Below are 109,691 nucleotides of genomic sequence, written 5' to 3'. Positions count from 1 at the left end.
CCGCTGCGCATCTACGTCTACACGTACCCCGACGACGACGGAGCGCCGTGGCGCGGCGCCGTCATCAACCCCGAGCTTTGGATGAAGCCCACCGAGCCCGGTGCCCCCGACCCCGACGAGGAGTCGGAGGGCTGTCTCTCGTTCCCCGGTGAGCGCTTTCCGCTGCGGCGGTCGGAGGCCGTGGTCGTCACGGGCCTCGACATCGACGGTCACCCGGTGCGCATCGAGGTCGAGGGATGGCGCGCCCGCATCATGCAGCACGAGTTCGACCACCTCAATGGTGTGCTGTACATCGACCGCCTCTCCGACAGCGACTGGAAGACGACACAGAAGATCGCCCGCAAGCGCGGCTGGGGACGCCCGGGCCAATCATGGCTGCCTGGAGTCGACGACCTCGACGCCTGACGACGCCGAGGCGGTCAGCGTCTGCGCGGACGGTCCTGCGCGGAACGCGGCGGGTCGACGCTGACGTCGAGCCGATCCTGACCGTCGAGCGACGACCACCGGCTCGCGGTCCCCTTAGCCGCATGGGCGGCGCCGCGAACAGCGCGCTCGTCCGCCCAGCTGTTCAGGCGGTGCCCGGCGTGACCGCGGACGTGCTCGAGGACCACGTCGGGGAGCCCGTGTGCACGCCGGGCGTCACGCTCGGCGATGAGCTCCTTGAGGATCTCGACGTTCTTCGTCGGCGCACCCGTGCTCGTCTTCCACCCGCGACGCGCGTGACCGTCCATCCACGAGGCGTACGTGTCGATCGCGTATTTCGAGTCGGCCTGCACGATGAGGTTCTCCACATCGCGGTGGTCGCGGATCGCGTTGAGCAGCCCGAGCAACTCGCCGATGTTGTTCGTCCCCTGCGGGATCGATCCGGCAGCCCAGTGTCCGTCGGCGCCGACCCACGCCCATCCGGTCGGGCCGGGGTTGCCCGAGCACGCGCCGTCGGTCGCCACGGTGTAGTTCTCGATGATGTCGTCCTCCCGCACCCTGCACGGCGCGAGAAGCGCCCCAGCACCTCCATTATGTCGCGGGGCGGGAGGCCGCCCGATCAGCTCCGCTTCTCGACGGGCTGCGAGCCCACGCTCCTCCGGCTCGCGTCGCGTCCGACGAACAGGCCCAGCAGGATCATGACGACGGAGACGACGAACAGCGCCACGACGCCCCAGATGTTGACGGAGAGCACGTTCGCACCGGGATCGACCCAAGCCCAGACCGCGTATGCCCAGATCGCGAACTCCAGGACGCCGCCCCAGAAGAGGTAGAGCCTCGACGCGCGCGGTCTGAGCGCGCACAGCAGACCCGCGACCCCGAAGATCAGATTCACGACGTTGGCGAGGATCGACACCTGGAGGAGCCCGAAGAGCATCGCGTGCGACTCGGGTCCCGCCCAGCGCAGCGTGTCGAGGTTCGTCGTGACACCGGGCACGAATCCGGCGATGCCGACGAGCAGCAGCACCACTCCGACGACACCGCTGCAGATCTGGATCGCCGCCAGGCGGCGGCGTTCGTGCGCCATCAGAGGTCCTCCCCCTGCTCCGGGCTCGGGTCGGTGATCGCGCCGGTGGCCGGGGAGTCGATGACGATGTGAGCGACGCCGCGCAGCGCCGCCTCGGCGTCACCGTATCTCACGGCTTCGTCCCGATCGGCGAAGCTGCGCGACGCCTCGTTCGATCCCAGGACTTCGGTGACCCACTGCCCCCGCTTGCACACCGTGCGCACGTCGCCCGGTCGTGCCGTGTCATCCGTCTGTGCCGCGTCATCCATCATGGTGTCCTCCACATCACGATCTGCACGCCACGCTAGGCGTGTGCGACGGGGAGGCGAGGGGGTTGACATCGTCTGGCACTGCCACGGCGCTCGAGCGCGCCATCGGACGAATGACGAGTACGCCACCGCATCGGGGATGTCAACCCCGTGCCCCAGTGCACGAGCGCCCGGAAAGACTCAGCGCACAGGTGACAAGACCGGAGGACGCAGAGCCATCATGGGCAAGCTCATCTACGACGGCGGGATCCGCATCGACATCGACGATCGCGTCCTTGCGCATCTGCAGGTCGTGATCGGCAGCAAGCTGCGACGCGGTGAGCCGTTCTACTTCAGCTGGCGCGACGACCCGAGCCTCGGCGAAGGTCGCACCACGATCTGGCTCAACGAGCAGTCGAGCCTCGTCTACAAGTACTTCGGCACCCGACAGCACGAGTTGAACCCCGCCTGGATCGACGCGCTCGCCTTCACCGCGAACTCGACGTCGGGGCTGTACATCGTTCCGGAGCCGCCGCACGAGGACGCGTTCTCCTACGACCTCGCGCAGGAGATGGAGTGAGCGCCGGTCAGACCTCGTCGGAGGTGCCGACCGACACCTGAGGAAGGATTCCGGTGTCGATGTGCTCGGCGACCATGGAGATCCCACCTGAGGTGTTCGCCGAGTTGGCGAGGTCGTGGATCCACTCGCGGCTCAGTTCCGGCGCCTCGGGCTCGTCGAACACGAAACGCAGCGGGATCGACGGGTGGAGCCAGACCGTGGTCCGGCCACGCGGTTCGCCCTGCGGATGCTGCCACGACAGCGTGAAGCTCTCCCCGCGCCGCAGCTTCGTCGCGATGACGACCTTCAGGTGGGCGAGGGCCCGATCTTCAATATGGATCGGCGTGTCAGGACTGCCGTAATACATCGTGCCCATGGGGCAACCATAAGCCACCGAAGCGCTTCTCGTGCATCCACCGGGCTTCTCATGACGATCCGGGCGTGTCGACTCCCCGCTCGGACCGCTCTTCGGGCTCGCCATGGGCGTTCGCCTCACCCGAGTAGTCGGGACGTTCCGGCTGTGTGGGCTGCACATCGCCTTCGCCACCCTCACGGCCGCCGAACGGCCGGCCGTGGTCGGCGAACTCCTCGCGCATGAAGACGAACCGCCAGCCGCCGAGGGTGAAGCGGGCACCCGTGCGCAGCACCTCGCCGTCTTCGCCGTTCACCGTCGGCTGTGGCTGCAGGCGCGCATTCGTCTCACCCGGCTCATGCGGGATGTAGACGAACTCGTCGTTCTCGTCGTGGTAGATCTGCGCAGCGAGCGTGCCGAGCCCGTCCAGACGGATGTCGGCGTCGGCCGCCGAGCCGATCGTCGTGACGTCGAGCGTCAACGGCGCCTCCCGGTGGAAGTCGTCGCCCGTGATCATCAGGCGGGGATTGCCGGCGCCCCATTCGGCATGTGTCGACTGTGGTTCTCGCATACCCACAGCATCCCCCGCCCCGAGCCCGAGCGAAAGGGGTTGACGGGCCACGGATCGTCTGTCAGGTGTCAAGCCCCTGCGCGCTCTGGCCAGGCCGCTCTAGCCTGCCGGGATGACACGCGAGGAGGACGCCATGGGCGAGGATGCGAACCGCGACGCGGACGACCGGAAGCAGGATGACGAGACGACGGACGAGGACCAGGCGCGGAACACCTACGGTGCGGAGAGCGCGCCGGACGACACCGCACCCGATATCGTTGTGCGCGGTAGTGAGAAGGATGCGCATGACGCCGAGGTCAATCGGCGACGCGAGGGCTGACATGCCGGAAGGATGGTCGCTATGGGGCGGTTCGTGTACGAGGGGTCGGCGAAGACCGAGGTCGAAGACAGGGCACTCGCACACCTGCAGTTCGTCATCATGGACAAGCTGCGTCGGGACGAGCCGTTCGGCTTCACGTGGAAGGACGACCCCTCCGTCGGCCAGGGACGCACGACGGTCTGGCTGAGTTCACGCTCGAACCTCGTCTTCACGTACTACGGCAGCCGTCAGCCGCAGCTCAATCGCGAGTGGCTGGAGCAGCTCGCCGCGACCGCGAACTCACTCACCGGCCTTCATCTGACCCCCGAACCCGAGGCTGTCGAGCCGATGGAGCCCGGCCAGAGCGCCTAGGCGCCCGGACGCGAGCCCCACGGCGACGGCTCCGGTCAGGACGACTCCTCCGCCGTGGTCATGTGCGCGGTGCCGACGGGCTTCGATTCGCCCGACCCCCGCTGACGCAGGTAGATGCTGAACACGACCATCGACCCCACCGCGAGGAACTCGGACTGCCAGTTCTGCAGCGTGCGGTTCCAGAAGTCGGGCTCGATCAGGTACTCGGCCCACGTGATCGCCGGCTGACCGTGCTCGGCATTCTCCTGGTTCATCACGACCACGCCGCCGAGCGACTGCGCGAACCATGACAGCAGGAAGATCGCTCCCATCATGATGAGCAGCGAGTTCGCGTAGAGCCATCCCGCGAAGCCCGAGCTCCTCGCCCCGCGCGGCGACTCGGGCTGAGCGTGACGCCCGACCTTCTGCTCACGGTCGGTGCCGACGCCCTGGTCACCGGGGCGTTTCGACTCCGGTGACCCGCGCTGGATGAGCCACACGGTCGCGAGGATGAACAGGAAGAACTGGAGGAACTCGCTCTGCCAGTTCTCCGCCACATCGACGAGGAAGGCGGACGAGGTGATGAACTCGCCGTAGCCCATCGTGCTCGTCCCATGCTGCAGGGCGTCTTCGTTCTGCTGGAACCAGCCGGCCAGCGACTGGCCCGCCAGTGCGAGCAGGAAGATCGTGAGGAAGCACAGGCTCAGTCCGTTGTCGCGCAGGAAGCGTTTCACGTATCACCGTCCGATCAGCGGGATCACGATCATCACGGCGAGGCCGGCGAAGATCAGGGCGGTCCAGGTGGCGAACATGACGGGCCGTCCCCGGTCGTCGCGTTCGCCGCGTACTCGTCTGATCACCATCTTGTCGACCATGGTCGCACTCGACCATGCGCGCCTCGCTGCTGTCGAGGGGCTTGACTTCGCTGCGGCAGATCGGGAGTTGCCGTGTCAACCCCCGTGCGCCCCGGTCGCCGTCCCGGCACCGTGGTGTCCCCGAGTGAGAGGAGCCGGCATGGTCAGCATCGCCGATGAGGGGTACGACCCTTCGAACGAACCGCACGAGAACGAAGAGGTCCCGATGCAGGACATCGAGGCGCAGGACGAGAGCCTGCAGCCCGAGACGCAGGACGACGATCCGCTCGACGCGGAGCTCGGCCCCGACGGGCAGGGCGACATGCTGCCCGAGGATGAGCCGGAGGCGACGGATGACACGGACGACGGGCCGGACGACCTGCGCGTGGAGGATCCACGCTGACGCCGCGCGGCGAGACGTGACACAGGGCGACGCCCCGCCGGGGCGTCGCCCTTATCGTGTCAGAGCGGCTTGCCGCCGGTCACCGGGAGCACGGCGCCGGACACGTATGAGGCGTCGCCCGAGGCGAGGTAGACATAAGCGCCCGCGAGCTCCGCGGGCTGCGCCGCTCGGCCGAGCGGAGTGTCCTGCCCGAACGACGCGAGCTTGTCCTCATCCCAACCGGTCCCCGGAATCAGCGGCGTCCAGACCGGTCCCGGGGCGACGGCGTTCACACGGATGCCCTGGGGACCGAGCTCCTCGGCGAGAGCGCGGACGAAGGCCACCTGCGCGGCCTTGGTCATGGCGTAGTCGATGAGCCCCGGCGACGGCTGGAAGGCCTGAATCGAGGAGGTGACGGTGATCGTGGCGCCGGCGGGCAGATGCGGCACCGCGGCGCGCGCGGTGAACATCATGGCGTACAGGTTCGTGCGCAGGACGCGGTCGAACTCCTCCGTCTCCAGCTCCGCGATCCCGCTGCGGTCCTTCTGGTAGGCGGCGTTCAGCACCAGCAGATCGATGCCGCCGAAGGCTTCGATCGTGCGGTCGACGATGGACGATGCGAAGTCCTCGTCGCGCAGATCCCCCCGCGAGGCTCAGGCCCGCGCGGCCCGCCTCGTGGATCAGCTGGACGGTGCCATCGGCATCCTCCTGCTCCTCCGGCAGGTGCACGATCGCGACATCGGCCCCTTCGCGCGCGAACGCGATCGCGACGGCGCGCCCGATTCCGGAGTCGCCGCCGGTCACGAGCGCCTTGCGCCCGGCGAGCCGGCCGTGGCCGACGTAGCTCGTCTCGCCGTGGCCGGGGTCGGGTGTCGTCTCATCGAGGGTCGCGGGCTGATCCTGCCCCTGCGGCGGGAACCCCTCGGTGCGGTGCTCATCGTGCGGATCGGCGGCGGACGTGTCGGTCATGGCAGTGCTCCTCTCGGTCGATCGGCGGGATGGCTCGGCTCAGTCGACCGTCTCCATCTGTTCGTGGGCGAACTGCACATCGCGGTCGTCGAGCCGTGCGCCGTCTTCGACGCTCTGCTCGGTGATGGTGCGGATCTCGGCGCGCACGCGTTCGCCGAGCGGCGCGTGCGGGTCGCGCAGCACTTCGTGCCGGGCTCCGGCGGTCAGGTACGGCCACCACGTGCGGATCGGCGGGACTATCGTCTTCTCGGTCACGTCGGCTCCCTTCCTCCCGGTCCCGGAGCCGGCCGGCTCCGGGACTCACGTGAAGTCTGCCGCCGGGGACGAGGCCGGGTACGGGGCTTGACACCGCGTCCGTGCGCGGATAGCCGGGTGAGGAGGGATATCCGGGTGAGGAGGGATATCCGGTTCAGGATGCGTCGGCGCCGCCGCGCTGCCCGGGCCGGTCCTCGTCGCCCTCGTCGCCGTCGTCCTGCGAGCCGTCGCCGCCGGAGTCCTGGTCGTCGCCGGTGCGGCCGGTGTCGGCGTGCTTCTCGTCCGGTGAGCCCTGGAAGGGGCCGGGCACCTGCGCCTCGTCGGGCACGTCGACGTGCTTGTGCGGATCTGTCGAATCGGACATCCGTGCTCCTTTCGTCAGGCCGCGGGATCGCGGCCGCGGGTGATGCGCTCGACGACGGAGGTCGTCGAGTAGGTCGGGAAGTAGCCCAGCGTCTTCACCTGCCCGCCGTAGGCGAGCACCACGCTCGTCTCGTCGAGCATCTCCGGCGTGTAGTCGCCGCCCTTCACGTACAGCTGCGGCCGCAGCAGCGACAGCAGCGCGATCGGCGACGACTCAGGGAAGGGGATGACGTAGTCGACGCAGTGGAGGGCCGCGAGCACCCGCGCCCGGTCGTCGACCGTGTTCACCGGGCGCTCCGGTCCCTTGAGCCTGCGCACCGAGTCGTCATCGTTGACGGCGACGACCAGGATGTCGCCGAGCGCCTTCGCCTGGGCGAGGTAGGCCGTGTGCCCGGGGTGGAGGATGTCGAAGCATCCGTTCGTGAACACCACGGTGCGGCCGGCTCGTCGCTCGGCATCGAGCACCGCCCGGAGCGCCGTGCGATCGGCGACGACGGCATCCTCGTGCGGGCGCCCGCCGCGCAGGTCGGCCAGCGTGCACACGTTCGTGCCGACGCGCTGCACCGCGACGTCGGCGGCCGCCTGCGCGATGTCGGCCGCGTCGGCAAGGTCGCAGCCGACGGCGGTGGCGAGGGCCAGGGCGGCCGCGTACGTGTCGCCGGCACCCGCGGTCTGCGACTCCGGCACTGCCCGCGCGAGCGTCGCGTGGGCGGGTTCTTCCCCGTCGAGGGCGACGGCGCCGTCGCGGTCGAGCGTGACGACGGCACGGTGGGCGTGCGCGGCGGTGAGGATGTCGGCCCGGTGCGCGTCGGTCACCGCTCCCCGGTCCGCGCCGTTCAGCGGCATCCCGATCAGTCGCTCCGCCTCGGCCGCATTCGGCGTCACGATGTCGGGTTCGAGGGCCGCCCAGCGCGAGAGGTCGTGCGAGTCGACGATCGTGCGGCACGAGCGGGCGAGCGCGCCGAGCCGCCCGATGAACGCCGTCGGGAACATCTCGCTCGCGTAATCGCAGACCATGAGCGTCTCGTCGGCCTCCATCGCCGCGACGACGGCAGCCCACTCGTCCTGCTCGGCGGCGGTCAGCCGCAGCGCCGACGGCACGTCGGCGCGTACGAGGATCTGCTCGTTGCCGACGATCCTCGTCTTGCACGGGGTGTCGGCGCCGTCACGGACGACCACCGCAGTCACGTCCACTCCGCTCTCCTCGAGCAGGTGCCGCAGCCGCCGGCCCTCGTCGTCCCCGCCCACCACCGTCAGCATGCGCACGCGACCGCCGAGAGCGGAGAGGTTCGCCGCGGTGTTGCCGGCACCGCCCGCGCACTCCTTCGTCGCGTGCACCTCGACGACCGGGACCGGCGCCTCCCGTGAGAGGCGCTCGACGCGACCGGTGACCCAGCGGTCGAGCATGGCCGCTCCGAGCACCGTGACCCGGGGATGCTGCTCCTCGATCTTCTGCGCGACAGCTTCGACGACATCGACCATCTCCTTCTCCTACCCACGACCGCCCACGATCACACCTCGTTTCGAACACTCGTCGCCGGGGGAAGCAGAGGGAGTGAGGAACGCATGACCGACGGCAGGTTCGCGGGTGTGGCGACGATCGCCGTGCTGCGCGGGGGCGGCCTCGGCGACCTCGTCTTCGCGCTCCCTGCAGTCGAAGCCCTGGGCCGCGCGTATCCCGACGCCCGCATCGTGCTCCTCGGCACCGCGGCGCACCGTCAGCTGCTGGAGGGACGCCGCGGTGCGGTCGACCGCGTGGAGGTGCTGCCGGAGACTCCGGGTGTGCAGGGGCACGGCGACGACGCGGCCGGCCGCGAGCAGTTCTTCGCCCGCATGCGGGCGCTGCACATCGATCTCGCGTGCCAGATGCACGGGGGCGGACGGTTCTCGAACCCGTTCCTGAGCGAGCTGCACCCGCGGCACTCGGTCGGGCTGCAGACGCCCGACGCGGCGCCGCTCGAGCGGACGCTGCCGTACGTGTACTACCAGCACGAGGTCGCCCGCTGGGTCGAGGTCGCCTCCCTCGCCGGCGCGTCGCCCGCCCTGACGGAGCCGCAGCTCGACGTCACGGACGCCGAGCGTGAACTGTCCCGCGCGCGGTGGCCGGAGTCCGACCGCCCGCTGCTCGTCGTACATCCGGGCGCAACCGATCCGCGTCGGCGCTGGCCCGCCGCATCCTTCGCCGCGGTCGCCCGCACGTGCGCCGGCGACGGATGGCGTGTCGCGGTCGTCGGCGACTCGGGCGACGCCGCGGTGGCCGACGGCGTGGCGCGCCTCGCCGGGCACGACGGCGTCGAGTCGCTGGGCGGCCGGCTGAGCCTCAGCGAGCTCATCGCGCTGCTGAACGCCGCCACGGTGTTCCTCGGGAACGACAGCGGGCCACGTCATCTCGCGCACGCCGTGGGCACCCCCACGGCGGGAGTGTTCTGGATCGGGAATGTCATCAACGGCGCTCCGCTGTCGCGGCGTCGCCACCGCGTGCAGATGGCGTGGACCGCGGCGTGCCCGGTGTGCGGCGTCGACGTGACCCAGGTCGGCTGGACCGCCCCGCGGTGCACGCACGACGTGTCGTTCGTCGCCGATGTGCCGGTGTCGGCCGTGCTCGCCGACGTCCGGGAGCTCGCCGCGGCGCCGTGAACCGTCGCCGCCCGCGGCCCCGACGCGCGTTGCGCTCCTACGGCCAGGACGGCTCGTCGTCGGGACACATGACGAACTCCCGCAGCTCCACGCCCGCCGGCTGCCGCAGGGCGAACACGATGGCGTCGGCCACCGCTGCCGGATCGATCAGATGCGCGTCGGGAGCCGGCCGGTACTGGGCGTCGCGGCCGTCGAAGAAGCGGGTGTCCATTCCCGCCGGGAAGACCGTCGTCACCCCGACCTTGCCCTGCAGCTCCTGCGCGAGCGCCCGCGAGAACCCGACGAGAGCGAACTTCGACGCGCAGTAGGCCGTGGCGGCCGGCAGGGCGCGCAGCGCGAGCGAGGACGCGACGAGCACGGCGCGGCCGTGCGCGGCGGTGAGGGCGGGCAGCGCGGCGCGCACGACGGCGACGGTGCCCAGGAGGTTCACGGCGACGATGCGCTCCCAGTCCGCCGTCGCGACCTCCGAGAAGAGGCCGGGGCGGTCGATGCCCGCCGCCGTGACGACCGCGTCCACGCCGCCGGCATCGGCGATGATCTGCGGCACCACCCTGTCGACGAGCGCCGAATCCGAGACGTCGACCTCGTGCGCATCGGCGTCGACGCCGTGGGTGTGCAGGTCGAGGACCAGGGGGCGCCCCCCGGCCTCACGCACGGCCGTCGCCACGGCGGCGCCCAGCCCGGAGGCTCCCCCGGTGATCAGCACGTTCCCGATCGGGCGGTCAGCAGTCATGGACGTTCCTCCTTCTCATCCGGCGCACACGTGCGCCTCTGAATCGGCGCGCTCGCGCCGCTCATCCGCCGGCGGCGTCATCCGACGGCGCTCAGCGGCGCCGCATCCCGGTCGTCTCGAACCGGGTGCGGCGCCCGTGCGGCCACCGTCACGACCCGCCCGCAGCGGCTGATCACCGCTCGCTCGGCCGGCCCGGTCTCGGCGCCGTGCGGTACGACCCAGACATCGGGGCGGAGCTGGTCGAGCAGCGCCTCCGCCTTCGCCCCCTCACCGGCGGCACCGACCGCGTCGACGCACTGCAGAGCGGCGAGGATCTCGCGCCGCTCCGCCGTCGGCCGGCGGGCGCCTGCGCCCGGCGGATCCTCGTCGAGCACGATGAGGCAGTCGCCGAGGCACCGCGCGGCGGCGAGCAGCCGGACGACGCCGGCGTCGATCGCGTCGAAGCTCCCCCTGGTCGCGACGACGGTCCCGCCGCGCGCGTGGGTCGCACGCGCGCGGGCCACCACGCTCTCCGCGGACGAGAGCCGGCGCTCGGGTTCACCGTGCAGCGCCGCGACGCCGCCTCCCGCGATGAAGCTGCTCGCACACTCGACTCCCGCTTCCAGGGCGGACGCGACATCCTCCCCGCGGGCCAGCGCGACGGCGGCGGAGGCAGCGAGGCGGTCGCCCGCGCCGCAGGAGTCGGCGGCGGCGACCGGGCTCGTGGGCACGACGTGGGGATGCGGTACGCCCCGGCGCGCGAGCACGGCGCCCGATTCGCCGAGGGTCACCGCGACGGCGGGAACCTGCCACCGCTGCACCAGCGCCGCGGCGGCGAGGGCGGCGGCGCGCGCGCTCTCGCCCACGACGTGGCCGAATGCGGCGGCCTCGGCGGCGTTCGGCGTGACGAGGGCGGCGGTGGGCACGGGTCGTGGGCCGCGGGGGTGCGGGTCCCACACGATGGGCGTCCCGGGACCACGGCTCTCCAGCAGTCGGCGCAGCAGGGGATCGCTTGCGACACCGCGCCCGTAGTCGGCGACGATGACGGCATCGCAGTCGCCGAGGGCGGTGAGCGCGTCGGTGCGGAAGGGGTCGAGATGTCCGAAGGCGTCGCCGGAGTCGATGCGGGCCACGGTGTGGCCGCCTGCTCGCAGCCTCGTCTTCACCGGGGTCGCGCCGGCCAGGCTCGTGGTCGCGAGCTCGACATCCCGATCCTGAAGCGCGGTGCGCAGCTCGTCCGCCTCCGCATCATCCGCCAGCGCCGTCACGAGGGCGACGTCGACGCCGTCGTGTGCGAGGAGCGTTGCGACGAGTCCCGCGCCTCCGGGGCGGCGGATGCTGTCGCGCACCGACACCACCGGCACCGGCCCGTCGGGGGCGAGCCGGTCGGCGTCGCCGATCAGGTCGACGTCGAGGAGGGTGTCGCCGATCACGCCGATCTTCATCGTGGTCCTCCCCGGTCGCCACGGTCACGGATGTGCGCATCGAACACCCGGCACAGCATGTGGATGACGACGAGCTGGGCCTCCTGCACGGCGGCGCCCGTCCCGGGCAGCGTCAGCGACCTGTCGCAGACATCGGCAAGGGGGTTCGGCGCCTCACCGGTGAGCGACCAGGCCTCCGCCCCGACGGCGCGCGCCGTGCCGGCCGCGCGCAGGAGGTTCGGGCTGCGACCGCTCGTCGACAGCAGCATCACGACATCCCCCGCCCGTGCGTGGGCGGCGACCTGCCGGGCGAACACCTCGTCATAGCCGTAGTCGTTGCCGATCGCCGTGATGCTGGACGTGTCGGCGTGCAGCGCGATCGCCGAGAACGGCGCCCGCTCGCCGTCGAACCTGCCGACGAGCTCGGCGGTGAGATGCTGGGCCTCGGCCGCCGATCCGCCGTTGCCCGCCGCGATGAGCCGGTGCCCGCGACGGAGCCGGTCGGCGAGGTCGTGCCCCCACTCGAGGATGACCGGGATGTCGGCGGTGAGCGCCTGGAGCGTCGTGGCGTGCTGGCGCAGGTGCTCCGACAGGGCGACGTGCGCGGTCTGGCTCGCCCGGGTGGCGTACGTCGTGGTGCTCATCGTCCCACCGCCGCCGTCGTCGTACGGGGCGCATGAGCGCGACCGGCCAGCGCCTTGCGATAGGCGCGCTCGGTGTCGAGCGCGACACGTTCCCATGTGAACCGCTGCACGGCGCGTGCGCGGCCGCCGCGTCCGAGGGCGCGGGCCCACTCCGGCTCGCGGCGCAGCGCCTCGACCGCCGCGGCGATCGCGGCGGCGTCCTGGGGCGGCACGTGGATGCCGGTGACATCGTCGACCACGGTGTCGCGAAGCCCGCCGACAGCCGCCGCGATCACCGGAACGCCGGTGCTCATCGCCTCCAGCGGCACGATGCCGAACGGCTCGTACCAGGGCGTGCATGCGACGGTGTCGGCGGACCGCAGCAGTGCGGGCAGCTCGGCGTGGGGAACCTGACCGAGGAACACGACCCGGTCGGCCACTCCGCGCAGCTGCGCGTGCGCCATCAGGCGCACGGCGTCGGGATCGGTGCCGATGGTCGATTCGGGATGAGCGCCTCCGGCGACGACGAGCTCGACATCGTCGACGCCGCGCCGACGCAGCAGGGCGAGCGCGTCGATGAGGAGATCGACGCCCTTGCGGCGCACGAGCCGCCCGACGCTGAGCACCCGGAAGGCGGCGGTGCGGTCGCGGGACTCGCCCTCGGGGGTGAACAGCGCGGTGTCGACGCCGCATGGGGCGAAGGCGATGCGGGAGGGAGCGACGCCCATGCCGCGCAGCTCGAAGGCCTCGTCGGAGCAGGTCGCGATCACCAGGTCGGCGTTCCGCCCCACGGACGGCTCGAGCTCCCGGCGCTGCGCGGGACTCGTGTCGTCGGCGCCCTGGAAGCGACGCTTGACGTGGCCCAGCGCGTGGAAGCTCTGCACGACCGGGGGCGCCGGCTGCGGCATCCGTCCTGCCGCATCGAGGGAGGCGACCCCCGACATCCAGAAGTGCGCGTGCACGACGTCGGGGGCGTCGGCGCTCCAGCACGAGAGCAGGTCGTCGGCGAACTCCGCCATCAGCGGCAGCAGGTCGTCCTTGGGGATGCGGCGCGCGGGTCCGGCGTCGACGTGCACGACGTCGACGCCGTCGCGCATCGCCACGCGGCGCGGCAGCGCCTCGTCGTCGCGACGCGTGTACACCGTCACCCGATGGCCGCGGGCGGCGAGGGTGCCGGCGAGCGCCGCGACGTGCACGTTCTGGCCGCCGGCGTCCACTCCGCCGGCGGCGGCGAGGGGGCTGGCGTGCTCCGAGACCATCGCGATCTTCATCGTGTCGCTCCTACCGTTCGTCGGGCGCGCGGCGCGGACATCGCCACCGCGTGCGTCAGCACCTCGTCCCAGCGGGCGAGGAAGCGCGGGAGTGAATAGTTCTCGAGCGCGTACTCCCGCCCGCGCTCCCCCATCTCGTGCGCGAGATCCGGATCCGCGATGAGGGCTCGCGCCCCGCGGACGAGCTCGTCCAGCTCGGTCGAGACGACGCCGGCGCCGGCGGGGATCGCGCGGATCGCCTCGGTGGCGGCGACGGCGACGACCGGCATCCCGCTCATCATCGCCTCGAGCAGCGACAGGCCGAGCGAGGTCCACCGATACGGATGCAGATACAGCCGCCGATCGGAAAGCTCCGCGTGCAGCCGGTCGGCGGGAAGATCGCCGGCGTCGTGCACTCCGTACCCGCGTCCGGAGGAGGCCTGCGCCGCCGCGATGCCGAACACGTCCACAGGGGCGATCGCGGCGAACGCCGGCAGGAGATCCGTGCCCGTGGTGCGGCCGCGGCGTCCGGGCTCGTTGATCACCACCCCGATGCGCGCGCTGTCGCCCCGGTACAGTCGGCCGAGATCGGGGATGCCGTGCTCGACCACCGTGGTCGGGGCGCGGCCGCTGTCCCAGAAGAGCCGGTTGAAATGCGTGACATGGACGATCGGGATCGAGTGCTGGTCGGCGAGCGGATGCCGAGAGTGGGCCGCCGACGGGCGCGGGGCGTTGTGCTCGAGGTACACCGCGGGCACGTCGCGCCCCGGACGCCGACCGGTGGCGTCGTGCACCTGCTCGATCTCGTCGGGGCTCTGCAGGACCGCGACGTCGATCGGCTCGTCGCGCAGTGCGCCCGGGTCGACGATGCGCGCGCCGGGCCAATGCTCCGACAGCCGCAGCGGCTCCGTCGTCGGAATGAGGTACTCGTGGTCGCCGCGGAGGAAGCTGTCGGCGTATCCCCCGTGCACGTGACGGAACAGGATCCTCATGCGGAGGCTCCTTCCAGGCGGGCTGCCTGGGCGGCGAGACGCTCGCACGCATCGGCCACGTCCTCCGGCCGCACGTGCGTGAGGCACGGGTGGCCCGGGATCGGGCACTCCCGTGCCCGCGTTCCCCGGCATGCAGCGTCCTGGTCGCCGAGCAGGATGGTCGGCACCCCGTACGGCGCCCACTTGAGCGCGGGCACCACCGGCGAGAAGAGTGACACGACGGGAGTGCCGACCGCGGCCGCGAGGTGCGCGGGACCGGTGTTGCCGCAGATGAGCACCGACGCGCGGGCGAGCACGGCGGCCAACGCCCGCAGCGGGAGCGCGCCGCCCAGGTCGCGGGCAATCCCGCCGCCCTGGGAGACCGCGGCGGTGAGGGGGCGCTCGGCGCGGTCGCCGGTGACCACGATCCCGTGCCCGCGCTCGTGCAGCAGCCGCACGGCGGCGACGAACCGGTCGGCGGGCCAGCGCCGCGTGGGAGCGCTCGCCCCGGGATGGACGACGATGTACCCGCCGGTGAGGCCGAAGCCCGCCGGTACCGGGCCGGGTTCGACGATCCGCAGCCTGCCGTCATCGCCGGGCGGCAGCGTGTAACCTGCGGCCGCGGCGATCGCGAGCGCGCGCTCCGGCTCGGGGCGGTCCTCCACGAACGTCTCGCCGGGGATCAGGCGCACGTCGAGCAGGGCGCCCGGATGGTCGACCGAGACCGCCGTGATGTCACCGATGCCCGCCATGCGGAGCATGAGCGCGACCGGCAGCGGCGACTGGTGGAACGACGTCAGCACGATCGCCCGGTCGAACCCGCCCGCGCGGATCGTCCGCACCGTCGCGTCGATGCGGCTCTGCGTCACGGGCGGTGGATCGACGACGACCCAGGGGCAGTCCCATGTGAGGACGTCGTCGACGCCCGGCAGCAGGCGCGCCGCCGCTGCGCCGGCGGCGCTGCACAGCATCGTCACCCGTTCGACGTCGTGCCCCGCTGCCACCGCCCGGACGGCGGGGCCGCAGATCAGCACGTCGCCGACGCTGTCGAGCCGCACCACGAGCACGCGCGTCATCCGGCCACCTCCAGCGGGTGGTCCACCGCGGCGAGCACGAGATCGACGGCCGCGGACAGGGTCGCGGCGACGCGCGGCGCGCGCGCGACCTCGTCGGCCCGGGTCGCGTCGTTCGGGACCAGGACGGCGGTCGCCCCGGCGCGTTCGGCCGCGAGCCGATCGGCTTCGATGTCGCCGATCACGACGACCTGAGCCGGGTCGACGCGCAGGATCTCGCATGCGATCAGCACGAGGCCCGGCGCGGGCTTGCGGCAGTCGCAGCCGGCATCCGGAGCGTGCGGACAGTACAGGCATACGTCGAACGCCCCGACGAGCTCCTCGAGCCGCCGGTTCACCGCGCCGACCTGCTGGTCGGTGATGTATCCGCGGCCGACCCCCGACTGGTTCGACACGAGCCCCGTGCGCACTCCGGCCAGCCGCAGGCGCCGCAGTGCCGCAGCGGCACCGGGCAGCGGCACGACGGCGGGGGGATCGCCGTTGTACGGCACGTCCTCGACGAGCGTGCCGTCGCGGTCGAAGAGCACCGCGTCCGGCAGGCCTGTCACAGTCATCTCCTCACCGTCCCCTCGCTGCGCAGGTTCCAAACCGGCGGGCCGACGTCGCCGCGCCGCCCTGCAGTCCGCGACGGGAGCCGCTCCGGGTGGACAGGACCGGGCGGCGCAGGGCATCGTTTCCCGCATGACCCCGACGATGCTCGTGCTGCGCGCACTCAAGCTCGGCGACCTGCTCGTCGCGGTGCCGGCGCTGCGGGGCCTGCGGCGAGCGTTCCCCGACCACCGCATCGTGCTCGCGACGACGGGCTGGCTCGCGCCCGCCGTCGACCTCGTCGGCGCGGTCGACGAGATGCTGCCCGTCCCCGGCCTCGACGCGCCGATCCCCCTCGCGCCCGGCTCGGTCGACGTGGCGGTGAACCTCCACGGCTCGGGTGCGCGCAGCCGGCGGCTTGTCGGCGACCTGCGCGCGCCGCTCACGATCGCGCATCGCATTCCGGCCGTGCCGGGCGACCCGCGGGAACCGGTGTGGCGCGACGATCTGCACGAGCGGGAGCGCTGGGTGCGCCTCGTCGGTGCGTTCGGCGTCGATGCCGATCCTGGCGAGCTCGCCCTCGATCCGCCGCGCGCGGCACCCGCGCTCCCGTCCCCGACCGTCGTCCATGTGGGTGCCGCGTACGGCTCGCGGTGCTGGCCGGAGGAGCGGTTCGCGGCGATCACCGCCGCCCTCTCCGCCGCGGGGCACGATGTGCTCGTCACCGGCGGCGAAGCCGACCGTGCGCGCGCGGTGGCGGTCGCCGAACGCGCGGGGCTCGACCGGTCGGCCGTCGCCGCGGGCCGGATGGATCTGGATGTGTTCATCGCGACGATCGCCGCGGCCCGGCTCGTCGTCTCCGCCGACACCGGGGCCGCTCATGTCGCGTCCGCGTACGGTCGCCCGTCGGTGGTGCTGTTCGGCCCTGCGCCGGTCGCCGAATGGGGACCGCCGCCCGGTCCGCACATCGCGCTGACCGACGAATCGGTGCGGCGCGGCGACGCCTTCGCCCCCGACCCCGATCCGGCGCTCCTCGCCGTGACCCCGGCCGACGTGCTCGAGGCGATCGACCGGCTCGACGTGTGAGGTCATGCGCCGATCGCCAGCCGCAGCCGTTCCAGCGTGCGGCGCAGGAGCCGCGACACGTGCATCTGGGAGACCCCCATCCGCTCGGCGATGCTCTGCTGCGACAGGTCTTCGAAGAAGCGCAGATACACGATCATCCGCTCGCGCGCCGGAAGGGTGCGCAGGGCCGCCCACAACATCACGCGCTGCTCGTACACGCTGATTCCGGCGCGCTCGTCGGGAAGCGCGTCGGCGAGCGTCGTCGACGCATCCGTGTGCACCGGGGCGTCGAGCGACACGGCGCGCAGCGACCCGTCGCAGGCCACGGCGGCGGAGACCGCCTCCGGCGACTCGTCGAGCGCGCGCGCCACGTCGGCGCGCGAGGGGGTGCGCTGCAGTTCCTGGGCGAGACGGGGCATTGCACGCAGGATCCGGCGATTGAGGTCCTGCTCGGCACGCGGGGGGCGCACTGACCAGCCGTGATCGCGGAGGTAGCGTTTCAGTTCGCCCTCGATCGTCGGTGCGGCGTACGCGGCGAATCCGGCTCCGCGGCCCTCTCGGTAGCGGCGTGCGGCCTTGATGAGGCCGAGGTAGGCCACCTGCACGAGGTCTTCGTCGCGCCCCGCGTCGTGGCGCCCGAACCGGCGGGCGATCGACTGGGCGAGCGCGAGATTCCCGATCACGAGCTGGGTCGTGCGGTCCGCGATGTCAGCTGTCATTTCGGCCTCCCTTTCGTGCGCCATGCTCAGCGGGAGAAGCGCTTCTGTGGAGGGGCTTGAAGAAGCAGGAGAAGCGGAGTACTGCTCCCCCTGCCGTCACGCGGTCGTGCGACGCTGCGGAGCGCCCTGCGCGGGCGCCAGGATGACGTCGGGTGCGTCGATGCGCCGGTCGTCGAGCGTCGTGGGCGACTCCAGGTGCACGGCGCCGCTGGGAAGGATGCCGGCGCCGCCGAAGCGCTCCATGACGCGCCACTGGGCGACGACGTCCTCCCCGACGTGGGACGCCGGCAGCCGGGTCCAGAAGTCGAAACCGCCCACGGCGGTCAGGGCGGACCGGCGGAACATCACGCACCCGCCGACCCAGGCGACGCGGTACGGCAGCCACCCGGTCTCGGGGAACTCCACATGGCGGGCGATGTGCGTGAGGTTCGCGGCGTTGTGCAGTCGCCAGCGATCGTGCTCGGGGGTGTCGCGGCGCACCCGCTCCGGCGAGACGGCGCCGTTCCAGACGGCGAACGGCTCCTGCTCGTCGGGCCGCTCCTCGCCCAGGAACGACAGCCCCTGCACCGCCATCCCCACGAACCCGCAGCCGAGCTCGTGCAGGGCCGTGTGCATCGTCTGCAGGGCGCCGGGCTCGAGCCACACATCGTCGTCGAGGTACAGCACCGCGTCGGCGTGGGAGCGGTGCAGCAGGAAGGCGCGCTGCTCCGCCATTCCGCGCCGCCGTCGGCGGATGAGCTCGACGGGGCGGCCCTGCGCCGCGAGCACGCGGGCCATCGCCTGCACCGCGGGCGATCCGAGCGGCTCCTCGTCATCCGATTGATCGCTCACGACGACACGGAACGCGGGGTCGTCCTGAGCGGCGAGACCGGCGAGGGTGACGGCGAGCTCGGCGGGTCGCCCGGCGGTGGGGATGAGCACGTCGAGGGCCGGGTCCGGGCCAGCAGGGCGTGCCGCGGAGACGGGGTGCGCCCAGTCACGGGCACGACGGCGGGAAGTCATCGTCGCAGGTTCAGCCGAGGCCCCGCCGCCCTGCCACCGGGTTGACACGCCGCAGACGGCGAGAGATCGTCGAACCGAGCCCTGTCACCCGAGCCGGAGCGTCATTCCGCGCAGCGTGTACCCCGAGACGAGGTCATTCCACCCCAGCACCGGCGGGGTCGCGATCACCGGGTCGCGCCGGAGCAGGTCGCTCAGCAGCGCATCCGTCTCCCCGATGGCGAGGGAGCGTCCCGGGCACTTGTGCGCGCCGTCGCTGAACGTGAGCCCGGCTGCGTCGACTCCGGGCGGCATCGCCCTGCCCGGCCGGATGCCGAGCGGATCATCGCCGACGGCGTCGTGGTCGGCGTTCGTCTGCCGCACGCACACGTCGACGAGGTCGCCGCTGTGCAGCACCCAGGACTGCTCACGATCGGTGATCGTGAACTCGTCCTGCACGCGCCGGTAGAGATGACCGACGACGGGCTCGAGCCGGATGAGCTCCTCCAGGATCGCGAAGCGCTCGTCCCGACCGGCGATGCGGTACCGGTCGGCAAGGCGCGGATCGTCGAGAAGATGCCAGCACGCCATCGCGATGAACTCCCGGGTGGTGACCATGCCGGCGGTGCCCTACGTCACGCACTCGACGAGGATGTCGGCGGGTCCGTACCCTTCGGCGAGCAGATGGCTGACGACGTTCGGCCCGGGATTCCGCCGCAGCGCGCGGATCGCGTGCGACCCGGCCGTGATGAGCGACCGGGCGACCGCTGACGCACTCGTCGCCGAGATGCGGCGGCGCCTGTCGGAGGTGTATCCGGAGACGACGGATGCGCACGCCCTCCACCGGGAGATCCTGGTGCGCGACGACTGCGGACTCGTCACGCCGGCGCCGTGGTCACAGCGGCCGGGCGTCGACACGCCGTGGCCGCAGCTGGTCCTGGCGGGCGATGCCGTGCGCTGCGAACTGCCGGTCGCGCTCATGGAGCGCGCCGCGACGACGGGGTTCCTTGCCGCCAACCGACTGCTGGAGCGGTGGGGAGCCCGGGGGCACGACGTCTGGACCGCACCGATGGGCGGACTTCTCGCGGGCCGTGCTGCGCGCCGCCGGACGGCCACGCATCCGCCGTCCATTCCCTCAACAGCATGATGGGGCTGAGCGCAAGGGGGTGCGCCGCATGCCCCGGCACCGATAGCGTCTCAGCATCACGTCGAACGCCGGACCCGCCGGCGTCAGAAGAGGAGAAGCACATGAACATCCTTCTGATCATCCTCGCGGTGATCGCCATCGTCCTGCTCTTCGTCGGCGGCTTCGTCGCCGCGGTGAAATGGCTCCTGTGGATCGGGATCATCCTGCTCGTGATCGCGATCATCGCCTGGCTCCTGCGCACCATCACCGGTCGCCGGAACACGTGACCACGAGCGGCCGCGAGCGCGTGCGATGACGACGACGGCGACAGACGCGAGCCTGCGTCGCTATCGTCACTGCGCACGCGCCGCGGCCGCCCGCGTGATCGACGGCTACTCCACGTCGTTCGGCCTCGCCACGCGGCTGTTCGACGCACGCACACGCGGCCACATCCGGAACATCTACGGCCTGGTGCGAGTGGCGGACGAGATCGTCGACGGCGCCGCCGCGCAGGCCGGCGTCGACCGGTCGGGACAGCGCGAGATCCTCGACGACCTGGAGCGCGACACCGCCCGCGCCCTCGCCGGAGGGTACAGCGCGAATCTCGTGGTCCAGGCGTTCGCCGACACGGCTCGCGAAGCGCGGCTCGACGCGGCGCTCACCGCACCGTTCTTCGCCTCGATGCGCCGTGACCTCGATCCTGCCCCGTTCACGCGCGCCGAGGTCGAGACGTACATCTACGGCTCCGCCGAGGTCGTCGGCCTCATGTGCCTGCAGGCGTTCCTCCTCGGGGTCGACTGCTCCCCCGCGCGCCGGGAGCGCCTTCAGGCGGGCGCCCGCCGGCTCGGCGCCGCGTTCCAGAAGGTGAACTTCGTCCGCGACCTGGCGACGGATTGGCGCCTGCTGGGACGCAACTACTTCCCTGCGATCGACCCCGATGCGCTCACCGACGCCCAGAAGAACGGCCTGCTCGACGACATCGACGACGACCTCCGCGCGGCGCGGAGCGCGATCGATGAGCTGCCCCTCGGCTGCCGCGGCGCCGTCGTCGCCGCGCACGACCTGTTCCAGGCCCTCAGCGCGCGCCTGCGCGCCGTGCCCGCCGCACACATCCTGACGACCCGGGTCAGCGTTCCGCCCGCGGTCAAGGCGGCGCTGTTCGCCCGCGCAGAGCTCGCCGGCCTGCGCGGCGCCGTCCACCGCAACGGGAACCACGGATGAGCCGCGCCGTCGTGATCGGCGCGGGAATCGCCGGTCTCGCCACGGCAGCCCTCCTCGCCCGCGAGGGCCACGACGTCACCGTGCTGGAGGGGCGGCCCGAGATCGGAGGCCGCGCCGGCGTGTGGCAGCGCGACGGCTTCCGCTTCGACACCGGGCCGTCGTGGTACCTCATGCCGGAGGTGTTCGAGCACTTCTTCCGCCTGATGGGCACGACGACCGCGGAGCAGTTCCGGCTGGAGCGGCTCGACCCCGGCTACCGCGTGTTCTTCGAGGGGCAGGATCGCCCCGTCGACGTACCGGCCGGCCGCGCGGCCGCCCTCGCCCTCTTCGAAGGCATCGAGCCGGGAGCGGGCGCGCGCCTGGCCGCCTACCTCGACTCGGCCGCCGACGCCTACCGCGTGGCGCTCGACACGTTCCTCTACACGACCTTCGCCGCTCCGCACCGGCTGGTGAGCAGCGGCGTGCTGCGGCGAGCCGGACGGCTGACGCGGATGCTGCGTGAGCCGCTCAGCGCCGCCATCGCGCGCTCGTTCACCGACCCGCGCCTGCGGCGCATCCTCGGCTATCCGGCGGTGTTCCTCGGGTCCTCACCGAATGCCGCTCCCGCGATCTATCACCTGATGAGCCATCTCGACCTCGACGAGGGCGTCTGGTATCCCGAGGGCGGCATCGCCCGCGTCATCGATGCCGTCGCGGAGCTTGCAGTCGCCCACGGCGCGCGCATCCGCACCGGCACGAGGGCCGTCGCGATCGAGACGACCGGGCATCGTGCGCACGTGACCGGCGTGCGTTTCGTCGACGCATCCGGTGCCACCGGCGCACTTCCCGCCGACGTCGTCGTCTCGGCCGCCGACCTCCACCACACCGAGACCGCGCTCGTGCCGCCTCGCCTGCGCACGTACCCGGAGCGGTGGTGGTCGCGGCGCTCTCCGGGGCCCGGAGCCGTTCTCGTGTACCTCGGGGTGCGCGGCGGGATCCCGCAGCTCGCCCACCACACGCTGCTGTTCGCCGAGGAGTGGGATGCCGGCTTCACCGCGATCTTCGACGAGCCGACATCGGTCCCGGAGACTCCGTCGCTGTACGCCTGCCGCACGAGTGCCACGGATCCGGGCGTCGCGCCCGACGGCGCGGAGAACCTCTTCCTCCTCGTGCCGGTGCCGGCCGATCCCGGCCTCGGAGGCGGCGGCGAGGACCGCACCGGGAGCCCCGGGGTGGAGGCCGTCGCCGACACCGCCATCGCGCAGCTGGCGCAGTGGGCGGGCATCCCGGACCTCCCCGAACGGATCGTCGCGCGGCGCACCGTCGGCCCTGCCGACTTCGCGGCCGACCTGAACAGCTGGCGCGGCGGGGCGCTCGGCCCCGGCCACACGCTGCGCCAGAGCGCCTTCCTCCGGGCGGGGAATGCGTCGTCGCGCATCCGCGGCCTCTTCTACGCCGGCGGCAGCACGATCCCCGGCATCGGGCTGCCGATGTGCCTCATCAGCGCCGAGCTCGTGATCAAGCGGCTGCGCCGCGACACCTCGACCCGTCCCCTCAAGGAGCCCCTGTGACCACCACGCCCATCCGCCCCTCCGATCGGGTCCGCCAGGTCGTCGTCATCGTGTGCGTCGTCGCGGCGATCATCGTCGCGGCGATCGGCTCGGGTGCCTTCGGCGGCACGCCGATCCAGGATGCGGCGGGCGGTGCGCTGTCGGCGCACGCGACCCGCATCGCCCCGGCCGGCCCGGCGTTCGCGGTCTGGTCGGTGATCTACCTCGGTCTTGCCGCGTATGCGGTGCGCCAGCTGCTGCCGTCGCAGGCGGCGAACGATCGCGAGCGGCAGCTCGGCTACGCCGTTGCGGTGTCGCTCCTGCTGAACGCCCTGTGGATCATCGTCGTGCAGGCCGGCTGGATCTGGGTGAGCGTGGTGGTCATCATCTTCCTGCTCCTGGTGCTGGGGTACGCCTTCACCGTGTGCCTGCGATCGTCGGGCGGCGGATGGGCCGAGGCGCTCCTCGTCGACGGCGTCGTCGGCCTGTATCTCGGGTGGGTGTGCGTCGCGACGGCCGCGAACATCACGGCCGCGCTCGTCGCGTCGGGGTTCGACGGCTGGGGGCTGTCGGCGGATGGATGGGCCGTGGGCGTGCTCGCGGTGACGGGCCTCGTCGGAGTGGCACTCGCGGTGCGCGGAGGCGGACGGGTCGCGCCGGCACTGTCGCTGTGCTGGGGGCTCGTGTGGGTCTCCGTCGCGCGCCTGGGCGGCGAGCCGCACTCGGTGCCCGCCGCGGTCGCGGCGCTCGTCGCGGCGGCGGCGGTCGCCGCGACGACGGTGATCTGCCGTCTGGCGGCCGCGAAGAGCAACGTCGCATGATCCGTCGCGACGCGCTGTCGTGGGTGCAGCTCGGCGTCGGAGCCCTGGGCGCTGCCGTCGTGCTGTGGGTGTGCGTCACAGCGTGGGGCGGCGTCGTGCACGCCCACCCGGCGTACCCGATCGTCCTCGCCGCGACGCTCGTCGTGTCGGTGGCCGGCGGCGTGTGGGCGCTGCGGCGGCGGAGGCGACGACGGCGGGTCGTGCGCATCGTCCTCCTCGTCGTGGCCGTGCTGTGCCTCGCCGCCGTCGCGTGGCTGCGGCCGCACCCGGCGGGACCGACGGCGGTGGCCGCCATGGACACCGACACCCGGGTCACGGTCATCGAGACGCCGACGCGGATCGTCTTGACGCCGACGGTCGGTGCAGCGTCGACAGGAGTCTTCTTCCAGCCGGGCGCCCTCGTCGACGCGCGCGCGTACGCCGCCGTGCTGCGACCGATCGCCGAGGCAGGCTATCCGGTGGTGATCGCGAAGCAGCCGCTCGGCATCGCGTTCCTCGCCCTCGGCGCACTCGGCGACGCGGAGCGGGCGCTCCGCGACGTCCGGGCCTGGATCACGGCGGGCCACTCGCTCGGCGGAACCGTCGCCGCCATGCAGGCTTCCACGGGTCAGGGCGAGACACCGCCGGCGGCGGGTCTGCTCCTGTACGCGTCCTACCCGGCGACAGACCTGAGCGAGAGCCTCGACGTTCCCGTGCTGTCGATCTCGGGCACCAGAGACGGGCTCTCGACGCCGGCGAAGATCGCCGCATCGAAGCGGAATCTTCCCGCGGACGCGCAGTTCGTCGTGATGGACGGGGCATCGCACGCGCAGTTCGGCGACTACGGGGCGCAGGGCGGCGATGGCGTCCCCACGATCCCGGCCCACCTCGCGCGGGAACAGATCGCCAGCGCGAGCGTGGCGTTCGTCGAGCGGGTCGCCGCCGGCTGAGGCATCGCTGCGGGACGACCGGATCGCCGCGGCCTGAGCGGGAAAGGAAAAAGCCCCGAGGTGGAGCTCGGGGCTTTCGCTCCCCCACTTGGACTCGAACCAAGAACCTGCCGGTTAACAGCCGGCTGCTCTGCCAATTGAGCTATGGAGGAATGTGCTCCGCGTCCCCGCGGGCAACCACACCATCGTAGCAAACTTCCCGGCGCGCTCAGGACGCGACGATCCTCCGATCGGCCTCGGCGCCCGGGGTCCACAGCATCTCGTCCATCGACGGGCCAGAGGCCACCACATGGCCGGCACGCAGGACGAGGACCTCGGCGTCCAGCGCCGCGATCCCCTCCCGGTCGTTGCCGACCAGCAGCGTCGACATGGCGTCCTCGTCGCGCCGCCGGCGCACGGCGTCGACGACGGCGTCGCGCGCCTGCAGGTCGAGATTCGCGAACAGATCGTCGGCGATCAGCACCGTCGGTCCGAGCATGAGCGCCCGTGCGATCGCGACGCGCTGCCGCATCCCCGCGCTGAGTTCGTAGGGGTACTTCACGCTGGTTCCGAGCGGCAGCTTCAGCTCGTCGAGCAGCGACGCGACGCGGATCGCCAGCGCCCGCTTGTTCACCCGGCGGTCGCGACTCGTCACCGGAGACGCGATGACCTCCTCGACGGTGAGGCGCGCGGGAAGGCGGGTGTTCGCCCCCTGCGGCAGATGGCCGGCATAGAACGTCAGCGCCCGGCGAGCCCGCCCCGCGCTCCGCACCGGAATCCCGTCGACCCAGGCCTCGCCGCCGACCACCGCCAGTCCCGGCTCGGCCGCACCGGCCAGCACCGCGGCGAGCGTCGATTTCCCCGACCCGGTCGGGCCGAGGACGCCGAGCGTGCCGCCGTGCGCGAGTTCGAGGTCGACGCCGTCGATGACCCGATCGGCCGACGTCTGCCGCGCAGCCGAGCGTGCAATCGACAGGTCGGAGCAGCGGATGGCGACATCGGCGTCGCGTCGGCGAGGCATCCCCCCATCCTGCCGGGTGCGCTCGGGCGCCGCCACTACGAGTCCGCGAGCAGGCGCTGCCGCTCGGCGTCGAGGTTCCGCAGCTCCACGCGGACCGCGCGGCCCTCCTCCGAGTCGGCCGACACGCGCTGGATGTCGCCGAGCAGCCCGCGCTTGCGTTCGTCGAGCGAGCGCATCACGAGCCGGCGGGCGAGATCCTGCGTCGACAGCGCGGCGTGCTCGTCGTCCCGGGCGGGGAACTCCCCCGTGAGCAGCTCGGCGGCGAGCCCCCGGTACGGCTCGCGCACCGCCGAGACGGCGTCGACGGCCCAGCCGTGCCGTGACACATCCGAGACCGCGGCGACGCTCTGCCGCACGGCGTCGAGAGCGGGATGCCGCAGGGGGAGCCGCACCGCACGCTGCAGCAGCTCGGGGTCGATGCGGTGCCCGAACTGCAGGAACCCCATCAGCGCGTCGCGCTCGAGTGCGACCTCGCCGGTCCGCGGCAGCGACGCCAGGGTGACCCGCAGCTCCGGAGCGCCCTCGGTCGCAGACGTCGTGCGCACGTCCGGTCCCCGGCGCTCCCCCGCGGGCGCGCCGCCGTTCTCGGCCCTCTGTCCGGCATTCTGGCCCGCCTTCTCCTCCGCGCGTCCGGCCCGCTCCACCTCGCGGTGCACCTCGCCGGGGTCCATTCCGAGCCGTCGCGCGAGCACGCGCTCGTACTCGCGCCGGACGATCGGGTCGCGCAGCTCGGCGACGATCGGCGACGCCGAGCGCAGCCCGCCGATGCGTCCCTCGACGGTGTGCAGGTCGTACCCCGACAGCCGCTGGTCGATGACGAACTCGAACATGGGCGCCTTCGTGTCCATGAGCGAACGCACGGCGGCGTCGCCGCGCTGCAGGCGGAGGTCGCACGGGTCGAGACCGGTCGGCCCCACGGCGACGAAGCTCTGCGCCTTCACGCCGCGGGTCGAGGCGAAGGCGCGCACGGCGGCCTTCTGCCCGGCGGCGTCGGGATCGAACGTGAAGACGACCTCGGCGGCGGCGTCGTCGCCGATGACACGGCGGAGGATGCCCATGTGGTCGGCGCCGAACGCCGTGCCGCAGGTCGCGACGGCGGTCGTCACCCCCGCGAGGTGGCACGCCATGACGTCGGTGTACCCCTCCACCACCACGACCCGTCGGGGCTCGCCGCGCGCGATGTCGCGCTTGGCGAGATCGAGCCCGTACAGCACCTGCGTCTTGCGGTACAGCGGGGTCTCGGGCGTATTGAGGTACTTCGGCCCGTTGTCGTCGTCGAACAGCCGCCGCGCCCCGAAGCCGAGCGTCTGCCCGGCGATGTCGCGGATGGGCCAGATCACCCGCCCCCGGAACCTGTCGTACACGCCCCGCTGACCCTGCGAGACGAGCCCTGCGGTCGTGAGCTCGTCCCGGGTGAAGCCCTGCGCGGTGAGCGCGTCGAGCAGCCCCGACCACCCCTTCGGCGCGTACCCGACGCCGAAGTGCGCCGCAGCCCCCGCGTCGAAGCCCCGCTCCCCGAGGAACCGCCGGCCCGGCTCGGCCTCGGGCGACATCAGCCGCTCCCGGAACCACTCCGCCGCCGCGGCGTTCGCCGCATACAGGCGCGACCGTCCCGAGGTCTCCGGTGCCGCGCCGCCCTCTTCGTAGTGCAGCGTGTAGCCGATGCGTGCCGCGAGGCGCTCCACCGCCTCGGTGAAGGACAGGTGATCCATCTGGCGCAGGAACGTGTACACGTCGCCCGACTCGCCGCAGCCGAAGCAGTGGTAGAAGCCCACCTGCGGCCGCACGTTGAAGCTCGGGCTCTTCTCGTCGTGGAAGGGGCACAGGCCCTTCATCGAGCCGACACCCGCGGACTTCAGCGCGACCCGCTCGCCGATCACGTCGGCGATGTTGACGCGCGACTTGACCTCGTCGATGTCGGCCTGGGCGATCCGTCCGGGCATCAGTCCACCGCCGCCATGTCGTGGGCGGCCGGCACCCACACGCCGAGCGACGACGCGTCGACCGGCCCGACGAGCCGCGCGTGCCACGCGAGGGCCAGCTGGTCGGTGAGGCTCGCGACCTGGTCGACGATCACGCGTCGGCGTGCCGCATCCGTCACCGCCGCGGCGAAGTCGCCGCGGAACATCGGATCGAGCTGCTCGGGCTGCGCCCACAGGGCGTCGGCGAGGCGCTTGAGAATGCGGCGCTGTTCCTTGTAGAGCGCCTTGCGCCCCTCGATCGAGACGACGAAGGCTCCGATGACGCCCTTGAGCACCGCCATCTCGACCTCGATGACCCGCGGCACCACGACATGCGCGTGGTACCGGGTGAGCACCGGCGTGGCGTACGCCTCGCGGGTGGCGGCCGTCGCGGCGCGGGCGAAGCGGCCGATGAGGTCGCTCGTGAGGTTCTTGAGCCCCGCGAGGGCGGCACGCGACCCGTCGAAGGAGGGAAGCCACTGGTCGAGGGCGGTGAGCCGGTACAGCGCGTCCTCGAGCTCGTCGCGATGGAAGTCGTAGCCGACCCACGACTGGATGGCGTCGAGCAGTCCCGCGTGCTCGCCGGGGGCGCGCAGGCGCGCCGGGTCGAGGTAGCCGTTGACGATGGCGTCCTCGAAGTCATGCACCGAGTAGGCGATGTCGTCGGAGAGGTCCATGACCTCCGCCTCGATGCACCGCACCCGGCCGGGCGCGTCGGCGCGCATCCAGTGGAAGATGTCCTCGTCGTCGGCGTACACGCCGAACTTCAGCCGGCCGCCGGCATCCGGCAGCGGGCGGTCGGCCGTCCAGGGGTACTTGCACGTGGCGTCGAGACTCGCACGGGTGAGGTTGAGTCCGTAGCTCGTGCCATCGGGGCCGATCACCTTCGGCTCGAGGCGCGTCACGATGCGCAGCGTCTGCGCGTTCCCCTCGAACCCGCCGAAGCCCGCGGCCCAGTCGTTGAGCGCGCGTTCGCCGTTGTGCCCGAACGGCGGATGCCCGAGGTCGTGGTTGAGGCAGGCGGTGTCGACGACGTCGGGCGACAGCCGCAGCGCCGTGGCGAGCTCACGGCCGACCTGCGCGACCTCGAGGGAATGCGTGAGCCGGTTGCGCGCGAAGTCGGCCGGAGACGCGGGCGAGAGCACCTGGGTCTTCGCCGCGAGACGGCGAAGCGCCGCCGAGTGCAGCACGCGGGCCCTGTCGCGCGCGAAGTCGTCGCGCTGCGAGCGGTGCCGCTCCCCGTGGAATCGTGCGGCGTCGGCGTCGTCGTATCCGCTCGGCCGGCCCGGGGAGACGCCGACGGCGGAGGCGCTCTCAGCCGCCACTCGTATCGGCCTCCGACTCCGAGAGGCTTCGTGCGTGCGCGCCGATCTCGCGGGAGTCGAGCCACCCCTCGGGCAGCACCGTGCGCTTCGGCGTGCCGGCGCGGCCGCGCTGCCCCTCCGCCGCGGCACCGGGGTACGGCGCGTCGAGGTCGAGCTCGGCGAGCAGATCGTCGATCTCGGCGAGACTCGACGCGGTCGCCAGGCGCGCCCGCAGATCGCCGCCGACGGGATAGCCCTTGAAGTACCACGCGACGTGCTTGCGGATGTCGCGGCAGCCGCGATCCTCGTCCTCGAAGAACTCGACGAGCAGCTCGGCGTGCCGGCGGAAGGCGCGGGCCACGAAGGCGAGGGTCGCATCGACCGGCTCACCGGTCGCAGCACCCGCTCCGCCGAGGGCGCGCGCCAGGTCGCCGAACAGCCAGGGGCGGCCGAGGCATCCGCGCCCGACGACGACTCCGTCGCAGCCGGTCTCGTCGATCATGCGCTGCGCGTCGTCGGCCGACCAGATGTCGCCGTTGCCGAGCACCGGGACGCTCGTGACGGTCTCCTTCAGGGTCGCGATGGCCGACCAGTCGGCGTGACCGGAGTAGTACTGACTCGCGGTGCGTGCATGCAGCGCGATCGCGGAGACCCCGGCGTCCTCCGCGATGCGCGCGGCCTCGAGGTACGTCAGGTGGTCGTCGTCGATGCCCTTGCGCATCTTGACGGTCACCGGGATCGGCCCGGCGGCCCGCACCGCCGCCGTGACGATGTCGTGGAACAGATCCAGCTTCCACGGCAGCGCCGACCCGCCGCCCTTGCGCGTCACCTTGGGGACGGGGCATCCGAAGTTCATGTCGATGTGGTCGGCGCGGTCCTCGTCGACGAGGAGCTTCACCGCATCGGAGACCGTGTGCGGGTCGACGCCGTACAGCTGGATGGAGCGCAGCGATTCGGACTCGTGGTGGGTGATGAGCCGCATCGTCGTCGCATTGCGCTCGACGAGGGCACGTGTCGTGATCATCTCGCTCACGTAGAGGCCGGCGCCGTACTCGCGGCACAGGCGGCGGAACGCCGTGTTCGTGATGCCCGCCATCGGTGCGAGCACGACGGGAGCGTCGAGTGCGATGGGCCCGATGCGCAGGGTGCGGGCGGGGGCTGTCGTGGCGGTCACCTCCCCATTCTCCCAGAACCGGCGCGCCCCGCGCTCGCGCGCGCCTACGCTGTGGATATGACCGACGACGCCCTGCGCGACATCCCCTTCACCACCGCCGACGGATCGATCGCGACCCTCGCCGACTACGGCGGGAAGGTGCTGCTGATCGTCAATGTGGCCTCGAAATGCGGCCTGACGCCGCAGTACGAGCAGCTCGAGCAGCTGCAGCGCACGTACGGCGACCGCGGCTTCACGGTGCTCGGATTCCCGTGCAACCAGTTCATGGGCCAGGAACCCGGGACCATGGACGAGATCCTCGAGTTCTGCTCGACGAGCTACGGCGTCACGTTCCCCGTGCTCGACAAGGTGAAGGTCAACGGCACGGGCGCGGCGCCGCTGTTCAAGGCGCTGAAGAAGACGAAGGATGCCGAGGGCAAGCGCGGCCCGATCATGTGGAACTTCGAGAAGTTCGTGCTGACGCCCGACGGCGTGCTGCACCGCTTCCGCCCGCAGACGAAACCCGACGACCCCTCCGTCGTCGCCGTGATCGAAGAGGCGCTGCCCGCCTAGTTCCGGTGCTCGTCCCAGACCTGGCGGACGATCTGCGCGAACGCCTCGGGCGGCTGTGCGCCGCTGACGCCGTACTTCCCGTCGATCACGAAGAACGGCACGCCGTTGATGCCGTACGCCGCCGCCTGCGCCTGGTCGGCGCGGACGTCGTCGAGGTGGCGACCGGACTCGAGGGCGTCACGTGCGGCGCCCTCGTCCAGGCCGACCTCGCCGGCGAGTGCGACCAGGTCGTCGACGCGACCGACGTGCCGGCCCTCGGTGAAGTAGCCGGCCATCAGGCGCTCGGCCATCTCGTGCTGGCGGCCCTGCTCCTTCGCGAAGTGCAGCAGCTCGTGGGCCTTCACGGTGTTGGTGTGCTGGAGGATGTCGAAGCGGTAGTCCAGTCCGGCATCGGCGGCGACCCCGGTGACCCGCTCGAGCATCTGCTGCACCTGCTCGCGCGGCATCCCCTTGTGCCCGGCGAGGAAGTCGATCTCGTCGCCGTCGAAGTCGACCGGCGTGTCGGGAGAGAGCTCGAAGGAGTGGAAGACGACCTCGACGTCGGGGGCGTCGTCGCCGGCGGATGCGGCGGCCAGCCCCTTCTCGAGATTGCGCTTGCCGATGTAGCACCAGGGGCAGGCGATGTCGGACCAGACGTCGATGGTGAGGGGTTCAGTCACGTGGGGTGAAACCTCCGGGTGGGCCGGTGTATTCCGGCGAATGCTCTTACAGGGCGGTGTCGGGGGCGTCCACGGCTCCGCCGAATCGGCGGTCGCGGTCGAGGTACAGGTCGATCGCGTGCCACAGGTCCTGGCGCGTGAAGTCGGGCCACAGCGTGTCGAGGAACACGAACTCGGCATAGGCGGACTCCCACAGCAGGAAGTTCGACGTGCGCTGCTCGCCCGAGGAGCGCACGAACAGGTCGACATCGGGCATGTCGGGGACGTACAGGCGCCGGCGCACCAGCTTCTCGGTGACGGCCGACGGCTTCAGCCGTCTCGCCGCCACGTCCTCGGCGATCGAGCGCATGGCGTCGACGAGTTCGACGCGCCCGCCGTAGTTCACGCACATCGTGAGGGTGAGCACATCGTTGCCGGCCGTGAGCTGCTCGGCGTACTGCAGCTCCTTGATCACCGAGCCCCAGAGGCGCGGCCTGCGCCCGGCCCATCGGATGCGGACGCCCCACTCGTTCAGCTGATCGCGCCGGCGATGCAGCACTTCCCGGTTGAAGCCCATCAGGAACCGCACCTCGTCGGGCGAGCGCGTCCAGTTCTCCGTCGAGAACGCGTACACCGACAGGTGCGTGACGCCGGCCTGGATCGCGCCCGCCACGACGTCGAGGAGCGCCGCCTCGCCGGCGCGGTGACCCTCGATGCGGGTGAGCCCCCGGCGGTTCGCCCACCGGCCGTTGCCGTCCATCACGATCGCGACGTGCTTCGGCACCGCGCCCTTCGGATACTGCCGCGGGTGCACACCGGTCCAGTCGATCGGCCGGTACTCCACGGCGTCCTTGTGCGTATAGGGCTTGGGGCTCACGGGCGCGCTTCCTCCGGCACCGCCGGCTCGTTCAGCACGTGCTGCAGGGCGCGGATGCCGCGCTCGAGGTGCCACTGCGCGTAGGCGGCGACGAGGCCGGATGCGGCGGCGGTGGTGGATGCGGAAGCCGTGTCGACGACATCCCACTCCCCCGCGATCAGCGCCTGCAGGAGGTTCGACGTCGTCATGTCGACGTGCACGGAGCCGGCGGGCGCGCAGCCGCGGCAGACGATCCCGCCCAGCTGCGCCACGAACGAGTCGTGCGGCCCGGGCAGCCCGCAGCGCGCGCAGTCGCCCAGTCCGGGCGCCCACCCCGACATCGCCATGGCGCGCAGCAGATAGGAGTCGAGGATGCTGCGCGCGGCGTGGTCGCCGCGCGCGAGCGCGCGCAGTCCGCCGACGAGCAGCAGGTACTGCTGCGGCGTCGCCTCGGCCTCGTTGAGCCGGTCGGCGGTCTCGACCATCGCGCTGGCCGCCGTGTAGCGGTCGTAGTGCGCGGCGATGTCGGCGCCATAGGCGCCCAGGGAGTCGGCCTGCTGCACGATGTCGAGGCTGCGCCCCTCGTACAGCTGCACATCGGCCACCATGAACGGCTCGAGGCGCGCGCCGAACCGGGAGGACGTGCGCCGCACCCCCTTCGCCACGGCGCGGATCTTGCCGTGCCGGCGACTGAGGAGGGTGACGATGCGGTCCGCCTCCCCCAGCTTGTGGGTTCGCAGGACCACGACTTCGTCGCGGTAGGTGGGCACCACTCGATTATCCCGGCAAGCGGAGACAATGGATGCGTGGCCGACACGATCATCGTCATTCCGCTGTGGGCGGACCTCCTCGCCGTGGGTCTGGGCGGCATCCAGGGCGCCGTGTTCGCCGCCGGGTTCCGCGGTCAGCGACGTCTCGACTTCCTCGGCGTCGCGATCATCGGGATCATGATCGGGATGGGCGGCGGCCTCATCCGTGACCTGCTGCTGAACACGACGCCGGTGACCCTGCAGAACAACTGGTACCTCGTGACGGCCACGGCGGCCTCCCTCGTGGGGATGCTCCTCGCCGGGACCTTCACGCGGCTGAACGGTGTGATCGTCGGGCTCGACGCGCTCGTGATCGCCCTGTTCGGCGCCTTCGGGACGAGCAAGGCGCTGGCTTTGGGGCTCCCGCTCGTGCCGGCCGTCTTCGTCGGAGTGTGCTCCGCGGTCGGCGGTGGCGTGCTGCGCGACGTCCTCGTGGGACTTCCCGTCGCGATCATGCACGTCGGTTCGCTGTACGCCGTCGCGGCCGGTGGCGGATGCGTCGTGCTCGCGCTGCTGCACGCCTTCGGGGTCTCGCTCGTGGTCGCCGCCGTCATCGGGATCGTCGTGACGACCATCATCCGGCTGCTCGCCGTGATCTTCGACGTCTCGCTGCCGGAGCAGCGCATGCTGCACCGCCGCAAGGTGGCCGTCGAGACCAGCGCGATCCCGATCGTCAAGCCGACGGACTGACGGACCTCAGACCGTCGCGAGCTCCGGGGTCGCCTGGCGGGAGCGGATCGACCGGTTCACACCCGAGACGATGGCCTTCAGGCTCGCCGTCGAGATGTCGGAGTCGATGCCGACGCCCCACAGCCGCTGCCCGTCGACCTGCAGCTCGACGTAGGCTGCCGCCTGGGCGTCGCCGCCCGAGCTGAGCGCGTGCTCGACGTAGTCGTACACGGTGACGTCGATCCCCTCGGCGCGCAGCACCTCGAGGAACGCCGCCACCGGCCCGTTGCCGGAGGTCTGCGTCTTCACCTCGGTGTCGCCGTCGCGCAGCGTCACATCCAGGGTGACGTCGCCGGTCATGTCGCTCGAGGTGCGGGTGCTCCGCAGCTCGAAGCGCCCCCAGCGCGCCTCGGCGTCGTCCGCCGGCAGATACTCGTCGGTGAACACCGACCAGATCTGCTCGCTCGTGATCTCGCCGCCCTCGGCGTCCGTCTTCGACTGCACGACGCCGGAGAACTCGATCTGGAGCTTGCGCGGCAGGTCGATCGCGTGGTCGGTCTTCAGCAGGTACGCGACGCCGCCCTTGCCCGACTGCGAGTTGACGCGGATGACGGCCTCGTACGAGCGGCCGAGGTCCTTCGGGTCGACCGGCAGGTACGGCACACCCCACTCGATGTCGTCGACCGTGACGCCCTGCGCGGCGGCGCGGGCGTCCATCGCCTCGAAGCCCTTCTTGATGGCGTCCTGGTGCGAGCCGCTGAACGCGGTGAACACGAGGTCGCCGCCCCACGGCGTGCGCTCGGGCACGGGCAGCTGGTTGCAGTACTCGACGGTGCGCTTGATCTGGTCGATGTCGCTGAAGTCGATCTGCGGGTCGATGCCCTGGGTGAACAGGTTGACGCCCAGCGTCACGAGGTCGACGTTGCCCGTCCGCTCCCCGTTGCCGAACAGGCAGCCTTCGATGCGGTCGGCTCCGGCCATGTACCCGAGCTCGGCGGCGGCCACCGCCGTGCCGCGGTCGTTGTGCGGATGCAGCGACAGGATGACATTCTCGCGGTGGTCCAGGTGCCGGCTCATCCACTCGATCGAGTCCGCGTACACGTTGGGCGTCGCCATCTCGACGGTGGCCGGCAGGTTGATGACGACCTTGCGCTCCGGCGTCGGCTCGAACACCTCGAGCACCTGGTTGCAGATGTCGACGGCGAACTCCAGCTCGGTGCCCGTGTAGCTCTCGGGCGAGTACTCGTAGTACACCGTGGTCTCGGGAATCCGCTTCTCGAACTCACGGCACAGCCGCGCGCCGTCGAGCGCGATGTCGATGATGCCCTGCCGGTCGGTGCGGAACACGACCTCCCGCTGCAGGATGCTCGTCGAGTTGTAGAGGTGCACGATGGCCTGCTTCGCGCCGGCGATCGCCTCGTAGGTGCGCTCGATGAGGTGCGCACGCGACTGCGTGAGCACCTGGATCGTGACGTCGTCGGGGATCGCCCCCTCGTCGATCAGCTGGCGCACGAAGTCGAAGTCGGTCTGGCTCGCCGAGGGGAAGCCGACCTCGATCTCCTTGTAGCCCATCTGCACGAGCAGATCGAACATGATCCGCTTGCGCTCGGGGCTCATCGGGTCGATGAGCGCCTGGTTCCCGTCTCGCAGGTCGACGGCGCACCAGCGCGGGGCCGTCGTGATGTGCGCGTCGGGCCAGGTGCGGTCGGGGAGGTCGACGCTGATCTGCTCGTGGTACGGCCGATACTTGTGGATCGGCATCGACGACGGCTGCTGGTTGTTCTTCATGATGCGGGCTTCTTCTCTTCGTCAAAGGGGCGGGCCGACGACAAGCTCCGCGACGAGGAAGGCCCTAGAACGAGGACTCGTCGCGGCAGCTAAGGAGAAGCACGAAGCCTGCGCGCATGCAGACAGCGTACACCCGCCCCGGCGGCGACGACGACATGTGTCAGAATCCGAGCCGGCCGAGCTGCTTGGGATCGCGCTGCCATTCCTTCGCGACGCGCACGTGCAGCGACAGGAAGACGCGAGAGCCGATGAGCGGTTCGATGCCCGCACGGGAGCGGGCTCCGACATCCTTCAGTCGCGCGCCCTTGCGCCCGATGATGATCGCCTTCTGGCTGTCGCGCTCGACCACGATGTCGGCGTAGACATCGGTGAGGTCGCTGTCCTCCCGGGGCGCGATGTCCTGGATCGTCACCGCGATCGAGTGCGGCAGCTCGTCGCGCACACCCTCGAGGGCCGCCTCGCGGATGATCTCGGCCACGCGGTCCTCGATGCTCTCGTCGGTGACGATGTCGTCGGGGTACAGGGCCGGACCCTCCGGCATCAGGCGCAGCAGCTCGTCGCTCAGGACGTCGAGCTGGTCGCGGGTGAGGGCCGACAGCGGGATGACGGCGGCCCAGTCCTCACGCAGCTGGTCGACCTCGACGAGCCGTTCCGTGATCTGGTCGCGGGTCGCGGCATCCGTCTTCGTGACGATGGCGACCTTCTTCGCCCGGGGATAGCCGTCGAGTGACGCGGCGATGCGCCGGTCGCCGGGGCCGACCTTCTCCGTCGCGGGCGCGCAGAACGCGATGACGTCGACATCCCCGAGCACCTGCTCGACGAGGTCGTTCAGCCGCTGCCCGAGGAGCGTGCGCGGACGGTGGATTCCCGGCGTGTCGACGATGATGAGCTGACCGCCGGGACGGTTCAGGATGCCGCGGATCGCGCGCCGCGTCGTCTGCGGCTTCTCGCTCGTGATCGCGACCTTCTCGCCGACGAGCGCGTTGGTCAGGGTGGATTTGCCGACGTTCGGGCGCCCCACGAACGTCACGAAACCGCAGCGGTTCTCGGTCATCTCTCCCGTCCTTCCGACGCCGCCGGCGGCGTCTCATCGTGCGGCGCTCGTTCGACGAACACGGTGGCGATCCCCCGGCCGCGTCCCCGCGACACGCCGCCGGTGAGCCGCAGCCCGTCGACCTCGGCGGCGGCGCCGGGCTGCGGGACGCGTCCGAGCGCCTTGCCGAGCAGTCCGCCGATCGAGTCCACCTCTTCATCCTCGAGCTCGAGGCCGAACAGCTCCCCCACCTCGTCGACGGACAGGCGGGCGCTCACCCGGTAGCGCCCGGGCTCGAGCTCGACGACCTCGTTCGATCGAGGATCGTACTCGTCGGAGATGTCGCCGACGAGCTCCTCGATGAGGTCCTCCAGCGTCACGAGCCCCGAGACCCCGCCGTATTCGTCGACGACGAGGCACACGTGCACGGCGTCGCGCTTCATCTGCTGCAGCAGCGTCTCCGCGCGCATCGACTCGGGGACGAACACCGGCGGCCGCGCGATGCGGCTGACGGGGGCGTCGCCCCATCCCGTCTCGTCGCGGAAGCTGATGAGCACCAGGTCCTTGAGGTAGAGCACCCCCACCACGTCGTCGGCCTCGTCGTCGACGACCGGGATGCGTGAGACGCCGCGCTCGAGGAACACGCTCATCGCCTCGCGCGCGGTGTCGTTCGCGTCGACGGTCACGAGGTCGGTGCGCGGCACCATGACGGCGCGCACGAACGTGTCGGTGAAGTCGAACACCGAGTGGATGAGGTCGCGATCGTCCTCTTCGATGAGGTCCTGCTCGGCGGCCTCGTCGAGCATGCTGAGCAGCTGCTCCTCGCTCGCGAAGGACGCGCCGCGAGCGCCGCCGGGCGTGACCCGGTCGCCGAGGGCGATGAGGCCCTGCACGATGGGCCCGAGGATGATCCGCAGTCCGTGCACGATGCCGGCGGATCCGCGCAGCAGGCCCTGCGCGTGCCGGCGCCCCACGGAGCGCGGGCTCGCGCCGACGAGGACGAAGGAGATCGCCGTCATCAGGAGGGCCGCCGCGAGCATCGCCCACCAGATGTTCGCGAACAGGATCGTGAAGGCGACGGTGACGAGCACCGCCGCCGTCGTCTCGGCGAGGACGCGGATGAACACCACCGCGTGCAGATGCGCGTCGGGGTCCTCGGCGATGCGGCGGAGCGTGTCGGCGCTGCGGCCGCCCTCGTCGGCGAGCTCGGTGAGATCCTGTCGTCCGGTGACGCTCATCGCGGCGTCGAGGGCCGCCATGAGCCCGCCGAAGGCGACGAGCAGCACCGCCGCGACGAGCAGCAGGGTCGCTGTCATGCGTTGCGGCGCCGGCGCTCGGCGGTCTGGAAGCCGAGCAGCAGCTCGCGCTGCAGGCCGAACATCTCCCGCTCCTCGTCGGGCTCGGCGTGGTCGAAGCCGAGGAGGTGCAGCAGCCCGTGGGTGGTCAGCAGCAGCAGCTCCTCGAGCGTGGAGTGCCGGGCGGCCTCGGCCTGCGTCTCGGCGACCTGCGGGCAGAGCACGATGTCGCCGAGCAGACCCGGCGGGGTGGGCTCGTCCGCCGTGCCGGGGCGCAGCTCGTCCATCGGGAAGCTCAGCACGTCGGTCGGGCCGGGTTCGTCCATCCACTGCACGTGCAGCGCCTCCATGGCGCCTTCGTCGACGAGCAGGATCGCCACGTCGGCGTCGGGACTCACGTGCAGCTCGGCGAAGTGGTGCTCCATGAGACGCAGGAGCACCGTCTCGTCGACGGCGACCCCGGACTCGTTCGTGATCTCGATCGTCATGGCCGTCCTCGCTTCGGCAGGTGGTCGCGTGTCGCTCGCGCGTGCTGGGCGCTGCGGCGCTCCGCGCGGTTGGCGAACTCGCTCGCCTCGTCGCGCTCCCGGCGGGCGGCGAGGCGGTGCTCGTCGTACTCGGTGTACGCGTCGACGATGCGGCCGACCAGCGTGTGCCGCACGACGTCGTCGCTCGTCAGGTAGGAGAAGTGGATGTCGTCGATGTCGGCCAGCACGCGGGTGACCAGCCGCAGGCCGGACGCCCCGGCCGGCAGGTCGATCTGCGTGATGTCGCCGGTGACGACCATCCGGGTGCCGAACCCGAGCCGGGTGAGGAACATCTTCATCTGCTCGGGCGTCGTGTTCTGCGCCTCGTCGAGCACGACGAACGAGTTATCGATCGTCCTTCCGCGCATATACGCGAGCGGGGCGACCTCGATCGTGCCGGTCGCCATGAGCTTCGGGACGAGCTCGGGATCCATCATCTCGTTCAGCGCGTCGTAGAGGGGCCGCAGGTACGGGTCGATCTTGTCGGTGAGCGTGCCGGGGAGGAAGCCGAGCCGCTCCCCCGCCTCGATCGCGGGGCGGCTGAGGATGATCCGGCTGACCTCTTTGCGCTGCAGCGCCTGCACGGCCTTCGCCATCGCGAGGTACGTCTTGCCGGTGCCCGCCGGTCCGATGCCGAACACGATCGTGTTCTCGTCGATCGCGTCGACGTAGGCCTTCTGCCCGGCGGTCTTGGGGCGGATGACCTTCCCGCGGGAGCTGAGGATCGCCTCGCCCATGACCTCGGACGGCCGCAGTCCCGAGTCGGCCTGCAGCATCCGGTTGGACGTCACGACGTCGATCGGGTCGAGCCCCTGGCCGGTGCGCGTCATCTCCAGCAGCTCGTCGACGAGGGCGCGCGCCGCCGCGACCTGAGCGGCTTCGCCGGAGAGTGTGATCTCGTTGCCGCGCACGTGCACGTCGACGTCGGGATGCTCGCGTTCCACGACGCGCAGCAGGCGGTCCTGTGGCCCCAGCAGCTGCACCATCGCGATGCCGTCGGCGTAGATGTGCTCGACGGCGGGGGCGTCATCCGGCATTCATGCTCTTCTCGTCGAGGCCGCCGCTGAGCACGTGCGCGTGCACGTGGAACACGGTCTGGCCGGCCCCCTCACCCGTGTTGAAGATGAGGCGGAAGTCGCCGTCGGAGTGCTCGTCGGCGAGGGTCTGCGCGAAGTCGACCATCTCGGCCAGGAGGGCTGGGTCGCCGTTCGCCAGTTCGGTGACGTCGCGGTACTGCGCGGTCTTGGGGATCACGAGCAGATGCACGGGCGCCTTCGGCGCGATGTCGCGGATGGCGAAGAGCGTGTCCGTCTCCGCGACGATCTCCGACGGGATCTCGCCTTCGAGGATGCGGGTGAAGATCGACGGTTCGCTCATGCGGTCAAGTCTAGGAGAGGGCGGCGACGCGGTCACCAGCGGCCGAGGGCGGCGTTCACGACCGCCACCGCGGCCGGCCCGGCCGTCGACGTGCGCAGCACGGTGTCGCCGAGCACGACGGTCGAGGCGCCGGCGTCGCCCAGCAGCGCGAGCTCGTCGTCGGCGATGCCGCCTTCGGGACCGACGACGAGCACGATGTCGCGGTCGTCGGAGGCGATGATCCCGGCCTGGGTGAGCCGGCGGGCACCGGTCGGCTCGAGGACGAAGACGCGGGATGTCGCGGCCCGCCGCGCGATGTCGGCCGTCGTGGCGACAGCGCCGACCTCGGGCACCCAGGCACGGTGCGCCTGCTTGGCCGCCTCCCGCGCGATCGTCTGCCAGCGCGCTCGGCCCTTCTCGGCCTTCTCGCCCACCCACCGCGAGACGCTGCGGGCCGACTGCCACGGCACGATCTCGTCCACGCCGAGCTCCGTCGTCGCCTGCACGGCGAGCTCGTCGCGGTCGCCCTTCGCGAGCGCCTGCACGAGCACGATCCGCGGGCGCGGCTCCGGCACCTCGCGGCGGTCCGTCACGATCACGAGCACGCGACCGCGCTCGACGAGCGCGCATTCGCCCTCGAGCCACACGCCGCGGCCGTCGCCGAGCGTCACCCGCTCCCCCGCCCGCACCCGCCGGACCGCTGCCGCGTGGTGCGCCTCGGCTCCGGAGAGCTCGATCGACGAGCCGACCGCGGCGGCCGACGCATCCGTCGTCAGGAAGTGGAGGGGCACCGTCAGCTGTTCCGGAACCTGTCGCGCAGCTTCGCGAACAGTCCCTGCTGGAAGTGGGCGAGCTTCGGCGCGGGGGCCTTGGTCTTCTTCTTGAAGTCCTCGATGAGGGCGCGCTCCTTGGCGTCCAGACGCGTCGGGGTGACGACGTGCACGCCCACCCGCAGGTCGCCGCGCTGGGAGCCGCGCAGCGGCGTGATCCCCCGTCCCTTGATCGTCAGGACGTCGCCGCCCTGCACGCCCGGCCGCACCTCGAGGTCGACGGGGCCGTCGAGCGACTCGATCGTGGTCGTCGTGCCGAGGACCGCGTCGGGCATCGACACCTCGAGGGTGGCGAGGAGGTCGTCGCCGTCGCGGCTGAACACGTCGTGCGGCTCGACGACGACTTCGAGGTACAGATCGCCGTTCGGCCCGCCGGCGGGGCCGACCTCGCCCGACCCGGGCAGCTGCAGCCGCAGACCCGACTCGACGCCCGCCGGGATGTCGATGCCGACGGTGCGGCGCGAGCGCACCCGCCCCTGACCCTGGCAGGTGGCGCAGGGGTACGGGATCGTCGTGCCGTAGCCCTGGCACACCGTGCACGGAGCGCTCGTCACGACGTTGCCGAGGAGGCTGCGCACGGTGCGCTGCACGTGCCCGGTGCCGTTGCAGATCTCGCACGTGACCGGCGAGGTGCCGGGCTGACAGCACGAGCCGTCGCAGGTCTCGCACACCACGGCGGTGTCGACCTCGATCTCGCGGTGCACGCCGAACACGACATCGCCGAGTTCGAGGTTCACGCGGACGAGGGCGTCCTGTCCGCGCTCACGACGCGATCGGGGCCGCGCGCCCCGGCCGCCCCCGGCCGCCCCGAAGAACGTCTCGAAGATGTCGCCGAAGCCGCCGAAGCCGCCCGCCTGGCCGAACGGCGAGTCGCCGCCCATGTCGTACCGGCGCCGCTGCTCGGGGTCGCTCAGCACGTCGTACGCGTGGGTGACGAGCTTGAAGCGCTCCTCGGCATCGGCCCCCGGGTTCACGTCGGGGTGAAGCTCCCGCGCGAGCCGGCGGTACGCCTTCTTGATCTCCTCCGCCGACGCCTCGCGCGAGACGCCGAGAACCTCGTAATGGTCCTGATCAGCCACAATCGCCTTCCTGCCCGCGTGCGCGACGCGGGATCGTGTGAATCCTCGGCCCGGTCAGCGCGACATCTCGTCGTCGTCGAGCAGGCGGTTCAGATAGTGCGCGACGGCTCGCACCGCCGCGAGGTTGGTGGGGTAGTCCATGCGGGTGGGGCCGAGCACCCCGACGCGCGCGGGCGACCCCGTCGCGTCGTAGTCGCCGGTGACGACGGATGCCTCGCTCAGCCCGAACGCCGCGTTCTCGCGCCCGATCGAGGCGGCCAGCCCCTCCTGGTCGGCGACCATCTCGCTCATCAGGCGGAGCAGCGTCACCTGCTCCTCGATCGCCTCGAGGAGCGGGTAGATGCTGCCGCGGAAATCGGCCTCGCTGCGCGCGAGGTTCGCCGTCCCGCCGAGCAGCAGGCGATCCTGCCGGAACTCCTCGAGCTCCTCGGCGACGACGCCCAGCACCACCCGGAGCGCGGCGTCCAGGCGCGTGGTCTCGGGCGCCTGGGCGCTCAGCGCCTCCGCGACGGCATGGGCGCCGTCGCGGACGCTCTGCCGGGTGACGAGGCCTTCGACGCGGGCGCGGAGCCGGTCCACCTCGGCGTCGTCGAGGTCGATTGGCATCCCGACGATGCGCTGTGAGACGCGGCCGGTGTCGGTGACGAGGATCACGAGGATCCGGCCGCCGAGATCGACGATCTCGACGTGCGAGACGTTCGCGCGGGCGAACGAGGGGTACTGCACGATGGCGACCTGGCCGGTGAGCCGGGTGAGGGCCCGCACCGTGCGCGCCAGGACGTCGTCGAGGTCGCTCGACCCGTCGAGGAACGTCGTGACGGCGGAGCGCTGCGCGGGCGAGAGCGGACGGATGCGGGCGAGGTGGTCGACGAAGACGCGATACCCCTTGTCGGTGGGCACCCGACCCGACGAGGTGTGCGGCGCGACGATGAGCTCCTCGTCCTCGAGGAGCGCCATGTCGTTGCGGATCGTCGCAGCCGACACGCCGAACGCGTGCCGGTCGACGATCGACTTGCTGCCGACGGGCTCACGCGTCTCGACGTAGTCCTGCACGATGGCCTGGAGGACCTGCAGTCCGCGTTCGCTGACCATTCCGTGCTCCCTCCGTCGTCCGTGCGGCGGTGCTGTCTGGCACTCGCCCCTTCCGAGTGCCAATTCTACCGGGCGCGACTGACGCCGGCGCAAAGGGCGGTCTCATCCGGTGAGCGCGCGCACCACCGCGTCGGCCAGCAGCCGGCCCTTCCGCGTCAGCACGACGGTGCCGGCCACCGCGGCGGCACCGTCGACGAGGCCGTCGGCGATGAGGCCCGCGACGGCATCCCGCCTCTCGAGCTCGGCGACCGCCATCCCCTCGCGGATGCGGGTGCGCAGCAGGACCGCCTCGAGCTCCCGGGCTCGGACGTCGGGCCGCTCGCGGCCCGCGGCCGGCGACTCGCCCGCCGCGAGGCGCTGCGCGTAGGCGGCCGGATGCTTCACGTTCCACCACCGCAGCCCCGCGACGTGGCTGTGCGCGCCGGGGCCGAAGCCCCACCAGTCGCCGCCGCGCCAGTACGCGAGGTTGTGCCGGGAACGGTGCGCGTCGCCGCGCGCCCAGTTCGACACCTCGTACCACTCGTACCCCGCTTCGGCGAGCAGCCCGTCGGCGAGCTCGTACATGTCGGCCTGCAGGTCGTCGTCGGGGGCCGGCACCTCGCCCCGGCGGATCTGCCGGGCGAGTTTCGTGCCCTGCTCGACGATCAGGGCGTACGCCGACACGTGGTCGGGCTCGAGCGCCAGGGCGGCGTCGAGCGAGGCCCGCCAGTCGGAGAGAGACTCCCCCGGCGCCCCGTAGATGAGATCGAGGCTGACGTCGAGACCCGCCGTGCGCGCCGCGTGCACCGCGGTGGGCACCGCCGCCGGCTCGTGGGTGCGGTCGAGGGCTGCGAGCACATGCGGCACGGCGGACTGCATGCCGATGGACAGCCGCGTCACCCCCGCGGCGGCGAGCGCGGCGGCCGACGCATCCGTCACCGTGTCGGGGTTCGCCTCGACGGTGATCTCCGCCTCCGGCGCGATCCCGAACGCGTCGCGGACGCCGGCCAGCATCCGGGCGAGGTCTCCGGCCGGCAGCAGCGTCGGGGTCCCCCCGCCGAAGAACACCGTGGCGGCCGGTCGCAGCGCGCCGGCGTCGGTCAGCACCCGCCGCGCGAGCGCCACCTCGTGCAGCAGCGTGTCGGCGTACTGGTCCTGCCGCGCCCCGCGCAGCTCGGCGGCGGTGTAGGTGTTGAAGTCGCAGTACCCGCAGCGCACGCGGCAGAACGGCACATGCAGGTACGCGCTGAACGTCGCGTGCGGGTCGTGACGGAGGTCGGCGGGCAGCGCGCCGTGGGGCGGCGCGGGATCGCCGAGCGGAAGGGCGGACCCCATCAGGCCGGGGTGGTGTACAGCGGCGAGATCGCGCGCAGGTACCGCTGGAACAGGGCCTTGCGCCGCCGCGAGACGAGCACCGGGATCATCCGGTACACGAACGAGCTCGGCGCGTCGAACGCGCGCACGGTGAACCACACCTCGTCGTTGTCGTACCAGTCGACCATGAACGACTCCTCACCGCTCACGACCGAGTCGCCGACGGTGCCGAGGGCGAAGCCGACGCGGCGGGGCTCCTCGACGGCGAAGATCACGCGCAGCTCGGCGTCGGCCTTCATGCCCGCGATGCGTCCGCGCACCCGGATGGTCGACCCGGAGCTGACCCACGGCGTGCCGTCGGCGTCGAAGCGCTGCTCCGATTCGAGGCGGCTGGGCGCCACCGGGTGACCCTCGTGATCGAAGCTCACTCCGGAGTACATCGGCCCGGCGGCAGGACGCACGTCCGAGACCGCGAGGCCCCCGTCGCGCAGCGCGCGCCACGACAGCAGGGCCTCCGAGGCGGAGTCGAAACGCCCCTGGCCGCTGCCGATGCGCCAAGACTCCTGCGCCGGCACGCTGCGCTCGGGCGGGTACTGCATGAGGTCCGGCGCCTGGGTGGCGCCGACGGCGGCATAGTCGACCGTCTCGTCACGGAAGGTCCCTCGGCGCATGCGCTTCAGCCTACCCAGATCAGGCTGACCGCTGGATGAGAACCGGGCCGCTCGAGGCCGGCTACTTCTTCTCCTTGCCGCCCTCGACATCGCCCGAGAGCGCGGCGATGAACGCCTCCTGGGGGACCTCCACGCGGCCGACCATCTTCATGCGCTTCTTGCCCTCCTTCTGCTTCTCGAGGAGCTTGCGCTTGCGGGTGATGTCGCCGCCGTAGCACTTGGCCAGCACGTCCTTGCGGATCGCGCGGATGTTCTCGCGGGCGATGATCCGAGCGCCGATCGCGGCCTGGATCGGCACCTCGAACTGCTGCCGCGGGATGAGCTTGCGCAGCCGCTCCGTCATCATCGTGCCGTACGCATACGCCTTGTCCCGGTGCACGATCGAGCTGAACGCGTCGACCCGCTCGCCCTGGAGCAGGATGTCGACCTTCACGAGGTCGGCCTCCTGCGATCCGCTCGGCTCGTAGTCGAGCGAGGCGTAGCCCTGCGTGCGGCTCTTCAGCTGGTCGAAGAAGTCGAACACGATCTCGCCGAGCGGGATGTGGTACCGGAGCTCGACGCGATCCTCGCTGAGGTAGTCCATGCCGAGGAGGCTCCCGCGGCGCGACTGGCACAGCTCCATGACGGTGCCGACGAAGTCCTTCGGCGTCAGGATCGCCGCCTTGACCATGGGCTCGGCGACGGTCGCGACGCGGCCGTCGGGGTACTCGCTCGGGTTCGTCACGATGACGTTCTCGCCCACGTCGGTCGTGACGTCGTAGACGACGCTCGGAGCGGTCGTGATGAGGTCGAGGTCGAACTCGCGCGCGAGCCGCTCGGTGACGATCTCGAGGTGCAGGAGGCCGAGGAACCCGCAGCGGAAGCCGAAGCCGAGCGCCACCGACGTCTCGGGCTCGTATGCCAGCGACGCATCCGACAGCTTGAGTTTGTCGAGCGCCTCGCGCAGCTCGGCGTAGTCGCTCGAGTCGATCGGATACAGCCCCGAGAACACCATCGGCTTCGGGTCGGTATAGCCGGCGAGCGGCTCAGCGGCGGGCTTGCGCTGATCGGTGACGGTGTCGCCGACCTTCGACTGGCGCACGTCCTTCACGCCGGTGATGAGGTAGCCGACCTCGCCGACGCCGAGCCCCTTCGTGGGCGTCGGCTCGGGGCTCGAGACGCCGATCTCGAGCAGGTCGTGCGTCGCCCGCGTCGACATCATCTGCACCCTCTGGCGCGGCTCGAGCTTGCCGTCGACCATGCGGACGTAGGTCACGACGCCGCGGTAGGAGTCGTACACCGAGTCGAAGATCATGGCGCGGGCCGGCGCATCCGGATCACCGGACGGCGGCGGGATCTCGGCGACGATGCGGTCCAGCAGCTCCTCGACGCCCTGCCCGGTCTTGCCCGACACGCGCAGCACGTCGTCGGGGCTGCCGCCGATGAGGTTCGCGAGCTCGGCGGCGAACTTCTCGGGGTCGGCCGCCGGGAGGTCGATCTTGTTGAGCACCGGGATGATGTGCAGATCGTTCTCGAGCGCGAGGTAGAGGTTCGCGAGGGTCTGCGCCTCGATGCCCTGTGCGGCGTCGACGAGCAGGATCGCGCCCTCGCAGGCAGCGAGCGAGCGCGACACCTCGTATGTGAAGTCGACGTGCCCGGGGGTGTCGATCATGTTCAGCGCATATGTCTCGGAATCCGTCGCCCACGGCATCCGGACCGCCTGGCTCTTGATCGTGATGCCGCGCTCGCGCTCGATGTCCATGCGGTCGAGGTACTGGGCGCGCATGTCGCGGTCGGCGACGACGCCCGTGATCTGCAGCATCCGGTCGGCGAGCGTCGACTTCCCGTGGTCGATGTGGGCGATGATGCAGAAGTTTCGGATCAGCTCGGGAGCCGTCGCTGACGGCTCGAGGGGCTGCAGGGCGCGTGGTGACATGTCCCGTCGATTCTACGGTGACCCGCGGATCCGCCGGATCCCGCGGGGCAGGCCGTAGCCTGGCTGCATGACGGCGCAGGTGGTCTTCGTGCACGGCATCCGCACGTCCGCCACGATGTGGCGGGCGCAGGTGGCGCATCTCGACGAGCAGGGCGTCCCCTCGGTGGCGGTGGACCTTCCCGGCCACGGGACGCGCATGGCGGAGGAGTTCACGCTCGAGGCGGCGTTCGCGACGATCGAGGAGGCGGTGACGGATGCCGCGGCCCGCGGCCCGGTGCTGCTCGTCGGGCATTCGATGGGCGGGCTGCTGTGCACCGAGTTCGTGGGGAGGGAGGACCCGCCGCCGGTCGCCGCGTTCATCGCCGCGTCCTGCACCGCGGTCCCGCGCGGCGCGGGGCTTGCCGCCTACCGCTTTCTCGCGCGGCGCATGGACCGGCTTCCGGACCACGGGCAGTGGCTGGCCGACCGGGTGCTCCAGCTCACGCTGCCGCACGAGACACGCGAGGACTTCGGCGCCGGCGGCTACGCGTTCGTCGCACAGGACATCGCGCTGAAGAGCCTGTCGGTGCTCGACCTCGTCGCGGCCCTGCGGCGCATCCGCATCCCGATGTGGTTCGTGAACGGCCAGTACGACCAGCTGCGGGTGAACGAGCGACTCTTCACGAGCCTGGTGCCGGATGCCGAGCTCATCGTCGTGCCGCGGTCGACGCACCTCGTGACAGCGATGCGGCCCCGGGTGTTCAACGCGGTGCTGGATCTGGCACTCGCGACGATGAGCGTTCGCGCGCCATCCCCGACATGACGCCGCCGACCGCGGAGACCACAAAGCTCGCGAGCAGCAGCAGCCAGAACCCGCCCACGAGCGCCACGAGCGCGGCACCGACGAGCGGGCCGACGAGCTGGCCGAGCGCCGCCGACGTGTTCACGAGCCCGAGGTCGCGCGCGTGGTCCTGCGCGTGCGGCAGCAGATCGGTCGCGTAGGCGAGACCCACGGTGGAGAAGGCTCCGTAGCCCGCCCCGAGGACCGCGGCGGCGATCATCGTCGTGGTGAGCGACGGCGCGACCATGATGACGAGGGCGGCGACGGCCTGCACGAGCGCGGACACGACGGTGAGCCGCCGCCGCGCCCCGGTCCGGTCGGACCACCACCCGGCGAGCACCGATGCCGCCACGACGAAGATCGTGTAGACGACGATCACGAGGAGGAGATTGTCCTCCGCCGTCGCCTGCGGCTGCCCCAGACCGTACATGAGGAAGAACAGGAACAGCGTGGTGGGGAGGGCGTTGCCGACGTTGACGACGAAGCGGCCCCACACGACCCAGGCGAAGTCGCGGTCGCGCAGCGACGCCCACGGCAGTCCCCGCGGCTGTCGGCGCTGCGCCGCGGGCACCTCACCCGGCGCCGGATCGGGCAGGAGCACCGCCGTGCCGGTGCCGACGACGGCGATGAAGACGGCGAGGACGAGGTAGCCGGCGAGCACGCTCAGACCGAGGAGGACCACCGCTCCCACACCGAGCACGATGCCGACGGCCTGCGAGGAGCTTGCGGATGCGGCCGCGCCTCCGCGCTGCGATTCGGGCAGCTGGTCGGCGATCAACGCGGTGAACGCCGCTGAGGCGACGGCGATGCCGACCGACACCCCGGTCCACGCGAGGCCGATGAGCCAGGGGCCTTCGGCGAGGCCCGTGAGGGCGAGGCAGACCGCGGTGAGCCAGCTGGCCCCGACGGCCCACGGTCGGCGCCTCCCCCACCGGGTGCGGGTGCGGTCGGAGAGCGCGCCCGACAGCGGGCCGGCGACGATGCCGGCGAGTCCGCCGACGCCGAGCACGATGCCGGAGTACACGACCCCGTAGACCCAGGTTCCGGCCGCGCCCGGCGTGTTCAGCTGCCCGGGCAGCAGCAGCTGGACGGGAGTGAGCTGCACCGTCCAGATCGCGAGCCAGGCGAGCGTGAACAGGACGAACCAGCGGCTGCCCACCCGCGCCGGAGCGACGGCGTTCATGCGCGGACCTCGGCACGGACGGCGTGCGCCGCCGACACGAGGACGCCGTACCAGTCGTACGACGCCTTCGGGGTGCGCCGGCCCGTGGCGTGGTCGACGTGGACGAGGCCGAACCGCTGGGTGAAGCCGTCGGCCCATTCGAAGTTGTCGAGCAGCGACCACACGGTGTACTCGTCGACCCGCACTCCCGCCTCGATGGCGTCGGCGACGGCGGCGATGTGCCCCGCGAGGTACGCGATGCGGTCATCGTCGATCACGCGGGTCGCCGCATCCGGTTCCGGGAAGGAGGCGCCGTTCTCGCCGATCACGATCGGCGGCAGCGCGTCGCCGTACCGGTCGCGGAAGTCGACGAGCAGATCGCGGAGGGCGGGCGGGTCGATCGGCCATTCCGGGCCGAAGCCGGTTGTGGGAACGCCGGGCGTCGGCACGATCTCGAACGGGAGGGGGCCGGGCTCGACGGCCGCCCGCACGGTGGTGGGGTTGTAGAAGTTGACGCCGTAGACGTCGAGCGGCGCGGCGATGAGGGCGAGATCGCCGTCTTCGACGGGCAGGGGCGGCAGGCCGAACTCCGCCAGGTCCGGGTACCGGCCGGTCAGGATCGGATCGGCGAACAGCCTGTTGTGCAGCAGGTCGTACGTCGCGGCGGCGATCTGGTCCGCTGCGGACTGCGTCAGCGGCCGCACGAGGGTGTGGTTGTTGGGGATGCCGACCGTCGCCGCACCGTGCTCGCGCAGCACGACCGCGGCTCGGCCGTGGGCGAGAAGCTGATGGTGCACGGTGGGCAGCGCGTCGAACAGCAGCGGCTTTGCGGGAGCGAGGGTGCCGATCCCGTAGCCCTGCAGCGTCATCGACACCGGCTCGTTGAGCGTGTACCAGTCGTGCACACGGTCGCCGAGGCGGGATGCGACGATCTCGGCGTAGTCCGCGAAGCGGTCGGCCATGTCGCGCCGCAGCCAGCCGCCTTCGTCCTCGAGTGCCTGGGGGTGGTCCCAGTGGTACAGCGTCGGGAACGGCGTGACGCCGGCATCGAGGAGTCCGTCGACCAGGCGGTCGTAGTAGTCGAGGCCGGCGGCGCTGGCCGGACCGGTTCCTTCGGGCTGGATGCGCACCCACGACAGTGAGAAGCGGTAGCGGTCGGCGCCGAGCCTCTGCAGCAGCGCGATGTCGTCGGGGAAGCGGTGGTAGCTGTCGGGGCCGGGCTCGGCCGTCGCGCCGTCGACGACCCAGCCCGGCACCTCCACCTGGGTGTCCCAGATGCTGCGGCCTCGGCCGTCGGCGGCGCGTGCTCCCTCGATCTGGAACGCGGATGTGGCGGCGGACCATCGGAAGCCCTCGGGGAATCGAGAGGCGAGCGCGTGCGGATCGGGCGTCATGGTGCTCCTCGGACGTCGTCGTGCGAGAGTGTCGGGTGACTCGATCATGGTGCACGGGGACGATTCGGCGCCAGTCGGCCGGCCGCCGAGGCGCGAACGACGGCGATCCGCCGGGTCGGAGACCGGCGCGGTTCCTGGTAGACTCACTGATTGGCTTGCGTGTGGGTTTTTCCCGCACACGCTGCACCGCACCCCTCTCGTGCGAGCGGCACTCAACCGACACATCGAACGAAAGAACGTCCACACGTGGCAAACATCAAGTCGCAGATCAAGCGCAACAAGACCAACGAGAAGGCGCGCGAGCGCAACAAGGCCGTCAAGAGCGAGCTGAAGACCGAGGTGCGTCGCACCCGCGAGGCCATCGCGACGGGCGACAAGGCCGCCGCCGAGAAGGCGCTGGTCCGCGCGAGCAAGAAGCTCGACAAGGCCGTCAGCAAGGGCGTCATCCACGAGAACCAGGCTGCGAACCGCAAGTCGTCGATCGCCAAGCAGGTCGCCGCGCTCTGACGCACACTCCTCGCGAAGCCCGTCCCGCATCGCGGGGCGGGCTTCGTCGCGTATGGCGCACGACGCCCGGTGGGCGCGGCGGCGGTTCAGCCCCCGAACGGGGCGCGGGTCGCGATCACGGTGATCATCCGCTCGAGCGCGAACACGGAGTCCCGCGAACCGCCCTTCACGTCGGCGTCGGCCCGTGCCGTCGCCTGGATGGCGCGGCCGAGGCTCTCCTCGTTCCACCCCGCGAGGTCACGGCGCGCGCGGTCGACCTGCCAGTCCTTCATGCCGACCTGCGCGGCGATCGCCGCGGAGGATCCCCGCTGACCGGCGACCCGCGCCATCGTGCGCAGCTTCATCGCGACCGCGGCGACCATCGGCACGGGATCGGCACCTGACGCGAGCGCGTGGCGCAGCGCGATGAGCGCTTCGCCGTACCGGCCCGCGATCGCGGTGTCGGCCACCGTGAAGGCCGAGGTCTCGACCCTGCCGCCGTAGTAGCGCTCCACGGTCTCGGCCGTGACGTCGCCCGGCACATCGGAGATCAGCTGCTGGCACGCGGCGGCCAGCTCGGTGAGGTCGTCGGAGAAGGCGGAGACGAGCGCACGCAGCGCGGCGGGGGCGATCTTCTTGCGTGCCACCTGGAACTCCCCGGCGGCGAAGTCGTACCGGTCGCCGTCGCGCTTGATGGCGGGGCAGGGCACCTCGACTCCCCCGCCCGTTCCGGCGCGCACCGCGTCGAGCAGCTTCTTCCCCCGCACGCTCGCACCCGTGTGCCGCAGGATGACGGTGGCGCCGTCCTGCGGGTGCTCGGTGTACGCGAGCGCCTCCGCGAGGAAGGCGTCGCTCGCCTTCTCGACGCCGCTGACCCGCACGAGCCGCGGCTCGCCGAACAGCGACGGCGAGGTCACGGCCATGAGCGTGCCCGCCTCGTAGTCGTCGGCGCGGATGTCGGAGACCTCGAGCGTCGGGTCTTCCGCGCGCAGATAGTCCCGCACCGCGGCGATCGCGCGCTCCGCGCAGACGTCCTCGGGCCCCGAGACGAGCACGAGGGGCGCCGGCTGCGGCGTGCGCCAGTCGAGCTGCGGGATCTTCGCCTTCGCCGCTCCCGATGAGCGTGGGGGCGTGCGTCGTGCCGGCATGGTTCCAGCCTATCCAGCCCCGCCGACGCCGGCGGAGCCCGTTCCCGCCAGACGCGCACTCCGGCGTCGTCGACGGCCGCCACGGTGATCACGCCGTCACGGTCGGTGCGTGCGACCGTGTATCCGTCGGCCGCCAGGAACGCGAGCGTCTGGGGTCGCGGGTGGCCGTAGTCGTTGTCGGCTCCCACCGAGATGAGCGCGACAGAGCCGCCGAGGATGCGATACAGATCGGGCGACTGGTCGGCGCTGCCGTGATGCGCCACCTTGACCACCGCGTACGGCGGATGCAGGGCGCCGGACGCCAGGAGGGCGCGCTGGGCGAGGGCGTCGAGATCACCGAGGAACACCGAGGCGGGCACACCGCCACCGCGCACCTCGAGGGTCACGCTCGCCTCGTTGCCCGAGGGGAACGCACGATCGTCCGGCCGCGGCCACAGCACTCGCCATGTCGCTCCGCCGAGCGCACCGCTCATCCCCGAGTGGGCCTCGGTGAGGGCCGCCCCGTTCCGGCGCAGCGGCTCGAGCTTGCGCTGGTCGGCGGCGTCGCCCGGCGGGCCGTGCAGCGCCGCGGTCGTCATGGCGGCGACGGCGTCGAGCCCGCCGATGTGGTCATGGTCGTAGTGGGTGAGCACGAGAAGGTCGATACGCGCGATCCCGAAGCGGCCCAGGCACGCGCTCAGGGGCGCCGGGTCGGGCCCGGTGTCGATGAGGGCCACCGTCCCCTCGGATCTGATCAGGATGGCGTCACCCTGCCCGATGTCGCACGCCGCGACCGACCAGCCCTGTGGGAGGGTGAGCGGGCCCGCCACTGTGCGCAGCGCGGCGGCGCCCGTGCACGCCCCGACGACGACCGCGACGAGCGTCGCGCTGCCCGCGCGCAGCGCCCGCGACCAGCGCCCCGATCCGCGCGGCAGGAGCAGGACGGCGACCGCGACCCCGACGACGGTGAGCGCCACAGCCCCGGGCGGTCCCTCGGGCCACGGGACGGCCGAGGCGGGCAGTCGTGCCGCCGTCGCCGCCGTTCCCGCGATCCAGGCGGCGGGAGCCCAGGTGACGGCGGCCAGCCCGGAGGCGAGCACGGGAACCGGCGTCGCGAGGCACGCCGCGAGCCCGAGGACCGTCGCGATCGGAGCGGCCGGGGCCGCCAGCAGGTTCGCCGCGACGCCGTACAGCGGAACGGTCGGGCTGATGAGCACGAGCAGCGGCCCGCAGGCGAGCTGGGCGGCAACCGGCACCGCGAGGCCCAGGGCAATCGCTCGCGGCAGGAATCGCGACATGCCGCGGGCGAGAGGTGCAGCGAGAACCAGGAGGGCTCCCGTCGCGGCCACCGACAGGGCGAAGCCGAGCGAGCCGCACAGCCACGGGTCGGTGACGAGCGCGGCGACGATGGCGGCGCACAGCAGCGACACCCCCGCGCCGGGTCGGCCGAGGAGGACGCCGAGCATCGCGATCGCCGCCATCGCCGCTGCGCGCACCACGCTCGGCTCGGGCGTGACGAGCAGCACGAATCCGGCGAGAGCGGCCAGGCCCGCCGCCACCCGCACCGCGCGACGTGCACCGCACAGCGCGGCGGCCCCGAACGCCAGTCCCACGACGATCGCGCAGTTGGCGCCGGACACCGCCGTGAGGTGCGACAGCGAGCTCGCCTTCATCTCCTGGTCGAGCTCGACCGAGACCCCGCCGGTGTCGCCGACCGCGAGGCCGGGGATCAGACCTGCCGCCGGCTCAGGCAGCCCCTGCACGGCCCGCGAGAGGCCGTGGCGCAGGGCGGCGGCGACCGCGACGGCTCCCTGCGGTGGGGCCACCAGCGCCAGCCCCCGGGCCGCACGGACCACGAGCACGGCACGCCGCCCGGGATCGGTGCGCACGGCTGTCCCGGAGGCGGCGATGCGGCTGCCGACGTCGGGCCGCTCCTGCTTCACCCGCACCACGACCGGCACATCGACCGGATGCCGATCCCGGCCGATCTCAATCTGCTCGGCCTGCGCATCGAAGGCGATGTCGCCGGCAGCCGTGCGCTCGGCCTTGCCGACGACGGTCGCCGTGACCACGAGCGCCCGCCCGCCGTCGACAGCGAGATCGCTCGCCGCGGAACGAGCCGGCTGCGCGAGCGCCGCGTGGGATGCCGTGACGGCGGCCGCGGCGAAGGCCACCGCCGCGACGGCCACGGCGGTGCGCCTCGTGGCGCCTCCGCCGCCTCCGCGCGGATCGCGTCCACCTCGGAGCAGGAGCGCGACAGCCGTGAGGGTCGCCGCCCACAGGCCCGCAGCGAGCGGCGGTGCGGCACTCGGCAGGTACACCGCCACGCCGGCGGCGGCCCACGCGGCGGCGGCCACCGGCACGAGGCGCAGGTCGCGGACCCGCACGTCACACCGTCACCAGGTCGCGCAGCGTCTCGAGCATCTTCTCGCCGATGCCCGGCACGGCAAGGAGGTCCTCGACGCTCGTGAAGCGCCCGTTCTGCTCGCGCCACGTGAGGATGCGCTGCGCGGTGGCGGGCCCGATGCGTGGCAACGTCTCAAGCGCCGCCTGATCGGCCGTGTTGAGATTGACCTTGCCGCCGGGCGACGCTGCACCGCCCGGCGACACCACCGCCCCGCCGGCCGGCGGAGCCTCTTCGCCGACGCGCGGGACCGCCAGCTGCTCGCCATCGGAGAGCACCCGCGCGAAATTCACACCGTCGCGCGCGGCGTCCTTCGTGAAGCCGTCGGCCGCGGCGACGGCATCCATGACCCGCGCCCCGGCGTGCAGGACGTACAACCCGGGCGTCTGGACCGCGCCGGAGACGTGGACGTAGAGCTCCCCCGGGGCGACCGTCGCGGTGGCGTGCGGCGTGGGCGCGACGGTGGTCTCGCCCGCGCCGGCCTGTCCCCGTACGATGCCGATGACCACCGTGACGGCGAGCGCGGCGAGCACCACGACGACGACGGCGCCCGCGCCCAGCCGACGGCGGGCGGGCGCCGTCGGCTCGTTCTCGGCAGGCGGCACCGCCCCACGCTATGCCGGCGCCCGCGGCGCACAGACGTCCCGGCGGCAGATCGTGGAGAACGGCGTGGTCACCGCCGCGGGCGGCCGTTCTGGGGAGGCGCCGTTACTTCGTGCTCAGGCTGACGATCTTCGGCGCCCGCACGATCGCGCGGGTGATCTCGCGGCCGGCGAGCGAGCGCATGACCCGCTCATCACCCCGTGCGAGCGCCTCGAGGTCGTCTGCGGCGATGTCGGACGGGACCTCGAGGGTCGCCCGCACCTTGCCGTCGATCTGCACGACGGCGGTGATCGAGTCCTCGACCAGCAGCGCCGGGTCGGCTGCGGGCCACTCGGCGAGGCCGACGAACGGCTCGTGGCCGAGCACCGCCCACATCTCCTCGGCGGTGTGCGGGGCGATCATGTCGAGCACCATCGCGACCGTCTCGGCCGCTTCACGCACGGCCGGGTCGGCGGCTCCGGCACCCGTGTCGATGGTCTTCCGCGTCGCGTTCACGAGCTCCATCAGTCGTGCGACGACGACGTTGAACTTCGTGTGCTCGACCAGGCCCGGCGCCTCTGCGAGGAGGTGATGCGTGACGGTGCGCAGCGCCCGGTCGCCGGAGACGGCGTCCGCTCCCGGCGCACTCGTCACGTCGTGCGCCACCCGCAGCGCGCGGGCGAGGAACTTCGCCGCGCCGGTGGTGGAGACATCCGCCCAGTCCTTGTCGTCCTCCACTGGACCGGCGAACGCGAGGGCGACGCGCAGAATGTCGGCACCGTGGGCGTCGAGCTCCTCCTGGAACAGGACGAGGTTGCCCTTGGACTTTGACATCTTCGCACCGTTCAGGATCACCATGCCCTGGTTGATGAGGCTCGAGAACGGCTCGTCGAAGTCGATCAGGCCCATGTCGTGCATGACCTTGGTGAGGAAGCGGGCATAGAGCAGGTGCAGGATGGCGTGCTCGACGCCACCGATGTAGAAGTCCACGGGCGCCCAGCGGGCGGCTTCGGCGGCCGGGAACGCCGCCGCGTCGGAGTTCGGCGACAGGAAGCGCAGGAAGTACCACGAGCTGTCGACGAACGTGTCCATCGTGTCGGCGTCGCGGCGGGCGGGCGCTCCCGTGGCGGGGTCGGTCGTCGTGACCCACTCGGTGGCGGCGCCGAGCGGCGAGGAGCCCTTCGGCTTGAGGTCGAGTCCCTCGATCGACGGCAGCTGCAGGGGCAGCTGCTCGTCGGGCACGGGGACGATCTGGCCGTCCTCGGTGTGGATCATCGGGATGGGAGTGCCCCAGAAGCGCTGCCGCGAGATGAGCCAGTCGCGCAGCCGGAACGCCGTCGCCGCGTGGCCCGCCTCCCGCTTGACCAGCTCTGCGATCATCCCCGCGATGGCGTCGGCCTTGCCCAGTCCGTCGAGCGAGCCCGAGTTGACCATGCGCCCCTCGCCGGTCAGGGCGACACCTGTCTCGACGGGGTCGAGTTCGTCGAGGGATGCGTCGCCGTCGGCCGTCGTGTCGACGACGACCTTCACCGGCAGGCCGAAGGCACGGGCGAAATCGAGGTCGCGCTGGTCGTGCGCGGGCACCGCCATGACAGCACCGTGGCCATAGTCGGCCAGAACGTAATCGGCGGCCCAGATCGGGAGTCGTTCGCCGTTCACCGGGTTGATCGCGTAGCGGCCGAGGAAGACGCCGGTCTTCTCGCGGTCGGTGCTCTGGCGCTCGATGTCGGTCTGCTTCTGCGTCTGCTCCAGGTATGCCTGGAACTGCATGCGGACCTCCGCGGACGCCTCGGCCGCGAGCTCCGCGGCGAGATCCGAGTCCGGCGCGACCACGAAGAAGGTCGCTCCGTACAGCGTGTCGGGGCGGGTGGAGAACACCGTCACCTTCTCCGCGCGGCCCTCGATCTCGAAGTCGATGTCGGCACCGGTGGAGCGGCCGATCCAGTTGCGCTGCATATGCAGCACCTTCGCGGGCCAGTGCCCCTCGAGGGCGTCGAGGTCGTCGAGCAGGCGGTCGGCGTAGTCGGTGATGCGGAAGTACCACTGTGTGAGCTTCTTCTTCACCACCTCAGCGCCGCAGCGTTCGCAGTGCCCGTCGATGACCTGCTCGTTCGCGAGCACGGTCTGGTCGTTCGGGCACCAGTTCACCGGGCTCTGCTTGCGGTACGCGAGGCCGCGCTCGTAGAGCCGCTGGAAGAGCCACTGGTTCCACCGGTAGTACTCCGGGTCGGAGGTGTGCAGCTCTGTGCGCCAGTCGAACGAGACGCCGTACTGGCGGAAGCTGGCCTTCTGCTGGGCGATGTTCGCATAGGTCCACTCGCGCGGATCAGCCCCGCGCTGGATCGCCGCGTTCTCGGCAGGAAGGCCGAACGAGTCCCAGCCGATCGGATTCAGCACGTTGTAGCCGCGGTGCCGCCAGTAGCGCGCGACGATGTCGGAGTACAGATAGTTCTCCGCATGGCCCATGTGCAGGTCGCCGGAGGGGTACGGGAACATCGCGAGCACGTACTTGCGCGGCCGGGTGTCGGTGTGGCCGCCGGCCTGGAACGGCGCGTGCTCCTCCCAGAGTCGCTGCCACTTCTCCTGGATCGCGTGCGGGTCGTAGCCGCCGTCGGCGGGGGCTGCAGCGTCGATGGAGGTGGTCTCAGACACGGAGGGGAACCAATCGCGAGGGTGTCGGGATGCCGCGGAAAATCGCGTGTCTTTCAGGATACCTGACCGGCCGTTTCACCATCCCTCCGGCGCGAGGGCCCCGATCGCCGCGAGCGGGGCGCGAGCCTTGAGCCCGACCTCGGCGACCTCCGCCTGCGCGACGGAGCGCCAGGTGATGCCGCCGCCGGCACCGACGTACGCACGCTCGGGGGCGACCACGATCGACCTGATCACCATCGCCAGGTCGAGGCCCCCGTCGGTGCCGACCCACCCGAAGCATCCGGCGAAGACACCCCGCGGTCCGCCCTCGAGCCGGTGCAGGATCGACATCGCCGAGAGCTTCGGCGCGCCTGTCATGCTGCCGGCCGGGAAGGCGGCCGCGAGCAGCTCGCCGACCGTCGCCTCCCCCGGCAGCTCGCCGGCGACGGTGCTGACGAGCTGATGCACGGCCGGGTACGACTCCACGGCGAGCAGACGCTCGACGCGCACGGTGGCGGGCGCGCAGACGCGGGCGAGATCATTGCGCATGAGGTCGACGATCATCACGTTCTCAGCCCGCTCCTTCGGGTCGGCCACGAGCTCGGCCGCCAGAGCGGCGTCGGCCGCCGCATCCGTCCCCCGCGGCCGTGTGCCTTTGATCGGATGCGTCCGCACGGTGGTTCCCTCGACCTCGAGGAAGCGTTCGGGGGTCGCGCTCAGCAGGGCGACGTCTCCGGAGCGGATGATCCCGCCGTGGTGCGCCGGCGAGGTGGAACGCAGGGCGAGGTAGGCCGCCACAGGGTCGATCTGCGCGTCGACGGTGAACCGTGTCGTGAGGCACAGCTGGTAGGCGTCACCGGCCCGGATGGCGTCGCGGCAGCGTTCGACGAGCCGCGCGTACTCGTCGGCGGTGTGACGCCCGGTCGCGGTGCCCGCGGACGGCGGCGCGAGCGGAGGTGTTCGCCGTTCGCTTTCGTCGGCGGCATCGAGTCCCGCCGATGCCCACGCCGTGCGGGTCGCGTGATCGAACGCGAGCAGCCCCGTGACGCGCAGCCAGAGCTCGCCCGGCACATCCGGGTCGACGGACGCCGTCGGTGCGCCGGCCGCATCCGCACCCGCTTCGTATCCCACCCAGCCGACCCACCCGCCCTCGAAGCGGGGGCCGGTCGGTGCCGCGCCGACGCAGCGCACCGCGCGCACGCGTGCCGGGTCGTCCGGCTCGCCCCAGCCGATCCAGCTCATGCCCTCATCGGCATCCGGTCCGGCGTCGAGCCAGAAGACATGCGGATGTCGATCGGCGGCGGCGAGGAAGGCGTCGGCCGGCTCGCGCCAGGGCGTCGGCGCAAGCGGAGGAATGTCGGGCACGTTCCCAGGCTAGAAGAAGCGCCGGGGCCCTATGCTCAGCGGAGTGAACGATCTGCTCACCGGGCTTCTCGACGCCGTCCAGAGCGTCGGGCCGGTGGTGCGTGTGATCGTGGCCGGCCTCGCCATGATGCTGGAGACGAGCGTCCTGGTCGGTCTGTTCGTGCCGGGCGACACGATCGTCATCGTGGCGGGGACCGCGGTCGACAGCATGTGGCAGGGCACCGGCCTCGTGATCGCCGTCGTCGTGGGCGCGCTCATCGGGGAGAGCATCGGCTTCTGGCTGGGACGCCTGCTCGGCCCGCGCATCCGGGATTCCCGGCTCGGCCGCTGGATCGGCGAGACGCACTGGGCGCGAGCCGAGCGGTATCTGCAGCGCCGCGGCGGCATCGCCGTGTTCGTGTCGCGGTTCCTTCCGGTGCTGCACTCGATCGTGCCGCTCACGGTGGGGATGAGCGAGGGCTTCCGCTACCGGCGGTTCCTCGCGTGGACGGCTCCGGCCTGCGTGCTGTGGGCGGGGCTCTACGTCACGGTCGCCGGCCTCGCCGCGGGAACGTACCGCGACCTCGCCGACCAGCTCCACTACGCCGGCTATCTGTTCCTCGGCGTGATCGCGGTCTTCCTCGTCCTCATGGTCGTCGCGAAGAAGCTGCTCGAGCGGATCGAGCGACGCCACCTCGCCGAAGGGCACCGTGCCGAGGGGCACCGTGCCGAGGGGCGCGGGGCTGAGGGGCGCGGGACTGAGGGGCGGACCCCGGGCGAGCGCCGGGCCGACGCATCCGGCTCCGACCAGCCACCAGCGCCCGACGCGATGTCGCCGGGCATGGGAGACTGAAGTGGATGCCCGATAACACTGCCGCGGCGCGGCGCGCCGATGTGCTGTGGCTCGCGCGCCTCGAGTACCGCTTCCATGCGTGGCGCGAGCGGCGTGCACGCAAGCGCGGGCAGGTTCCCACCGTGGCAGCTTTTCCCGGCTACGGCGGGGAGAACTGGGTTCGCGTGCTCGGCCGGGTGCTCATCGCCCCACCGGCACCGAGTCGCAGCGACGGCGAGTACTCGACCGTGCGGGGCTGGCGCAGCTTCGTCTCCGTCCCGGTGGGGTTCGCGCAGGTCACGGTGCGGATCGACGACGTGGATCACGAAGTGGTGGCCGATCGGGGCGGGGTCGTCGACACCGTCCTGCCCGCGCAGCTGACCGCGGGCTGGCACACGATCTCGATGTCCGTCGAAGGCGGCGCGCCCGTGGACTCCCGCGTGTTCGTCGTCGGCTCCGACGTACATTTCGGTGTCGTGTGCGACATCGACGACACCGTCATGGTGACGGCGCTGCCGCGGCCGCTCGTCGCCGCCTGGAACTCGTTCGTGGTGGATGAGCACGCGCGCCAGCCGGTTCCCGGGATGTCGGTGCTGCTCGAGCGTCTCGTGCGGGAGAACCCTGGCGCGCCGATCGTGTACCTGTCGACCGGAGCGTGGAACGTCGGCCCCACGCTGCTTCGGTTCCTGCACCGTCACCTGTTCCCGTCGGGCGCGCTGCTGCTCACCGACTGGGGCCCGACCCACGATCGGTGGTTCCGCAGCGGGACCGACCACAAGCACACGAACCTCGAGCGGCTCGTCGCGGAGTTCCCGCAGGTGCAGTGGCTGCTCGTCGGCGACGACGGCCAGCACGACGATGCGATCTACACGACGTTCGCCGGCGGAAATCCGGGCAACGTTGCGGCGGTCGCCATCCGGCGCCTGTCGTCGACGGAGGCGATGCTGGCCGGCGGCCGCACGACGGTCGACGACCACTCGGCGTCGGGGGTGCCGTGGGTCACGGGCGAGGACGGCGCGGCCCTGCTCGAGCGGCTGGAAGAGGTCGGAGTGGTGGGCTCCGCATAGAGCGGACGCGGGAGATGTCGCGGGCTCCGCGTAGTCTGGCGGCATGTGCGGACGCTTCGTGGTGGCGGATGTCGGATCCCAGCTCGTCGGCGTGCTGCGCGTCGATGTGACGGGTGACGATCTTCCCGCTCCGTCCTACAACCTCGCCCCCACCGACAGCGCGGCGATCGTGCTCGACTCTGGGAAGACCGAGCCACCGACGCGACGCCTCGAGTCGGCGCGATGGGGCTTGGTGCCGCCCTGGGCGAAGGATGTCTCGATCGGCTCGCGCGCGTTCAATGCGCGGGCGGAGGAGGTCGAGAACAAGCCGATGTTCCGGAACGCGCTGATCAAGCATCGGGCGGTGGTCCCGGCATCCGGCTACTACGAGTGGAAGACGGTCGACGGCGTGAAGACGCCGCACTACATCCACCCAGCCGACGGCGATCCGATGTTCTTCGCGGGCCTGTACGAGTGGTGGAAGAACCCGGCGGCGAAGGAAGACGATCCGGCGCGGTGGGTGCTGAGCTTCACGATCCTCACGCGCGATTCGATCGGACACCTCGGCTCGATCCACGACCGCATGCCGCTGTTCATGGATCCCGACTTCGCTGATGCGTGGCTCGATCCCACGACGGACAACGTAGGCGACATCCTAGATGCGGCGATCGACGCCGCGCCGGACGTCGCCGCCACGCTCACCGATCACGTCGTGAGCAAGGCCGTCGGCAACGTGCGCAACGACGGGCCTGAGCTCATCGAGCCGGTCGACGACTGACCACGGCGGCGACGCTTCGGCGGGCGCCGCCGCCTACCCTTGAGGGATGACCGTCGTCGCCGCATCCGTCGTCCTCACCGGCGCCGAGTGGCGTGCACGGGAGTCCGCGCACATCGCCCGTGCGGATGCGCTCACGGCCGGGCATCGGGAGCGGGCCGCTCACGGCGAGAAGCACCCCGTCGAGGATTTTCTCTTCACGTACTACTCCTACAAGCCGAGCGTTCTGCGCCGGTGGCACCCGGGCGCCGGCGTTGAGCTGGAGGATGCCGCCGAGCGAGCGCAGTCGCGGTGGTATCGAGCCGGACTCGCCGCCGGCAGTGCGCGCGTCGACGCGGACGCGTACCGGGCGGAGAAGGCGGCGCTCGTCGACGGCGTCGCCGCGATCCTGCGTGCGACCGCCGATCGGCCGGCACGCTTCGGATGCTTCGGCCTGCACGAATGGGCGATGGTGTACCGCCAGGGCGAGCATCGCCACCCGGTCCCGCTGCGACTCGGCCAGGGGGCGACGGATGCCGTCGTCGAGGCGGCCGATCTCCGGTGCACGCACTTCGACGCGTTCCGGTTCTTCACCGCCGACGCCGAGCCGCGGAACGCGCAGCCGCTCACGCGTGCGACGCAGGCCGAGATGGAACAGCCCGGGTGCTTGCACGCCAACATGGACGTGTACAAGTGGGCTGTGAAGCTCGGGCCGCTCGTGCCCGGTGAACTGCTGCTCGACGCGTTCGAGCTCGCCCGCGACATCCGCTACCTCGACATGCAGGCGTCGCCGTACGACATGGCGGCGTGGGCCGGGGATCCGGTGCGCATCGAGACGGCGGAGGGGAAGGCCGAGTACGTGCGGCGCCAGCGCGCGTTCGCTGAGCGCGCCCAAGCGCTGCGGCACCGGCTGCTCGACTGCCTCGGATGAGGGGGCGCAGCGACTCATCTGCTGGTGCCCCGCCCGTGGATGCGGCAGCAACTCAAGCCGGCTGATCTCGGCGTTGGGCGGGCTGTGGGCGTCCGACCTCGGATGGCAGCAACTCAGGCTGGCCGATGCGGGGACGGGCACGGTGCCGCGGAAATCCGCAGTCCTGCACCGGAGCCATCTCCCGCAGCCTGAGTTGCTGCCGCCCGCGCCGCGATGCGCGGGCCGACGAGGCGCATCCCGCTACGGTAGGACGAGCACCCGCTTCTCGAGGAGATGACACCGTGAGCACGAACACCCCGCTCCCGCCCGCCGGCTGGTATCCCGATCCCCGGGGAACCGGCGGGGAACGCTGGTGGAACGGGGCCGCCTGGTCGACCGAGACGCGCGCCACGCCGTCTGCTCCGCCCGCCGCGTATCCCGGTTCGGCGATATCCGATCCCTCCGCCACGTCGGTGTCGCAGCCGGCGCCGGCACAGTCCATGCCGCCGGTGCAGCCCGCCCCGTCGTACCCCTCGCAGTCCCCGAGCCCCGCGCAGCCCGACTACTCGGGCCAGACCGGCTACCCCGCCCAGTCCGGTCCGTACTCGAGCGGTGCCGGCTACCCGACTCAGTCCGGCTACCCGGGCTATCAGCACGGTTATGCGCAGGGAGGGTATGCGGCGCCGCCGATCGGTGTGTGGCGCTCCCCCGCGGACGATCGGCCGGCCGTCGCCGGCATGGGTGGCGCCATTCGCACCGTGTTCGCCAAGTACGCCCGGTTCGAGGGCCGCGCCGGACGCCGGGAGTTCTGGTGGTGGGCGCTTTTCAACGCCATCGTCATCGTCGGACTGTACATCCTGATCATCGCGGTCGCTGCCGGGTCCTGGTCGGGATACCGCACGAGCGGCGTCATGTTCAGCAGCTTCGCGGGCCTCCTCGGCATCCTGCTCTGGCTCTGGATCCTCGGCGTGGTCGTCCCGAATCTCGCGGTGCTCGTTCGACGGCTTCGCGATGCGGGCTACCACTGGGCGTTCCTGTTTCTGAACCTCGTGCCCTTCGGCAGCATCGCTCTCATCGTCATGTGCGCGCAGCCGAGCAAGTACCCGTAAGCCGCACCGTGCGGCTCAGCGGCGCGACGCGCTGAGGCGCGACGTGTCGCCGGTCTCAGAAGGGTGCGGGGTCGCGTTGGAGTGCCTCACGCATCGCGTGTCTGTGTTTGGGATCCGGGTCGAGCAGCGCGGCGATCTGGAATCTCACCGTGCCAGGTGGTCTGGTGAGATGGGTGCGGCGAGTGGGCGCTGTCCACCGCAGGATGCCGCCGCCGAGCTGCTCCACCGACCATTCCGTCTCGTGTTTGACCGTGTGGTGCCGTTTGCACAGGTGTTCCAGGTTGCACAGGCAGGTGGGCCCACCCTCCGCGTACGCGATGGTGTGATCGATATCGCAGTTCTGGACGGGACGCCGGCATCCGGGGAACCGGCACTGCTGGTCCCGCACCTGTAGGTACAGTTTCTGCTTCTTCGTGGGTCGGTACCGGTCCACACTGATCGGCACCCCGGTGGACGGGTCGGTGAACACCCGCACCCAGCCCGGCGCCGCCCCGGCCAGCTGCTTCGCAGTGTCGTCGTCGATGGGCCCGAACCCGGCGACCGCGGCCCCACCGATCGTGGTGCCCGCGAGGGTGGTCGCGGGGACGCTCACCTGCACGGTGGGGGCGATCGCGCCGAGCGCGTTTCGTGCTTGGTCGGTGGCGCCATGCGCGTCGGGGACGCCGGTCAGCAGCAGGTCGCAGAACACGTCGGCCATGATCTGCACCTGCGTCCGCTCGTCAAAAACGGGCGCGTCTGCAACAGCATCGGCGCCTGTGCTCGCCTTCGCGCTGGCTTCCGCCCCGGCGGCCGGAGCGGCGTCGGCTTCCGCCCTTACAGCCCCCGCGGCGTCCGCTTCCGTCTTCAAAGCTCCCTGCGCGGCTCCGGCTGCCGCAGCGGCGCCTGCTTCGGCCTTCTCGGCCTCGTTCTGTGCGTACAGTTCCGCGGCCATGTCCCGCAAACGGTTGAACAGGCCCACGCCTTGCGCGGTGGGCACGTCGGCGGTGATCCGGGACAGTCCCGGCTCCAGCTCCCGCACCGTGACCTTGCGGCGATTGACGGCTTCCCGCACCCGCTGCTCGGTGCCCTCCGGGTCGAGGCGCTGCACGAGCCCGTCCAGGGCGGGGCGGAGCTGCCCGGGTGTCATCTCCGCCGCCATGTCCAACGCGACAGCCTCGTACTCTCGGCGGACCGTGTCATCCTCGATCACGGCACCGGTGTCGGCGATCACCATGGCGTGTTCCGGGGAGATCAGCCCGGAGCTGGCGTCGCAGAGGGTCTCGTAGAACTGGTTGGTGAGCGTCCAGGCGGTGGAGACCTTCCGTGCGACCTGCCATTCACTCAGCCGGAGGGAAGCAGCGACCTCGGCGAACACTTCCCGCATGCCCAACTGGGAGGAACTGGTGGTCGCCCCGATCCGGGCTCCTCGTTCCCGCTCCCGCCGCTCCACGATGCCGGCGACACGTTCGAAGAAGAACATCTCCGCCGCGAACGCCGACGCCGCCCGCTCCCGGCAGTGCGAGATGCTCTCCACCAGCTCATCCAACTCGGAGATCACCGGAGACAGACCCGCCGTCGATGCTGACATCGGTGCCACCTCCCCGGCGAGATCTCCTGATCGGTACGGCCATGCTATCGAACTTTTCGACGATTTACAAGGATTTCAACACCGAATTCGGGCCCGGATTTCTCGCGGGTTTCGAGCATCGGATGGACGCCGCTCCACACGCGCGGCGACTCGATGCACTCTCGTACTTAAAGACGCCCCGCACAAGACCTCAGTGCCGCACGACGATGGCCGCCGCATCCGTCCCTCGCGGCAGCACTCCGTACTGCGACGAGCGGTCATCACCCAGCCGTGCACCGATGAACGCATCCGCGTCGACCGTCGGCGCATGCGTCGCCATCACGGCGCACTGCAGCGCCAGCGCAAGCGCCTCGGCGATCCGGCGGGCGCTCGTCTGCACCTCGTCGGCGTCGGCTCCCGCAATCCCACGCAGGAGGGTCTGCGTGCGCTCGACGTGGGTGTCCAGCAGCGGATGCGCGCCACGAGCCGGACGCAGCTCGGCGAGCACCGCCTCGACGGAGTCGGGGTCGCGGCCGAGCGCGCGCAGTACATCGAGCGCGATGACGTTCCCCGATCCCTCCCAGATCGCCATCACCGGCTGCTCGCGGTAGCGCCGCGCAAGAGGGAACGACTCGATGTAGCCGTTGCCGCCCAGACACTCCATCGCCTCGTAGGCGTGCTGCGGCCCCCGCTTGCACACGAGGAACTTCGAAACCGGGGTGGCGAGGCGCCGGAACGCGATCTCGGCGTCGGAGGCGTCTGCAGCGAAGGCACGCGCGAGCCGCAGCCCCACGAGGAGGGATGCCTCGGCCTCGAGCGCGAGATCGGCGAGCACCGCCGTCATGGCCGGCTGGTCGACGAGCTTCCGACCGAACGCCGAACGCCCTCGCGCGTGCCAGAGCGCCTCGGCGACGCTCTGACGCATCCCGGCCGCCGTCCCCAGCACGCAGTCGAGCCGGGTGCGCTGCACCATCTCGATGATCGCCCGAACACCCCGGCCAGGCTCTCCGAGCAGGACCCCGACGGTGCCGTCGAACTCGACCTCGGCCGACGCATTCGATCTGTTGCCGAGCTTGTCCTTCAACCGCTGGATGCTGAAGACGTTGCGTTCTCCATGCGGCAGCACGCGCGGCACGAACAGGCACGACAATCCCTCGTCGGTGCCGCCGCGGCGCGTCTGCGCCAGGACGAGGAACGCGTCGGACATCGGGGCGGAGCAGAACCACTTGTGCCCGGTGATCTGGTATCTGTGTCCGCTCACGTGCATGCCGACGGTCGTGTTCGCCCGCACGTCAGACCCGCCCTGCTTCTCGGTCATCGCCATGCCGACCAGTGCGCTCGGCTTCTCCTGCGCGTCTCCGAGCCGGGGATCGTAGCTGCGGGCGTACAGGCGCGGCAGCCATTCGTCGCCCACCCACGGCGACTCCCGCAGCGACGCGACGGCGGCGTGCGTCATGGAGACCGGGCACGCGTGCCCGGGCTCGACCTGCGCGAACAGCATGAACGCGGCGGCACGAGCGACCGCTCCCGCCGGTGTGGGGTCGGTCCACCCGCCCGTGTGAGCCCCGTGCTCGACGGCCGCCGCGATGATGCGGTGGTACGACTCGTCGTACTCCACCTCGTCGAGCCGAAAGCCCCAGCGGTCGAAAGTGTGCGCGACGGGCGGATGCGTGTGCGCGAGGTGCGCGTCGTGCTGGAACGCCCGCGACCCGACCAGAGAGCCGATCTCATGCAGGGATGCGTCTGCGGCGCCCGCGCCGAATGTTGCCACGGCCTCCCGCAGTGGCGCATTGAGGGCGTACTCGTCGACGTCGACGCGCCAGTCGGGCTGATTGTCCACGACGTGGGTGCCGCCGGGCTGGCGGCCTCTGCCGAGTGTGCTCATGGAGGTCACGCTAGTGTGCCGGCGCACCGGTCACCGCGAACCGCAGCAGTCTGTCGTCGCCCGGCCGCGGACTCCCCCGCCCGTCGGTGTTGTCGGTCAGCACCCACAGAGCGCCCGACGCATCCGTCACCGCGTCGCGCAACCGACCGCGGTCGGTGAGCAGCGCGACCGGGTCGCCGACAGCCCGTGCGCCCTCCGTCCGCACCTGCCACAGCCGCTCACCGCGCAGACATGCGAGGTAGAGGGTGTCGCCGACGGCGGCAAGGCCGCTCGGACTCGCCTGATCGGTCGGCCACTGCCGCACGGGGTCGCGGAACCGCGAATCGTCCGCGCGGCCTTCCACGACCGGCCAGCCGTAGTTTCCGCCGGGGACGATGACGTTGAGTTCGTCCCACGTGTTCTGCCCGAACTCGGTGGCCCACATCGTGCCGTCGGCGCTCCAGGCGAGCCCCTGCACATTGCGGTGGCCGTAGCTGTACACGGCGGTCCCGAACGGGTTGCCGGGTGCGGGCTCGCCCTTCGGCGTGATGCGCAGGATCTTGCCGTTCAGGCTCGCGCGGTCCTGAGCATCGTCGGGGCGTCCGGCATCCCCGGTGGTGACGTAGAGCATCCCGTCGGGCCCGAACGCCAAGCGTCCGCCGTTGTGATTCGACGACGAGCGGATGCCGCGCAGCACGCTCTGCGCCGCGCCGAGCCGGTATGCGCCGGGCTCCCCCTCGAACGGCAGGCGCACGACCTCGTTGCCGTCCGCGGTCGCATGGTACGCGTACAGCCACGTGCCGCCGTCGCCGGTCCACAGCGCGATCCCGTTGAGCCCGGCCTCCCCGGCGGGCACTGTCCCCGGCACAACGCCGACGATGCGTTTCGCGCCGTCCGCGTCGATCTCCACGATCTTCGCGTCGTCGCGCTGCGACACGAGGGCGCCGCCACCCGGAACCGGGATCACCGACCACGGCGACTCCAGACCCGTTGCGATCGTCTCCGGCGCGCCGAGCGTCTGCGGGCCGCCCGCCGAGGACGTCGCGCCGGGCGTCGTCTGGGGCCCGCCGCTCGCCGGCGTCGACGGAGCGGGCTGCTCTGCCGGGGCGCAGCCAGCCAGCAGCAGTGGCAGCAGCAGCGCGGCGATCGCGGCCGCGGTGACCGACATCGCGCGGGAGGCCCGTCCCATGGGCTCAGCCTCGCCGCTCGGCCGGCGCGGCGCAAGCAGCGTGCGTGCGCGTGAGGCGGCAACGGTGCCAGGATGGGGACACCCGACGCCGCAGGAGGCACCGTGTCCACGTCATCCGACGCATCCCGCACCGCTGTGAGCTCCACGCTCATCGAGCGCACCGGGATCGAGATCATCCCCGATTCGGAGCGCACCGCCAAGCCCCGCGACCTGTTCTGGCCGTGGTTCGCCGCCAACGTGTCGGTGTTCGGCATGTCGTACGGCTCGTTCGTCCTGGGCTTCGGCATCTCGTTCTGGCAGGCGACAATCGTCTCGATCGTCGGGATCGTCGTCTCGTTCTTCCTGTGCGGGCTCATCGCGATCGCCGGCAAGCGCGGCTCGGCGCCGACGATGGTCCTCTCGCGGGCCGCGTTCGGCGTGCACGGCCAGAAGGTGCCCGGGATCGTGTCGTGGCTGACGTCGATCGGCTGGGAGACGTTCCTTTCGATCACCGCGGTGCTGGCCACCGCCACGATCATCACGCAGCTCGGCGGCGATGGCGGCGTGGCGGTGAAGCTCATCGCGACGGTCGTGGTCGCGGCCCTCATCGTGACGGCATCCGTCCTCGGCTACCACACGATCATGAAGCTGCAGTCGGTGCTCACCTGGATCACCGGCATCGTCACGATCGTCTACATCATCCTCGCGATCCCGCACATCGATCTGTCGGCGGTGCTCGCTCATCCCAGCGGCAGCATCGGCCAGGTCGTCGGCGCCCTCGTGATGGTCATGACCGGGTTCGGCCTGGGGTGGATCAACATCGCCGCCGACTGGTCGCGCTACCAGAAGCGGTCCGCGTCGGACGGCGCGATCATCGGGTGGAACACCTTCGGCGGCGCGATCGCTCCGGTGATCCTCGTGATCTTCGGTCTGCTGCTCGCCGGCTCCGACGAGAAGCTGTTCACCGCCGTGCAGAACGACCCCGTGGGCGCACTCGCGCGGATCCTGCCGATCTGGGTGCTGGTGCCGTTCCTGATCACCGCCATCCTCGCCCTCGTCTCGGGAGCCGTGCTCGGCATCTACTCGTCGGGCTTGACGCTCCTGAGCCTCGGCATCCGCATCCCGCGTCCCTCGGCGGCGGCGATCGACGGCGTGATCCTCACGATCGGCACGATCTGGGTCGTGTTCTTCGCACAGGGGTTCCTCGGCCCGTTCCAGAGTTTCCTCATCACCCTGGGCGTGCCGCTCGCTTCCTGGGCCGGGATCCTCATCGCCGACATCCTGCGCCGCCACCGCGACTACGACGACGACGCCCTGTTCGACCCGCGCGGCCGCTACGGCTCATGGGACTGGGTCTCGATCGGCACGATGGTGGTGACCTCGGTGATCGGGTGGGGGTTCGTCGTGAACAACTTCGCCGAAGACGCCCCGTGGAACAACTGGCAGGGCTACCTGCTCTTCGTCGTCGGCGGTAAGGACGGCGACTGGGCCTATGCCAACCTCGGCGTGTTCTTCGCCCTCGTGCTCTCGTTCCTGGTGACGTGGTTCGCCCGGGCGGCGAAGATCCGGGCACAGGAGCAGGGGTCGGCCCGTTGACCGACGACGCTGCCGGCGAGCGGCGCCGGTCGCTGAGCGACGGCGCCGCAGGCGAGGCGCCGTGGCTCGTCGTCATCGATCCGCAGACGATCTTCGCCTCGCCCGACTCGCCGTGGGGCTCTCCGTTCTTCGCCGACGCGTTCGCGCACATCGCGCAGCTCGCGGCGGCCTTCGGCGACCGGATCGTGGTGACGCGGTGGGTGCCGACCGCCGACCGGTCGACGGCGTGGGGCGACTACTTCGCGGCGTGGCCCTTCGCCGACGTGCCGGCGAGCGATCCGCTGTATGCCCTGGTTCCGGATGCCGCGGCGTTGACGCCGCGGCCCACTCTCGATCTGCCGACCTTCGGCAAGTGGGGGCCGGAGCTCGCAGCGATCACGGGTGCGGCTCGGCGGCTCGTGCTGTGCGGGGTGTCGACCGACTGCTGCGTCATCTCGACGGCCCTCGCGGCCGCCGACGCCGGCGTGCATGTCACCATCGCGGCGGATGCGTGCGCGGGCTCCACAGCCGAGAACCAGGCCGCCGCACTGCATGTGCTCGGCCTGTATCCGCCGCAGATCGAGATCGTCGACTCCGCAGCGGTCCTGGCTGCGAAGGCATGACGGCGACCTCGTGACGGGCGGGATGCCGCGGCGTATCCTGGCGATGAGGTGAGCCACAATGAATGCGAAAGTCGGTGACCGGGTCCGGATCCACGGCAAGACGGTCGGCGCTGTCGAGCGTCTCGGCGAGGTGGTCGGTGTGCAGGAGCATGCCGATGTCCACACTCTGCGCGTGCGCTTCGACGACGGGCACGAGGCGGTCCTCGCACCGGGCACGGACTGCGAGATCCTCCCGGCCGAGTGAGCCCTGCGCGGGCGAAGGTCGATGAGCGGCTCGTCGGCCGAGTCCTTGCCGGAGGTCTTCTCTATGTCACGCGTTCACAACCTCCCAGGGAACTACACCTAGCGAGTCGCTGTCGATCCGGCAACCCCCTGCACTGCCCCGGCAGGCCGACTTAGCGTCGGCGGCAAGCGAAGGGAGTGGAGATGACCGACGCACAACGCGGCAACACCAAGCACGGGCCGAATCTTGACGAGCAGATGGAGCAGGAGACCCGCGGGATGGTCCAGGGGCATGGCAGTCCGCACGCCGAGCCGTTCCGTGAGACCGAGCCGCTGCCCGATGACACCGATGCGCCGGACGTCGAAGAGGCGTTCTGGGAAGACGAATCGGCCGCCGGCGGCGGCGCCAACGACGAGGATCAGCGACGGAATGACTGACACGGATGCCTTGACCAGCGTGCTGGCGGAGCCGGGCGACTGGACCTTCGCTTACATCGACGGGCACAGCGACGAGCCGACGCCGGCCGAGGAGGAGCGGCGGCGCAGCGTGCGCGACAGACTCGCGGATGCTGGAGCCCCACAGGGCGACATCGACGCCGTCGACGCCGTGCTGCGCGGCGACGCCGGCATGCCGAGCCCCTCCACGCTTTACCTTCTCGTCCGGGGCGGCGATGTCGTCGTCGACGAGAAGCTCACCGGTGCCCGGGTCGGGCCGGAGCGCGTCGGGCACGCGGTGCTCCCGCCCGTCCTTCCGCTCCTGCGGCATCGCGCGACCGACACCCGCTACCTCGTGGTCGAGGCGGGGCGCGAAGGAGCGCGCATCCGCAGCGAACGCGCAGGGCGCGCCGGCACGGGTGTCGACACCGAGATCGAGGGACGAACCGAAGACCTCCCGAAGGTGCAGGCGGGCGGTTGGTCGCATCTGCGCTACCAGGAACGCTCCGAGGAGATCTGGAAGCAGAATCAGGATGACGTCGCCGCGGCGGTGGATCGTCTCGTGCGCAGGGATCGTCCCCGCTTCGTGATCGTGTCGGGTGACGTGCGCGCGCGGCAGCTTCTCATCGATGCGCTCGCTCCCGCCTCGCGCGACCTCGTCGTGGAGGTCGACGCGCACACAAAGGCCGACGGCGCGGACGACACCGCGCTCGACGAGGCGATCGAACAGGCCCTGCAGGACGTGCAGCGCCAGGCGGAGGATTCCGCCCGCGACCGGGCTGCCATGGACGACGGCGCGCGCCGGGCGGCCGGAACCGCCGATGTGGTGGCGGCACTGCAGCAGGCCCAGGTCGACACACTGCTGCTCGACGCGCGGCTCATCGATCTCGACGCGCCGCTGGTCGCGCTCGACGCGGCGCCCTGGGTCTCGACGGCGGAGGAGCCCATGCCGGGCGCGCAGGAGGTCGCGCGTGTGGCGATGGCCGAGGCGCTCGCTCGGGCGGCGCTGCTGACCGATGCGCGGGTGCTCGTGGTGGGCGACGAGCCGGCCGAGGGTCAGCCGCGCCCCGACGGACCGGCAGAAGCGCCGGTCGCGTTGCTGCGCTGGACGGAGAATGCGGACTGAGAGAGGACAACAGGCAGTGAGGGGCGAGATGGACGAGTCGCAGAACGGTGCAGGGGAACCGCAGGACGGCAGTCAGGTGCACACCGAGCGGTCATTCCTGATGGACCAGCCACCGGCGAAGGTCGAGGATCACCCGGAGGGCGGTGAGGCCACGCGCCCGTCGGATCACCCGGAGAGCGATCAGGCGCCGAAGCCGAGCCAGGCCGAGGGGGAGGATCCGGACCACCCGGGCAAGGGCGAGGCGCTGGAGCAGGAGGGGCATCCGTCGCAGGCCGAGGGCGAGGACTTCTGAGACGGCGTCACACGGACGCATCCTCCGCATCGACCGACGTGGTCATGCCGTGATGTTGGCGCTGTCGCCGCCGGTCGCCGCGAAGCTCGTGCCGCTCACGATGCGGGCTTTCTCGGAGGCGAGGAACACCACGAGCGGAGCGACGTCCTCCGGCTGGAGCCAGGGCACGCCGAGCGGCAGCTTCTTCTGCCGAGCGGCCGCCGCTGTCTGCTCGTCCTTCTCGACGTCGCCCGTCGGCTCGTTGCCGCCGGTGCTGATCAGCTGCGCGTAGCGGTCTTCGTGCCGCGTCAACGCGGTGTCGATGAGGCCCGGGATCACGGCGTTCACGGTGATGCCGTACTGCCCGAGCTCGAGGGCTGCCGACTTCATGAGGCCGATGAGACCCCATTTCGAGGCCGAGTACCCGCTGCCGTTCAGCGTTCCGTGCTGGCCCTGCGTCGACGACGTGATGATGATCCGTCCTCCGCCGCGTTCCACGAGAAGCGGTGCAGCGGCGCGCAGCACGTTCGCCGTGCCGGTGAGGTTGATGTCGATCTGGTCGTGCCAGAGCTCATCGCTCATCTGCAGCAGGGGCGCGAATCCCTGGATCCCCGCGTTGGCGAAGACGACGTCGACGCCGCCGAACCGGCTCACGACTTCCGCGAATCCCGCGCGCACCGCCGGCAGATCGCGCTGATCGAAGACGAGCGGGAGCCACTCGGCACCGGCTCCCTCCACGAGCTCGCCGGTGTGCGCGAGGTCCTCGCGGGTCGCCGGTTCGTAGTCCATCACCGCGCTGGCCACGGCGGCGATGTCGGCACCGGCCACCCGGTATCCCGCCTGTGCGAATGCCACGGCGGTGGCGCGTCCGATTCCTCGTGCCGCCCCGGTGATCACGACGACTCGTCCCTCACCCATGATCTTCTCCTTCTCCCCTGCTCGTCTTCGCGTCTCGGGCGTGCGGCATCCAGGTGCCGTGGTCCTCGCGATCCGGGAGCGCGACATCATCGTTCTCGAGCCCACCGGCGGGCCCGAGGACCGTGTTCGCCTCGTCGGGGGCTTCTTCTTCGAACGCGCGCCGTGCTCTCTCCCGACGTTCCTGGGCGTCCTGGTCAAGCGTGCGGATGGTGCCGGTCTCGCTCACGGCGAGCCCATGGTGTGCCAGGATCTGGCGACGCTGATGGACGAGGAGATCGCGGTTGGCGTTCTGCGCGTCGATGAACATCGTGGTCTTGCCTGCGACCACGCGACGCGAGCGGCGGGACTCCCAGTACGGCTTGCCGATCAGCATCAGAATGATGCCCGCGACAGCGTACGCGGCCATCATGATGAGGCCGCGGGCGGCACCCGGACCGACGCCGTACACGGTGTGCTTGATCATCTCGGTGATGCCGCTTCCCACCACGACGTTATTGAGCCACGCGAAGGGCTGCGGCATCATCCACGGCGGGTATGCCGCACCGGATGCCGGGACCGAGAGGAACACGAAGACCACCATCGCGGGCAGAGCGATGAACCTGCCGAAGAAGTAGCTGAGGCCGTTGACGGCGAGACCGATCGCGACGATCCATCCCCAGGCCATGAGCACCAGCGGCCAGAAGTGCCCGTCGATCGCACCGATCACGGGACCGACCAGCAGGTTGGTGACGAGCGAAATCGCGAGGCCCAGCCCGACGATCACCGCGATGCGCGTGCGGTGCCCGAGCGGACCGCCCATGAGGCCGATGAACATGGCGGTCATGTAGCCGCCGATGCACCACGCGAGCATGAGGTACATCGCGGTCATCCCGAAGGCGTCATGCGGAGGAAGCGGCGCGAGGTCGTGGACCGTCACACCGGTCGCCTTCGCGCTGAGTGCCGGCACGAGTGAGCGTTGGAGCAGCGTCGATGCCTGTATCTGGTGAGCGCTTGCGACGTACAGGATGCGTTCGCCCGGGTCGTATGCGACGGCGGCCGCGCCGCTGCGCACGGCGTCCTGGGCTGCGGAAGCGGAGTCGTACTGGGTCAGGATGATGGAGCCGCCGACCGCGCGTTCGAGCGCGGACTCGAGTGCGGACTCGAGCGTCGGAGCGGAGCCGACCACGCCGATCGGCACGTCATGCGGAGACGGAGCGTGGAATGCGGCGACGTAGCAGACGCAGAACATCACGATGAAGAACAGCGGCATCCACAGCTGCAGGAGCACGAGCTGCAGCGACGGGTGCAGCGTCTGGAACCAGCGGCGGTATCCTTTCTCCTGTCCGTCCTTCTCCGCCATCGGCCGACTCCTCCCCGGCGACGTGCGCCGACGCGTCCAGCGTACGGCGGAAGGTGTCGATGCGAGCGCGCCCGAAATGTAGTGAGAGGCGGCTCGTTCTTCAACCCTCTGCCCTGTACGGCCCCGACCAGAGCAGTGTTGGGGTATGAACGGCATCATGACAGCGGCATTGGTCATCGACTGGACCCAGATGCCCACCTACAACACCATCATGTCGGTCGCTGCCGGCGCGGGCATGCTCACAATCGTGTGGCTCGCGCGAGCCTTGCAGCAGGGGAAACCCGTGCGGTTGGAAGGTTATGCGGTGACCTTCCTGGTGCTCGGGGCGGTCCTCACGATCACCGGGACACATATGACCCTCACCTGGCCGTTCGCGAAGTACTTCCCGTTCGACAACATCATCTTCGGCGAGCCGAGCCTCGGCTTCGGCGTCCTGCTGCTCGGGTGTGCCACCTTCCTCTGGCGACGCAAGACCGTTCCGGACACCGAAGATCGCGCGGGCGAGCTGGCTTCTGTCATCGCGCCGCTCGGCATCGTCATCGTGGGCCTCGGCCTGGCGCTGGGCGCGATCGCGTTCGCGGGCCTGATCTTCCAGCTCTTCGCCGCGCCACCCGAGGAACCCATCAGTGGCGCGTTTGCGCAGTGGCCGTGGGTGGAGGCGACGTTCATGTCGGGCATGTTCGGTGTCACTGGGATCGGGGCAGTGCTGTTCCCGCTCGCGTTGCGTGGATTACATACGGGAGCGCCGCGGACAGTGTGGCAGTGGATCGTGGGGATCTGCATCGGCCTGCCCGGCCTCGGCTTCTTCCTGTTCGGCGCACTCAACTTCTTCACACACATCGGCCTCATCGTCCACACGATGGGCTGAGCATGTGAGGACGTCCGTGCCAGGCGGTCGGGCATCCGATACCGCGGGCGCAGCGTGTCAGCCTGCTTCTCGGCGGTCAGACCTGCTTCCGACGTACGGCGGCAGGCGTCCTCGCTTAGTGGGACTTGCGCAGTGGCCGCTGCCCGCATGCCGGAGAGCGGTCAGCTCACCCCACGGTTCGGATGAGCCACTCCTGCTCGCGGTACGCCTCGTCCTGCGGCTCGGGGACCGCCGAGACATCCACCAGTTCCGTCGTCTGATCCAAGGCGATCGGCGGTTCCAGATGGCGGTAGCGCGACCGGGCATCCTCGTCCGATGGGTCCTTCATGACCCCATCGTAGCTTCACGCCGCGCAAATCCGCACAGGAGGCCCTGCAGGCGGAGTGGACCTGCTCGATCCTCCCACCGACCGCGGTGCGTCGTCGAAGGCGGGCGAACAAACCGAAAAACCCCGGAGGACCGGGCTATTGGTGGACCTGAGGGGACTCGAACCCCTGACCCCCTGCATGCCATGCAGGTGCGCTACCAGCTGCGCCACAGGCCCAGATTTCGCTCCGGATCTCTCCGGAGCAACCCGTTCAGATTACTACATCCGAAAGCCGGGACGAAATCGAGCGGTCACTCGGCGGTGACCGTCGCCGCATCCTCGATCGGGACCACCGGACAGTCCTTCCAGAGCCGCTCGAGGCCGTAGTAGATGCGCTCCTCATCGTGGAACACATGCACCACGAGGTCACCGAAGTCCAGCAGCACCCACCGGGCCTCCTGGCGCCCCTCGCGCCGCAGACGCTTGTGGCCGGCCTCGAGGAGCTTGTCCTCCACCTCGTCGGCGATCGCCGCGACATTGCGCTCGCTGCGACCCGACACGACGAGGAAGATGTCGACGAGCGGCAGCGGCTCCGAGACGTCGAGCGCCACCAGGTCCTCACCGACCTTGGACTGCGCCGCGTGCGCCGCGATCTGCAGCATCTCCACCGCCTGCGCGGTCGCAGTCACGAAATCACTCCGCTCGCGAGGGCGTAGACGAGCACGCCCACGAGAGCCAGCGCGAGAACTCCCGCCGTGATCGCGAGGGACAGCATGAGCTTGCTGCCCTTCTCGGGTGCCGGCGGCTGGATGATGTCCTGGTTGGCCTTGATGGTGCTGACCGCCGCGCTCGCGGCGATCGGCGTGGGCGACGAGTGAGCCGGCAGCTCGCCGTCGACGAGCACGGCGTCGGCCTCACGTCCGTCGGCGGTTCCCCGCGCGTGACCCGTCGAGCCCAGCCCCTCGGGCAGCGCGAACGTGCCCGTGACGAGCACCTCGCCCGTGCCGTCGATCGGAGCGACGAGCGGAGCGACGGATGCGTGCGACATGATGAGGGCGCTGGATGCCGAGACCGAGCCGGTCGTGTCGACGTCGCGCGCGAGCAGCTGCTCGAAGGACGAGGCGGACTGCGCCGTCGCGGTCTGGCCCGTGAGCAGACCCGCCCCGAACATCGGGTTGAGCACTGCCCGGTCGGCGACCGGCTTGGAGGACGCGGCTTCGGGTGCCGGTGCCAGCGCCTCGGGCTCGGAGGTCTCGAGGCGGTCGAACAGCTCGCCGACCTCGTCTGCACTGCCGGTCTCGGACGTGCCCTGCTGGGGTGCCGGCGCCTCCGACTCCATGACCGAGGTGCGGGCGCCGGTGAGTGTCGGCGCCGGGCCAATCTGCGAGGAGGCGATGTCAGGGCTGATGACGGGCACCGACGCGGTGCGGATGCGCTCCTGCTGGCGCGCCTGGCGTCGCGTCAGCGGCGAGGCGCCCAGGTCGACGCTCGCGTCGGGAACCGGCGCCGTGTGGACGGCAGCGGGCTCGGCCGGGCGTGCAAGCGGGGCCGCGGCCTGCTTCGCCGCATCCGCGGGTCTTGCCGGCGCAGTCGCCTCTTCGCCCGCGCGCTTGTCGGCCGTCGCGTCGTCGGCCTCGGTCGCGGAGGCGTGCTCCGTCGACTGGCCGCCTTCGGCGGCGTCGGTGCGTGCCTCGCCGTCGGCCGGCTGCTCTCCGCTCGCCTGCCCCGTGGGCGACGCGTCGTCAGTCGCCTCCGGCGCGACGATGATCGAGGTCGCGCCGGTGTTCCGCAGCTCGCGCAGCTGTCTGCGGGTCAGCGGCGGAGTGTCAGGCTCATCGGGTGTGCTCATGCCTTGCTCCGGTAAAGATGATGCTTCGCAATGTACTGGACGACCCCATCCGGCACGAGGTACCACACCGGGTGGCCCTCACGCACACGCTCCCGACAGTCCGTCGAGGAGATCGCCAACGCGGGGATCTCGAGCTGGCTGACGTCGTCGCTCGGGAGGCCGTCCGTGTTCAACACGTGCCCGGGCCTCGAGACCGCGACGAAATGGGCGAGATCCCACAGTTCATCATGGTCCCTCCAACTGAGAATTTGCGCTACGGCGTCGGCTCCCGAGATGAAGAAGAGTTCGGCGTCAGGTCGCTCCGCTTTGAGGTCGCGCAGCGTGTCAATCGTGTACGTCAGCCCGCCGCGGTCGATGTCGACCCGACTCGTCGTGAACTGGGGGTTGGATGCCGTGGCGATGACCGTCATGAGGTACCGGTGCTCGCTCGAGGTGACCTCGTGCTTCTGCCACGGCCTCCCGGTCGGCACGAACACGACCTCGTCGAGGTCGAACGACTGTGCCACCTCGGATGCCGCCACCAGGTGCCCATGGTGGATGGGATCGAACGTCCCGCCCATCACCCCGACGCGGGGCGCTCGCGTCGCCGTCATCGGGATGGGCCTAGTGGCCGTGCCCCGTCCGCTGCAGTTCGGCGTCGTGCTCGCGGGCGTAGGCCTCCGCCTTCGACGAGTGGCGGTTCGAGACGTTGCGGTAGGAAAGCGTGACGATCGCCAGTGCGAAGAAGACCACGATCGCCACGATGGGGTACCAGATCGTCTCCAGCATGATGTTGCCGGAGTGCTCGGCCTCTTCAGCGGCGAGGGCGATCAGCGAGGCGAAGGTCATCGGTACTCCGTTTCACAGGTTGGGCGGCGCGGCTGAAGCGCCGTGACACAGTCTAGGCGCTCACGCGCGCACTTGCCCGGCGCCCCGCGCCAGCCACTTGCTGCTCGTCAGCTCCGCCAGACCCATCGGTCCGCGCGCATGCAGCTTCTGCGTCGAGATCCCCACTTCCGCACCGAAGCCGAACTCGCCGCCGTCGGTGAACCGGGTCGACGCGTTCGCCATCACCACCGCCGAATCCACCTCCGCCAGGAAGCGCTCGGCGTTCCCGTCGTCGGCCGTGATGATCGACTCGGTGTGGTGGGTGGAGTACTGCCGGATGTGCGCGAGCGCCGCGTCGAGGTCGTCCACGACCCGCATCGACAGGTCGAGCGTCAGGTGCTCCAGGGCCCAGTCGTCGTCGGTCGCGGGAACGACACCCGCTGCCAGCGCCGCGGTGCTCTCGTCACCGTGCACTGTCACCCCGGCATCCTGGAGCGCCGCCACCACGGGGCCGACCAGGCGATCCGCCGCCGCACGGTGCACGAGCACCGTCTCGACCGCGTTGCACACGCTCGGGCGCTGCGCTTTCGCGTTCACGACGATGTCGCGTGCCCACTCGAGCGGCGCCGACTCGTCGAGGACGATGTGCACGACTCCCGCGCCGGTCTCGATCACCGGTACGGTCGACTCGGTCACCACGGTCTCGATCAGCTGGGCGCTCCCCCGCGGGACGAGCACGTCGATGAGGCCACGGGCGGTCATCAGCTCGCGCGCCCCCTCGCGGCCGAAGTCGTCGAGCGTCTGCACCGCTTCGGGATCGATCCCCGACGCCGCCAGCGCGGCGCGGATGGCGGCGACGAGGGCCGCATTCGTGTGCTGCGCCGCCGTTCCCCCGCGCAGCACGACAGCGTTGCCCGAGCGCAGCGCGACGGCGCAGATGTCCACCGTCACGTTGGGACGTGCTTCGTAGATGGCGCCGACGACGCCGAACGGCACCGCGACCTTCTGCAGCTGCACGCCGTTCGGCAGCGTGCGCTCGTCGAGCACGCGGCCGACCGGATCGGGCAGGGCCGCCACGTCGCGGACCGCGGCCGCGAGGGCCGCCACGCGCGTCTCGTCGAGGCGCAGGCGATCCTGCAGACCCTCGGCGAGACCCGTCTCGCGTCCGTGGGCGAGATCCCGCTCATTCGCCGCGACGATGGCTGCGGCATCCCGCTCCACCGCATCCGCGATCGCCAGCAGCGCGTCGCGCTTGCGCTCATCGCCGAGCAGGCCCACCTGACGGGCCGCTTCCTTCGCGCGGCTCAGTCGTTCGCGGGCGGTGGCGGCGGGCTCGGTCATCGGCTCAGTCTATCCAGCGGCCGCATCCGGCCCCGGCTGGGCGCCCGTTTGTGACACCGCACTCAGCGGTCCCGTGAGCGGCTGGTCGACCGGAGCCGGATTCGGGGCGAACCAGGTGCCCACGTGGGCGCCGGACAGCGCCTCGGCGACGAGGTCGGCGCTCGTGACAAGCGCTCCGATACCGGATGCCGCGGCGAGGCGCGCGGCCGACACCTTGGTCGCCGCTCCCCCGGTGCCGACACTGTTGACCACGACCGCGCCGAACTCGAAGCCGCCCAGGTCCTGCCCGTACCCGACATGGTCGATGGGCCGGGCACCCGGCTGCTCGGGCGGCCGCGTGTACAGCGCCTCGATGTCGCTGAGCAGCACGAGGGCGTCGGCGTGCACGAGGCGGGCGACGAGGGCGGCGAGCCGGTCGTTGTCGCCGAACCGGATCTCGTGGGTCGCGACGGTGTCGTTCTCGTTCACGATCGGCAGGATGCGCAGATTGAGCAGCCGCTCCATCGCCCGCTGCGCGTTCGACCGGTGCACGCGGTTCTCGAGATCACCGGCGGTGAGCAGCACCTGACCCGCGACGATGCCGTACTCCCGCAGGGCCGCCTGGTAGCGGTAGATGAGGACGTTCTGGCCCACCGCGGCTGCCGCCTGCTGGGTGGCGAGGTCATTCGGGCGCGTGGTGAGGCGCAGGTGCGGCATGCCGGTCGCGATCGCACCGGACGACACCAGCACGACCTCGGTTCCCCGGCCGTGGGCGGCCGCGAGGGCCGCGACCAGCGACGGGATGCTGGCGGCCTTGTCGCCGCTGATCGACGAGGAGCCGACCTTCACCACGATCCGACGGGCGCCGGGCAGTTCCGACCGGCCGAGGGCGGTCATCCCTCCTCCTCGTCGGCCCGCTCGATGCGCTCCGCCTCCAGCTCCGCGCGGGCGGCGGCCTTCGCATCCATCCGCTCGTGGTAGCGCTCGCGGCGCTCGGCCGTCGTGCGCCGCGCGTTCGGGTCGAGCCGCGGATCGGAGCCGCGCGGGGCGACCATGACCTCCGCGGCCGACGTGAGCGAGGGCTGCCAGTCGAAGACGACGCCGTCGCCGGGTCCGATGACGACCGTGGCGCCGGGGATGGCACCGGCCTTGTAGAGCTGATCGTCGACGCCGATCTTGTCGAGGCGATCGGCGAGGAATCCGACGGCCTCGTCGTTCTGAAAGTCGGTCTGCTGCACCCAGCGCTCCGGCTTCTCACCGAGGATGCGGTACAGCGACCCGTACGTCCCACCCTCCACGCGCACCTCGAACTCCCGCTGCGACCCGCGCGGACGGATGACGATGCGCGGCGCGGCGGGCTTGTGGGCCTGCTCCAGGCGATGCTGCGCGATGATCTCGCCCAGGGCGAAGCTCAGCTCCCGGAGTCCGGCGTGGCTGACGGTCGAGATCTCGAAGACGCGGTAGCCCTGCGCCTCGAGCTCCGGGCGGACGAGGTCGGCGAGATCCTTCGCCTCCGAGACGTCGACCTTGTTCAGCGCGATCAGCTGCGGTCGCTCGAGCAGCGGCACCTGGCCCTCGGGCACGGGGTACGCGGCGAGCTCGGCGCGGATGACGTCGAGGTCGGTGAGCGGGTCGCGGCCGGGTTCCAGGGTCGCGCAGTCGAGCACGTGCACGAGTGCCGTGCAGCGCTCGACGTGGCGCAGGAACTCGAGGCCGAGCCCCTTCCCCTCGCTCGCGCCCTCGATGAGGCCGGGGACGTCGGCGATCGTGAACCGGACCTCGCCGGCCTGCACGACACCGAGGTTCGGGTGAAGCGTCGTGAACGGGTAGTCGGCGATCTTCGGGCGAGCGGCCGAGACCGCGGCGATGAGGCTCGACTTGCCCGCAGACGGGAAGCCGACGAGCGCGACGTCGGCGACGGTCTTCAGCTCGAGGACGACATCGCCCTCCCACCCGGGTGTCCCGAGCAGGGCGAAGCCAGGCGCCTTGCGCTTCGTGTTGGCGAGGGCAGCGTTCCCGAGGCCGCCGCGACCGCCCGGGGCGGCGACGAAGCGCATCCCGGGCTCGATCATGTCGACGAGGACCTCACCGTCGGCGTCGCGCACCACCGTGCCGACGGGGACCGGCAGCTCGAGGGACTCGCCGAGCGCTCCCGAGCGGTTGTCGCCCATGCCGAAGCCGCCGTTGCCCGCGGCGCGGTGCGGCGAGTGGTGGTACGACAGCAGCGTCGTCACCTGCGGATCGGCCACAAGCACGACGTCGCCGCCGTTGCCGCCGTTGCCCCCGTCGGGGCCGGCGAGCGGCTTGAACTTCTCACGACGAACCGACACGCAGCCGTTGCCGCCCTTGCCCGCACGCAGGTGCAGCGTGACGCGGTCGACGAAGGTGACCATCGCGTGCCTCGATTCTGTCGGTGAGATGAAGTGAGGGGCGGGCCGAAGCCCGCCCCTCACGAGAACTATCGCGTACGAACCCGCATCACTCCGCGGCCGCGACGATGTTGACGACCTTGCGGCCGCCCTTGCTGCCGAACTCGACGGCGCCCGCCGAGAGTGCGAACAGCGTGTCGTCGCCACCACGTCCGACGTTCACGCCGGGGTGGAAGTGCGTGCCGCGCTGCCGGACGATGATCTCGCCGGCGCTGACGACCTGGCCGCCGAAGCGCTTGACGCCGAGTCGCTGGGCGTTGGAATCGCGGCCGTTGCGGGTGGAGCTTGCGCCCTTCTTGTGTGCCATCTCTGGGTCTCCCTCTGGCCCTACTTGATTCCGGTGACCTTGACGCGCGTGAGGTCCTGACGGTGCCCCTGGCGCTTCTTGTAACCGGTCTTGTTCTTGAACTTCTGGATCACGATCTTCGGGCCGCGCTCCTCGCCGAGGACCTCCGCCGTCACCGTGACCTTCGCGAGCTTCGCGGCGTCGCTGGTCACGGCGTCGCCGTCGACCAGGAGGACGGCGGGCAGCTCGAGCGTCTCGCCGACCTTCGCCTGCTGGCGGTCGAGGACGACGATCGTGCCGACCTCCACCTTCTCCTGCCGGCCGCCGGCGCGCACAACTGCGTAAACCACTTCACACCTGTTTCGTCTGGGAGCGCACGGCTCCGATTGTCTTGCGAGACTCTGCTCTCTTGCGAGGCTGCGCTCTTGGGAAAGTCGAGGTCATGGTGCGGGCGACCCGGGCGAAGGGCCGGTCGACGCACACCATCACGATGGCGCGACGGGACGCACCGAGGATCTACTTTACCGGATGCAGCGGATGCTGGCAAAAGGACCCTCCTGCGTGTCGCCACCTAGGATCGAGCATGTGGCGATCCTGATCGACGACCCGCTCTGGCCGGCACACGGGCGCCTGTGGGCGCACCTGGTCACCGACACGTCGTTCGACGAGCTACACGCCTTCGCGCACGCGAACGCCATCCCGCGCCGCGCCTTCGATCTGGACCACTACGACGTACCCGAAGAGGCCCACGCCCGGCTCGTGGCCGCCGGCGCCGAGCACGTGAGCGGTCACGAGCTCGTGCGCCGGCTGATCGCCTCCGGCCTGAGGATCAAGGCGCGCGATCGGCGCTGATCCGCCGCCGGTCACTCCGCCGCGTCGGCGCCGCTCTGGCCCGTCGAGACCGGGGTGCCGCTGAGCGCCGCCGTCGTCACCCGTCGCCGCGCCCGCCCCTGGCCCGGCGCCTTCGGCTCGGGCAGGGCGTTCAGCACGGAGTCGAGCAGCAGGTCGCGCTCGGTGCGCGGCTCCTGCGCGGAGCGCGCGGCCTTGTCCTTGCGCTTCTTGCGCTTCTTGCGCTCGGGCGCCGGCTGGTCTGGCTCGGCGGGCGTCTCGGCCGGAGCCGGCGCCGCTTCGCTCTCGGGCTGGTGGAGAGTGGATGCCGCGATCTGCGCGAGCGCCGACTTCGCGCCCTCGGTGATGACGTGCGTGCCCCCGGCGGGAGTCGTGGTCGGCACAGCGGGGCGCTGGCGGCGATTGCCGTTGCCGTTGCCGGATGCCGTGCGGTGCTTCACGACCGGATCGTGGTGCACGATGATGCCCCGGCCGGCACACACCTCGCATGGCTCGCTGAACGTCTCGACGAGGCCGAGGCCGATCTTCTTGCGGGTCATCTGCACGAGGCCGAGCGAGGTGACCTCGGCGACCTGGTGCTTCGTGCGGTCACGGCTGAGGCACTCCACGAGGCGCCGCAGCACGAGGTCGCGGTTCGACTCGAGCACCATGTCGATGAAGTCGACCACGATGATGCCGCCGATATCGCGCAGCCGCAGTTGACGGACGATCTCCTCGGCCGCCTCGAGGTTGTTCTTCGTGACGGTCTCTTCGAGGTTGCCGCCGGTGCCGACGAACTTGCCCGTGTTGACGTCGATCACCGTCATCGCCTCGGTGCGGTCGATCACGAGCGATCCGCCCGACGGCAGCCAGACCTTGCGGTCGAGGGCCTTCTCGATCTGCTCCGTGATGCGGAACTCGTCGAACGGATCCCGGTCGCCCTCGTAGCGCTCGACGCGCTCGAGCAGATCGGGCGCGACCGCCTGGAGGTACCCCTCGATCGTCCGCTGCGCGTCTTCGCCCTGGATGAGCATGCGCGAGAAGTCCTCGTTGAAGACGTCCCGGACAATCTTCACGAGCAGGTCGGGCTCCGAGTGCAGGAGCATGGGCGGCTGGCTCGTCTCCACGAGCTTGTTGATGTGCTCCCACTGCGTGGTGAGCCGCTGCACGTCGCGGGTCAGCTGCTCCTCGGTCGCGCCCTCCGCGGCGGTGCGCACGATGACGCCCGACGACTCGGGCAGCACCTCCTTGAGGATGCGCTTGAGACGCGCGCGCTCGGTGTCGGGCAGCTTGCGCGAGATGCCGTTCATGGCGCCGCCGGGGACGTACACGAGGTAGCGGCCCGGCAGGGAGATCTGGCTCGTCAGGCGCGCGCCCTTGTGGCCGACCGGGTCCTTGGTCACCTGCACGAGGACGCGGTCGCCGGACTTCAGGGCGAGCTCGATGCGGCGGGGCTGGTTGCCGGTCTCGACGCCGTCCCAGTCGACCTCGCCGGAGTACAGCACGGCATTGCGCCCACGGCCGATGTCGACGAACGCGGCCTCCATGCTCGGCAGCACGTTCTGCACACGGCCGAGGTAGACGTTGCCGATGAGGGATGCGTCCTGGCTGCGTGCGACGTAGTGCTCGGCGAGGACCTTGTCTTCGAGCACGCCGATCTGGATGCGCCCGTTCTTGGAACGGACGATCATCTCGCGATCGACGGACTCCCGACGGGCGAGGAACTCGGCCTCGGTGACGACCGGCCGCCGGCGACCCGCCTCGCGGCCGTCGCGGCGGCGCTGCTTCTTGGCCTCGAGCCGTGTCGACCCCTTGATGCGCTGCGGCTCGGTGATGACCTCCGCCACACGCTCGCGAGGCTGCGACTCATCACCCTCTCCCCCGCCGCGGCGGCGGTTGCGCCGGCGCGGCGAGCCGCCCTCCTGCGCAGGGGCCGCTTCCGGCTCGGCCGGGAGCGGCGGCAGCAGCGCGATCTCGGGCGCATAGAAGTGCAGGTCCGTGCTGACCGACGACACGAACACCTCGGGCAGCAGGCCCAGGCTGACCGCGGTCGGCGCGGCGGGCTCCTCCTGCGCACCGGAGTCGTCGAGCCCCTCCGACGCTGACTGGTCAGCGACCTCGGACTCGGCGGCGTCGGGCTTCCCCTCGGGCGCCTGGGCGCTCTCGGGCTCCCCCTCGGGCGCCTGGGCGCTCTCGGACTCCCCCTCCGACACGCCGGCGGCGCCGGGTTCGCCCTCCGCGCCATCCATGGCCCCAGCGTCGCCGGACTCCGCCATTGTGGACTCTTCACCTGTCGCAGATCGACCATCCTGATCGCCGGACAGGTCGATTTGCGACAGGTGAGCGGTCCCGGCGGCCTCGGCTTCGGCCTGGGACCGCACCGTCTCCTCGATCTCGACGGCGGCCTCGTCGGCCGCATGCGGCTCCGGGTTCACGGGCGACGCCGCAGCGGGCGTCGCATCCGATTCCGTCTCATTGGCAAGGGACTCGTTGCTCTCATCGACCGTCACCGGTGTACTCCTCGCGGGTGACACCGCGCGTCACCCGGCACTTCTCGTGCGGTGCCGCCCGCTCCATGTCGGTGCGGGACGGGACCGCGAACTCTCTCGGTCTGCAGCCGGCTCACGGCGCGTGCTGCGAGGGCGGTCATCGCCCGAAGTCTTCGGTGGAGCGGCTCACGGCGCGGCCGTGACGCATCCGTGACCATTATCGCACCCTCCGCACGGAATGCGCGAAAGCGGGCCGGTCCCCGTGCCGTGCCGGGTCGCATGGCGGCGGCGCCATAGCGGGTGATGCCATAATCCGAGCCATGTCGCAGACTCAGACGCACACGCGCCCGACGGGCCTCGCCATCTGGCTGATCGTCGCCGGGGTGATCGGCTGGTGGGCGGCATTCCAGCTCATCGTGGAGAAGTTCTCCCTGCTCGAGAACCCGGGGTCGAAGGCCAGCTGCGACTTCAGCGTGCTGGTGCAGTGCGGCAAGAACCTCGACGCGGCGCAGGGCAGCGTCTTCGGCTTCCCCAATCCGATCCTCGGCGTCACGGGATGGATGGCGCCGATCGTGGTGGGGGTTGCGATCCTCGCGGGAGCGCGGTTCGCGCGGTGGTTCTGGGCGCTGTTCTGGGCCGGCATCACGTTCGCGTTCTGCCTCGTGTGCTGGTTCATCTTCACGAGCATCTTCGTGCTGCACACGCTGTGCCCCTGGTGCATGGTCACCTGGGCGGTCACGATCCCCACGTTCTACGTCGTGACCCTTCACCTGTTCCGCTCGGGTCTCGGCATCCCCTCGGCCGGTGCGCGGCGCCGCGCGGGCGCCCTCATGTCGTGGGTGCCGCTCATGACGATCGTCAGCTACGGCGTGGTCGTGCTGCTCGCACAGGTCGAGCTGAACGCCGTGCCGAACGTGTGGCACACGATCCAGATCCAGCTCGGCTGGGCCTGACCTCGACCGCAGAACGGCCCGGTATCCCTGCGGAGACCGGGCCGTTGTGCCATGGACAGCTGAGGATCAGCGGAACCAGATCGCGAGCTCGCGCGCAGCGGATTCGGGGCTGTCGGAGCCGTGCACGAGGTTCTGCTGCACCGCCAGGCCCCAGTCACGGCCGAGGTCGCCGCGAATCGTCCCGGGCGCCGCGGTCGTCGGGTCTGTCGTGCCGGCGAGCGAGCGGAAGCCCTCGATGACGCGCTCCCCCGCGAGGCGGATGGCGACCGACGGGCCCGACATCATGAATTCGACGAGCGGCTCGTAGAACGGCTTGCCCGCGTGCTCCGCGTAGTGGCGCTCGAGGCGCTCGCGGTCGGGCTCGACGAGGCGCAGATCGACGAGCGAATACCCCTTGGCCTCGATCCGGGCGAGGATCGTGCCGGTCAGGCCGCGCGCGACGCCGTCGGGCTTGACGAGGACGAGGGTCTCTTCGGTGGCCATGTCATTCTCCATTCGCAGGTTCTGCTTCGCGCGCCAGCCGGGCATTGCGCCGGTCCAAAGACGCCCCCTTGATGGTCGCATACGCCCACATGCCGCCGAAAACCACGGCGACGACGAGGATCCCCGGCACCAGGAACCCCGCCAGCGCGACGATCACCTGCAGGGCCCAGCCCAGGACGATCGCCCAGCGGTGCCGCAGCAGCCCGGCCGTGGCGATCATCACGACCGCCATCGCGGCTCCGCCGACGATCCCCCACCAGTCCGGGATCGACGCCGGAAGCGCCTTGAGACCGAACACCGCGAGGCCGGCCAGGAACACGATGACCGACTCGAACACCAGCACGATCTGGCCGAGCGACTCGGCGGCGCCGCGCCGGCGCCGCTCGCGGGGAGACGTGTGACTCATCAGCTCGACGCCTCCTTCCATCCCTCGGCGGCGGCGATGGTGATCGCCTGACCCGCGAGCACGATCGAGCCGGCGATCACGACCGCGCGGCGATCGGACTCCGACGCCCACTCGCGCGCCGCGTCCGCGGCGTCGGGGAGGTCGGGGTGGACGGTGACCGGGATGCCGGCGGCCTCGACCAGGTCGGCCACGGCATCCGCATCCAGCGCCCGCTCCGACTCCGGCGCCGTCGCGAACACGTGGGTCGCGACCTGCGCGAGCTCTGCCACGATTCCGGCGGCATCCTTGTCGGCGAACACGCCGAACACCACCCCCCACTCGTCGAAGTCGAACGACTCGCGCAGCGCCGCCACGAGCGCATGCGCGCCGTGCGGGTTGTGCGCCGCGTCGACGAGCACCGTCGGTGCCGTGCCGACCAGCTGGAGGCGTCCCGGGGAGGTCGCCTCCGCGAGTCCCTCGGCGACGATGCCGCCGGGAATCGGATGCGTCGCCTCGCCGATGAGCGACTCGACGGCCGCGATCGCGAGCGCCGCGTTGAACCCCTGGTGGGCGCCGTACAGGGGCAGGTACTCCTCCGCGTACGTCCCGCCGAGGCCGCGCACCGTGATCTGTTGCCCGCCGACGGCGAGCCGCTGCTCGACGAGCGCGAACTGCTCCCCCTCGAACGCGATCGTCGCTCCATGCGCTTCGGCCGCAGCGCGCAGCACACGCTCGGCCTCCGGCCGCTGACGCGCCGAGACCACCGCGGCGCCGTCCTTGATGATGCCCGCCTTGACGGTCGCGATCTCCTCGATCGTGTCGCCGAGGCGGTCGGCGTGGTCCATGTCGATCGGTGCGAACACCGCGACGTCGCCGTCGGCGGTGTTCGTCGAGTCCCACGAGCCGCCCATGCCCACCTCGAGCACGAGGACGTCGACGGGCGCGTCGGCGGCGACAACGAACGCCAGCACTGTGAGGATCTCGAAGAACGTGAGCGCCGCGTCGCCGTGCGCCTGCAGCTCGGCGTCGACGATGTCGATGAACGGGGCGATCTCGTCCCAGGCGTCGGCGACGGCGCCGTCGTCGGCCGGCTCCCCGTCGATCATGATCCGCTCGGTGAAGCGTTCGAGGTGCGGGCTCGTGAACAGTCCCGTGCGCAGCCCGTGGGCGCGCACGAGACTCTCGATCATCCGGGCGGTCGAGGTCTTGCCGTTCGTGCCCGTGATGTGCACGACCCGATACGTGCGCTGCGGGTCATCGAGCAGCTCGAGCACTCGCCGCGTGCGCTCGACGCGCGGCTGCACCCACCGCTCCCCCTGCCGCTTCAGCAGCTCGGCGTAGACGGCGTCGGCGCGCTCCCGGTCATCGCTCATGCGGATGCCTCGACCTTCGTGACGGCGACCCAGAACGGGCCGGTGTTGGCGAACGCGCGGGCGGCGAACGACGCGACATGCTGCGGTGTGCGCTCGAAGGCGAAGCCGGCGAGCGTCTCACCCGACCAGCTGTCGGGCTGCTCGGCGAGGTCCTCGGCCAGCTGCACGTCCCGGCCGATCACCTTCAGGTCGTGCGCGACCGCCAGCGTCTCGTCGGCGACTCCCGCGACATCGAACGCCGCCGCCACGGCATCCCCGTCCGCCGCATCGGCGAACAGGAGCTGCAGACGGATGCGGTCGCTGACCTCGAAGCCGGCGGCCTTGCGCGTGTCCTGCACGGCGCGGATGACGTCGCGGGCCAGGCCCTCCGCCTCGAGCTCGGGCGTCGTGGCGGTCTCCAGCAGCACGAACCCTCCGCCGGGCAGGAGCGCGAGCGCCTCTCCCTCGGGGCGTCCGGCGGTCTCGAGCACGAGCTCGTACTCGGCCGGCTCCAGGGCGATCCCGCCGGCGGTGACGACGCCGGAGTCCTCCGACCAGTCGCCCTCCTTCGCGGCACGGATCACGTGCTGCACCTGCTTGCCCAGGCGGGGGCCGGCGGCACGCGCGTTCACCGACAGACGGTGGGTGATCCCGTATTCGGACGCCGTCGACTCGCCGAGGGGCAGCAGCTCCACGGCCTTGACGTTGAGCTCGTCGCGGAGGATGTCGTCGTACGGGGCGAGCGCGTCCGCCTCCGGGATCACGACCGAGAGCTTCGCGAGCGGCAGGCGCACGCGCTTGCCCTCCTTCTTGCGCAGGGCGTTGGCCACCGACGACACCTCACGGACGGCGTCCATCGCCGTGCGGATCTGTGTCGCGTCGGGGAAGGATGCCGCATGCGGCCAGTCAGCGAGGTGCACGCTGCGCTCCCCGGTGAGGCCCTGCCACACCCGCTCCGACACGAGCGGGATGAGCGGCGCGGCCACCCGGCAGAGCGTTTCGAGCACCGTGTAGAGCGTGTCGAACGCCTCGGTCGAGCGCGGGTCGGCAGCATCCACCCCCACCCAGAATCGATCGCGCGATCGGCGGATGTACCAGTTCGTGAGCGCCTCGCCGAAGTCGCGCAGCCGCTCGGTCGCGGTCGTCGAGTCGAGACCCTCGAGGTCGCCGGCGACCTCCGCGACGAGCGTGCCGGTCAGCGACAGGATGTACCGGTCGAGCGGATCCGTCGAGTCGGTGCGCCACCGCGCGGTGTAGCCGTCCGACGCATTCGCGTATGTCGCGAAGAAGTACCAGGCGTTCCACAGCGGAAGCAGGAACTCGCGGACTCCGGCGCGGATTCCCTCCTCGGTCACGATGAGGTTGCCGCCGCGCAGCACCGAGCTCGACATGAGGAACCAGCGCATCGCGTCGGATCCGTCGCGGTCGAACACCTCGCTCACGTCGGGATAGTTGCGCAGCGACTTCGACATCTTCTGCCCGTCGCTGCCGAGCACGATGCCGTGGCAGCTCACGCCCGTGAACGCCGGGCGGTCGAACAGCGCCGTCGACAGCACGTGCATGAGGTAGAACCAGCCCCGGGTCTGGCCGATGTACTCGACGATGAAGTCCGCCGGAGAGTGCGTGTCGAACCATTCCTGGTTCTCGAACGGGTAGTGCACCTGCGCGTACGGCATCGAACCCGAGTCGAACCAGACGTCGAAGACGTCCTCGATGCGGCGCATCGTCGACCGGCCCGTCGGGTCGTCGGGGTTGGGCCGGGTGAGCTCGTCGATGTACGGACGATGCAGATCGACCTCCCCCTCCGGGTTGCGCGGCAGTGTGCCGAAGTCGCGCTCGAGCTCCTCCAGCGACCCGTACACGTCCATGCGAGGGTGCGCGGGGTCGTCGCTGCGCCACACCGGGATCGGCGAGCCCCAGTAGCGGTTGCGGCTGACCGACCAGTCGCGCGCACCCTCGAGCCACTTGCCGAACTGGCCGTGCTTGACGTTCTCGGGAACCCACGTGATCTGCTCGTTGTTCGCGAGCATCCGGTCCTTGAACGCGGTCACCCGCACGAACCAGCTCGACACCGCGCGGTAGATGAGGGGGTTGCGGCAGCGCCAGCAGTGCGGGTACGAGTGCTCGTAGCTCTGCTCGCGCAGCAGCCGGCCGTTCGCCTGCAGGAGGCGGATGAGCGGGCGGTTCGCATCCATCCAGAGTTCGCCGGCGACATCCGTGACCTGGGGAAGGAAGCGTCCGCCGTCGTCGAGGCTGATGATCACCGGGATGCCGGCGGCCTCGGTCACCCGCTGGTCGTCTTCGCCGTATGCCGGCGCCTGGTGGACGATGCCCGTGCCGTCGCCGGTGGTGACGTAGTCGTCGACGAGGATCTGCCACGCGTTCTGCATGCCGTACGTCTCGACGTCGCTGTAGTAGTCGAACAGCGGCTCGTATGTGATGCCGGCCAGCTCGGCGCCGCGGAGCGTCTTCTCGACAGCCGCGTGCAGGTCGTCGGGCGAGGAGTAGCCGAGGTCCTTCGCGTAACCGCCGGCGAGCGCTGCGGCCAGCAGGTGGCGGTCGCGGGCGTCGCGGGCGCCCTCGGGGCCGGCCGGCACGACGACGTAGTCGATGTCGGGGCCGACGGCGAGCGCCGCGTTGGTCGGGAGCGTCCACGGCGTCGTCGTCCAGGCCAGTGCCCGCACGCCGGAAAGACCGAGCGACGCGGCCTTCTCTCCGGTGAGCGGGAAGGACACGGTGACCGAGGGGTCCTGGCGCATCTTGTAGACGTCGTCGTCCATGCGCAGCTCGTGGTTCGAGAGGGGCGTCTCGTCGCGCCAGCAGTACGGCAGCACACGGTAGCCCTCATACGCGAGGCCCTTGTCGTACAGGGTCTTGAAGGCCCACAGCACCGACTCCATGAACGACGTGTCGAGAGTCTTGTAGCCGCGCTCGAAGTCGACCCACCGCGCCTGGCGGGTGACGTAGTCCTGCCATTCGCGGGTGTACTCCAGCACGGAGGCGCGCGCCTTCTCGTTGAAGGTGGCGATGCCCATCCGCTCGATCTCGTCCTTCTCGGTGATGCCGAGCTGCTTCATTGCCTCGAGCTCGGCGGGAAGACCGTGGGTGTCCCAGCCGAAGACGCGATCGACCTTCTTGCCGCGCATCGTCTGGAAGCGCGGGAACACGTCCTTCGCGTAGCCGGTGAGCAGGTGACCGTAGTGCGGCAGGCCGTTCGCGAACGGGGGGCCGTCGTAGAAGACCCACTCGTCGGCGTCGGCGCGCTGGGCGATGGATGCGCGGAACGTGTCGTCGCGCTCCCAGAACGCGAGCGTCTCGCGCTCGATGTCGGGGAAGCGCGGGCTGGGCACGAGGCCGGCGTCCGCGGCGGGACCGAAGGCTGATTCGCGGGGGTAGGTCATGGGCGTCTCGCAGGTGTCGGATCTTCTGCGCCGGGACGACCCTGGCTCGGAGCCGGACCGCGGTACCACCCTGCGTGAGCCCACGCCCGCGGCGTGCGCTCCCCTCTCACTGCGGCTGTGACGGGCCTGCCCCGCTCGGTTCTACTGGGCATCCGCCTGTGGGAGGTGCCGTTCTTCCGAGGGCTCCCCGGTGATGTCCGGATCGATGCCTGTCCACCCATTCTACGCGAGCACGGCGCACCGCACCCATCCGCGCCGGGACCGGGTACGAAAGGCGGAGATCTCGCCGAAGACGGAGCGGATTCCGCCGAATCCTCCGTCTTTCGCGAGATCCCCGCATCCCGTAAGGTCTCGCGACCCCGCCGCATCTCATGCAGCGCGGTGGAGGCCCTGGGCGATGGCGCGGAGAATGCGCTCCTGTACGTCCGGCCAGTGGTTCACCACCTGGTCGTAGGTCACGCGGATCACGTGATATCCGCGCAGCATGAGCTCAAAGTCGTGCGCGACGTCGGCCGCCCGCTGCGCGTCGACGTGATGTCCACCGTCGATCTGCAGCACAAGCCGCGCGCCGATGAGGAGGTCCACCCGGTGCCCGAACAACCAGGTCTGCGACCGGATCGGCAGTTTGAGCCACCGCAGGCGTGGAACGACGAACGACTCGAGTCCGGAGTCGCGGAACGGACTGGCCTGGGCGGCAAGCTCGCGCGCGCGGCCCCGGAAGGGGAGGCGGACGAGCTGCTCGTGGTCGATGAGTCGCCTGTTCAGGGCGCTGTCCCAGACGGCGAGCGCCGATTCGTACGGCTGGCACGCGGCGACCGCCTGGAGCAGGTTCACAACACCGTCGATGAGCACACCGGGCGGCCGAGCGATGAGCGGAATGTGACGATGCACGACGGCGCCGGCTGCCCTGATCTTGCTGGCATGCGGGTCGCAGGCGACGTGCACGACCGACGGATCAAGCACCCAGAGGCCGAGGCGACGCGCGAGCGTGATGCATGACAGGACGACCCCGGCCCGCGCGGCGAAGACCAGCTGTGCATCTGCGTCGGGCACCGCGACCCAGACCCGCCGCTCCCGTCGCAGAAGCCCCGCTGCGACGGCATCGGCGATGTCGTGCGATGAGAAGCCCTGCCGGACGAGCAGGTTGGTCCGTGCGATCCCGCCGGCCCGTCGCACCGCGTGGGCGACGCTTCCGCTTCGTTTGGTCATGGACCGAGAGTGCCGGAGCGCACACGTGGCTCGGGGCCCCGCCGGTCGATCTGTGGATCGCGTGCGTCCCAGGCCGCGCGTGAGGCATTCGTGGAGGCGCCCCCGTGCCGGGTCGCGGCGCCTGCCGGCGACGGGCGGCGCCAGGTCCGGAGATCTCGCGAAAGGCGGACCGCAACGGCGGAATCGCTCCGCCTTCGGCAAGATCTCCGCCTCTCGTTCGTGCGGGACTCCTCGCGCGCGAGGCAAAGATGGACCGCGTCCACCTATGCGCGAAGAGTGGCAGGATGGATGCCCGTGACCACAGCACCGGCCGCGACTGCGGCAGCCCCCGCCCGTGTCGCCTGGGCCTCCATGATCGGCACGTCCCTCGAGTCGTTCGACTTCTACGTCTTCGCCTACTTCTCCGCGTACTTCATCGGACCGCTGTTCTTCGATCCACTCGGCCATTTCGGCGGGACCCTCGCCTCGTTCGCGACGATCGCCGTGGCGTTCGTCGTCCGCCCCATCGGAGCCGCGATCTTCGGGCACATGGGCGACCGGCTGGGGCGGCGCGCGACTCTGCTGTGGACGGTCGGCATCATGGGCGTCGCGACGGGCCTGATCGGCCTTCTGCCGACGTACGCGCAGGCCGGATGGCTCGGCGCCGTGCTGCTCGTGCTGCTGCGCGTCGTGCAGGGGCTCTCGCTCGGCGGCGAGTGGGGCGGCTCGATCCTGCTCGCGACCGAGCATTCCGGACGGATGCGTCGCGCGTTCTACGCCGCGATCCCCCAGCTCGGCTCCCCCGTCGGGTCCACCCTCTCGGCGGCGGTCTTCCTCGTCATGGCCGCGTCGATGCCGGCGGAGGCCCTCGCGGCGTGGGGCTGGCGCATCCCGTTCCTGCTCGCGATCCCGCTGCTGGCAGTCTCGCTCTACCTGCGCTGGTCGATCGACGAGACGCCCGTGTTCCGCGAGGTTGTCGCCGAGGGCCGACGCGACCGGATGCCGCTGCTGACGATGTTCGCGCAGCGCCCGGTGGCCCTCGTCGTCGCGATCGGGGCGGCCCTCCTCGGCATCGGCTCGTACTCCCTGATGAACACGTACACGATGAACTACGGAGCCGAGCACCTGGGCTTCGCGTTCTCCGACCTGCTGCTGGCGACGACGATCGGCGCTCTCGTGCAGTTCGTCACGATCCCGTTGTTCGGCGCCTGGGCGAATCGCGTCGGGTCGGCGCGCGTCGTGCTCTGGGGCGCCCTCGGCACGCTCCTCATCACGTTCCCGATGTACTGGATGCTGCAGTACGCCACGTTCCCGATCCTCGTCGGCACGATGATCGTCGGCGGCATCCTGCCCACGATGTCGTGGGCAGCTCTCGGCGGACTCATGAACGACCTGTTCCCCGACCACTTCCGGTATTCCGCGCTGTCGGTCGCCTATGCGATCGCCGCCACCGTGAGCGGATTCGTGCCGCTGGTCACCGTCGCCCTCGGCGAGGCGACGGGATACGCGTGGTGGCATCCCGGCGTGATCCTCGCCGCGATGTCGGCGATCACTCTCGTCGCCGCCGGCGCGGCATGGCGGAAATCGCGTCTGATCGGGCATGATGGAGTGCAGCCGCGTTCCCCAGACGCGGAGTCCCGCACCGCCCCCATCGGATAGGACCCCCACATGCCGACGATCGACGTGGCTCCTCGGCGCCCTTCTCCCCGTCGTACGGCCGCGCTCGTCGCGATCGTCGTCGCCGTCACCCTCGCACTGTTCGGGGCGGCGACCCCCGCGTTCGCCTCGGACAGCGGCACGCTCGCGTCGCTCGTGAACCGGGACCGCGCCGCACACGGCCTCACGGCGCTGTCGCGCAGCGGGTCGCTCGACGCCGTCGCCGCCAGCTGGGCGCGCCATATGGCGTCGGCAGGACGGATGTCGCACAATCCGAACCTCGCCGGACAGGTGCCGTCGGGATGGCGCGCGCTCGGCGAGAACGTCGCGATGGGGCAGCGCTCGCCGCAGCAGGTGGAGACGGCGTGGATGAACTCGGCCGGACACCGCGCCAACATCCTCGGCGATTACACGCATGTCGGCGTCGCGTTCATCGTCGCCAGCGGGACGACGTGGAGCGTGGAGGTGTTCGCGAAGTATCCGGTTACGGCGAAGGCGAAGGCACCGGCGCCGAAGAAGGCGCCCGCCAAGCCGACGCCGAAGAAGGTCGCGCCCGCGAAGCCGAAGGCGGCCACTCCCGCGCAGGCGAAGCCGGCCAAGCCGAAGCCCGCGCCGGCGCAGGTTCAGTCGCACGCGGTGAAGGCGGCACCCGCCCCGGCCGCGCCCCGCGCTTCGGCGACCCCCGCGCGCAGCACCGCGACCCCGTCGGCGAGATCCACGCCGGCCGCGAAGGTCGCGGCCGCACCCGACGCATCCGTCACGGCGACGCCCGCCGCCGTGGCCCTGGAGCAGACCTCCGCCGCCACTCCTGTCGCGCTGCCGTTGGGCGTCGCGACCGCGGTGCTCGCCGCGGCTGCCGTCGCCGTCGGGGTGCTTCGACGCCGCCGCACCTGACGCGCCCGCCACGACCGAGCGGCGGCGCGGAACTCCCGTCGCGCCGCTAGACTGGCACGACATCCCACACTCAGGCACGCTCACACGGTGCCGTCTATATCGCGCAAGGAGACCCCTATGGCCGACGCATCCATTCCCGACAAGCCCGCCCTCGAGGGTCTCGAATCCAAGTGGGATGCCGTCTGGAGCGAGCAGGGCACGTATCTGTTCGACCGCGACGCCGCCAAGGCCAAGGGCCGCGCGGGCGTGTACTCGGTCGACACTCCCCCGCCCACCGCATCCGGCAGCCTGCACATCGGACACGTGTTCAGCTACACGCACGCCGACATCAAGGTGCGCTTCGAGCGCATGCGCGGCAAGACGGTCTTCTATCCGCTCGGCTGGGACGACAACGGCCTTCCGACCGAACGGCGCGTGCAGAACTACTACGGTGTGCGCTGCGACCCCTCGCTGCCGTACGACCCCGACTTCAGGCCCCCGTTCCAGGGCGACGCCAAGAGCCTCAAGCCGGCCGACCAGGTGCCGATCAGCCGCCGCAACTTCATCGAGCTGTGCGAGACGCTCACTGAGGAGGACGAGAAGCAGTTCGAGGATCTCTTCCGCCAGCTCGGCCTGTCGGTGGACTGGACCCAGACGTACCGCACCATCTCGGACGCCGCAATCCGCACGAGCCAGCTGGCGTTCCTGCGCAACCTCGAGCGCGGCGAGGCCTATCAGGCGCTCGCGCCGACGCTGTGGGACATCGACTTCCGCTCGGCCATCGCGCAGGCCGAGCTCGAGGACCGCGAGCAGCAGGCGGCGTTCCACCGCGTCGCATTCCACCGCACCGACGGCTCCGGCGCCGTGCACATCGAGACCACCCGCCCCGAGCTGCTCCCCGCCTGCGTGGCCCTCGTGGCGAACCCGAACGACGAGCGCTACCAGCCCCTGTTCGGCACGACGGTGCGCACCCCGCTGTTCGACGTGGAGGTGCCGGTGCTCGCCCATCCGCTCGCGCAGCAGGACAAGGGCTCGGGCATCGCCATGATCTGCACGTTCGGCGATGTGACCGACATCATCTGGTGGCGTGAGCTCGATCTCCCGAACCGCACGATCCTCGGCAAGGACGGCCGCGTCATCGCCGAGGCGCCCGATGCCATCGTGACGGATGCCGGCAAGGACGCGTACGCGCAGCTGGCGGGCAAGACCGTGTTCAGCGCCCGCAAGCAGATCGTCGAGCTCCTCGACGCGTCGGGCGATCTGGAGGGCGTCTCGAAGCCGTTCAGTCACGCCGTGAAGTTCTTCGAGAAGGGCGACCGGCCCCTCGAGATCGTCTCGACCCGGCAGTGGTACCTGCGCAACGGCGCACGCGACGAGGCGTTCCGCGAGAGGCTCCTCGCGCTCGGCAAGGGCATGGACTGGCACCCCGACTTCATGCGGGTGCGCTACGAGAACTGGACGAACGGCCTCACCGGCGACTGGCTCGTCTCCCGCCAGCGGTTCTTCGGGGTGCCGATCCCGGTCTGGTACGCCGTCGACGAGCAGGGCGAGCGCGATTACGACCGCGTCCTGACGCCTGACCTCGCCCGCCTGCCGATCGACCCGACGACCGATGTGCCGGACGGCTATACCGAGGACCAGCGCGGAGTGCCGGGCGGGTTCGAGGCGGAGAAGGACATCTTCGACACGTGGGCCACCTCGTCGCTCACGCCGCAGCTGGCGGGCGGATGGCAGCGCGACGACGAGCTGTGGGGCCTGGTCGCACCGTTCGACGTGCGTCCCCAGGGGCAGGACATCATCCGCACGTGGCTGTTCTCCACCATGGTGCGCAGCGCCCTCGAGGACGGGCGCGCACCGTGGACGGACGCCGCCATCAGTGGGTTCATCGTCGACCCCGACCGCAAGAAGATGTCGAAGTCGAAGGGCAATGTGGTGACCCCGGCCGACATCCTGTCGTCGCACGGCACGGATGCCGTCCGATACTGGTCGGCGTCGAGCCGGCTGGGCGCGGATGCGGCGTTCGACCCGCAGAATCCGACCCAGGTGAAGATCGGCCGGCGGCTGGCGATCAAGGTGCTGAACGCGGCGAAGTTCGTGCTCTCGTTCCCCGTTCCCGAGGGCGCCGAGGTGACGCATGCCCTGGATGCGTCGATGCTGGCGACTCTCGACGGCGTCGTGCGCGAGGCGACGGCGGCGTTCGAGGCCTACGACCACGCTCGCGCGCTCGAGGTGACGGAGGCGTTCTTCTGGACGTTCTGCGACGACTATCTCGAACTCGTGAAGGAGCGCGCGTACAACCGGGACGACGTGGGTCAGGCATCGGCGGCCCTCGCCCTGCGGCTCGCACTGTCGACCCTGCTCCGGCTGCTCGCGCCGGTGCTGGCCTTCGCGACCGAGGAGGCGTGGTCGTGGTTCGAGGACGGCTCGATCCACACGGCCGAGTGGCCGCAGCCGCGGGAGGGATGGGGCGACCCGCAGGTGCTCGCCACCGCGAGCGAGGCGCTCATCGGCATCCGCCGCGCCAAGACCGAGGCGAAGGCCTCGCAGAAGACGCCGGTGCGCCGCCTCGCCCTCACCGCCGACCCCATGACGCGTGACCTCCTGCGGCTCGCCGAGGGAGATCTGCGCGCCGTCGGCCGCATCCAGGACCTCGAGCTGCACTCCGACGACGCGCGATCGGTCGGCTTCTCCGTCGACGCGCTCGAGCTCGTCCCGCAGGAGGCGTGACATGCAGCTGGGCACGCGCTGGCGTGCGGGCGCTGAGCCGCCCGCACGCCTGACCGGCGAGTTCACGAGGCAGATCCGGGCCGTCGAAGCCGATCTCGCGCCGAACGAGCAGGGCGTGGCGTGGTGGACTCTCACGTTCCTCGAGGGGCGCCCGGTCGCCGAACTCGACACCGGCGTCATCGTGACGCTCGATCACACGGGGGCGGTTGTGGTCCGCCACGACGACGAGGACGAGTTCGCCTGAGCGCCCCGCGGCATCAGTCCGCGGTGAAGCCTCGCATCAGGCCGCGGTGAAGCCCCGCCTCAGTCCGCGGCATCCTCCGACTCGGCACCCGCTCGGCGGGTCCCGGTGGTCAGCAGTCGCCAGGCGAGCAGAGTGACGACGAGCATGACGGCGCCGCCGATCGTGAACGGCAGCCGCAGGTCGATGCGCGCGACCCAGCCGCCGATCAGCGTGGCGATCGGAAAGAGCCCCCAGGTGACGGTGCGGATGACGCCGATGACACGCCCGAAGATCTCGTGCGGCACGATCTGCTGTCGCAGCGCTCCCCAGGGCACGTTCCACAGCGAGACGGCGAACGCCATGACTCCGTAGGCGATGACGGCGCTGATGAGCTCCGGCGCGAAGCCGAGGAGAACGCACGAGCCGGCGGCGACGAGGTTCGCGGTCGCCATCACGCCGCCGCGCGAGAAGCGGGCGACCAGTCGCGCGGCGACGAGCGATCCGGCCAGGGCGCCGAGCCCGATGCCCGCCGTCACGAAGCCGATCGCCGCGGGCGGAACGCGCATCGTGTCCAGGAAGTACAGGATCATCGCGGCCTGCGCGAAGGAGAGGCAGCTTCCCGTGATCGACGTGAACAGGACCATCGTCCGCAAGTAGCGATGGTGCCACAGGAAGACCAGCGCTTCCCTCGCCCGCACCGGGACCGCCGGCGCGGGCACCGGTGCAGGCGCGGCACCGACCGCCACGGTCGGCGCGTCGAGGTCGCCGGCGGTCGCGCCGCGACGGAGCGGACGCGCGGCCGACAGCGGCAGCATCACCGCCAGCACAATGGGAATGAGGTAGCCGGCACCACCGACCCACAGCGGCAGCACCAGCGACACGGCGAACAGCACGCCGGCGATGGGAGTCGCGATGAAGCTGTCGATCGTGATCTGGGCCGCCTGGATGCGGCCGTTCGCACGATCGAGCTGGGAACGACGCACGAGGGACGGGATCACGGCGTTGGTGGCGTTGTCGAAGAGCGTCTCCCCGACCCCGAACACCAGGACCGCCGCGAACAGCGCCCAGATCGTCAGCAGTCCCGACACCGTCATGACCGCGAGCGCCAGGGCGACGCATCCGCGGATGCCGTTGGCGACGGCCATCACTATCCGCCGGTCGAAGCGGTCGACGATCATCCCGGCCGGCAGACCGAACAGCAGCCAGGGCACGAACGCGAGGGCGCTGATCACTGCGATCGCGAACGGGTCGCGGGTGAGGGTGGTCGCGATGAGCGGCACCGCCGTACGCCCCACACCGTCGGCGAGGTTGCTGAACGCCGCGGCGCTCCAGAGCTTGCCGAAGTCGCGCCCGAGCGGAGTCGCCGTGGTCGGGCGACGACGCGTGCGCGTCGAGGTCATCGGAGGGACGTGCTCCGCCACGCGGCGACGACGTGCTCCTCGCGCGCCGCCGCGCGATCCACCCGCAGGCCGGACGCGAGCGCCTGGCGCCGCTCGATGCGGCGGAGCGCGAGGCGCTGCAGCGCGTCGCCCGCGGAGAACAGCAGCCTCTCGAGCGCCGTCGGCGGTGCGAGCAGCGGACGAGGGGCGATCGGGCGGGTGCTCAGAGCGGTCATGTCAGTGCCCTTCCTCGGGGAGGCGGAAGACGTCGGCGCGGATCGTGACGGTGTGCACGTCATCGCCGACCTGATCGCGGTACTTTCCGACGACGTCGTCGATGACGACCGTGAGCCGGGAGGTCAGATCCGCCATCTGCTCGGGGGTGAGCCGGGCGGTGGCCGTCGTGATCATGCCGGTGTCTTCGGCGTCGTCGGGATTGCGCAGCCCGTCGGCGATGTGGCGCATGAGCTGCTCGTGCCGACGCGTGAAGAACTCGTTCATCACCATCTGGGTCGCGGCTCGCCCCGACGGCGTCTTCAGACTGTCCGGACCGCCGAACGACACCGAGCCCTTCGGCCGCTCCCACCAGCGTTCGCGCGCGTTGCCGCGGCCTTCAACTTCGCGGATGAGGTCGTGCTTCGCGAGAGCGCGGAGGTGGTAGCTCGTCGAGCCCGTCGACTCGCCCGTCATGGCTGCCAGGCTGCTCGCCGTCTGGGCGCCGTATTGCGTGAGGATGTCGTAGATCTGGACGCGCAGCGGGTGCGCGAGGGCCCGCAGTGCGCCGCCCTCGATGAAGCGCAGCTGTCGGCCTTCGCTGTCTGCACCGCCGGTCCCGTGACTCTCATCGCTCATGACTGCAAAGATACCTTTGCAAGCTACGCTTTGCAAGCATCTCTTTGCAAGCGTTCCTTTGGACTGTGGTGGGCCGCCGCTACGCTGGAAGAATGACGGATGTTTCGGCAAGCCCCCTCCTCTCTCCCAACCCCCTCCTCGCCCCCAGCACGCTTCCCTACGCCCTCCCGGACTACGGGCGGATCCGCCCGGATCACTACCTCCCGGCGTTCGAGGCTGCCTTCGCAGAGCACCTCGACGAGATCCGTGCCATCACACGCTCGGAGACCCGGCCGACGTTCGAGAACACCATGGGCGCGCTCGAGAGCAGCGGACGGATGCTGAACGCGGTCGCGCGTGCCTTCTACACGGTGTCGTCGGCCGACGCCACGCCCGAGATCCAGCAGATCGAGGAGAAGCTGGCGCCACTCATGGCCGCCCACACCGACGCCGTGATCCTCGACGGCGCACTGTACGCGCGGGTCAAGGCACTGCACGACACGCTCGACGATCTCGGCCTCGACGACGAGCAGCGCTACCTCGTGCAGCGCTGGTACCGCGAGATGACGCATGCCGGTGCCGGCCTCGACGACGCCGCGAAGGCGCGGCTCACGGAGTTGAACACAGCGCTGTCGAGCCTCACGACGACGTTCGACAAGAACCTCCTCGCCGACACGAACGATCTCGCGGTGGCGTTCGACGACGCGGCGGATCTCGACGGGCTCAGCGACGGCGAGCTCTCGGCGTCCGCCCAGGCGGCGTCGGACCGCGGGCTCGCCGGCGCACATCTCGTCACCCTGCCGCTGTTCACGGGACATCCGTACCTGGCATCGATCCGCGCGCGCTCCTCCCGCGAGCGCATCATGGATGCGTCCCGCGCGCGAGGCTCCCGCGGCAACGCCAACGACAACAGCGCGGTCCTGCTCCAGATCGTGCGCGTGCGCGCTGAGCGGGCTGCGCTGCTCGGCTACGAGTCGCATGCGGCATACGTCACGGCGGATGAGACCGCCGGTGATCCCAGGGCCGTGAGCGACCTGCTGCACCGCCTGGCGGCGCCGGCCGCGCGCAACGCCCGCCGCGAGCAGGAGGCGCTGCAGGCGATGATCGACCAGGAGGCGGAGCCGTTCGCACTCGCTGCTCACGACTGGGCGTTCTACACCGAGAAGGTGCGACAGGCCGAGTACGCCATCGACAGCGGGGCACTGCGGCCGTGGTTCGAGGCGGAGCGCGTCCTGCGCGATGGCGTCTTCTACGCCGCCACGCGCCTCTACGGCGTGACCTTCACCGAACGTGACGACCTCGTGGCGTACCACCCGGAGGCACGCGTGTTCGAGGTGCACAACGAGGACGGGTCCCCGCAGGGTCTCTACGTCCTCGACCTGTACACCCGCGACACCAAGCGCGGCGGCGCGTGGATGAACTCGATCGTCGAGCAGTCGGCGCTTGACGGCACGAAGGCCGTCGTCGTCAACAACCTCAATGTCTCGAAGCCGGCAGCCGGCCAGCCGACGCTGCTCAGCATGGACGAGGTGAGCACGCTGTTCCATGAGTTCGGTCACGCGCTGCACGGACTGTTCGCCACCGTCACCTACCCCCACTTCGCCGGCACCGCGGTGTTCCGCGACTTCGTCGAGTTCCCGAGTCAGGTGAACGAGATGTGGATGCTGTGGCCCGAGGTCCTGGACAACTACGCCCGCCACATCGAGACCGGCGAGCCGCTTCCCGCGGATGTCGTGGAGAAGCTGCGCGCGACGGAGGCGTTCAACCAGGGGCAGGCGACCAGCGAATACCTGGCCGCCGCCTGGCTCGATCAGGCGTGGCACTCGCTGACCGAGGCCGATGCGGCGAGGGACATCGAGGTCGCCGAGTTCGAGGCATCCGCCCTCGCCGCGATCGGGCTCGACAACCCCTCAGTGCCGACCCGCTACTCGTCGACGTACTTCCAGCACGTGTTCTCGGGCGGCTACAGCGCCGGATACTACTCGTACATCTGGAGCGAAGTGCTCGACGCCGACACCGTCGAGTGGTTCAAGGAGAACGGCGGCCTGACGCGCGCAAACGGCGACCGCTTCCGGGAGCGGCTGCTCGGCGTCGGCGGGTCGAAGGACCCGCTGGAGGCGTACCGCGACTTCCGCGGCCGTGACGCCGACATCGCCCCGCTGCTGAAGCGGCGCGGACTGACCGACTGACCGGTCTCGACTTCGTGCTGCGTCAGGCGCTCTTGCGCTTCTGGCGCAGCACGAGGGTGGGCGCGGCGCCCTCCTCGACGGCGGCCCGCGTGACGATGACCTTGTCGACATCCTGCGCCGACGGGATCTCGAACATGATCGGGCCCAGCACGTCCTCGAGGATCGCGCGCAGCCCGCGGGCACCGGTCTTGCGCAGCACCGCGAGGTCGGCGATCGCCTCGAGGGCGTCGCGTTCGAACTCGAGTTCCACCTCGTCGAGCTGGAACATGCGCTGGTACTGCTTCACGAGCGCGTTCTTCGGCGTCGTGAGGATCTCCATGAGCGCCTCACGGTCGAGCGGCGACACCGATGCGACCACCGGGAGGCGACCGATGAACTCGGGGATCAGGCCGAACTTGTGCAGGTCTTCGGGCTGCACCTCGCTGAAGAGGTTGAGGTCTTCGTCCTTGCGGTGCAGCGACGCGCCGAAGCCGACGCCGTGCTTGCCGACGCGTGCGGAGATGATGTCCTCGAGGCCGGCGAAGGCGCCGGCCACGATGAACAGCACGTTCGTCGTGTCGATCTGGATGAACTCCTGGTGCGGGTGCTTGCGACCGCCCTGCGGCGGCACCGACGCGACGGTGCCCTCGAGGATCTTCAGCAGTGCCTGCTGCACGCCCTCCCCCGACACATCCCGGGTGATCGACGGGTTCTCGGCCTTGCGGGCGATCTTGTCGACCTCGTCGATGTAGATGATGCCGGTCTCGGCGCGCTTCGTGTCGAAGTCGGCCGCCTGAAGAAGTTTGAGGAGGATGTTCTCCACGTCTTCGCCGACGTACCCGGCCTCTGTGAGCGCCGTCGCGTCGGCCACCGCGAACGGCACGTTGAGCCGCTTCGCCAGCGTCTGTGCGAGGTAGGTCTTCCCACAGCCGGTCGGGCCGAGGAGCAGGATGTTGCTCTTGGCGATCTCGACCTCTTCGGCGCGCTGCTCGGCCGACTGGATCGTGGAGTGGGCGCGCACCCTCTTGTAGTGGTTGTACACCGCGACGGCCAGCGCGCGCTTCGCGTCATCCTGGCCGACGACGTACTCCTCGAGGAACGTGAAGATCTCACGGGGCTTGGGCAGATCGAACTCGGTGACGGTGCCGTCGCCGGACTCCGCCATCCGCTCCTCGATGATCTCGTTGCACAGCTCGACGCACTCGTCGCAGATGTACACGCCGGGACCGGCGATGAGCTGCTGCACCTGCTTCTGGCTCTTCCCGCAGAACGAGCACTTGAACAGGTCAGCGCTTTCGCCGATACGTGCCATGGGCCCCTCCTCGTCGGCGGACGTGGACCGCCCGCGTTTTTCAGCCTAATCGCAGGCAGCGACATCCGTCCGCATTGCAACACGATCGGCGCATGATCCGCCGACAGCGGAAAACCCCGCCGTCCGAAGGGACGACGGGGCTCTGGGCAGCGGCGATGCCTACGCGCCGATCGCTGCCTGGCCGCGCTTGCGCGTGGTGAGGACCTGGTCGACGAGGCCGTACTCGACGGCCTCGTTCGCCGACAGGATCTTGTCGCGGTCGATGTCCTTGTTGACCTGCTCCTGGCTGCGCTTGGAGTGCTTCGCGAGCGTCTCCTCGAGCCAGGTGCGCATCCGCATGATCTCGTTCGCCTGGATCTCGATGTCGGACGCCTGCCCCTGACCGGCCTCGCCGACGGCGGGCTGGTGGATCAGGATGCGCGCGTTCGGCAGCGCGAGGCGCTTGCCCGGCGCGCCGGCGGCGAGCAGCACCGCGGCGGCCGAGGCAGCCTGGCCGAGCACGACGGTCTGGATCTGCGGCGACACGTACTGCATCGTGTCGTAGATGGCCGTCATGGCGGTGAACGAGCCACCGGGCGAGTTGATGTACATGATGATGTCGCGGTCGGGGTCCTGGCTCTCCAGGACCAGCAGCTGCGCCATCACGTCGTCGGCCGACGCGTCGTCGACCTGCACGCCGAGGAAGATCACGCGGTCTTCGAACAGCTTGTTGTACGGGTCCTGCCGCTTGTAGCCGTAGGCGGTGCGCTCCTCGAACTGCGGGAGGACGTACCGGCTGCTCGGCATCTGCAGGCCGCGGGCGGCGGGAAGACCGAAGGCGGGGGTGTTCATGCTCATGTCTCCTTCGTGTCTCAGTTGCTCGTGCCGCCGCCGCCGTGCACGTCTTCGGCGTGCTCGCGGATGTGGTCGACGAAGCCGTACTCGAGCGCCTCGTCGGCGGTGAACCAACGGTCGCGGTCGCCGTCCTCGTTGATCTGCTCGACCGACTTCCCGGTCTGCGCGGCCGTGATCTCCGCGAGCCGACGCTTCATGTCGAGGATGAGCTGCGCCTGCGTTTGGATGTCGCTCGCGGTGCCGCCGAAGCCGCCGTGCGGCTGATGCAGCAGCACGCGGGCGTTCGGGGTGATGTAGCGCTTGCCCTTCGTGCCGCTGGTCAGCAGCAGCTGGCCCATCGACGCGGCCATGCCGATGCCGACCGTGACGATGTCGTTCGGCACGAACTGCATCGTGTCGTAGATCGCCATGCCTGCGGTGATCGAGCCACCCGGCGAGTTGATGTAGAGGTAGATGTCCTTCTGGGAGTCCTCTGCGGCGAGAAGGAGGATCTTCGCGCAGATCTCGTTGGCGTTGTCGTCGCGCACCTCTGATCCCAGCCAGATGATGCGGTCCTTCAGCAGCCTGTCGAAGACGCTGGTCGCGACAAGGGGTTCAGCCATTCCTGCTCCTGATTCGGTTGCGTGCTTCGAATCTACCGGGGCGCGCGAGGCGACCCGCGTGTGTTCGCCGTCGGCATAGCCACGCGCATGCGGCGGCCCGCCGCCCCGGTGACGTGGGCGTTCAGTCGTCCTGCGGGCGCGGGTCGAGAAGCTCGGCCGCGTAACCGGTCACCGAGCGGGTGTACCGGCTGAGGTGGGGAGCGAGCGCAGTGAGGGCGACGGATGCGCCGCGCACGGCGTCGCCCGACGAGACGAGGGCGAGGGCGTAGAAGGCCGCGGCCTCGTCCTGCAGCCGGCCACCGCGGCTCGCCTCGTACTCGTCGCGCAGCATCCGGAGCGCCTCGTCGACCCGGCCGAGGTTGCGGATCGTGCTGGCGAGCTGGATCACCGCACGGGTGCGGCGCTCGGGGTCGAGACCTGCGGCGAGGGCGGCACGGTACAGCGGCTCCGCCTCGGTCTCGCGGCCTGCGCTGTCGCGCGCGCCGGCACGTTCGAACAGGGCGACGGGGTGCTCGGCGCCGAGCCTCGCGGCGAGAGCGTCGATCGCTCGGATGCGGTCGTCGTCGCTGAGGGCGGCGTCCTGCCACACCGCGTCGACGCGGTGCTGCCAGTCATCGAACTCGGAACTCATGAGGGGCCCTTCTGAACGGTTCGGCGGCGGTCCTGCGGACGACAGAGGGGCGGATGACCGCAGCCATCCGCCCCTCTCGTCGTGTTACTCGGCGTCCTTCTTGGGCGCCGACTTCATTTCGTCTCGCTCCGCTCGCTCAGTGCGGCGCTTGGCAGCCGGCTTCTTGGCAGCCGGCTTGGCAGGCTTCTCCTCAGCATCCGCCGCGTCGTCGGCCTTGTCCGTCTTCTTCGCGGGAGCCTTCTTGGCCGGAGCCTTCTTGGCGGGCTTCTTCTCGGGCTCGGCGTCGGCCGCGGCATCCTGGGCCTCGTCGGCCTCGCCCTCGGCGGCCTCGTCGGCGTCGTCAGTGGCGATGAACCCCGTCAGGTCGACGGCCTTGCCCTCGGTGTCGACGACGTTGACCTTGCCGAGCACGATCGCGAGCGCCTTGTTGCGGGCGACCTCGCTGACGAGCACGGGCAGCTGGTTCTGCTGCTGCAGCACCTCGACGAACTCCTGCGGCGCCATGCCGTACTGCGCGGCGGACTGCACGATGTACTGCGTCAGCTCGTCCTGCGAGACCTGCACGTCGTTCTCTTCGACGATCTTGTCGAGGAGCACCTGGGTGCGGAACTGCTTCTCGCTGGCCTCGGTGACCTCGGCGCGGTGCTCGTCGTCCTCGAGGCGGCTCTCCTGCTCGAGGTGCTCGTGCACCTGGTCGGCGATGAGCTGCTCGGGGACGGGGATCTCGACCTGGGCGAGCAGCTCTTCGACGAGCTTGTCGCGAGCGGCGGAGCCCTGCGCGAACACCGCCTGCTGGCCGACGCGCTCGGCGAGCGACTCGCGCAGCTCGGCGATCGTGTCGAACTCGCTCGCGATCTGCGCGAAGTCGTCGTCGGCCTCGGGAAGCTCGCGCTCCTTGACGGCCTTGACGGTGACGGCGACCTCGGCCTCCTCGCCGGCGTGGTCGCCGCCGATGAGGGTGGAGCGGAAGGTGGTGTCCTCACCGGCGGTGAGCGACTCGATGGCCTCGTCGATGCCCTCGAGCAGCTCGCCCGAGCCGACCTCGTAGGAGACGCCCTCGGCGCGGTCGATCTCGGCGCCGTCGATCGTGGCGACGAGGTCGAGTTCGACGAAGTCACCGGTCTTCGCCGGGCGGTCGACGGTGATGAGGGTTCCGAAGCGGCCGCGGAGGCGGTCGAGCTCCTCGTCGATCGCGGCCTCGTCGGGGGCAGCCGCGTCGACCGTGATGGTGGTGCCCTCGAAGGCGGGGAGCTCGACGTCGGGACGGACGTCGACCTCGATCGTGACCTTCAGGTCGCCCGAGAAGTCCTTCTCGCTCGGCCACTCGAGGATCTCGGCGGAGGGACGGCCCACGATGCGGACCTCGTGCTCGGAGACGGCCTCGCGGTAGAACCCGTCGAGGCCCTCGTTGACGGCGTGCTCGATGACGGCGCCGCGACCGATGCGCTGGTCGATGATGGGGGCGGGAACCTTGCCCTTGCGGAAGCCGGGGACCTGCACGTCCTGCGCGATGTGCTCGTACGCGTGGGTAATGCTCGGCTTGAGCTCGTCGGGCGTGACGCTGATGTGCAGCTTCACACGGGTCGGGCTGAGCTTCTCGACGGTGCTCGTGACCATGCCTGTTCGTTCTCCTCTGGTTTCCGCGCCTTGACGCACGCGGCGGAAGGGTCGGGTCTGTGGGGCCGTGACGTCGGGGCGACAGGATTTGAACCTGCGGCCTCCCGCTCCCAAAGCGGGCGCTCTACCAAGCTGAGCTACGCCCCGGGGCGCAGTGCGCCGAAACGGCCTGGAAAAGTCTAGCGGACCGGGATGTGAGCGCCGTGCGGAGGTCCCCCGCCGGATCCAGTACACTTGCCGGGGCGCGCTTCTCGCGCCGCTCGGGGATGTAGCTCAATGGTAGAGCCTCAGTCTTCCAAACTGATTACGCGGGTTCGATTCCCGTCATCCCCTCCACAGCTCCGCGTCGCGGTGCTCGGCGACGTGGTCGCGGTAGACGTGGGCGTTGCCGACGAGGCGGGCCTTCTCCTCGTCGGACAGTGGGCGGCGCACCTTCGCGGGGACCCCGGCCACGAGGGAGCCGTCGGGGATCTCGGCGCCCTCCAGCACCACCGCTCCCCCGGCCACGAGGCATCCCGCTCCGATGCGTGCGCCGTTCAGCACGACGGCGCCCATCCCGATGAGCGAGCCGTCGCCGATCGTGCAGCCGTGCACCACGGCGTTGTGACCCACCGAGACATCCCGCCCGATCACGACCGGCGAGCCCTTGTCGACGTGCACCGAGACGTTGTCCTGCAGATTGCTGCCGGCGCCCACCGTGATCGAGTCGCCGTCGGCGCGCAGCACGGCGTTGTACCAGACGCTCGATCCCTCCTCCATCCGCACGGCGCCGATCACGCGGGCGCCGGCGGCGATGAACGCCGACTCGTCGATCGACGGCGACGCGCCGTTCACGGAGAGGACGGATGCTGCGGAGTCGATGGTCATGCTCCGACCCTACGGCGCACGCCGAGGTGAGCCCAGCCTTGGCTTGCTTGCGGAATGCCGGGAGGTCCGTAACGTTGAGACCAGTGAGTTGCCATCACGAGACGGAGGCCATGAGATGACCGACACCCACACCACTCCCGCCACCACCGCCGACGCCACCGTCGCCACCGGTTCGGCGCAGTTCCTTGCCCCGGTCGCCCTCGGACTGCAGGCCCTCGCCGTCAACGGCAAGCAGGCGCACTGGAACGTCCGCGGTGCGAACTTCATCGCGATCCATGAGCTCCTCGACTCTGTCGTCGCCCACGCACAGGGCTGGGCCGACGAGGCTGCGGAGCGCGTCGTCGCCCTCGGACTTCCCATCGACGCCCGCCTGGGCACGGTCGCCGAGAAGGTCGGGCCGACCGCCGTCCCCGCCGGCTTCACCCAGTGGCAGGACATGGTCCGCGCCATCATCGCCGATATGGACGCCGTGAGCGCCGACCTGCAGAGCGCGATCGACGGTCTCGACGAGATCGACCTCACAAGCCAGGACATCGTCATCGGCATCAAGGAGGGCCTCGACAAGGACCGCTGGTTCCTCGTCGCGCACCTCGCCGAGTGATCCCGGCCTGATCGAATGACGGCGCCCCGATTCCGGTCGGGGCGCCGTCGCGAGTTCATGATTGCTATTCGCTCTTGGTGCAGTCCGGCGCATCCGGGCGTCAGATCGCGCCGCTTGATCACTTCGCCATGCGGCGACGTGTGAGGAGAACCCCCACACCACTCAGGAGCAAGAGGACGCCACCGACCGGGAGCATCGGATCGAAGTTCGCGCCGGTGGCTCCCAGCTGGCCGATGGAACCTGTCACCGCCGTGGCGGGCACGGGCTTCCACCCCGCATAGAGGGTCACGTCGCCGGTGACCGGCGTCGCGAAATCGAACGCCTCAGTCCCAGACCGATCAGTGAACCACCCCGTGAACGCGTACCCCGTCCGAGCCGGGTCGGCCGGCACCGCCACCGTCGCGCCGTCATCGACCACCACCGACGCAACCGCAGAACCGCCATTACCATCGAACGTCACCGTGTGCGTCGCGAGCTTCCACCCCGCATACAGAGTGAGATCCCCGGTGACCGGCGTCGCAAAATCGAACGCCTCAGTCCCAGACCGATCAGTGAACCACCCCGTGAACGCGTACCCCGTCCGAGCCGGGTCGGCCGG

At 70.8% G+C, this 109,691-nt stretch carries 114 protein-coding genes, 4 tRNA genes and 1 pseudogene (1 of these 119 only partly in view); 38 read left to right on the top strand and 81 right to left on the bottom strand.

Features of this window, described 5'->3' with window-relative positions:
* On the top strand, positions 1-405 hold the 3' portion of the coding sequence (gene def, locus AC3RX1_RS08560) for a peptide deformylase (RefSeq protein ID WP_491500807.1). The gene continues 162 nt to the left of window position 1, outside the view; only the last 405 of its 567 coding nucleotides appear in the window; its start codon lies beyond the left edge, outside the window; it ends in the stop codon at positions 403-405.
* Positions 406-419: 14 nt separating this feature from the next.
* On the opposite strand, the gene AC3RX1_RS08555 is transcribed toward def, so the two are convergent.
* The 3 genes from AC3RX1_RS08555 to AC3RX1_RS08545 all read right to left on the bottom strand — a co-directional run bounded on the left by AC3RX1_RS08555 (position 420) and on the right by AC3RX1_RS08545 (position 1,758).
* On the bottom strand, positions 420-980 hold the full coding sequence (locus AC3RX1_RS08555) for a ribonuclease H family protein (RefSeq protein ID WP_491500806.1): 561 nt from the start codon (positions 978-980) through the stop codon (positions 420-422).
* A 62-nt stretch (positions 981-1,042) separates the two neighbouring features.
* Positions 1,043-1,510, bottom strand: coding sequence for a DUF4383 domain-containing protein (locus AC3RX1_RS08550; protein ID WP_491500805.1), 468 nt, complete (start codon positions 1,508-1,510; stop codon positions 1,043-1,045).
* Entirely contained in the window at positions 1,510-1,758 is a 249-nt protein-coding gene (locus tag AC3RX1_RS08545) for a DUF2188 domain-containing protein (RefSeq protein ID WP_491500804.1), read from the bottom strand. Before AC3RX1_RS08545 ends, AC3RX1_RS08550 begins: the two co-directional genes overlap by 1 nt.
* 220 nt (positions 1,759-1,978) lie before the next feature.
* Here AC3RX1_RS08545 and AC3RX1_RS08540 point away from each other — a divergent pair, with 220 nt between their 5' ends.
* Complete coding sequence (locus tag AC3RX1_RS08540) at positions 1,979-2,317, top strand: DUF7882 family protein (RefSeq protein WP_491500803.1); 339 nt, start codon at positions 1,979-1,981, stop codon at positions 2,315-2,317.
* 7 nt (positions 2,318-2,324) lie between these two features.
* Here the strand turns inward: AC3RX1_RS08540 and AC3RX1_RS08535 are convergent, their stop codons facing one another.
* Positions 2,325-2,672 carry a DUF7882 family protein gene (locus tag AC3RX1_RS08535; RefSeq protein WP_491500802.1) on the bottom strand — a complete coding sequence of 116 codons (348 nt, stop codon included), beginning with the start codon at positions 2,670-2,672 and terminating at the stop codon, positions 2,325-2,327.
* Positions 2,673-2,721: 49 nt separating this feature from the next.
* The gene (locus AC3RX1_RS08530; RefSeq protein WP_491500801.1) at positions 2,722-3,219 is read right to left on the bottom strand and encodes an FHA domain-containing protein; all 498 of its coding nucleotides are present in this window, start codon (positions 3,217-3,219) and stop codon (positions 2,722-2,724) included.
* A gap of 112 nt (positions 3,220-3,331) precedes the next feature.
* On the opposite strand from AC3RX1_RS08530, the gene AC3RX1_RS08525 reads away from it, so the two are divergent.
* Together AC3RX1_RS08525 and AC3RX1_RS08520 are read left to right on the top strand one after the other, a co-directional pair.
* Positions 3,332-3,538, top strand: coding sequence for a hypothetical protein (locus AC3RX1_RS08525; protein WP_491500800.1), 207 nt, complete (start codon positions 3,332-3,334; stop codon positions 3,536-3,538).
* Positions 3,539-3,559: 21 nt separating this feature from the next.
* Positions 3,560-3,889 carry a DUF7882 family protein gene (locus tag AC3RX1_RS08520; protein ID WP_491500799.1) on the top strand — a complete coding sequence of 110 codons (330 nt, stop codon included), beginning with the start codon at positions 3,560-3,562 and terminating at the stop codon, positions 3,887-3,889.
* Between the two features lie 35 nt (positions 3,890-3,924).
* On the opposite strand, the gene AC3RX1_RS08515 is transcribed toward AC3RX1_RS08520, so the two are convergent.
* Both AC3RX1_RS08515 and AC3RX1_RS08510 read right to left on the bottom strand, forming a co-directional pair.
* Complete coding sequence (locus AC3RX1_RS08515) at positions 3,925-4,602, bottom strand: DUF6766 family protein (protein WP_491500798.1); 678 nt, start codon at positions 4,600-4,602, stop codon at positions 3,925-3,927.
* Positions 4,603-4,605: 3 nt separating this feature from the next.
* Complete coding sequence (locus AC3RX1_RS08510; protein ID WP_491500797.1) at positions 4,606-4,743, bottom strand: hypothetical protein; 138 nt, start codon at positions 4,741-4,743, stop codon at positions 4,606-4,608.
* Between the two features lie 139 nt (positions 4,744-4,882).
* Between AC3RX1_RS08510 and AC3RX1_RS08505 the strand changes: the two genes are divergently transcribed.
* Positions 4,883-5,125: a hypothetical protein gene (locus AC3RX1_RS08505; RefSeq protein ID WP_491500796.1), complete on the top strand. Its 243-nt coding sequence runs from the start codon at positions 4,883-4,885 to the stop codon at positions 5,123-5,125.
* 59 nt (positions 5,126-5,184) lie between these two features.
* On the opposite strand, the pseudogene AC3RX1_RS08500 reads toward AC3RX1_RS08505, so the two are convergent.
* The 4 genes and pseudogenes from AC3RX1_RS08500 to rfaE2 all read right to left on the bottom strand — a co-directional run bounded on the left by AC3RX1_RS08500 (position 5,185) and on the right by rfaE2 (position 8,173).
* Positions 5,185-6,073 (bottom strand): annotated as a pseudogene (locus tag AC3RX1_RS08500) (SDR family oxidoreductase).
* A gap of 39 nt (positions 6,074-6,112) precedes the next feature.
* A complete protein-coding gene (locus AC3RX1_RS08495) occupies positions 6,113-6,328 on the bottom strand; it encodes a hypothetical protein (protein ID WP_491500795.1) in 216 nt (71 codons plus the stop codon).
* A 154-nt stretch (positions 6,329-6,482) separates the two neighbouring features.
* On the bottom strand, positions 6,483-6,692 hold the full coding sequence (locus AC3RX1_RS08490; RefSeq protein WP_491500794.1) for a hypothetical protein: 210 nt from the start codon (positions 6,690-6,692) through the stop codon (positions 6,483-6,485).
* Positions 6,693-6,706: 14 nt separating this feature from the next.
* Positions 6,707-8,173: a D-glycero-beta-D-manno-heptose 1-phosphate adenylyltransferase gene (rfaE2, locus tag AC3RX1_RS08485; protein WP_491500793.1), complete on the bottom strand. Its 1,467-nt coding sequence runs from the start codon at positions 8,171-8,173 to the stop codon at positions 6,707-6,709.
* Between the two features lie 84 nt (positions 8,174-8,257).
* Here rfaE2 and AC3RX1_RS08480 point away from each other — a divergent pair, with 84 nt between their 5' ends.
* On the top strand, positions 8,258-9,328 hold the full coding sequence (locus AC3RX1_RS08480) for a glycosyltransferase family 9 protein (protein ID WP_491500792.1): 1,071 nt from the start codon (positions 8,258-8,260) through the stop codon (positions 9,326-9,328).
* A 37-nt stretch (positions 9,329-9,365) separates the two neighbouring features.
* Here AC3RX1_RS08480 and AC3RX1_RS08475 read toward each other — a convergent pair whose 3' ends face one another.
* The 7 genes from AC3RX1_RS08475 to AC3RX1_RS08445 form a co-directional block, all read right to left on the bottom strand.
* On the bottom strand, positions 9,366-10,061 hold the full coding sequence (locus AC3RX1_RS08475; RefSeq protein WP_491500791.1) for an SDR family oxidoreductase: 696 nt from the start codon (positions 10,059-10,061) through the stop codon (positions 9,366-9,368).
* A gap of 77 nt (positions 10,062-10,138) precedes the next feature.
* Positions 10,139-11,485 carry a PfkB family carbohydrate kinase gene (locus AC3RX1_RS08470; protein WP_491500790.1) on the bottom strand — a complete coding sequence of 449 codons (1,347 nt, stop codon included), beginning with the start codon at positions 11,483-11,485 and terminating at the stop codon, positions 10,139-10,141.
* Positions 11,482-12,108 (bottom strand): D-sedoheptulose-7-phosphate isomerase, encoded by a 627-nt coding sequence (locus tag AC3RX1_RS08465; RefSeq protein WP_491500789.1) that lies wholly within the window; start codon positions 12,106-12,108, stop codon positions 11,482-11,484. Before AC3RX1_RS08465 ends, AC3RX1_RS08470 begins: the two co-directional genes overlap by 4 nt.
* Positions 12,105-13,358 carry a glycosyltransferase gene (locus AC3RX1_RS08460; RefSeq protein ID WP_491500788.1) on the bottom strand — a complete coding sequence of 418 codons (1,254 nt, stop codon included), beginning with the start codon at positions 13,356-13,358 and terminating at the stop codon, positions 12,105-12,107. Before AC3RX1_RS08460 ends, AC3RX1_RS08465 begins: the two co-directional genes overlap by 4 nt.
* Complete coding sequence (locus tag AC3RX1_RS08455; RefSeq protein WP_491500787.1) at positions 13,355-14,329, bottom strand: glycosyltransferase; 975 nt, start codon at positions 14,327-14,329, stop codon at positions 13,355-13,357. Before AC3RX1_RS08455 ends, AC3RX1_RS08460 begins: the two co-directional genes overlap by 4 nt.
* Positions 14,326-15,384 (bottom strand): glycosyltransferase family 9 protein, encoded by a 1,059-nt coding sequence (locus AC3RX1_RS08450; protein WP_491500786.1) that lies wholly within the window; start codon positions 15,382-15,384, stop codon positions 14,326-14,328. The genes AC3RX1_RS08455 and AC3RX1_RS08450 overlap by 4 nt, the downstream gene beginning before the upstream one ends.
* Positions 15,381-15,935 carry a D-glycero-alpha-D-manno-heptose-1,7-bisphosphate 7-phosphatase gene (locus AC3RX1_RS08445; protein WP_491500785.1) on the bottom strand — a complete coding sequence of 185 codons (555 nt, stop codon included), beginning with the start codon at positions 15,933-15,935 and terminating at the stop codon, positions 15,381-15,383. The genes AC3RX1_RS08450 and AC3RX1_RS08445 overlap by 4 nt, the downstream gene beginning before the upstream one ends.
* A gap of 127 nt (positions 15,936-16,062) precedes the next feature.
* Here AC3RX1_RS08445 and AC3RX1_RS08440 point away from each other — a divergent pair, with 127 nt between their 5' ends.
* Positions 16,063-16,995, top strand: coding sequence for a glycosyltransferase family 9 protein (locus tag AC3RX1_RS08440; protein ID WP_491500784.1), 933 nt, complete (start codon positions 16,063-16,065; stop codon positions 16,993-16,995).
* Positions 16,996-16,997: 2 nt separating this feature from the next.
* On the opposite strand, the gene AC3RX1_RS08435 is transcribed toward AC3RX1_RS08440, so the two are convergent.
* The 3 genes from AC3RX1_RS08435 to AC3RX1_RS08425 form a co-directional block, all read right to left on the bottom strand.
* Positions 16,998-17,693 (bottom strand): sigma-70 family RNA polymerase sigma factor, encoded by a 696-nt coding sequence (locus AC3RX1_RS08435; RefSeq protein ID WP_491500783.1) that lies wholly within the window; start codon positions 17,691-17,693, stop codon positions 16,998-17,000.
* 96 nt (positions 17,694-17,789) lie between these two features.
* A complete protein-coding gene (locus AC3RX1_RS08430; RefSeq protein ID WP_491500782.1) occupies positions 17,790-18,695 on the bottom strand; it encodes a glycosyltransferase family 2 protein in 906 nt (301 codons plus the stop codon).
* Positions 18,696-18,779: 84 nt separating this feature from the next.
* Positions 18,780-19,289 carry a cytochrome P450 gene (locus AC3RX1_RS08425; protein ID WP_491500781.1) on the bottom strand — a complete coding sequence of 170 codons (510 nt, stop codon included), beginning with the start codon at positions 19,287-19,289 and terminating at the stop codon, positions 18,780-18,782.
* Between AC3RX1_RS08425 and AC3RX1_RS08420 the strand changes: the two genes are divergently transcribed.
* The 6 genes from AC3RX1_RS08420 to AC3RX1_RS08395 all read left to right on the top strand — a co-directional run bounded on the left by AC3RX1_RS08420 (position 19,279) and on the right by AC3RX1_RS08395 (position 24,297).
* Complete coding sequence (locus AC3RX1_RS08420; protein WP_491500780.1) at positions 19,279-19,818, top strand: FAD-dependent oxidoreductase; 540 nt, start codon at positions 19,279-19,281, stop codon at positions 19,816-19,818. The two genes, AC3RX1_RS08425 and AC3RX1_RS08420, sit on opposite strands and share 11 nt — an antisense overlap.
* 101 nt (positions 19,819-19,919) lie before the next feature.
* Entirely contained in the window at positions 19,920-20,084 is a 165-nt protein-coding gene (locus AC3RX1_RS08415) for a hypothetical protein (protein ID WP_491500779.1), read from the top strand.
* A gap of 25 nt (positions 20,085-20,109) precedes the next feature.
* Entirely contained in the window at positions 20,110-21,018 is a 909-nt protein-coding gene (locus AC3RX1_RS08410; protein WP_491500778.1) for a phytoene/squalene synthase family protein, read from the top strand.
* Entirely contained in the window at positions 21,015-22,568 is a 1,554-nt protein-coding gene (crtI, locus tag AC3RX1_RS08405; protein WP_491500777.1) for a phytoene desaturase family protein, read from the top strand. The genes AC3RX1_RS08410 and crtI overlap by 4 nt, the downstream gene beginning before the upstream one ends.
* The gene (locus tag AC3RX1_RS08400; RefSeq protein ID WP_491500776.1) at positions 22,565-23,368 is read left to right on the top strand and encodes a TspO-related membrane protein; all 804 of its coding nucleotides are present in this window, start codon (positions 22,565-22,567) and stop codon (positions 23,366-23,368) included. Before crtI ends, AC3RX1_RS08400 begins: the two co-directional genes overlap by 4 nt.
* Positions 23,365-24,297 carry an alpha/beta hydrolase gene (locus AC3RX1_RS08395; RefSeq protein ID WP_491500775.1) on the top strand — a complete coding sequence of 311 codons (933 nt, stop codon included), beginning with the start codon at positions 23,365-23,367 and terminating at the stop codon, positions 24,295-24,297. The genes AC3RX1_RS08400 and AC3RX1_RS08395 overlap by 4 nt, the downstream gene beginning before the upstream one ends.
* A gap of 79 nt (positions 24,298-24,376) precedes the next feature.
* On the opposite strand, the gene AC3RX1_RS08390 is transcribed toward AC3RX1_RS08395, so the two are convergent.
* The 5 genes from AC3RX1_RS08390 to dusB form a co-directional block, all read right to left on the bottom strand.
* Positions 24,377-24,449: transfer RNA gene (locus tag AC3RX1_RS08390), tRNA-Asn, on the bottom strand.
* Between the two features lie 56 nt (positions 24,450-24,505).
* Complete coding sequence (locus AC3RX1_RS08385; RefSeq protein ID WP_491500774.1) at positions 24,506-25,297, bottom strand: ATP-binding cassette domain-containing protein; 792 nt, start codon at positions 25,295-25,297, stop codon at positions 24,506-24,508.
* Positions 25,298-25,332: 35 nt separating this feature from the next.
* Positions 25,333-27,240, bottom strand: coding sequence for a DNA primase (dnaG, locus tag AC3RX1_RS08380; RefSeq protein WP_491500773.1), 1,908 nt, complete (start codon positions 27,238-27,240; stop codon positions 25,333-25,335).
* On the bottom strand, positions 27,240-28,583 hold the full coding sequence (locus AC3RX1_RS08375) for a deoxyguanosinetriphosphate triphosphohydrolase (RefSeq protein ID WP_491500772.1): 1,344 nt from the start codon (positions 28,581-28,583) through the stop codon (positions 27,240-27,242). Before AC3RX1_RS08375 ends, dnaG begins: the two co-directional genes overlap by 1 nt.
* Positions 28,573-29,736 carry a tRNA dihydrouridine synthase DusB gene (gene dusB, locus AC3RX1_RS08370; protein WP_491500771.1) on the bottom strand — a complete coding sequence of 388 codons (1,164 nt, stop codon included), beginning with the start codon at positions 29,734-29,736 and terminating at the stop codon, positions 28,573-28,575. Before dusB ends, AC3RX1_RS08375 begins: the two co-directional genes overlap by 11 nt.
* Positions 29,737-29,793: 57 nt before the next feature.
* Between dusB and AC3RX1_RS08365 the strand changes: the two genes are divergently transcribed.
* A complete protein-coding gene (locus tag AC3RX1_RS08365) occupies positions 29,794-30,288 on the top strand; it encodes a glutathione peroxidase (protein ID WP_491500770.1) in 495 nt (164 codons plus the stop codon).
* Here AC3RX1_RS08365 and AC3RX1_RS08360 read toward each other — a convergent pair.
* From AC3RX1_RS08360 to recO, 3 genes are read right to left on the bottom strand one after another with little or no spacing between them, the layout of a single operon-like run.
* Entirely contained in the window at positions 30,285-30,947 is a 663-nt protein-coding gene (locus AC3RX1_RS08360; RefSeq protein ID WP_491500769.1) for a DsbA family oxidoreductase, read from the bottom strand. The two genes, AC3RX1_RS08365 and AC3RX1_RS08360, sit on opposite strands and share 4 nt — an antisense overlap.
* A gap of 46 nt (positions 30,948-30,993) precedes the next feature.
* The gene (locus tag AC3RX1_RS08355; protein ID WP_491500768.1) at positions 30,994-31,803 is read right to left on the bottom strand and encodes an isoprenyl transferase; all 810 of its coding nucleotides are present in this window, start codon (positions 31,801-31,803) and stop codon (positions 30,994-30,996) included.
* On the bottom strand, positions 31,800-32,552 hold the full coding sequence (gene recO, locus AC3RX1_RS08350; protein WP_491500767.1) for a DNA repair protein RecO: 753 nt from the start codon (positions 32,550-32,552) through the stop codon (positions 31,800-31,802). The genes AC3RX1_RS08355 and recO overlap by 4 nt, the downstream gene beginning before the upstream one ends.
* Before the next feature lie 36 nt (positions 32,553-32,588).
* Between recO and AC3RX1_RS08345 the strand changes: the two genes are divergently transcribed.
* Positions 32,589-33,281 carry a trimeric intracellular cation channel family protein gene (locus tag AC3RX1_RS08345; RefSeq protein ID WP_491500766.1) on the top strand — a complete coding sequence of 231 codons (693 nt, stop codon included), beginning with the start codon at positions 32,589-32,591 and terminating at the stop codon, positions 33,279-33,281.
* A gap of 6 nt (positions 33,282-33,287) precedes the next feature.
* Here the strand turns inward: AC3RX1_RS08345 and leuA are convergent, their stop codons facing one another.
* The 12 genes from leuA to lepA all read right to left on the bottom strand — a co-directional run bounded on the left by leuA (position 33,288) and on the right by lepA (position 46,139).
* A complete protein-coding gene (gene leuA / locus AC3RX1_RS08340; protein ID WP_491500765.1) occupies positions 33,288-35,048 on the bottom strand; it encodes a 2-isopropylmalate synthase in 1,761 nt (586 codons plus the stop codon).
* 160 nt (positions 35,049-35,208) lie between these two features.
* Positions 35,209-36,102, bottom strand: coding sequence for a GTPase Era (gene era, locus AC3RX1_RS08335; protein ID WP_491500764.1), 894 nt, complete (start codon positions 36,100-36,102; stop codon positions 35,209-35,211).
* Positions 36,099-37,397: a hemolysin family protein gene (locus AC3RX1_RS08330; RefSeq protein WP_491500763.1), complete on the bottom strand. Its 1,299-nt coding sequence runs from the start codon at positions 37,395-37,397 to the stop codon at positions 36,099-36,101. The genes era and AC3RX1_RS08330 overlap by 4 nt, the downstream gene beginning before the upstream one ends.
* The gene (gene ybeY / locus AC3RX1_RS08325) at positions 37,394-37,864 is read right to left on the bottom strand and encodes an rRNA maturation RNase YbeY (RefSeq protein WP_491500762.1); all 471 of its coding nucleotides are present in this window, start codon (positions 37,862-37,864) and stop codon (positions 37,394-37,396) included. The genes AC3RX1_RS08330 and ybeY overlap by 4 nt, the downstream gene beginning before the upstream one ends.
* On the bottom strand, positions 37,861-38,940 hold the full coding sequence (locus tag AC3RX1_RS08320) for a PhoH family protein (RefSeq protein ID WP_491500761.1): 1,080 nt from the start codon (positions 38,938-38,940) through the stop codon (positions 37,861-37,863). The genes ybeY and AC3RX1_RS08320 overlap by 4 nt, the downstream gene beginning before the upstream one ends.
* Entirely contained in the window at positions 38,930-39,280 is a 351-nt protein-coding gene (locus AC3RX1_RS08315; RefSeq protein WP_491500760.1) for an HIT domain-containing protein, read from the bottom strand. Before AC3RX1_RS08315 ends, AC3RX1_RS08320 begins: the two co-directional genes overlap by 11 nt.
* A gap of 32 nt (positions 39,281-39,312) precedes the next feature.
* Positions 39,313-40,050: a 16S rRNA (uracil(1498)-N(3))-methyltransferase gene (locus AC3RX1_RS08310; protein ID WP_491500759.1), complete on the bottom strand. Its 738-nt coding sequence runs from the start codon at positions 40,048-40,050 to the stop codon at positions 39,313-39,315.
* A gap of 2 nt (positions 40,051-40,052) precedes the next feature.
* On the bottom strand, positions 40,053-41,168 hold the full coding sequence (dnaJ, locus tag AC3RX1_RS08305) for a molecular chaperone DnaJ (protein ID WP_491500758.1): 1,116 nt from the start codon (positions 41,166-41,168) through the stop codon (positions 40,053-40,055).
* Between the two features lie 54 nt (positions 41,169-41,222).
* Positions 41,223-42,260, bottom strand: a complete 1,038-nt coding sequence (hrcA, locus tag AC3RX1_RS08300) for a heat-inducible transcriptional repressor HrcA (RefSeq protein WP_491500757.1) — start codon at positions 42,258-42,260, stop codon at positions 41,223-41,225.
* Positions 42,261-42,362: 102 nt separating this feature from the next.
* Entirely contained in the window at positions 42,363-43,574 is a 1,212-nt protein-coding gene (hemW, locus tag AC3RX1_RS08295) for a radical SAM family heme chaperone HemW (protein WP_491500756.1), read from the bottom strand.
* The gene (locus AC3RX1_RS08290) at positions 43,574-44,224 is read right to left on the bottom strand and encodes a DUF1990 domain-containing protein (RefSeq protein ID WP_491500755.1); all 651 of its coding nucleotides are present in this window, start codon (positions 44,222-44,224) and stop codon (positions 43,574-43,576) included. Before AC3RX1_RS08290 ends, hemW begins: the two co-directional genes overlap by 1 nt.
* A gap of 61 nt (positions 44,225-44,285) precedes the next feature.
* Entirely contained in the window at positions 44,286-46,139 is a 1,854-nt protein-coding gene (lepA, locus tag AC3RX1_RS08285; RefSeq protein WP_491500754.1) for a translation elongation factor 4, read from the bottom strand.
* Between the two features lie 67 nt (positions 46,140-46,206).
* Between lepA and AC3RX1_RS08280 the strand changes: the two genes are divergently transcribed.
* Positions 46,207-46,941, top strand: a complete 735-nt coding sequence (locus AC3RX1_RS08280) for an alpha/beta fold hydrolase (protein WP_491500753.1) — start codon at positions 46,207-46,209, stop codon at positions 46,939-46,941.
* Here AC3RX1_RS08280 and AC3RX1_RS08275 read toward each other — a convergent pair.
* Complete coding sequence (locus AC3RX1_RS08275) at positions 46,880-48,142, bottom strand: MFS transporter (RefSeq protein WP_491500752.1); 1,263 nt, start codon at positions 48,140-48,142, stop codon at positions 46,880-46,882. The two genes, AC3RX1_RS08280 and AC3RX1_RS08275, sit on opposite strands and share 62 nt — an antisense overlap.
* Positions 48,139-49,515, bottom strand: a complete 1,377-nt coding sequence (locus AC3RX1_RS08270; RefSeq protein ID WP_491500751.1) for a GH1 family beta-glucosidase — start codon at positions 49,513-49,515, stop codon at positions 48,139-48,141. The genes AC3RX1_RS08275 and AC3RX1_RS08270 overlap by 4 nt, the downstream gene beginning before the upstream one ends.
* A gap of 246 nt (positions 49,516-49,761) precedes the next feature.
* Between AC3RX1_RS08270 and rpsT the strand changes: the two genes are divergently transcribed.
* The gene (gene rpsT, locus AC3RX1_RS08265) at positions 49,762-50,022 is read left to right on the top strand and encodes a 30S ribosomal protein S20 (RefSeq protein ID WP_491500750.1); all 261 of its coding nucleotides are present in this window, start codon (positions 49,762-49,764) and stop codon (positions 50,020-50,022) included.
* Between the two features lie 86 nt (positions 50,023-50,108).
* Here the strand turns inward: rpsT and holA are convergent, their stop codons facing one another.
* The 5 genes from holA to pabB form a co-directional block, all read right to left on the bottom strand.
* The gene (gene holA, locus AC3RX1_RS08260; protein ID WP_491500749.1) at positions 50,109-51,005 is read right to left on the bottom strand and encodes a DNA polymerase III subunit delta; all 897 of its coding nucleotides are present in this window, start codon (positions 51,003-51,005) and stop codon (positions 50,109-50,111) included.
* Positions 50,915-53,515, bottom strand: a complete 2,601-nt coding sequence (locus tag AC3RX1_RS08255; protein WP_491500748.1) for a ComEC/Rec2 family competence protein — start codon at positions 53,513-53,515, stop codon at positions 50,915-50,917. The genes holA and AC3RX1_RS08255 overlap by 91 nt, the downstream gene beginning before the upstream one ends.
* A gap of 1 nt (position 53,516) precedes the next feature.
* Positions 53,517-54,137 (bottom strand): ComEA family DNA-binding protein, encoded by a 621-nt coding sequence (locus AC3RX1_RS08250; RefSeq protein ID WP_491500747.1) that lies wholly within the window; start codon positions 54,135-54,137, stop codon positions 53,517-53,519.
* Positions 54,138-54,240: 103 nt separating this feature from the next.
* Positions 54,241-56,766 (bottom strand): leucine--tRNA ligase, encoded by a 2,526-nt coding sequence (gene leuS / locus AC3RX1_RS08245; protein ID WP_491500746.1) that lies wholly within the window; start codon positions 56,764-56,766, stop codon positions 54,241-54,243.
* Positions 56,767-56,841: 75 nt separating this feature from the next.
* Complete coding sequence (pabB, locus tag AC3RX1_RS08240) at positions 56,842-58,110, bottom strand: aminodeoxychorismate synthase component I (RefSeq protein WP_491500745.1); 1,269 nt, start codon at positions 58,108-58,110, stop codon at positions 56,842-56,844.
* 43 nt (positions 58,111-58,153) lie between these two features.
* Here pabB and AC3RX1_RS08235 point away from each other — a divergent pair, with 43 nt between their 5' ends.
* From AC3RX1_RS08235 to AC3RX1_RS08215, 5 genes are all read left to right on the top strand, one after another.
* Positions 58,154-58,942, top strand: a complete 789-nt coding sequence (locus AC3RX1_RS08235) for a DedA family protein (RefSeq protein ID WP_491500744.1) — start codon at positions 58,154-58,156, stop codon at positions 58,940-58,942.
* A 5-nt stretch (positions 58,943-58,947) separates the two neighbouring features.
* Positions 58,948-59,988: an App1 family protein phosphatidate phosphatase gene (locus tag AC3RX1_RS08230; RefSeq protein WP_491500743.1), complete on the top strand. Its 1,041-nt coding sequence runs from the start codon at positions 58,948-58,950 to the stop codon at positions 59,986-59,988.
* Between the two features lie 43 nt (positions 59,989-60,031).
* Positions 60,032-60,745, top strand: a complete 714-nt coding sequence (locus AC3RX1_RS08225) for an SOS response-associated peptidase (RefSeq protein WP_491500742.1) — start codon at positions 60,032-60,034, stop codon at positions 60,743-60,745.
* Between the two features lie 46 nt (positions 60,746-60,791).
* Positions 60,792-61,652 (top strand): 3-methyladenine DNA glycosylase, encoded by an 861-nt coding sequence (locus AC3RX1_RS08220; protein ID WP_491500741.1) that lies wholly within the window; start codon positions 60,792-60,794, stop codon positions 61,650-61,652.
* A 281-nt stretch (positions 61,653-61,933) separates the two neighbouring features.
* The gene (locus AC3RX1_RS08215; RefSeq protein ID WP_491500740.1) at positions 61,934-62,740 is read left to right on the top strand and encodes a DUF805 domain-containing protein; all 807 of its coding nucleotides are present in this window, start codon (positions 61,934-61,936) and stop codon (positions 62,738-62,740) included.
* A 55-nt stretch (positions 62,741-62,795) separates the two neighbouring features.
* Here AC3RX1_RS08215 and AC3RX1_RS08210 read toward each other — a convergent pair whose 3' ends face one another.
* The 3 genes from AC3RX1_RS08210 to AC3RX1_RS08200 all read right to left on the bottom strand — a co-directional run bounded on the left by AC3RX1_RS08210 (position 62,796) and on the right by AC3RX1_RS08200 (position 67,339).
* Positions 62,796-64,307 carry an HNH endonuclease signature motif containing protein gene (locus AC3RX1_RS08210; protein WP_491500739.1) on the bottom strand — a complete coding sequence of 504 codons (1,512 nt, stop codon included), beginning with the start codon at positions 64,305-64,307 and terminating at the stop codon, positions 62,796-62,798.
* Between the two features lie 190 nt (positions 64,308-64,497).
* Positions 64,498-66,171 (bottom strand): acyl-CoA dehydrogenase family protein, encoded by a 1,674-nt coding sequence (locus AC3RX1_RS08205; protein WP_491500738.1) that lies wholly within the window; start codon positions 66,169-66,171, stop codon positions 64,498-64,500.
* Between the two features lie 10 nt (positions 66,172-66,181).
* Positions 66,182-67,339, bottom strand: a complete 1,158-nt coding sequence (locus AC3RX1_RS08200; RefSeq protein WP_491500737.1) for a PQQ-dependent sugar dehydrogenase — start codon at positions 67,337-67,339, stop codon at positions 66,182-66,184.
* Positions 67,340-67,411: 72 nt separating this feature from the next.
* Between AC3RX1_RS08200 and AC3RX1_RS08195 the strand changes: the two genes are divergently transcribed.
* The 6 genes from AC3RX1_RS08195 (at position 67,412) to AC3RX1_RS08170 (ending at position 71,591) form a co-directional block, all read left to right on the top strand.
* Positions 67,412-68,914: a purine-cytosine permease family protein gene (locus AC3RX1_RS08195; protein WP_491500736.1), complete on the top strand. Its 1,503-nt coding sequence runs from the start codon at positions 67,412-67,414 to the stop codon at positions 68,912-68,914.
* A 32-nt stretch (positions 68,915-68,946) separates the two neighbouring features.
* Positions 68,947-69,516, top strand: coding sequence for a cysteine hydrolase family protein (locus AC3RX1_RS08190; RefSeq protein WP_491501008.1), 570 nt, complete (start codon positions 68,947-68,949; stop codon positions 69,514-69,516).
* A gap of 58 nt (positions 69,517-69,574) precedes the next feature.
* Positions 69,575-69,760, top strand: a complete 186-nt coding sequence (locus AC3RX1_RS08185; protein WP_491500735.1) for a DUF1918 domain-containing protein — start codon at positions 69,575-69,577, stop codon at positions 69,758-69,760.
* Between the two features lie 182 nt (positions 69,761-69,942).
* Positions 69,943-70,176, top strand: a complete 234-nt coding sequence (locus AC3RX1_RS08180; RefSeq protein WP_491500734.1) for a hypothetical protein — start codon at positions 69,943-69,945, stop codon at positions 70,174-70,176.
* Positions 70,169-71,299 (top strand): baeRF2 domain-containing protein, encoded by a 1,131-nt coding sequence (locus tag AC3RX1_RS08175; RefSeq protein WP_491500733.1) that lies wholly within the window; start codon positions 70,169-70,171, stop codon positions 71,297-71,299. Before AC3RX1_RS08180 ends, AC3RX1_RS08175 begins: the two co-directional genes overlap by 8 nt.
* A gap of 28 nt (positions 71,300-71,327) precedes the next feature.
* Positions 71,328-71,591: a hypothetical protein gene (locus AC3RX1_RS08170; RefSeq protein WP_491500732.1), complete on the top strand. Its 264-nt coding sequence runs from the start codon at positions 71,328-71,330 to the stop codon at positions 71,589-71,591.
* Positions 71,592-71,633: 42 nt separating this feature from the next.
* Here AC3RX1_RS08170 and AC3RX1_RS08165 read toward each other — a convergent pair whose 3' ends face one another.
* Together AC3RX1_RS08165 and AC3RX1_RS08160 are read right to left on the bottom strand one after the other, a co-directional pair.
* A complete protein-coding gene (locus AC3RX1_RS08165) occupies positions 71,634-72,488 on the bottom strand; it encodes an SDR family NAD(P)-dependent oxidoreductase (RefSeq protein WP_491500731.1) in 855 nt (284 codons plus the stop codon).
* Entirely contained in the window at positions 72,481-73,827 is a 1,347-nt protein-coding gene (locus AC3RX1_RS08160) for an ABC transporter permease (RefSeq protein ID WP_491500730.1), read from the bottom strand. The genes AC3RX1_RS08165 and AC3RX1_RS08160 overlap by 8 nt, the downstream gene beginning before the upstream one ends.
* A gap of 145 nt (positions 73,828-73,972) precedes the next feature.
* Between AC3RX1_RS08160 and AC3RX1_RS08155 the strand changes: the two genes are divergently transcribed.
* Complete coding sequence (locus tag AC3RX1_RS08155) at positions 73,973-74,695, top strand: DUF981 family protein (RefSeq protein WP_491500729.1); 723 nt, start codon at positions 73,973-73,975, stop codon at positions 74,693-74,695.
* Between the two features lie 166 nt (positions 74,696-74,861).
* On the opposite strand, the gene AC3RX1_RS08150 is transcribed toward AC3RX1_RS08155, so the two are convergent.
* From AC3RX1_RS08150 to rplU, 11 genes are all read right to left on the bottom strand, one after another.
* Entirely contained in the window at positions 74,862-75,023 is a 162-nt protein-coding gene (locus AC3RX1_RS08150; protein WP_491500728.1) for a hypothetical protein, read from the bottom strand.
* Between the two features lie 140 nt (positions 75,024-75,163).
* A tRNA-Ala gene (locus tag AC3RX1_RS08145) sits at positions 75,164-75,239 on the bottom strand.
* A 74-nt stretch (positions 75,240-75,313) separates the two neighbouring features.
* Positions 75,314-75,691: a ribosome silencing factor gene (rsfS, locus tag AC3RX1_RS08140; protein WP_491500727.1), complete on the bottom strand. Its 378-nt coding sequence runs from the start codon at positions 75,689-75,691 to the stop codon at positions 75,314-75,316.
* Positions 75,688-76,851, bottom strand: a complete 1,164-nt coding sequence (locus AC3RX1_RS08135; RefSeq protein WP_491500726.1) for a hypothetical protein — start codon at positions 76,849-76,851, stop codon at positions 75,688-75,690. Before AC3RX1_RS08135 ends, rsfS begins: the two co-directional genes overlap by 4 nt.
* On the bottom strand, positions 76,848-77,444 hold the full coding sequence (gene nadD, locus AC3RX1_RS08130) for a nicotinate-nucleotide adenylyltransferase (RefSeq protein WP_491500725.1): 597 nt from the start codon (positions 77,442-77,444) through the stop codon (positions 76,848-76,850). The genes AC3RX1_RS08135 and nadD overlap by 4 nt, the downstream gene beginning before the upstream one ends.
* Positions 77,445-77,454: 10 nt before the next feature.
* A complete protein-coding gene (locus AC3RX1_RS08125) occupies positions 77,455-77,679 on the bottom strand; it encodes a hypothetical protein (protein WP_491500724.1) in 225 nt (74 codons plus the stop codon).
* A 60-nt stretch (positions 77,680-77,739) separates the two neighbouring features.
* Positions 77,740-78,999, bottom strand: a complete 1,260-nt coding sequence (locus tag AC3RX1_RS08120) for a glutamate-5-semialdehyde dehydrogenase (protein ID WP_491500723.1) — start codon at positions 78,997-78,999, stop codon at positions 77,740-77,742.
* 9 nt (positions 79,000-79,008) lie between these two features.
* Positions 79,009-79,875, bottom strand: coding sequence for a glutamate 5-kinase (proB, locus tag AC3RX1_RS08115; protein ID WP_491500722.1), 867 nt, complete (start codon positions 79,873-79,875; stop codon positions 79,009-79,011).
* Positions 79,872-81,371: a GTPase ObgE gene (gene obgE, locus AC3RX1_RS08110; protein ID WP_491500721.1), complete on the bottom strand. Its 1,500-nt coding sequence runs from the start codon at positions 81,369-81,371 to the stop codon at positions 79,872-79,874. Before obgE ends, proB begins: the two co-directional genes overlap by 4 nt.
* 85 nt (positions 81,372-81,456) lie before the next feature.
* The gene (rpmA, locus tag AC3RX1_RS08105; RefSeq protein WP_491500720.1) at positions 81,457-81,714 is read right to left on the bottom strand and encodes a 50S ribosomal protein L27; all 258 of its coding nucleotides are present in this window, start codon (positions 81,712-81,714) and stop codon (positions 81,457-81,459) included.
* 20 nt (positions 81,715-81,734) lie between these two features.
* Positions 81,735-82,043: a 50S ribosomal protein L21 gene (gene rplU / locus AC3RX1_RS08100; protein WP_491500719.1), complete on the bottom strand. Its 309-nt coding sequence runs from the start codon at positions 82,041-82,043 to the stop codon at positions 81,735-81,737.
* Between the two features lie 235 nt (positions 82,044-82,278).
* Between rplU and AC3RX1_RS08095 the strand changes: the two genes are divergently transcribed.
* Positions 82,279-82,545, top strand: coding sequence for a DUF4031 domain-containing protein (locus AC3RX1_RS08095; protein ID WP_491500718.1), 267 nt, complete (start codon positions 82,279-82,281; stop codon positions 82,543-82,545).
* An 11-nt stretch (positions 82,546-82,556) separates the two neighbouring features.
* On the opposite strand, the gene AC3RX1_RS08090 is transcribed toward AC3RX1_RS08095, so the two are convergent.
* Positions 82,557-85,031, bottom strand: a complete 2,475-nt coding sequence (locus AC3RX1_RS08090) for an Rne/Rng family ribonuclease (RefSeq protein WP_491500717.1) — start codon at positions 85,029-85,031, stop codon at positions 82,557-82,559.
* A 299-nt stretch (positions 85,032-85,330) separates the two neighbouring features.
* On the opposite strand from AC3RX1_RS08090, the gene AC3RX1_RS08085 reads away from it, so the two are divergent.
* On the top strand, positions 85,331-85,963 hold the full coding sequence (locus AC3RX1_RS08085; RefSeq protein WP_491500716.1) for a vitamin K epoxide reductase family protein: 633 nt from the start codon (positions 85,331-85,333) through the stop codon (positions 85,961-85,963).
* 66 nt (positions 85,964-86,029) lie between these two features.
* Here AC3RX1_RS08085 and ndk read toward each other — a convergent pair whose 3' ends face one another.
* The 5 genes from ndk to AC3RX1_RS08060 all read right to left on the bottom strand — a co-directional run bounded on the left by ndk (position 86,030) and on the right by AC3RX1_RS08060 (position 92,793).
* The gene (gene ndk / locus AC3RX1_RS08080) at positions 86,030-86,446 is read right to left on the bottom strand and encodes a nucleoside-diphosphate kinase (RefSeq protein WP_491500715.1); all 417 of its coding nucleotides are present in this window, start codon (positions 86,444-86,446) and stop codon (positions 86,030-86,032) included.
* Position 86,447: 1 nt separating this feature from the next.
* Positions 86,448-86,852 (bottom strand): DUF4233 domain-containing protein, encoded by a 405-nt coding sequence (locus AC3RX1_RS08075; protein WP_491500714.1) that lies wholly within the window; start codon positions 86,850-86,852, stop codon positions 86,448-86,450.
* Positions 86,852-88,204, bottom strand: a complete 1,353-nt coding sequence (locus AC3RX1_RS08070) for a bifunctional folylpolyglutamate synthase/dihydrofolate synthase (protein ID WP_491500713.1) — start codon at positions 88,202-88,204, stop codon at positions 86,852-86,854. The genes AC3RX1_RS08075 and AC3RX1_RS08070 overlap by 1 nt, the downstream gene beginning before the upstream one ends.
* On the bottom strand, positions 88,201-91,584 hold the full coding sequence (gene ileS / locus AC3RX1_RS08065) for an isoleucine--tRNA ligase (RefSeq protein ID WP_491500712.1): 3,384 nt from the start codon (positions 91,582-91,584) through the stop codon (positions 88,201-88,203). The genes AC3RX1_RS08070 and ileS overlap by 4 nt, the downstream gene beginning before the upstream one ends.
* A gap of 369 nt (positions 91,585-91,953) precedes the next feature.
* Positions 91,954-92,793 carry an endonuclease domain-containing protein gene (locus AC3RX1_RS08060; protein WP_491500711.1) on the bottom strand — a complete coding sequence of 280 codons (840 nt, stop codon included), beginning with the start codon at positions 92,791-92,793 and terminating at the stop codon, positions 91,954-91,956.
* A gap of 288 nt (positions 92,794-93,081) precedes the next feature.
* Between AC3RX1_RS08060 and AC3RX1_RS08055 the strand changes: the two genes are divergently transcribed.
* The 4 genes from AC3RX1_RS08055 (at position 93,082) to AC3RX1_RS08040 (ending at position 98,272) form a co-directional block, all read left to right on the top strand.
* Positions 93,082-94,431 (top strand): MFS transporter, encoded by a 1,350-nt coding sequence (locus tag AC3RX1_RS08055; protein ID WP_491500710.1) that lies wholly within the window; start codon positions 93,082-93,084, stop codon positions 94,429-94,431.
* 9 nt (positions 94,432-94,440) lie between these two features.
* On the top strand, positions 94,441-95,322 hold the full coding sequence (locus AC3RX1_RS08050; protein WP_491500709.1) for a CAP domain-containing protein: 882 nt from the start codon (positions 94,441-94,443) through the stop codon (positions 95,320-95,322).
* 117 nt (positions 95,323-95,439) lie between these two features.
* Positions 95,440-98,028: a valine--tRNA ligase gene (gene valS / locus AC3RX1_RS08045; protein WP_491500708.1), complete on the top strand. Its 2,589-nt coding sequence runs from the start codon at positions 95,440-95,442 to the stop codon at positions 98,026-98,028.
* 1 nt (position 98,029) lies between these two features.
* Positions 98,030-98,272 carry a hypothetical protein gene (locus tag AC3RX1_RS08040; RefSeq protein WP_491500707.1) on the top strand — a complete coding sequence of 81 codons (243 nt, stop codon included), beginning with the start codon at positions 98,030-98,032 and terminating at the stop codon, positions 98,270-98,272.
* 59 nt (positions 98,273-98,331) lie between these two features.
* Here AC3RX1_RS08040 and AC3RX1_RS08035 read toward each other — a convergent pair whose 3' ends face one another.
* The 3 genes from AC3RX1_RS08035 to AC3RX1_RS08025 are packed head-to-tail and all read right to left on the bottom strand — an operon-like array spanning position 98,332 to position 100,482.
* Entirely contained in the window at positions 98,332-99,651 is a 1,320-nt protein-coding gene (locus AC3RX1_RS08035) for an MFS transporter (RefSeq protein WP_491500706.1), read from the bottom strand.
* Positions 99,648-99,866 (bottom strand): hypothetical protein, encoded by a 219-nt coding sequence (locus tag AC3RX1_RS08030; protein ID WP_491500705.1) that lies wholly within the window; start codon positions 99,864-99,866, stop codon positions 99,648-99,650. The genes AC3RX1_RS08035 and AC3RX1_RS08030 overlap by 4 nt, the downstream gene beginning before the upstream one ends.
* A 1-nt stretch (position 99,867) precedes the next feature.
* Positions 99,868-100,482, bottom strand: a complete 615-nt coding sequence (locus AC3RX1_RS08025) for a helix-turn-helix domain-containing protein (RefSeq protein ID WP_491500704.1) — start codon at positions 100,480-100,482, stop codon at positions 99,868-99,870.
* Between the two features lie 92 nt (positions 100,483-100,574).
* Between AC3RX1_RS08025 and AC3RX1_RS08020 the strand changes: the two genes are divergently transcribed.
* Positions 100,575-102,650 (top strand): M3 family metallopeptidase, encoded by a 2,076-nt coding sequence (locus AC3RX1_RS08020; protein ID WP_491500703.1) that lies wholly within the window; start codon positions 100,575-100,577, stop codon positions 102,648-102,650.
* A gap of 22 nt (positions 102,651-102,672) precedes the next feature.
* On the opposite strand, the gene clpX is transcribed toward AC3RX1_RS08020, so the two are convergent.
* The 6 genes from clpX to AC3RX1_RS07990 all read right to left on the bottom strand — a co-directional run bounded on the left by clpX (position 102,673) and on the right by AC3RX1_RS07990 (position 107,772).
* Entirely contained in the window at positions 102,673-103,941 is a 1,269-nt protein-coding gene (gene clpX / locus AC3RX1_RS08015; RefSeq protein WP_491500702.1) for an ATP-dependent Clp protease ATP-binding subunit ClpX, read from the bottom strand.
* A gap of 159 nt (positions 103,942-104,100) precedes the next feature.
* A complete protein-coding gene (locus AC3RX1_RS08010) occupies positions 104,101-104,772 on the bottom strand; it encodes an ATP-dependent Clp protease proteolytic subunit (protein ID WP_491500701.1) in 672 nt (223 codons plus the stop codon).
* A gap of 20 nt (positions 104,773-104,792) precedes the next feature.
* On the bottom strand, positions 104,793-105,377 hold the full coding sequence (locus AC3RX1_RS08005; RefSeq protein WP_491500700.1) for an ATP-dependent Clp protease proteolytic subunit: 585 nt from the start codon (positions 105,375-105,377) through the stop codon (positions 104,793-104,795).
* Between the two features lie 121 nt (positions 105,378-105,498).
* Positions 105,499-106,008 carry a tetratricopeptide repeat protein gene (locus AC3RX1_RS08000; RefSeq protein WP_491500699.1) on the bottom strand — a complete coding sequence of 170 codons (510 nt, stop codon included), beginning with the start codon at positions 106,006-106,008 and terminating at the stop codon, positions 105,499-105,501.
* A gap of 84 nt (positions 106,009-106,092) precedes the next feature.
* Positions 106,093-107,625 (bottom strand): trigger factor, encoded by a 1,533-nt coding sequence (gene tig, locus AC3RX1_RS07995; protein WP_491500698.1) that lies wholly within the window; start codon positions 107,623-107,625, stop codon positions 106,093-106,095.
* A gap of 73 nt (positions 107,626-107,698) precedes the next feature.
* Positions 107,699-107,772 (bottom strand) — tRNA-Pro (locus AC3RX1_RS07990).
* Between the two features lie 115 nt (positions 107,773-107,887).
* Here AC3RX1_RS07990 and AC3RX1_RS07985 point away from each other — a divergent pair.
* A tRNA-Gly gene (locus AC3RX1_RS07985) sits at positions 107,888-107,961 on the top strand.
* Here AC3RX1_RS07985 and AC3RX1_RS07980 read toward each other — a convergent pair.
* Positions 107,950-108,492 (bottom strand): gamma carbonic anhydrase family protein, encoded by a 543-nt coding sequence (locus AC3RX1_RS07980; protein ID WP_491500697.1) that lies wholly within the window; start codon positions 108,490-108,492, stop codon positions 107,950-107,952. The two genes, AC3RX1_RS07985 and AC3RX1_RS07980, sit on opposite strands and share 12 nt — an antisense overlap.
* A gap of 115 nt (positions 108,493-108,607) precedes the next feature.
* Between AC3RX1_RS07980 and AC3RX1_RS07975 the strand changes: the two genes are divergently transcribed.
* The gene (locus AC3RX1_RS07975; RefSeq protein ID WP_491500696.1) at positions 108,608-109,093 is read left to right on the top strand and encodes a Dps family protein; all 486 of its coding nucleotides are present in this window, start codon (positions 108,608-108,610) and stop codon (positions 109,091-109,093) included.
* Between the two features lie 118 nt (positions 109,094-109,211).
* On the opposite strand, the gene AC3RX1_RS07970 is transcribed toward AC3RX1_RS07975, so the two are convergent.
* On the bottom strand, positions 109,212-109,691 hold a 480-nt coding region (locus tag AC3RX1_RS07970), incomplete at its 5' end, for an InlB B-repeat-containing protein (protein WP_491500695.1).

This window comes from Microbacterium altimontanum, from assembly GCF_058349865.2.
The sequence above is the reverse complement of the archived record's forward strand: the minus strand, read 5'-3'. Positions and strand labels throughout refer to the sequence as shown.

Excerpts from the sequence above, each read along its gene's own strand:
- AC3RX1_RS08550 (WP_491500805.1), bottom strand. The coding sequence starts at position 1,510 with ATGGCGCACGAACGCCGCCGCCTGGCGGCGATCCAGATCTGCAGCGGT.
- AC3RX1_RS08545 (WP_491500804.1), bottom strand. The coding sequence starts at position 1,758 with ATGGATGACGCGGCACAGACGGATGACACGGCACGACCGGGCGACGTG.
- AC3RX1_RS08540 (WP_491500803.1), top strand. The coding sequence starts at position 1,979 with ATGGGCAAGCTCATCTACGACGGCGGGATCCGCATCGACATCGACGAT.
- AC3RX1_RS08535 (WP_491500802.1), bottom strand. The coding sequence starts at position 2,672 with ATGGGCACGATGTATTACGGCAGTCCTGACACGCCGATCCATATTGAA.
- AC3RX1_RS08530 (WP_491500801.1), bottom strand. The coding sequence starts at position 3,219 with ATGCGAGAACCACAGTCGACACATGCCGAATGGGGCGCCGGCAATCCC.
- AC3RX1_RS08525 (WP_491500800.1), top strand. The coding sequence starts at position 3,332 with ATGACACGCGAGGAGGACGCCATGGGCGAGGATGCGAACCGCGACGCG.
- AC3RX1_RS08520 (WP_491500799.1), top strand. The coding sequence starts at position 3,560 with ATGGGGCGGTTCGTGTACGAGGGGTCGGCGAAGACCGAGGTCGAAGAC.
- AC3RX1_RS08510 (WP_491500797.1), bottom strand. The coding sequence starts at position 4,743 with ATGGTCGACAAGATGGTGATCAGACGAGTACGCGGCGAACGCGACGAC.
- AC3RX1_RS08505 (WP_491500796.1), top strand. The coding sequence starts at position 4,883 with ATGGTCAGCATCGCCGATGAGGGGTACGACCCTTCGAACGAACCGCAC.
- AC3RX1_RS08490 (WP_491500794.1), bottom strand. The coding sequence starts at position 6,692 with ATGTCCGATTCGACAGATCCGCACAAGCACGTCGACGTGCCCGACGAG.
- rfaE2 (WP_491500793.1), bottom strand. The coding sequence starts at position 8,173 with ATGGTCGATGTCGTCGAAGCTGTCGCGCAGAAGATCGAGGAGCAGCAT.
- AC3RX1_RS08480 (WP_491500792.1), top strand. The coding sequence starts at position 8,258 with ATGACCGACGGCAGGTTCGCGGGTGTGGCGACGATCGCCGTGCTGCGC.
- AC3RX1_RS08475 (WP_491500791.1), bottom strand. The coding sequence starts at position 10,061 with ATGACTGCTGACCGCCCGATCGGGAACGTGCTGATCACCGGGGGAGCC.
- AC3RX1_RS08470 (WP_491500790.1), bottom strand. The coding sequence starts at position 11,485 with ATGAAGATCGGCGTGATCGGCGACACCCTCCTCGACGTCGACCTGATC.
- AC3RX1_RS08465 (WP_491500789.1), bottom strand. The coding sequence starts at position 12,108 with ATGAGCACCACGACGTACGCCACCCGGGCGAGCCAGACCGCGCACGTC.
- AC3RX1_RS08460 (WP_491500788.1), bottom strand. The coding sequence starts at position 13,358 with ATGAAGATCGCGATGGTCTCGGAGCACGCCAGCCCCCTCGCCGCCGCC.
- AC3RX1_RS08455 (WP_491500787.1), bottom strand. The coding sequence starts at position 14,329 with ATGAGGATCCTGTTCCGTCACGTGCACGGGGGATACGCCGACAGCTTC.
- AC3RX1_RS08450 (WP_491500786.1), bottom strand. The coding sequence starts at position 15,384 with ATGACGCGCGTGCTCGTGGTGCGGCTCGACAGCGTCGGCGACGTGCTG.
- AC3RX1_RS08445 (WP_491500785.1), bottom strand. The coding sequence starts at position 15,935 with ATGACTGTGACAGGCCTGCCGGACGCGGTGCTCTTCGACCGCGACGGC.
- AC3RX1_RS08440 (WP_491500784.1), top strand. The coding sequence starts at position 16,063 with ATGACCCCGACGATGCTCGTGCTGCGCGCACTCAAGCTCGGCGACCTG.
- AC3RX1_RS08435 (WP_491500783.1), bottom strand. The coding sequence starts at position 17,693 with ATGACAGCTGACATCGCGGACCGCACGACCCAGCTCGTGATCGGGAAT.
- AC3RX1_RS08430 (WP_491500782.1), bottom strand. The coding sequence starts at position 18,695 with ATGACTTCCCGCCGTCGTGCCCGTGACTGGGCGCACCCCGTCTCCGCG.
- AC3RX1_RS08425 (WP_491500781.1), bottom strand. The coding sequence starts at position 19,289 with ATGGTCACCACCCGGGAGTTCATCGCGATGGCGTGCTGGCATCTTCTC.
- AC3RX1_RS08415 (WP_491500779.1), top strand. The coding sequence starts at position 19,920 with ATGAACATCCTTCTGATCATCCTCGCGGTGATCGCCATCGTCCTGCTC.
- AC3RX1_RS08410 (WP_491500778.1), top strand. The coding sequence starts at position 20,110 with ATGACGACGACGGCGACAGACGCGAGCCTGCGTCGCTATCGTCACTGC.
- crtI (WP_491500777.1), top strand. The coding sequence starts at position 21,015 with ATGAGCCGCGCCGTCGTGATCGGCGCGGGAATCGCCGGTCTCGCCACG.
- AC3RX1_RS08395 (WP_491500775.1), top strand. The coding sequence starts at position 23,365 with ATGATCCGTCGCGACGCGCTGTCGTGGGTGCAGCTCGGCGTCGGAGCC.
- AC3RX1_RS08385 (WP_491500774.1), bottom strand. The coding sequence starts at position 25,297 with ATGCCTCGCCGACGCGACGCCGATGTCGCCATCCGCTGCTCCGACCTG.
- dnaG (WP_491500773.1), bottom strand. The coding sequence starts at position 27,240 with ATGCCCGGACGGATCGCCCAGGCCGACATCGACGAGGTCAAGTCGCGC.
- AC3RX1_RS08365 (WP_491500770.1), top strand. The coding sequence starts at position 29,794 with ATGACCGACGACGCCCTGCGCGACATCCCCTTCACCACCGCCGACGGA.
- leuA (WP_491500765.1), bottom strand. The coding sequence starts at position 35,048 with ATGAAGAACAACCAGCAGCCGTCGTCGATGCCGATCCACAAGTATCGG.
- era (WP_491500764.1), bottom strand. The coding sequence starts at position 36,102 with ATGACCGAGAACCGCTGCGGTTTCGTGACGTTCGTGGGGCGCCCGAAC.
- AC3RX1_RS08330 (WP_491500763.1), bottom strand. The coding sequence starts at position 37,397 with ATGACAGCGACCCTGCTGCTCGTCGCGGCGGTGCTGCTCGTCGCCTTC.
- ybeY (WP_491500762.1), bottom strand. The coding sequence starts at position 37,864 with ATGACGATCGAGATCACGAACGAGTCCGGGGTCGCCGTCGACGAGACG.
- AC3RX1_RS08320 (WP_491500761.1), bottom strand. The coding sequence starts at position 38,940 with ATGCCGGATGACGCCCCCGCCGTCGAGCACATCTACGCCGACGGCATC.
- AC3RX1_RS08315 (WP_491500760.1), bottom strand. The coding sequence starts at position 39,280 with ATGAGCGAACCGTCGATCTTCACCCGCATCCTCGAAGGCGAGATCCCG.
- hrcA (WP_491500757.1), bottom strand. The coding sequence starts at position 42,260 with ATGGTCAGCGAACGCGGACTGCAGGTCCTCCAGGCCATCGTGCAGGAC.
- hemW (WP_491500756.1), bottom strand. The coding sequence starts at position 43,574 with ATGGGGTCCGCCCTTCCGCTCGGCGATCCCGCGCCGCCCCACGGCGCG.
- AC3RX1_RS08290 (WP_491500755.1), bottom strand. The coding sequence starts at position 44,224 with ATGCGCCGAGGGACCTTCCGTGACGAGACGGTCGACTATGCCGCCGTC.
- lepA (WP_491500754.1), bottom strand. The coding sequence starts at position 46,139 with ATGTCACCACGCGCCCTGCAGCCCCTCGAGCCGTCAGCGACGGCTCCC.
- AC3RX1_RS08280 (WP_491500753.1), top strand. The coding sequence starts at position 46,207 with ATGACGGCGCAGGTGGTCTTCGTGCACGGCATCCGCACGTCCGCCACG.
- AC3RX1_RS08275 (WP_491500752.1), bottom strand. The coding sequence starts at position 48,142 with ATGAACGCCGTCGCTCCGGCGCGGGTGGGCAGCCGCTGGTTCGTCCTG.
- AC3RX1_RS08270 (WP_491500751.1), bottom strand. The coding sequence starts at position 49,515 with ATGACGCCCGATCCGCACGCGCTCGCCTCTCGATTCCCCGAGGGCTTC.
- AC3RX1_RS08230 (WP_491500743.1), top strand. The coding sequence starts at position 58,948 with ATGCCCGATAACACTGCCGCGGCGCGGCGCGCCGATGTGCTGTGGCTC.
- AC3RX1_RS08225 (WP_491500742.1), top strand. The coding sequence starts at position 60,032 with ATGTGCGGACGCTTCGTGGTGGCGGATGTCGGATCCCAGCTCGTCGGC.
- AC3RX1_RS08220 (WP_491500741.1), top strand. The coding sequence starts at position 60,792 with ATGACCGTCGTCGCCGCATCCGTCGTCCTCACCGGCGCCGAGTGGCGT.
- AC3RX1_RS08210 (WP_491500739.1), bottom strand. The coding sequence starts at position 64,307 with ATGTCAGCATCGACGGCGGGTCTGTCTCCGGTGATCTCCGAGTTGGAT.
- AC3RX1_RS08205 (WP_491500738.1), bottom strand. The coding sequence starts at position 66,171 with ATGAGCACACTCGGCAGAGGCCGCCAGCCCGGCGGCACCCACGTCGTG.
- AC3RX1_RS08200 (WP_491500737.1), bottom strand. The coding sequence starts at position 67,339 with ATGGGACGGGCCTCCCGCGCGATGTCGGTCACCGCGGCCGCGATCGCC.
- AC3RX1_RS08195 (WP_491500736.1), top strand. The coding sequence starts at position 67,412 with ATGGGGACACCCGACGCCGCAGGAGGCACCGTGTCCACGTCATCCGAC.
- AC3RX1_RS08185 (WP_491500735.1), top strand. The coding sequence starts at position 69,575 with ATGAATGCGAAAGTCGGTGACCGGGTCCGGATCCACGGCAAGACGGTC.
- AC3RX1_RS08180 (WP_491500734.1), top strand. The coding sequence starts at position 69,943 with ATGACCGACGCACAACGCGGCAACACCAAGCACGGGCCGAATCTTGAC.
- AC3RX1_RS08175 (WP_491500733.1), top strand. The coding sequence starts at position 70,169 with ATGACTGACACGGATGCCTTGACCAGCGTGCTGGCGGAGCCGGGCGAC.
- AC3RX1_RS08170 (WP_491500732.1), top strand. The coding sequence starts at position 71,328 with ATGGACGAGTCGCAGAACGGTGCAGGGGAACCGCAGGACGGCAGTCAG.
- AC3RX1_RS08165 (WP_491500731.1), bottom strand. The coding sequence starts at position 72,488 with ATGGGTGAGGGACGAGTCGTCGTGATCACCGGGGCGGCACGAGGAATC.
- AC3RX1_RS08160 (WP_491500730.1), bottom strand. The coding sequence starts at position 73,827 with ATGGCGGAGAAGGACGGACAGGAGAAAGGATACCGCCGCTGGTTCCAG.
- AC3RX1_RS08155 (WP_491500729.1), top strand. The coding sequence starts at position 73,973 with ATGAACGGCATCATGACAGCGGCATTGGTCATCGACTGGACCCAGATG.
- AC3RX1_RS08150 (WP_491500728.1), bottom strand. The coding sequence starts at position 75,023 with ATGAAGGACCCATCGGACGAGGATGCCCGGTCGCGCTACCGCCATCTG.
- AC3RX1_RS08135 (WP_491500726.1), bottom strand. The coding sequence starts at position 76,851 with ATGAGCACACCCGATGAGCCTGACACTCCGCCGCTGACCCGCAGACAG.
- nadD (WP_491500725.1), bottom strand. The coding sequence starts at position 77,444 with ATGACGGCGACGCGAGCGCCCCGCGTCGGGGTGATGGGCGGGACGTTC.
- AC3RX1_RS08125 (WP_491500724.1), bottom strand. The coding sequence starts at position 77,679 with ATGACCTTCGCCTCGCTGATCGCCCTCGCCGCTGAAGAGGCCGAGCAC.
- AC3RX1_RS08120 (WP_491500723.1), bottom strand. The coding sequence starts at position 78,999 with ATGACCGAGCCCGCCGCCACCGCCCGCGAACGACTGAGCCGCGCGAAG.
- proB (WP_491500722.1), bottom strand. The coding sequence starts at position 79,875 with ATGACCGCCCTCGGCCGGTCGGAACTGCCCGGCGCCCGTCGGATCGTG.
- obgE (WP_491500721.1), bottom strand. The coding sequence starts at position 81,371 with ATGGTCACCTTCGTCGACCGCGTCACGCTGCACCTGCGTGCGGGCAAG.
- rpmA (WP_491500720.1), bottom strand. The coding sequence starts at position 81,714 with ATGGCACACAAGAAGGGCGCAAGCTCCACCCGCAACGGCCGCGATTCC.
- AC3RX1_RS08085 (WP_491500716.1), top strand. The coding sequence starts at position 85,331 with ATGTCGCAGACTCAGACGCACACGCGCCCGACGGGCCTCGCCATCTGG.
- ndk (WP_491500715.1), bottom strand. The coding sequence starts at position 86,446 with ATGGCCACCGAAGAGACCCTCGTCCTCGTCAAGCCCGACGGCGTCGCG.
- AC3RX1_RS08075 (WP_491500714.1), bottom strand. The coding sequence starts at position 86,852 with ATGAGTCACACGTCTCCCCGCGAGCGGCGCCGGCGCGGCGCCGCCGAG.
- AC3RX1_RS08070 (WP_491500713.1), bottom strand. The coding sequence starts at position 88,204 with ATGAGCGATGACCGGGAGCGCGCCGACGCCGTCTACGCCGAGCTGCTG.
- ileS (WP_491500712.1), bottom strand. The coding sequence starts at position 91,584 with ATGACCTACCCCCGCGAATCAGCCTTCGGTCCCGCCGCGGACGCCGGC.
- AC3RX1_RS08060 (WP_491500711.1), bottom strand. The coding sequence starts at position 92,793 with ATGACCAAACGAAGCGGAAGCGTCGCCCACGCGGTGCGACGGGCCGGC.
- AC3RX1_RS08055 (WP_491500710.1), top strand. The coding sequence starts at position 93,082 with ATGCCCGTGACCACAGCACCGGCCGCGACTGCGGCAGCCCCCGCCCGT.
- AC3RX1_RS08050 (WP_491500709.1), top strand. The coding sequence starts at position 94,441 with ATGCCGACGATCGACGTGGCTCCTCGGCGCCCTTCTCCCCGTCGTACG.
- valS (WP_491500708.1), top strand. The coding sequence starts at position 95,440 with ATGGCCGACGCATCCATTCCCGACAAGCCCGCCCTCGAGGGTCTCGAA.
- AC3RX1_RS08040 (WP_491500707.1), top strand. The coding sequence starts at position 98,030 with ATGCAGCTGGGCACGCGCTGGCGTGCGGGCGCTGAGCCGCCCGCACGC.
- AC3RX1_RS08035 (WP_491500706.1), bottom strand. The coding sequence starts at position 99,651 with ATGACCTCGACGCGCACGCGTCGTCGCCCGACCACGGCGACTCCGCTC.
- AC3RX1_RS08030 (WP_491500705.1), bottom strand. The coding sequence starts at position 99,866 with ATGACCGCTCTGAGCACCCGCCCGATCGCCCCTCGTCCGCTGCTCGCA.
- AC3RX1_RS08025 (WP_491500704.1), bottom strand. The coding sequence starts at position 100,482 with ATGAGCGATGAGAGTCACGGGACCGGCGGTGCAGACAGCGAAGGCCGA.
- AC3RX1_RS08020 (WP_491500703.1), top strand. The coding sequence starts at position 100,575 with ATGACGGATGTTTCGGCAAGCCCCCTCCTCTCTCCCAACCCCCTCCTC.
- clpX (WP_491500702.1), bottom strand. The coding sequence starts at position 103,941 with ATGGCACGTATCGGCGAAAGCGCTGACCTGTTCAAGTGCTCGTTCTGC.
- AC3RX1_RS08010 (WP_491500701.1), bottom strand. The coding sequence starts at position 104,772 with ATGAACACCCCCGCCTTCGGTCTTCCCGCCGCCCGCGGCCTGCAGATG.
- AC3RX1_RS08005 (WP_491500700.1), bottom strand. The coding sequence starts at position 105,377 with ATGGCTGAACCCCTTGTCGCGACCAGCGTCTTCGACAGGCTGCTGAAG.
- AC3RX1_RS08000 (WP_491500699.1), bottom strand. The coding sequence starts at position 106,008 with ATGAGTTCCGAGTTCGATGACTGGCAGCACCGCGTCGACGCGGTGTGG.
- tig (WP_491500698.1), bottom strand. The coding sequence starts at position 107,625 with ATGGTCACGAGCACCGTCGAGAAGCTCAGCCCGACCCGTGTGAAGCTG.
- AC3RX1_RS07980 (WP_491500697.1), bottom strand. The coding sequence starts at position 108,492 with ATGACCATCGACTCCGCAGCATCCGTCCTCTCCGTGAACGGCGCGTCG.
- AC3RX1_RS07975 (WP_491500696.1), top strand. The coding sequence starts at position 108,608 with ATGACCGACACCCACACCACTCCCGCCACCACCGCCGACGCCACCGTC.